Annotated in this window: 87 protein-coding genes; 68 read left to right on the top strand and 19 right to left on the bottom strand. The window is 70.7% G+C overall.

What is annotated here, in order from left to right:
• The first annotated feature begins 99 nt into the window (after positions 1–99).
• The 5 genes from DEJ21_RS15510 to DEJ21_RS15490 all read left to right on the top strand — a co-directional run bounded on the left by DEJ21_RS15510 (position 100) and on the right by DEJ21_RS15490 (position 4,336).
• Entirely contained in the window at positions 100–909 is an 810-nt protein-coding gene (locus DEJ21_RS15510) for an NUDIX domain-containing protein (protein ID WP_111225180.1), read from the top strand.
• 102 nt (positions 910–1,011) lie between these two features.
• Positions 1,012–1,758 carry a phosphotransferase enzyme family protein gene (locus DEJ21_RS15505; RefSeq protein ID WP_027465222.1) on the top strand — a complete coding sequence of 249 codons (747 nt, stop codon included), beginning with the start codon at positions 1,012–1,014 and terminating at the stop codon, positions 1,756–1,758.
• Positions 1,755–2,831 carry a winged helix DNA-binding domain-containing protein gene (locus DEJ21_RS15500; RefSeq protein ID WP_111225179.1) on the top strand — a complete coding sequence of 359 codons (1,077 nt, stop codon included), beginning with the start codon at positions 1,755–1,757 and terminating at the stop codon, positions 2,829–2,831. The genes DEJ21_RS15505 and DEJ21_RS15500 overlap by 4 nt, the downstream gene beginning before the upstream one ends.
• 113 nt (positions 2,832–2,944) lie before the next feature.
• Entirely contained in the window at positions 2,945–3,874 is a 930-nt protein-coding gene (locus DEJ21_RS15495; protein WP_111040227.1) for a DnaJ domain-containing protein, read from the top strand.
• Between the two features lie 84 nt (positions 3,875–3,958).
• The gene (locus tag DEJ21_RS15490) at positions 3,959–4,336 is read left to right on the top strand and encodes a hypothetical protein (protein WP_181435928.1); all 378 of its coding nucleotides are present in this window, start codon (positions 3,959–3,961) and stop codon (positions 4,334–4,336) included.
• Here DEJ21_RS15490 and DEJ21_RS15485 read toward each other — a convergent pair.
• Positions 4,330–4,692 carry an RNA-binding S4 domain-containing protein gene (locus tag DEJ21_RS15485; protein WP_071405402.1) on the bottom strand — a complete coding sequence of 121 codons (363 nt, stop codon included), beginning with the start codon at positions 4,690–4,692 and terminating at the stop codon, positions 4,330–4,332. The two genes, DEJ21_RS15490 and DEJ21_RS15485, sit on opposite strands and share 7 nt — an antisense overlap.
• Before the next feature lie 33 nt (positions 4,693–4,725).
• Here DEJ21_RS15485 and DEJ21_RS15480 point away from each other — a divergent pair, with 33 nt between their 5' ends.
• Together DEJ21_RS15480 and DEJ21_RS15475 are read left to right on the top strand one after the other, a co-directional pair.
• Positions 4,726–4,983, top strand: coding sequence for a hypothetical protein (locus DEJ21_RS15480; protein WP_258370829.1), 258 nt, complete (start codon positions 4,726–4,728; stop codon positions 4,981–4,983).
• A gap of 172 nt (positions 4,984–5,155) precedes the next feature.
• On the top strand, positions 5,156–6,313 hold the full coding sequence (locus DEJ21_RS15475; protein WP_111225178.1) for a hypothetical protein: 1,158 nt from the start codon (positions 5,156–5,158) through the stop codon (positions 6,311–6,313).
• 19 nt (positions 6,314–6,332) lie between these two features.
• On the opposite strand, the gene DEJ21_RS15470 is transcribed toward DEJ21_RS15475, so the two are convergent.
• A complete protein-coding gene (locus tag DEJ21_RS15470) occupies positions 6,333–7,829 on the bottom strand; it encodes a trypsin-like peptidase domain-containing protein (protein WP_258375098.1) in 1,497 nt (498 codons plus the stop codon).
• 159 nt (positions 7,830–7,988) lie between these two features.
• On the opposite strand from DEJ21_RS15470, the gene DEJ21_RS15465 reads away from it, so the two are divergent.
• The 5 genes from DEJ21_RS15465 (at position 7,989) to DEJ21_RS15445 (ending at position 12,160) form a co-directional block, all read left to right on the top strand.
• Positions 7,989–9,023, top strand: coding sequence for an iron ABC transporter permease (locus DEJ21_RS15465; RefSeq protein WP_111030321.1), 1,035 nt, complete (start codon positions 7,989–7,991; stop codon positions 9,021–9,023).
• Between the two features lie 5 nt (positions 9,024–9,028).
• Positions 9,029–10,051: an iron ABC transporter permease gene (locus DEJ21_RS15460; RefSeq protein WP_258375097.1), complete on the top strand. Its 1,023-nt coding sequence runs from the start codon at positions 9,029–9,031 to the stop codon at positions 10,049–10,051.
• A 180-nt stretch (positions 10,052–10,231) separates the two neighbouring features.
• Positions 10,232–10,711, top strand: coding sequence for an FHA domain-containing protein (locus tag DEJ21_RS15455; protein ID WP_051596676.1), 480 nt, complete (start codon positions 10,232–10,234; stop codon positions 10,709–10,711).
• Positions 10,711–11,415 (top strand): MerR family transcriptional regulator, encoded by a 705-nt coding sequence (locus tag DEJ21_RS15450; protein WP_111225177.1) that lies wholly within the window; start codon positions 10,711–10,713, stop codon positions 11,413–11,415. The genes DEJ21_RS15455 and DEJ21_RS15450 overlap by 1 nt, the downstream gene beginning before the upstream one ends.
• A gap of 184 nt (positions 11,416–11,599) precedes the next feature.
• Positions 11,600–12,160 carry a MerR family transcriptional regulator gene (locus tag DEJ21_RS15445; protein ID WP_027465231.1) on the top strand — a complete coding sequence of 187 codons (561 nt, stop codon included), beginning with the start codon at positions 11,600–11,602 and terminating at the stop codon, positions 12,158–12,160.
• Positions 12,161–12,687: 527 nt separating this feature from the next.
• Here DEJ21_RS15445 and DEJ21_RS15440 read toward each other — a convergent pair.
• Positions 12,688–13,500 carry a ParA family protein gene (locus DEJ21_RS15440; RefSeq protein WP_027465232.1) on the bottom strand — a complete coding sequence of 271 codons (813 nt, stop codon included), beginning with the start codon at positions 13,498–13,500 and terminating at the stop codon, positions 12,688–12,690.
• Positions 13,501–13,560: 60 nt separating this feature from the next.
• On the opposite strand from DEJ21_RS15440, the gene DEJ21_RS15435 reads away from it, so the two are divergent.
• The 3 genes from DEJ21_RS15435 (at position 13,561) to DEJ21_RS18645 (ending at position 17,750) form a co-directional block, all read left to right on the top strand.
• The gene (locus DEJ21_RS15435) at positions 13,561–16,971 is read left to right on the top strand and encodes a pyruvate carboxylase (protein ID WP_111225176.1); all 3,411 of its coding nucleotides are present in this window, start codon (positions 13,561–13,563) and stop codon (positions 16,969–16,971) included.
• A 1-nt stretch (position 16,972) separates the two neighbouring features.
• The gene (locus DEJ21_RS15430) at positions 16,973–17,476 is read left to right on the top strand and encodes a peptide deformylase (protein ID WP_111225175.1); all 504 of its coding nucleotides are present in this window, start codon (positions 16,973–16,975) and stop codon (positions 17,474–17,476) included.
• A gap of 142 nt (positions 17,477–17,618) precedes the next feature.
• Positions 17,619–17,750 carry a hypothetical protein gene (locus DEJ21_RS18645; protein WP_258366694.1) on the top strand — a complete coding sequence of 44 codons (132 nt, stop codon included), beginning with the start codon at positions 17,619–17,621 and terminating at the stop codon, positions 17,748–17,750.
• Between the two features lie 844 nt (positions 17,751–18,594).
• Here the strand turns inward: DEJ21_RS18645 and DEJ21_RS15425 are convergent.
• Positions 18,595–20,532 (bottom strand): long-chain fatty acid--CoA ligase, encoded by a 1,938-nt coding sequence (locus tag DEJ21_RS15425; RefSeq protein ID WP_111225174.1) that lies wholly within the window; start codon positions 20,530–20,532, stop codon positions 18,595–18,597.
• Positions 20,533–20,653: 121 nt separating this feature from the next.
• Between DEJ21_RS15425 and DEJ21_RS15420 the strand changes: the two genes are divergently transcribed.
• From DEJ21_RS15420 to DEJ21_RS15410, 3 genes are all read left to right on the top strand, one after another.
• Positions 20,654–21,607 carry an ROK family glucokinase gene (locus DEJ21_RS15420; protein ID WP_017886608.1) on the top strand — a complete coding sequence of 318 codons (954 nt, stop codon included), beginning with the start codon at positions 20,654–20,656 and terminating at the stop codon, positions 21,605–21,607.
• Positions 21,608–21,693: 86 nt separating this feature from the next.
• Positions 21,694–22,419, top strand: a complete 726-nt coding sequence (locus DEJ21_RS15415; RefSeq protein WP_071405408.1) for a 1-acyl-sn-glycerol-3-phosphate acyltransferase — start codon at positions 21,694–21,696, stop codon at positions 22,417–22,419.
• Between the two features lie 104 nt (positions 22,420–22,523).
• The gene (locus DEJ21_RS15410; RefSeq protein WP_110864693.1) at positions 22,524–23,909 is read left to right on the top strand and encodes a class II 3-deoxy-7-phosphoheptulonate synthase; all 1,386 of its coding nucleotides are present in this window, start codon (positions 22,524–22,526) and stop codon (positions 23,907–23,909) included.
• A gap of 155 nt (positions 23,910–24,064) precedes the next feature.
• Here the strand turns inward: DEJ21_RS15410 and pknB are convergent, their stop codons facing one another.
• On the bottom strand, positions 24,065–26,140 hold the full coding sequence (gene pknB / locus DEJ21_RS15405) for a Stk1 family PASTA domain-containing Ser/Thr kinase (RefSeq protein ID WP_111225184.1): 2,076 nt from the start codon (positions 26,138–26,140) through the stop codon (positions 24,065–24,067).
• A gap of 82 nt (positions 26,141–26,222) precedes the next feature.
• Positions 26,223–27,494, bottom strand: a complete 1,272-nt coding sequence (locus DEJ21_RS15400) for a LysM peptidoglycan-binding domain-containing protein (RefSeq protein ID WP_258372482.1) — start codon at positions 27,492–27,494, stop codon at positions 26,223–26,225.
• 172 nt (positions 27,495–27,666) lie between these two features.
• On the opposite strand from DEJ21_RS15400, the gene DEJ21_RS15395 reads away from it, so the two are divergent.
• Positions 27,667–28,023: an Rv2175c family DNA-binding protein gene (locus tag DEJ21_RS15395; RefSeq protein WP_171907813.1), complete on the top strand. Its 357-nt coding sequence runs from the start codon at positions 27,667–27,669 to the stop codon at positions 28,021–28,023.
• Between the two features lie 70 nt (positions 28,024–28,093).
• On the opposite strand, the gene DEJ21_RS15390 is transcribed toward DEJ21_RS15395, so the two are convergent.
• A complete protein-coding gene (locus DEJ21_RS15390) occupies positions 28,094–29,212 on the bottom strand; it encodes a polyprenyl synthetase family protein (RefSeq protein ID WP_071405410.1) in 1,119 nt (372 codons plus the stop codon).
• A 96-nt stretch (positions 29,213–29,308) separates the two neighbouring features.
• Between DEJ21_RS15390 and DEJ21_RS15385 the strand changes: the two genes are divergently transcribed.
• The 23 genes from DEJ21_RS15385 (at position 29,309) to DEJ21_RS15275 (ending at position 56,459) form a co-directional block, all read left to right on the top strand.
• Positions 29,309–29,704: a DUF3040 domain-containing protein gene (locus DEJ21_RS15385; RefSeq protein ID WP_110864614.1), complete on the top strand. Its 396-nt coding sequence runs from the start codon at positions 29,309–29,311 to the stop codon at positions 29,702–29,704.
• A 694-nt stretch (positions 29,705–30,398) separates the two neighbouring features.
• Positions 30,399–30,830, top strand: a complete 432-nt coding sequence (gene mraZ / locus DEJ21_RS15380) for a division/cell wall cluster transcriptional repressor MraZ (RefSeq protein ID WP_017886616.1) — start codon at positions 30,399–30,401, stop codon at positions 30,828–30,830.
• A 106-nt stretch (positions 30,831–30,936) separates the two neighbouring features.
• Complete coding sequence (gene rsmH / locus DEJ21_RS15375; RefSeq protein ID WP_071405412.1) at positions 30,937–31,902, top strand: 16S rRNA (cytosine(1402)-N(4))-methyltransferase RsmH; 966 nt, start codon at positions 30,937–30,939, stop codon at positions 31,900–31,902.
• A 1-nt stretch (position 31,903) separates the two neighbouring features.
• Entirely contained in the window at positions 31,904–32,608 is a 705-nt protein-coding gene (locus tag DEJ21_RS15370; RefSeq protein WP_111225173.1) for a hypothetical protein, read from the top strand.
• A gap of 49 nt (positions 32,609–32,657) precedes the next feature.
• On the top strand, positions 32,658–34,427 hold the full coding sequence (locus DEJ21_RS15365; protein ID WP_111225172.1) for a penicillin-binding protein 2: 1,770 nt from the start codon (positions 32,658–32,660) through the stop codon (positions 34,425–34,427).
• A gap of 14 nt (positions 34,428–34,441) precedes the next feature.
• Complete coding sequence (locus DEJ21_RS15360) at positions 34,442–36,088, top strand: Mur ligase family protein (RefSeq protein WP_111225171.1); 1,647 nt, start codon at positions 34,442–34,444, stop codon at positions 36,086–36,088.
• Positions 36,085–37,560, top strand: coding sequence for a UDP-N-acetylmuramoyl-tripeptide--D-alanyl-D-alanine ligase (gene murF, locus DEJ21_RS15355; protein ID WP_111225170.1), 1,476 nt, complete (start codon positions 36,085–36,087; stop codon positions 37,558–37,560). The genes DEJ21_RS15360 and murF overlap by 4 nt, the downstream gene beginning before the upstream one ends.
• Positions 37,557–38,660, top strand: coding sequence for a phospho-N-acetylmuramoyl-pentapeptide-transferase (mraY, locus tag DEJ21_RS15350; RefSeq protein WP_111225169.1), 1,104 nt, complete (start codon positions 37,557–37,559; stop codon positions 38,658–38,660). Before murF ends, mraY begins: the two co-directional genes overlap by 4 nt.
• A gap of 4 nt (positions 38,661–38,664) precedes the next feature.
• Positions 38,665–40,200 carry a UDP-N-acetylmuramoyl-L-alanine--D-glutamate ligase gene (murD, locus tag DEJ21_RS15345; RefSeq protein WP_111225168.1) on the top strand — a complete coding sequence of 512 codons (1,536 nt, stop codon included), beginning with the start codon at positions 38,665–38,667 and terminating at the stop codon, positions 40,198–40,200.
• A complete protein-coding gene (gene ftsW, locus DEJ21_RS15340; protein WP_111023105.1) occupies positions 40,163–41,428 on the top strand; it encodes a putative lipid II flippase FtsW in 1,266 nt (421 codons plus the stop codon). The genes murD and ftsW overlap by 38 nt, the downstream gene beginning before the upstream one ends.
• Positions 41,425–42,522, top strand: a complete 1,098-nt coding sequence (murG, locus tag DEJ21_RS15335) for an undecaprenyldiphospho-muramoylpentapeptide beta-N-acetylglucosaminyltransferase (protein ID WP_111225167.1) — start codon at positions 41,425–41,427, stop codon at positions 42,520–42,522. Before ftsW ends, murG begins: the two co-directional genes overlap by 4 nt.
• Entirely contained in the window at positions 42,519–43,940 is a 1,422-nt protein-coding gene (murC, locus tag DEJ21_RS15330; protein ID WP_111225166.1) for a UDP-N-acetylmuramate--L-alanine ligase, read from the top strand. The genes murG and murC overlap by 4 nt, the downstream gene beginning before the upstream one ends.
• On the top strand, positions 43,937–45,301 hold the full coding sequence (locus DEJ21_RS15325; RefSeq protein ID WP_111225165.1) for an FtsQ-type POTRA domain-containing protein: 1,365 nt from the start codon (positions 43,937–43,939) through the stop codon (positions 45,299–45,301). Before murC ends, DEJ21_RS15325 begins: the two co-directional genes overlap by 4 nt.
• A 146-nt stretch (positions 45,302–45,447) precedes the next feature.
• Positions 45,448–46,608 carry a cell division protein FtsZ gene (ftsZ, locus tag DEJ21_RS15320; protein ID WP_027465251.1) on the top strand — a complete coding sequence of 387 codons (1,161 nt, stop codon included), beginning with the start codon at positions 45,448–45,450 and terminating at the stop codon, positions 46,606–46,608.
• A 7-nt stretch (positions 46,609–46,615) separates the two neighbouring features.
• Positions 46,616–47,338, top strand: coding sequence for a YggS family pyridoxal phosphate-dependent enzyme (locus DEJ21_RS15315; protein ID WP_111225164.1), 723 nt, complete (start codon positions 46,616–46,618; stop codon positions 47,336–47,338).
• Between the two features lie 41 nt (positions 47,339–47,379).
• Positions 47,380–47,964 carry a cell division protein SepF gene (locus DEJ21_RS15310; protein ID WP_071405422.1) on the top strand — a complete coding sequence of 195 codons (585 nt, stop codon included), beginning with the start codon at positions 47,380–47,382 and terminating at the stop codon, positions 47,962–47,964.
• Between the two features lie 68 nt (positions 47,965–48,032).
• Complete coding sequence (locus DEJ21_RS15305; protein ID WP_084741074.1) at positions 48,033–48,329, top strand: YggT family protein; 297 nt, start codon at positions 48,033–48,035, stop codon at positions 48,327–48,329.
• A 185-nt stretch (positions 48,330–48,514) separates the two neighbouring features.
• Complete coding sequence (locus DEJ21_RS15300; RefSeq protein WP_071405424.1) at positions 48,515–49,195, top strand: DivIVA domain-containing protein; 681 nt, start codon at positions 48,515–48,517, stop codon at positions 49,193–49,195.
• Between the two features lie 2 nt (positions 49,196–49,197).
• The gene (gene lspA / locus DEJ21_RS15295) at positions 49,198–49,884 is read left to right on the top strand and encodes a signal peptidase II (protein ID WP_258375096.1); all 687 of its coding nucleotides are present in this window, start codon (positions 49,198–49,200) and stop codon (positions 49,882–49,884) included.
• Positions 49,884–50,810, top strand: coding sequence for an RluA family pseudouridine synthase (locus DEJ21_RS15290; RefSeq protein ID WP_111225182.1), 927 nt, complete (start codon positions 49,884–49,886; stop codon positions 50,808–50,810). The genes lspA and DEJ21_RS15290 overlap by 1 nt, the downstream gene beginning before the upstream one ends.
• 1,007 nt (positions 50,811–51,817) lie before the next feature.
• Positions 51,818–55,297: a DNA polymerase III subunit alpha gene (dnaE, locus tag DEJ21_RS15285; protein WP_375342407.1), complete on the top strand. Its 3,480-nt coding sequence runs from the start codon at positions 51,818–51,820 to the stop codon at positions 55,295–55,297.
• Positions 55,298–55,308: 11 nt separating this feature from the next.
• Complete coding sequence (locus DEJ21_RS15280) at positions 55,309–55,659, top strand: DUF2200 domain-containing protein (protein ID WP_111225162.1); 351 nt, start codon at positions 55,309–55,311, stop codon at positions 55,657–55,659.
• A 143-nt stretch (positions 55,660–55,802) separates the two neighbouring features.
• Positions 55,803–56,459, top strand: a complete 657-nt coding sequence (locus DEJ21_RS15275; RefSeq protein WP_146247812.1) for a hypothetical protein — start codon at positions 55,803–55,805, stop codon at positions 56,457–56,459.
• A gap of 59 nt (positions 56,460–56,518) precedes the next feature.
• On the opposite strand, the gene DEJ21_RS15270 is transcribed toward DEJ21_RS15275, so the two are convergent.
• On the bottom strand, positions 56,519–57,973 hold the full coding sequence (locus DEJ21_RS15270) for a glycosyltransferase family 2 protein (RefSeq protein WP_111225160.1): 1,455 nt from the start codon (positions 57,971–57,973) through the stop codon (positions 56,519–56,521).
• Positions 57,970–59,340, bottom strand: a complete 1,371-nt coding sequence (locus tag DEJ21_RS15265; RefSeq protein WP_111225159.1) for a glycosyltransferase family 4 protein — start codon at positions 59,338–59,340, stop codon at positions 57,970–57,972. Before DEJ21_RS15265 ends, DEJ21_RS15270 begins: the two co-directional genes overlap by 4 nt.
• A 168-nt stretch (positions 59,341–59,508) precedes the next feature.
• Between DEJ21_RS15265 and DEJ21_RS15260 the strand changes: the two genes are divergently transcribed.
• From DEJ21_RS15260 to DEJ21_RS15250, 3 genes are read left to right on the top strand one after another with little or no spacing between them, the layout of a single operon-like run.
• Positions 59,509–60,330: an ABC transporter permease gene (locus tag DEJ21_RS15260; protein WP_111030339.1), complete on the top strand. Its 822-nt coding sequence runs from the start codon at positions 59,509–59,511 to the stop codon at positions 60,328–60,330.
• A complete protein-coding gene (locus DEJ21_RS15255) occupies positions 60,327–61,055 on the top strand; it encodes an ABC transporter ATP-binding protein (protein ID WP_258367169.1) in 729 nt (242 codons plus the stop codon). The genes DEJ21_RS15260 and DEJ21_RS15255 overlap by 4 nt, the downstream gene beginning before the upstream one ends.
• 32 nt (positions 61,056–61,087) lie before the next feature.
• A complete protein-coding gene (locus DEJ21_RS15250) occupies positions 61,088–61,786 on the top strand; it encodes an acyltransferase (RefSeq protein WP_258370587.1) in 699 nt (232 codons plus the stop codon).
• Here DEJ21_RS15250 and DEJ21_RS15245 read toward each other — a convergent pair.
• Complete coding sequence (locus DEJ21_RS15245; RefSeq protein ID WP_111225158.1) at positions 61,720–64,455, bottom strand: CDP-glycerol glycerophosphotransferase family protein; 2,736 nt, start codon at positions 64,453–64,455, stop codon at positions 61,720–61,722. The genes DEJ21_RS15250 and DEJ21_RS15245 overlap by 67 nt on opposite strands.
• A gap of 117 nt (positions 64,456–64,572) precedes the next feature.
• Here DEJ21_RS15245 and DEJ21_RS15240 point away from each other — a divergent pair, with 117 nt between their 5' ends.
• Positions 64,573–66,135: a glycosyltransferase family 2 protein gene (locus DEJ21_RS15240; RefSeq protein WP_181435927.1), complete on the top strand. Its 1,563-nt coding sequence runs from the start codon at positions 64,573–64,575 to the stop codon at positions 66,133–66,135.
• A complete protein-coding gene (locus DEJ21_RS15235) occupies positions 66,132–67,871 on the top strand; it encodes a glycosyltransferase family 2 protein (RefSeq protein ID WP_111225156.1) in 1,740 nt (579 codons plus the stop codon). The genes DEJ21_RS15240 and DEJ21_RS15235 overlap by 4 nt, the downstream gene beginning before the upstream one ends.
• Here DEJ21_RS15235 and DEJ21_RS15230 read toward each other — a convergent pair.
• Both DEJ21_RS15230 and DEJ21_RS15225 read right to left on the bottom strand, forming a co-directional pair.
• Positions 67,861–68,709, bottom strand: a complete 849-nt coding sequence (locus DEJ21_RS15230) for a DUF6270 domain-containing protein (RefSeq protein ID WP_181435926.1) — start codon at positions 68,707–68,709, stop codon at positions 67,861–67,863. The genes DEJ21_RS15235 and DEJ21_RS15230 overlap by 11 nt on opposite strands.
• A gap of 44 nt (positions 68,710–68,753) precedes the next feature.
• Entirely contained in the window at positions 68,754–69,869 is a 1,116-nt protein-coding gene (locus tag DEJ21_RS15225) for a glycosyltransferase (protein WP_111225154.1), read from the bottom strand.
• A 50-nt stretch (positions 69,870–69,919) separates the two neighbouring features.
• Between DEJ21_RS15225 and DEJ21_RS15220 the strand changes: the two genes are divergently transcribed.
• Positions 69,920–70,498 (top strand): SGNH/GDSL hydrolase family protein, encoded by a 579-nt coding sequence (locus DEJ21_RS15220; RefSeq protein ID WP_111225153.1) that lies wholly within the window; start codon positions 69,920–69,922, stop codon positions 70,496–70,498.
• Between the two features lie 17 nt (positions 70,499–70,515).
• On the opposite strand, the gene DEJ21_RS18370 is transcribed toward DEJ21_RS15220, so the two are convergent.
• The 4 genes from DEJ21_RS18370 to DEJ21_RS15205 form a co-directional block, all read right to left on the bottom strand.
• Positions 70,516–70,671 (bottom strand): hypothetical protein, encoded by a 156-nt coding sequence (locus DEJ21_RS18370; RefSeq protein WP_175529707.1) that lies wholly within the window; start codon positions 70,669–70,671, stop codon positions 70,516–70,518.
• Positions 70,672–70,818: 147 nt separating this feature from the next.
• Positions 70,819–73,407, bottom strand: coding sequence for a glycosyltransferase (locus DEJ21_RS15215; protein ID WP_111225152.1), 2,589 nt, complete (start codon positions 73,405–73,407; stop codon positions 70,819–70,821).
• Positions 73,407–74,861, bottom strand: coding sequence for a glycosyltransferase family 2 protein (locus DEJ21_RS15210; protein ID WP_111225151.1), 1,455 nt, complete (start codon positions 74,859–74,861; stop codon positions 73,407–73,409). The genes DEJ21_RS15215 and DEJ21_RS15210 overlap by 1 nt, the downstream gene beginning before the upstream one ends.
• Positions 74,858–76,216, bottom strand: coding sequence for a hypothetical protein (locus DEJ21_RS15205; RefSeq protein WP_111225150.1), 1,359 nt, complete (start codon positions 76,214–76,216; stop codon positions 74,858–74,860). The genes DEJ21_RS15210 and DEJ21_RS15205 overlap by 4 nt, the downstream gene beginning before the upstream one ends.
• A gap of 53 nt (positions 76,217–76,269) precedes the next feature.
• Between DEJ21_RS15205 and hisD the strand changes: the two genes are divergently transcribed.
• Genes hisD through DEJ21_RS15190 form a run of 3 tightly spaced genes read left to right on the top strand, consistent with a single transcriptional unit; the run spans position 76,270 to position 79,164 of the window.
• Complete coding sequence (gene hisD, locus DEJ21_RS15200; protein ID WP_111093056.1) at positions 76,270–77,577, top strand: histidinol dehydrogenase; 1,308 nt, start codon at positions 76,270–76,272, stop codon at positions 77,575–77,577.
• Positions 77,578–77,590: 13 nt separating this feature from the next.
• The gene (nrdR, locus tag DEJ21_RS15195) at positions 77,591–78,091 is read left to right on the top strand and encodes a transcriptional regulator NrdR (RefSeq protein WP_111023127.1); all 501 of its coding nucleotides are present in this window, start codon (positions 77,591–77,593) and stop codon (positions 78,089–78,091) included.
• Positions 78,088–79,164, top strand: coding sequence for a quinone-dependent dihydroorotate dehydrogenase (locus tag DEJ21_RS15190; RefSeq protein ID WP_111225149.1), 1,077 nt, complete (start codon positions 78,088–78,090; stop codon positions 79,162–79,164). Before nrdR ends, DEJ21_RS15190 begins: the two co-directional genes overlap by 4 nt.
• Before the next feature lie 226 nt (positions 79,165–79,390).
• Here the strand turns inward: DEJ21_RS15190 and DEJ21_RS15185 are convergent, their stop codons facing one another.
• Positions 79,391–79,966 (bottom strand): DUF3043 domain-containing protein, encoded by a 576-nt coding sequence (locus DEJ21_RS15185; RefSeq protein WP_111023129.1) that lies wholly within the window; start codon positions 79,964–79,966, stop codon positions 79,391–79,393.
• A 52-nt stretch (positions 79,967–80,018) separates the two neighbouring features.
• Here DEJ21_RS15185 and DEJ21_RS15180 point away from each other — a divergent pair, with 52 nt between their 5' ends.
• From DEJ21_RS15180 to DEJ21_RS15155, 6 genes are all read left to right on the top strand, one after another.
• Complete coding sequence (locus tag DEJ21_RS15180) at positions 80,019–81,470, top strand: dipeptidase (protein WP_111225148.1); 1,452 nt, start codon at positions 80,019–80,021, stop codon at positions 81,468–81,470.
• Positions 81,471–81,528: 58 nt separating this feature from the next.
• Complete coding sequence (locus tag DEJ21_RS15175) at positions 81,529–81,897, top strand: iron-sulfur cluster assembly accessory protein (RefSeq protein ID WP_035808216.1); 369 nt, start codon at positions 81,529–81,531, stop codon at positions 81,895–81,897.
• Positions 81,898–82,189: 292 nt separating this feature from the next.
• Complete coding sequence (gene coxB / locus DEJ21_RS15170) at positions 82,190–83,092, top strand: cytochrome c oxidase subunit II (RefSeq protein WP_027465265.1); 903 nt, start codon at positions 82,190–82,192, stop codon at positions 83,090–83,092.
• Between the two features lie 11 nt (positions 83,093–83,103).
• Positions 83,104–84,840 (top strand): cytochrome c oxidase subunit I, encoded by a 1,737-nt coding sequence (gene ctaD / locus DEJ21_RS15165; protein ID WP_027465266.1) that lies wholly within the window; start codon positions 83,104–83,106, stop codon positions 84,838–84,840.
• A gap of 4 nt (positions 84,841–84,844) precedes the next feature.
• Entirely contained in the window at positions 84,845–85,261 is a 417-nt protein-coding gene (locus tag DEJ21_RS15160; protein WP_071245740.1) for a cytochrome c oxidase subunit 4, read from the top strand.
• Positions 85,262–85,419: 158 nt separating this feature from the next.
• On the top strand, positions 85,420–86,793 hold the full coding sequence (locus DEJ21_RS15155) for a glucose-6-phosphate dehydrogenase (RefSeq protein WP_111093058.1): 1,374 nt from the start codon (positions 85,420–85,422) through the stop codon (positions 86,791–86,793).
• A gap of 114 nt (positions 86,794–86,907) precedes the next feature.
• Here the strand turns inward: DEJ21_RS15155 and DEJ21_RS15150 are convergent, their stop codons facing one another.
• A complete protein-coding gene (locus tag DEJ21_RS15150; protein ID WP_258375095.1) occupies positions 86,908–88,869 on the bottom strand; it encodes a glycoside hydrolase family 15 protein in 1,962 nt (653 codons plus the stop codon).
• Between the two features lie 78 nt (positions 88,870–88,947).
• Positions 88,948–90,012 carry an App1 family protein gene (locus DEJ21_RS15145; RefSeq protein WP_111225147.1) on the bottom strand — a complete coding sequence of 355 codons (1,065 nt, stop codon included), beginning with the start codon at positions 90,010–90,012 and terminating at the stop codon, positions 88,948–88,950.
• Positions 90,013–90,282: 270 nt separating this feature from the next.
• On the opposite strand from DEJ21_RS15145, the gene DEJ21_RS15140 reads away from it, so the two are divergent.
• The 11 genes from DEJ21_RS15140 to DEJ21_RS15090 all read left to right on the top strand — a co-directional run.
• Positions 90,283–90,813 carry a TetR/AcrR family transcriptional regulator gene (locus DEJ21_RS15140; protein WP_175475042.1) on the top strand — a complete coding sequence of 177 codons (531 nt, stop codon included), beginning with the start codon at positions 90,283–90,285 and terminating at the stop codon, positions 90,811–90,813.
• A gap of 229 nt (positions 90,814–91,042) precedes the next feature.
• Positions 91,043–91,969, top strand: a complete 927-nt coding sequence (locus tag DEJ21_RS15135) for an ABC transporter ATP-binding protein (RefSeq protein WP_111225146.1) — start codon at positions 91,043–91,045, stop codon at positions 91,967–91,969.
• Positions 91,966–92,682, top strand: coding sequence for an ABC transporter permease (locus DEJ21_RS15130; RefSeq protein ID WP_027465272.1), 717 nt, complete (start codon positions 91,966–91,968; stop codon positions 92,680–92,682). The genes DEJ21_RS15135 and DEJ21_RS15130 overlap by 4 nt, the downstream gene beginning before the upstream one ends.
• Positions 92,679–93,407: an ABC transporter permease gene (locus DEJ21_RS15125; protein ID WP_071405717.1), complete on the top strand. Its 729-nt coding sequence runs from the start codon at positions 92,679–92,681 to the stop codon at positions 93,405–93,407. Before DEJ21_RS15130 ends, DEJ21_RS15125 begins: the two co-directional genes overlap by 4 nt.
• Positions 93,404–94,327 carry an ABC transporter substrate-binding protein gene (locus DEJ21_RS15120; RefSeq protein ID WP_111225145.1) on the top strand — a complete coding sequence of 308 codons (924 nt, stop codon included), beginning with the start codon at positions 93,404–93,406 and terminating at the stop codon, positions 94,325–94,327. The genes DEJ21_RS15125 and DEJ21_RS15120 overlap by 4 nt, the downstream gene beginning before the upstream one ends.
• 273 nt (positions 94,328–94,600) lie before the next feature.
• Complete coding sequence (locus tag DEJ21_RS15115; protein ID WP_111225144.1) at positions 94,601–96,013, top strand: cytochrome ubiquinol oxidase subunit I; 1,413 nt, start codon at positions 94,601–94,603, stop codon at positions 96,011–96,013.
• A 16-nt stretch (positions 96,014–96,029) separates the two neighbouring features.
• Positions 96,030–97,034 (top strand): cytochrome d ubiquinol oxidase subunit II, encoded by a 1,005-nt coding sequence (cydB, locus tag DEJ21_RS15110; RefSeq protein ID WP_111225143.1) that lies wholly within the window; start codon positions 96,030–96,032, stop codon positions 97,032–97,034.
• Between the two features lie 10 nt (positions 97,035–97,044).
• Positions 97,045–98,745, top strand: a complete 1,701-nt coding sequence (cydD, locus tag DEJ21_RS15105; RefSeq protein ID WP_111225142.1) for a thiol reductant ABC exporter subunit CydD — start codon at positions 97,045–97,047, stop codon at positions 98,743–98,745.
• Complete coding sequence (gene cydC / locus DEJ21_RS15100; protein WP_111225141.1) at positions 98,742–100,430, top strand: thiol reductant ABC exporter subunit CydC; 1,689 nt, start codon at positions 98,742–98,744, stop codon at positions 100,428–100,430. The genes cydD and cydC overlap by 4 nt, the downstream gene beginning before the upstream one ends.
• A 50-nt stretch (positions 100,431–100,480) precedes the next feature.
• Positions 100,481–103,042, top strand: coding sequence for a leucine--tRNA ligase (leuS, locus tag DEJ21_RS15095; protein WP_111088948.1), 2,562 nt, complete (start codon positions 100,481–100,483; stop codon positions 103,040–103,042).
• Positions 103,043–103,149: 107 nt separating this feature from the next.
• On the top strand, positions 103,150–103,709 hold a 560-nt coding region (locus DEJ21_RS15090), incomplete at its 3' end, for an SLBB domain-containing protein (RefSeq protein ID WP_146247811.1).

Raw genomic sequence — 103,709 nt, 5'->3', positions numbered from 1 at the left:
TAAGAGACAGGCCGGTGCCTCGTCGACGAGCAGGCCGGCGACGCCTGGGCGGTCGGCCCCGACGGTACCAAGGCGTGGGGACGCTTCGGCGCCGCCGGCCTGCTCGTCGACGACGGCACCGGCCGCGTGCTCCTGCAGCACCGCGTCGAGTGGAGCCACCACGGCGGCACCTGGGGCATCCCCGGCGGCGCGCGGCACCAGGGCGAAGCAGCCGTGACGGCCGCCCTCCGCGAATCCGCCGAAGAGGCCGGTGTCCCCGACGACGCGATCGCCCTGCGCCACACGGCACTGCTCGACCTGGGCTTCTGGACCTACACGACCGTCGTGGGGCGCGCCTCCCGACCCTTCGAACCCGTCATCGCCGACCGCGAGAGCCTCGCGCTGTCGTGGATCCCGATCGACCAGGTCGACGACCTGCCCCTGCACCCCGGCTTCGGCAGGTCGTGGCCGGCGCTCCGCGCCACGATCGCGACCACCCCGCACGTCGTCGTCGACGCAGCGAACGTCGTCGGCAGCGTTCCAGACGGCTGGTGGAAGGACCGAGCAGGCGCCGCATCGCGCCTGCTGGCACAGGTGTCGGCGCTCGCCGAGGGCGGGGTCGCCGCATCGTTGCTCGACCTGCCGTTCGCACGGTGGTGGCCGCGGTGGACCGTGGTGCTCGAGGGGGAGGCCCGGGCCGCTGCGGACGTGGGCGGTGCTGGCGCAGACCGCGGCGCCGCTACCGGCGCCGTCGACGTCGTCCGTGCTCCGGCTTCCGGCGACGACGCCATCGTCGAGTCCGCGCAGGCCGCGGTGCAGGCCGGCGACGGGCCGGTCGTCGTCGTGACGGCCGACCGCGAGCTCCGCGACCGCGTCGAGGCCCTCGGCGCGATCGTCCACGGGCCGTCCTGGTTGCGCGACCAGCTGTAGCCGCCTGGACCGCCGTGTTCCGGATGGTGACCGAGCGGCCGTCGGTCGCTGCCGGTACGCTGGCCCTCCGTCAACGGAGACGCAACACGCAGGAGGTTCCCCTTGGAGCGCATCACCAGGGCCGACGACCGAGTCCACCGCCCCGCCGGGCCGTGGACCCCCACGGTGCACCGGCTGCTCGCCCACCTGCACGAGCAGGGGTTCGTCGCAGCCCCGGAACCGATCGCCCTCGGCGACACCCTCGAGACGGTCTCGTTCGTCCCCGGTGTCGCGGGCGAGTACCCCTGGACCGAGGACATCGCCAGCGAGGCCGCCCTCGTCACCAGCGCCCGCCTGCTCCGCCAGTTCCACGACGCCGCCGCCAGCTTCCCGCGCAGCGCCACCGACGACCTCTGGTCCCAGGCCGACCGTGCCCCCGTCGAGACGATCGTGCACGGCGACTTCGCCCCGTACAACTGCGTGTACGACGGCATCGCCGCCGTCGGCCTGATCGACTTCGACACCGCTCACCCCGGGCCCCGCGTCTGGGACGTCGCGAGTGCCGTCTACCGGTTCGCACCGTTCACCACCGGTGCCGTCGAAGGATCGACCGCCCCCGACCTCGACGAGCGGCTCGCGCGGGCCGCCGAGTTCTGCCGCGCCTACGCCCTCGACGACCGCTCCCGCAGCGTCCTGGCCGAGACGATGATCGCGTCCCTCGTCGCCCTGGTCACGACGATCGAGCACGAGGCCGCCGCCGGCAACCCGAAGTTCGTCAGCGACCTGCAGCACGGCCACGCCGACCTGTACCGCGCCGACGTCGCTTACCTGGAGCAGCACGCCGACGCCGTCACCGCCGCCGTCGCGTGACCACCAGCCCCGCGCGGCTCCGCACGGCGCGGTTCGCGGCGCAGGGCATCGCGGCACCCGGACTGCGACCCACCGAGGTCGTCGCGCGGATGCTGGCGGTGCAGGGGCAGGACCTCGGCCAGGTGCTCTGGGCCATCGGGGTCCGCGCTCCCGGATCGTCGCGGGACGACGTCCGCGAGGCCTTCGACCGCGGGGAACTCGTCCGCTCGTGGCCGATGCGCGGCACCCTGCACGCCCTGCGCCCCGACGACCTGCGCCTGCTGCTCTCGCTCACCGCCGAACGGACGCTCCGCACGATCGCCCGACGCGCCGCCGAGCTCGGCATCGACGACGCCCTGCTCGGCCGGGCCCGGGACGCGACGATCGCGGCCCTGGTCGGTGGTCGTGCGCTGGTCCGGGACGACCTGTTCGCGGCGTACCGCGCTGCGGGCATCGACCCGGCCGGAGGCCGCGGCTACCACTCGGTCCTGCAGCTCGCGCAGGAGGGCCTCGTCGCCTGGGGCCCCACCGCCCGCGTCGGGCAGGGGCTCGTGCTGCTCGACGAGTGGGCACCCGCCACCGCTGACCCGCCGGACCGCGACGAAGCCCTCCGCCGGGTCCTGCTCGGGTACCTGCGTGGCCGTGGCCCCGCGACCGAGGCCGACGCCGCGAGCTGGACGAAGCTGCCGCTCGGTGACCTCCGCCGAGCGCGGGCCGCGGCGGGGGACGCGGTGGAGGACCTCGGCGACGGGCTCCTCGACCTCGCCGACCGGCCGGCAGCCGCGCGCGTCCCCACCGGGCACCTGCTCCCCGGCTTCGACGAGTACCTGCTCGGGTACGCCGACCGGTCCGCGCAGCTCGACCCCGCCCACGCCGACCGGGTCGTCCCCGGGGCCAACGGCATGTTCCTGCCGATGGCCGTCGTCCGCGGTCGCGTCGTCGGCACCTGGAAGCGCACCGAGCGCCGGGCCGGGCACCTCGTCACCGTCACGCCCTTCGGTGCCCTCGACGCGTCGTCCGTCCGAGCACTCGAGGCGGCGACCGCGCGGTACGCGGCGTTCCTCGGAGCGCCGGTCGTGACCACGGTGGTCTGACGCGACCACCTGCGGACCGTGTGCCGAGGCTGCCTGGCCGCACCGCTCCTCCAGACCGCACCCAGCAACCATGCGGCGGACTCCGACACTGCCTCCGGTAATGTCGCAGGGCCATGACGGACAGCCCGGCCGACGCCACCCCCTACGAAGTCCTCGGCGTCCCCGCGACGGCTGACGACGAAGCGCTCCGCCGCGCCTACCGGCGGGCCGCCCGCGAGACGCACCCCGACCTCGGCGGCGACGCCCAGCGCTTCCGCCAGGTCCAGCTCGCATGGGAGCGCATCGGCACGCCGGCGGCCCGGCGCGCGTACGACATCGGGTCCCGCGCGTACGGCGCGTCCGGGGCGACCGCCGGCAGGGGTGACACCGGTCGCGACGCCTACGCACCCCCGGCAGCGCGTCGCGACACCCGCCCCCGGGCCCGGTCCCACGGACACCCCGGCGGTCGGTCGCGCGAGGTCTTCCTGCAGGCCGAACGCGAGTGGGTCGGCCTCGGCGACCCCATCGAGGACCCGTACGACCCCACGCTCATCCGCTCCGCGCCTCGGCACATCCGGCGCCTGCTCGCCGAGGCCCTGGCCGAAGAAGCGACCGCGCTGATCGTCTCCGACATGGGGATCGGCGTCACGGTGTGGCACGACCTCGACGCCGGGGCCGAGGGCAAGCTCGACCACGCCGTCCTGACCCCGAGCGGGCTCTGGGCCGTCGAGTCCATCGACTGGGGCGCTCCGGTCCGCGTCGAGCACGGCGAGATCGTCGGCGAGACGCTCGCGCCGGGGGAGCGACCCGTCAAGGAACTCGTCCGCGCCGCCCGTGCCGTGCAGAAGCAGACCCGGGTGCGGTTCTCCGGGCGGCTGCTTGTCGTGCCGGACGCCGCCGTCACCGAGGACGTCCAGCTCGTCGGCTCCCCGAAGAAGCCCACCGCACTCGTCGTCCGCCGGAGTGCGCTCGCCCAGGTGCTGAACGGCGTCTGGTCGCCGGCGGGTTCCGTCGACGTGTTCGAGATCCGCGACCGCCTGCAGCAGACCGTCCGCTTCGTCTGACCCTGACCCTGACGCCTGGGGCTGTCGCCTGGCGCTGGACCCGGGCTCCGGCCGTGATCGTCCGACGCGTCGTACGATCACGGCATGCGCGAAGAGGTCGTCGTCGTGGTCGGCGGGTGGGAGCACGACTGCTGCGGGCCCGCCTACGAACGGCAGGCCACGGCGGCGTTCACCGCGTACGGCAGGGCGCCGCGGTTCGCCGAGTCCCGGCACCACGACGACCCGTTCGGCATCACGGAGTTCCGTGGTCGGGTGGCCGATCTGTTCGTCGTCGCGGAGGACGGCACCCGCATCCCCGTCCACCGCATCCCGTCCGGTCGCGCGCTGGGCGGGTCCGATCCGGACGACGACGGGCACCTCGAGGTGCCCTGGACCGGAGAACGGATCGAGGTCGAGTCCGACACGTTCGAGATCGTGGTCGATGTCCACGTGCCCGGGTCGGGGCCCGGGAAGCGTCAGTAGCCGCGGAGCTTCTCGAGGTCGCGGCGCTCCCGCTTGCTCGGCCGTCCGGCACCGCGATCGCGCATCGGGACGAAGCCGGCCTCTTCCTTCGACAGCCGCGGCGGGGTCTTGTCCTCGAAGTGCTTCGCCGCCTCGGGGGCGCTCGTCCGCTTCAGGATGATGCCGGTGACCATGACGATGCGGTCGAAGCCGTTCTGGCGCACCCGCACCTCGTCGCCGGGGCCGATCGGCTGCGCCGGCTTCGCGCGCTCCCCGTTCACCCGGACGTGACCGGCCTTGCACGCGGCAGTCGCGGCCGACCGGGTCTTGGTGATCCGGACGGCCCAGATCCAGCTGTCGACCCGGGCCTTCTCCATGCCGACACTCTAGGCGGCCCGTACCCTGGGGCGGTGCATGCGGACGAACAGGCGGCGATCGCCCGGGCCCGTGCGCTCGGGGTGCTGCACGACGCCGCGATCGGGGACCGCCTCGTGGTCCGGGCGCACCACGGTGACGGCGCGCAGGACGCCCTCGGCGACCTGGTCGCGCGGACGCCCGACGCCGTGACGATCGCCACCCGCCGCGGCCCGGTCGAGGTCCGGCTCGCCGACGTCGTCGCCGCGAAGCCCGTCCCGCCGCCCCCGCCCGCGCGGCCTGCTCGACGCTGACGCGCTCGGCTCGTCTGGTGCGAGGTTCCGTCCTCCGTGCGACCGCTCATGGGTCGCACGGAGGACGGAACCTCGCACCACTCGCCCAGCACCTCGCACAGCACTTCGCACGGTGCGAGCCACCCCGGCGAGCCGAGGCCCCCGCGCCCCGCTCCCGACATACGCTCATCCCATGGCAGTCCCCGTCCCGCTCGGCACCGAGGACCGCACCGCCCGCCTCACCCTCCGCCGCCCGGACTCCTGGCGCCGCGAGGAATCAGCCCAGGCGGACCTGCGCGTCACCGGCGACGACGTCGTCCTCACCGTCCGATCCCGACCCAGTGACCGCGCGATCGGCGACGAGAACACCGGCCTGCTCGAACGGCTGCCCGGCTCCGTCGAGGGCCTGCTGCTCGTCGGCTGCGACCCGTGGACCACCGCCGGCGCCCCGGCCCGGCTGGTCGAGTACGTCCGGCCCGACGAGCACGGCGACGTCGCCGGCACCCACCTGCTCTTCGTCACCGGTCGGCACCGCGTCGACCTGACGATCGAACGCCCGCTCGCCCGGCTGCTCGAGACCGACGACCTCGTGCTCGCCGTCCTCGAGACCGTCCGCGCCACCGAGACGGTCCCGGTGCGTCCGGAGCGCGAGCTCGAACCCCTGCCGGCTCCTGCCCCGGCACCGTCGCTCGACGGCCCACGGCTCAGCACGGACGCGATCGGCACCCTTCGGAGCCTCGCCGGACGCCGGTGGAACCCCACGCTCCTCCGCACCGCGGCGGGCCGCGAACTCATCGAGGCGGGCCTCGTCGGCCGGCTCGGCACCCTGCCGGAGTCGACCCAGACCCTCCTCGAACCCTGGCAGGGCGATGCCCAGCCGGTCACGCTGGAACAGCACCTGCCCGACGGGGGCGAGTCGCGCCTCCAGGCCTGGTCGCAGACCGTCGTCGACGGGACCGACGCGGCGGGTGCCGTGGTCGCGTCCGTCACGCCGGACCGGGCCGTCGCGCTGCTGGCCGGGAGGCTCGGCATCGGTCCGACGTGGACCTTCCCGTTCCGCACGGGGTCGCTCCCCGGGCACCTGCTCGGCCGCAGGCTGGCCGGCGGTCCGGACGCACCGGACCTGCCGGAGGCCCTCGCCGAGGCGGACCCGCGCCTCGCGCGGTTCTGGGCCGCGCCGTGGACCATCTCGTACCTGCGTCGACCCGGCAAGCCGAAGCCGATTACGATCGTGCGGGCCGAGGGGCACGGGTTCGCCCGCGTGGGGACGACGAAGGCCGGGGAGACCGCCTTCCGGACGGACTCCCCGGCGAACGTGTACCGGTCGGTGGTGCGGGCGCTGCTCGGCTGAGCGCGCCCGGGTTCTCCCGCTACGCGGCGGGGCCGGCGGTCAGGGTGACGGTGACGGTCTTGGCGGCGCCGGTGCTGTCGGTGTAGCGGACGCTCACCTTGTCTCCCACCGAGTGCGACTGGACGACCTCGGTCAGCTGGTCCGAGCTCGTGACCGCCGTGCCGTCGATGCTCGTGATCGTGTCCCCGGCGGCCAGGCCGGCGCTCGCGGCGCCGGAGCCCTCGACGGTGCCGGCGACGGGGACGCCGCCCGTGGTGCCGGAGGTGTTGCTGACCTGGACCCCGAGGAACGCGGGCAGCCCGATGGTGATCGTGCTCGACGACTCCCCGGCGAGGATCTTCTCGGCGATCGTCTTCGCGGTGGTGATCGGGATGGCGTAGCCGGTGACGTCGGCCGTGCCGGAGGACGCTGCCGTGGCCATGCCGACGACCTCGCCCTCGCTGTCCAGCACCGGTCCGCCGGAGTCACCGGAGACGATGTCCGCCGAGATCTCGATCAGGCCGGTCAGGGACTCGGTGCCGGTGCCGGACTCGCTCTGCACCTGGATGTCCTGGTCCGTCGCGGTGACCGTGCCCTCCGCGGCGACGAGGTTGCCGGTGCCCTCGGCGTTGCCGACGTCCTTCACGGTGTCACCGGTGCTCGGCTCGCCGTCGTCGTCGAGCGTGACGGTGGACAGCCCCGAGGCGTCCTCGAGCTTCAGGACGGCGACGTCGTTGGTGGCGTCGGCCCCGACCACGTCGGCCTTGTACTCCTTGCCGGTGGTCTCGTCGGTGACGGTGATGCTCGTCGCGCCCTGGATCACGTGGTTGTTCGTCAGGATCGTGCCGTCGGAGGTCAGGACCATGCCGGTGCCGGCCGCCTGTGACGACTCGTCGTAGTTCAGGACGGTGTTGATCGTCACGACGCCCTTCTTGTCGGCGGCCGTCGCCGCGGTGGCGGGGGACTGGGTCGTGCCGGTGCCGGTGCTGCCGTCGCCGCTGGTGCCGCTGCCGCTGCCGTCGCCGGGCACCGTGAAGCCGTTCGTCCCGTCGCTGCTGCCGGTGCCGCCGGTCCCGTCGGTGCCGGATCCGGTGCCGGGCAGCGTGGTGGTGCCCTGCGACTGGCTCGACGTCGTGGTCGTCCCCTGCGAGGACAGGCCGAGGGCGGTGCCACCGGCCGCACCGACGATGGCGAGAGCGGCGATGCCGGAGCCGATCATCAGTCCCAGGCGACGCGGGCGCTTCGTCGTACCGGGGTGGTTCGCGGTCGCCGCCGAGTACGCCCACGCGTGGTTCGCGCCGGCGAGGGCGGGGCTGCCGATCAGGTACGGGCCGCGGCCGTCCGGCGTGTAGGCGTAGGGGCCGGAGCCGTCCGGACCGTAGAGGTAGGGACCGGAGCCGTCGAACGCGTACGCCGGGCGCAGGGAGGCCGGGTCGGCGTGCGGCGCCTCCCAGTGCATCCCGGGAGCCTGCTGCTGCGCGGCGGGGGTGCCGTCCTCGTCGTGGTCGGCGGCTGCGGGGTTCGGGGTCTCGTTCATCGGTGCTCTCCGGTCGTCCCTCGACGGCCCGGTCGGGCGTCGATGGAGACCAGTACAGGGCGCTTCCCCATGACGAGCCTATGAACGAACCCTGCGCACGCTCCGGGGTTGCTCGGGGGACGCCGAGTGGGGCTCCGGCGTTAGGGTGGCCTTACTTCCATGCCTCCGTCGACGTCCACGCCCCCGGCTCCCAGCTCCGTCCCCCGACTCGTCGGTGCGACCGTGCTGGCGGTCGTCGTCCTCGCCGTGGCGTGTGCGCTGTCGATCGCGTACGGCTCGCGGCCGATCCCGCTCGGGACCGTCCTCGACACGGTGATGCACCCCGGTCGGAGCGACGAGGTCGGGCTCATCGTGCTCGGCAACCGCGTGCCCCGCACCGTCGTCGGACTGCTCGCCGGAACCGCGCTCGGGGTGGCCGGGGCAGTCATGCAGGGCGTGACGAGGAACCCGCTCGCCGACCCGAGCGTCCTCGGCATCAACTCCGGTGCGACCCTGGCCGTGGTGGCCGGGATCGCGGTCTTCGGCGTGAGCGGCACGGCTGCCTACCTGCCGTTCGCGTTCGTCGGGGCCGCACTCGCCGCCGTGCTCGTGTACGGGATCGCGACCGTCGCCCGTCGTGGCCTCTCACCCGTCGGGCTCGCCCTCGCCGGAGCCGTGGTCGCCGCGGCGCTGTCGTCGGTCACCACCGCGGTGCTCGTGACCGACCAGAGCCTGCTCGACCAGCTGCGGTTCTGGCAGGTCGGCGCCCTCGCCGGCAAGGACCTCGGCACGGCGGGGATCATCACCGCGCCGGTGCTCGTCGGTCTGGTGATCGCGTTCGGCCTCGGTCGGTCGCTGAACACCCTCGCGCTCGGGGACGAACTCGCGGCGTCGCTCGGGCAGCGGGTCGTGCTCGTCCGCGCCGTGGGCGGTCTGGTCGCGGTGCTGCTGGCCGGGTCCGCGGTGGCCGCCGCCGGGCCGATCGCCTTCGTCGGGCTCGCCGTGCCGCACGCCGTCCGTCGGCTGAGCGGCCCGGACCACCGCTGGACCATCCTGCTGTCGGCGATCGTCGCCCCCGCACTGCTGCTCGTCGCCGACGTGATCGGTCGCGTCGTGGCGTACCCGGGGGAGCTGCAGGTCGGCATCGTCACGGCGTTGATCGGGGCGCCGGTGTTCATCGCGCTCGTGCGGTCGAGGGCGGTGCGGGGACTGTGAGGCAGGTGTTCGGCTCCGGCCGCCCGCGGTCCGGCGGTCTGCGCCGCTCGGCCGGGCTTCGTCGTGAGGTCGCGGTGCTCGTCGCCGTGGTGGCGGTCATCATGGTGCTCGTCCTGGTCGGGCTCGGCGCCGGTTCGATCCCGCTCACCCCGGGCCAGGTGCTCGCCTCCCTGTTCGGCCAGGGGGACCGGATCTCGGACTTCGTCATCGGGCAGCTCCGCGGGCCGCGGGTGCTCGGCGCCGTCCTCGTCGGCGCCAGTCTCGGCGTCGCGGGCGCGATCGTGCAGAGCGTCGTGCGGAACCCGATCGCGAGCCCCGACGTCATCGGGATCACCTCGGGGGCCAGTGCCGCCGGGCTCACCGCCATCGTGCTGTTCGGTGCCAGCGGTGGAACGCTCTTCTCGGTCGTGCTGGTCGGCGCCGTGGTGGTCTCGATCGTCATCGCCGGGCTCGCCTGGCGACGGGGGATCACCGGCAACCGGGTGATCCTCGTCGGGATCGGCGTCGCGGCGATCTGCCTGAGCATCACGGGCTGGATGCTCACGAGCGGCACCGTCACCCAGGCAGGCACCGCGCTGCTCTGGCTTTCCGGCAGCCTGAACGCCGTCGACCGCGACCTGGTCGGGGTGCTCGGCGTCGCGTTCGTCGTGCTCGGCGTGCTCGCGCTGCTGCAGTCCGCCCGTCTGCAGGTGCTGAGCCTCGGGGACGAGGTCGCCGCCGCACTCGGACTCCGGCCGGACCGGGCGAAGGTGCTCCTGCTCCTCACCGCCGTGTGCCTGACCGCCGCAGCCGTCGCCACCGCGGGGCCCGTCTCGTTCGTGGCGCTGATGGCCGCGCCGATCGCCCGACGCCTGGTCGGCGGTGGACGGGTGGCACTCGCGCCGGCCGCTGCCGTCGGAGCCGCGATCACGCTCGGCAGCGACCTGCTGGCACAGTTCGCCTTCCCCGGCACCGCGCTGCCGGTGGGCGTCGTGACGGGCGTCGTGGGGGCGCCGTACCTGCTCTGGTTGCTCGCGCGGGGACGGTGACGACGGGTCGCACGGTCGCTGACGTCAGGTCCCACGGGTCGCTGACGTCGGGTCCCACGGGTCGCTGACGCGGCTCGTGCGTTCGCGGATCGCGGAAGTCCCTCCACAGTCCCAGATCAGGGCTGCCGCTCGGGGCTTCGTTTCCGATACGCTGGTGGGCCAAGAGGAGGAGGTCCACCGATGCCAGATCCAGTGGTCCCGCAGCCGGGCGGTCAGAAGACCCCGGAGCAGCGGCTGGTCGACACCACGCTGACCTTCAGCATGGACATGGGCGCGGCGCTCACCGCCGAGTCCGGTGTCTCGACCGAAGAACGTGAAGCCGTCAACGCCCTGCCCTCCGGCTCGGCGTTGCTCGTGGTCCGTCGCGGCCCCAACGTGGGTGCGCGGTTCCTCCTCGACTCCGACGTCACGACGGCCGGTCGACACCCCGACGCCGACATCTTCCTCGACGACGTCACCGTGTCGCGCAAGCACGCGCAGTTCCTGCGCCACGGCACGAGCTTCAGCGTCAAGGACAACGGCTCCCTGAACGGCACGTACTTCGACGGTGTCCGCATCGACGAAGCGCTGCTCACCGACGGGGCCGAGGTCCAGGTCGGCAAGTTCCGCCTGACGTTCTACGCATCTCGGGTCGACCTGGCGCGCCTGGCGAACGCGTAGTGGCCGCACGGTCCGCTGCGGCCCGGGCGGGGTCCGCGGCACCGGACCTGCTCACCATCGGGCAGGTCCTCGCTCGCCTCAAGCCCGAGTTCCCGGACCTGTCGAGCTCCAAGCTGCGGTTCCTCGAAGAGCGCGAGCTCGTCACCCCGATACGCACGGCCAGTGGGTACCGCAAGTTCTCCGCTGCCGACCTCGAGCGGCTCCGGGTGATCCTCGGACTGCAGCGTGACCACTACCTGCCGCTCAAGGTCATCAAGGAGTACCTCGCCGACCTCGATGCCGGACGCGAACCCGTTCTGCCCGGCGGAGGAGACGCCCCGAAGCCGTCGATCCTCGGCCGCGAACGCCGGTACACCCGCGACGAGACGGTCCGGGCAGCCGGCGCCTCACCGATGCTCCTCGCCGACGCGGTCTCTGCTTCGCTGCTGCCGGCCACCGACACCTACGGCGACGACGGCGTCTCCGTACTGAAGGCCCTGGTCGAACTGCAGCGAACGGGCATCGAGCCACGACACCTCCGCACGCTGCGCAGTACCGCCGAGCGCGAGGTCGGTCTCATCGAGTCCGCCCTCATGCCGGTCTCCCGCCGGGGTGACGCGACCTCTCGCGCGAAGGCCACGGAGCTCGCGCGTGAGATCGCCGGGCACCTCGAGATCATCCGGACGAACCTCATCCGCCAGGCCATCGGTCGTCTCGACGCATGACGCCGTCCGGTGCTCCGACAGGGCTTGTGTGTCAGTGGCCGAGGCGTATCCTCGACACGCCGGACGCGCCGGGTCGGATGTCCCGCGCGGGAGCGGTCGGAGTCGCTACCGTGGACCTCGGAACAACTCTCAACCCGTCGTTGAAGCTTCGGGTGGGAGCTCGATCGTCGTGGAAGGCAAGCTCATGAGTGGGAACGACACCCCTGGCACCGAGTCTGATGTGACCCGGTACGACCTCGGGCTGCTCTTCACCGATGGTCTGCCCGAGCACGACGAGCAGAACGGCTACCGCGGCACCGTCGCCGCACGGGCAGCCGGCATCTCCTACCGACAGCTCGACTACTGGGCCCGCACCGAGCTCGTGCAGCCGACGATCCGCGGGGCCGCCGGCTCCGGATCGCAGCGCCTGTACGGGTTCCGCGACATCCTCGTGCTCAAGCTCGTGAAGCGCCTGCTCGATACCGGCATCTCGCTGCAGCAGATCCGCACCGCGGTCAACCAGCTCCGTGAGTCCGGAGTGTCCGACCTGGCGCAGACCACGCTGATGTCCGACGGCGCCTCGGTGTACCTGTGCACCTCCGACGACGAGGTCATCGACCTCGTGTCCCGCGGCCAGGGTGTCTTCGGCATCGCGGTCGGCAAGGTCCTGCGCGAGGTCGAGAGCTCCCTGGTCGAGCTCGACGCCACCGCGGCGGCCGACCCCTCCGACGAGCTCGCCGCTCGTCGCGCTTCCCGCGCTTCCTGACCGTTCGGGTTCCGGCCGAGTGGTCGCGAACCGTCGTGTGCGCGTCGCCGAGGGGTCACGAACTGTCGCCTGCGACGCTGCCTGCCGACAGTTGGCGACCGCTCGGCGGACGTGGGCGGTGTGTCGTGTCCGCTGGGCGAGCCGGGGTCGGGCGTGTCTGCCGGAGCCGGGGCGGGCCTCCCGGCAGTCGGCGCGTGGTCACGAAACGTCGTGTGCGCGTCGCCGAGGTGTCACGAACTGTCGCCTGCGGGGCTGCCGGCCGACAGTTGGTGACCGCTCGGCGGACGTGAGCGGTGTGTCGTGACCGCTGGCCGAGCCGGGGTCGGGCGTGTCCGCCGGGGCCGGTATGGGCCTCCCGGCAGTCTGCGCGTGGTCACGAACCGCCGTGTGCGCGTCGCCGAGGTGTCACGAACTGTCGGCTGCGACGCTGCCGGCCGACTGTTCGTGACACCTCGCCGGACGCGAGCGGCATGTCACGCGACCGCGACCGCGATCACGACCGCGCCGCGGCCGACGTGAGCACCGACCTACGCAGCGCCACCCTCGGCGTACGGACCGATCTTCCCGGTGCGCATGATGCGCTCGAGCAGCTGATCGAAGTTCTTCGCCATCTCCTGCGCGGACTCGCCGGGCCAGACGTGCAGCGGCTTCGCGGCACCCTGCGCCTGCTGCAGCGACGTGCGCTCCGGCAGCTGTGGCGAGAGCACGAGCGGGCCGAACATGTCCCGGAGCTCCTTGATGCGGAACTGGTGCTCGAGCGACTGCACCCGGGCACGGTTCACGATGATGCCGAGGGGCTGCAGGCGCGGGGAGAGTCCGCGGCGGATCTCCTCGATGGCGCGCAGCGCACGGTCGGCGGCGGCGACGGAGAACAGGCCGGGCTCGGTGACGACGGTGACGCGGTCGGACGCGGCCCACGCGGTGCGGGTCAGGGCGTTCAGCGACGGCGCACAGTCGATGAGGACGAGTTCGTAGTCCTGCTCGACGTTGGCCAGGGCCTCTTCGAGCTTCCAGATGTCGCGGATCGACGGGTGCGGCCCGTCGAAGTTGATGGCGGAGGGCGACCCGACCATGACGTCGATCTTGCCCTGCGACCCCTTCGTCCAGCCCGAGGGGGCGATCGCCTGACGGACGATCTTCTCCTTCGGGTTCTCGAGGACGTCGGCGACGTTGAGGTGGCCGGCGAGGTTGATGTCGAGGCCCGTGGAGACGTCGGACTGCGGGTCCAGATCCACCACCAGCGTGCGCAGTCCCTTGGCGAACGCGGCCGAGGTCAGGCCGAGCGTCACCGTCGTCTTGCCGACACCACCCTTGAGGGAGCTCACGCTGAGTACATGCACGTTGAGCAACGTTACCGCCACTAGGGTTGTCTCACCTCAACCCGGGCTGAAAGGGACGTCGTGTTCACGAAGATCCTCGTTGCGAACCGTGGCGAGATCGCCATCCGCGCGTTCCGTGCCGCCTACGAGTTGGGGGCCCGTACGGTGGCCGTCTACCCGTACGAAGACCGGAACTCCCTGCACCGGCTCAAGGCCGACGAGGCCTACCTGATCGGGGAGCGGGGCCACCCGGTCCGTGCGTACCTGAACGTCTCCGAGATCATCCGCGTCGCCCGCGAGTCGGGGGCCGACGCGATCTACCCGGGGTACGGGTTCCTGTCCGAGAACCCCGAGCTCGCCGCGGCAGCAGCCGCGAACGGCATCACCTTCATCGGTCCGGGCGAGCACGTGCTCGAGATGGCCGGCAACAAGGTCACCGCGAAGGAGCACGCGATCGCAGCCGGCGTCCCGGTCCTCGCGAGCACCCCGGCGAGCCGCGACATCGACGAACTGATCGCCGGCGCCGACGCGATCGGGTTCCCGGTCTTCGCCAAGGCCGTCGCCGGTGGTGGTGGCCGAGGCATGCGTCGGGTGGAGACGAAGCCCGAGCTGCGCGATGCCCTCGAAGCAGCCATGCGCGAGGCCGACAGTGCGTTCGGCGACCCGACGATGTTCCTCGAGCAGGCCGTCATCCGTCCGCGCCACATCGAGGTGCAGATCCTCGCCGACGCGACCGGCACCGACGCGGGCACGATCCACCTGTTCGAGCGGGACTGCTCGGTCCAGCGGCGCAACCAGAAGGTCGTCGAGATCGCTCCGGCGCCGAACCTCGACCCCGCGGTCGCGCAGGCACTGCACCGTGATGCCGTGGCCTTCGCCCGGTCGATCGGGTACGTGAACGCCGGCACCGTGGAGTTCCTGCTCGACACCGAGGGCGAACGCGAGGGGCAGCACGTCTTCATCGAGATGAACCCGCGCATCCAGGTCGAGCACACGGTCACCGAAGAGGTCACCGACGTCGACCTGGTGCAGTCGCAGATGCGCATCGCGGCGGGGGAGACCCTCGCCGACCTCGGCCTGTCGCAGGACACCGTCGCCGTGCACGGCGCCGCGCTGCAGACCCGCATCACGACCGAGGACCCGACGCAGGGCTTCCGTCCGGACACCGGCCGGATCAGCACCTACCGCAGCCCCGGCGGCGCCGGCGTCCGGCTCGACGGCGGCACGGTCGCCACCGGCGCGCAGATCAGCCCGCACTTCGACTCGATGCTCGCGAAGATGACGTGCCGCGGCCGGGACTTCCCGGCGGCGGTGTCCCGGGCCAAGCGCGCCCTCGCCGAGTTCCGCATCCGCGGCGTCAGCACGAACATCCCGTTCCTGCAGGCCGTGCTCGAGGACCCGGACTTCGCCCGCGGTGACGTCTCGACGAAGTTCATCGAGGAACGCCCGCAGCTCTTCGGCGGCCACGTCTCGAAGGACCGCGGCACGAAGGTGCTCACCTGGCTCGCCGACGTCACGGTGAACAAGCCGAACGGGGAGCGGTCGCCGCTGGTCACCGACCCGGCCGACAAGCTCCCGGCCACCGACCTGACGGCGCCGGTGCCCGAGGGACAGCGCGACCGCCTGCTGGCGATGGGTCCGGCCGAGTGGTCGAAGGCCCTGCGCGCCCAGACGGCCCTCGCGGTGACCGAGACGACGATGCGGGACGCCCACCAGTCGCTCCTCGCGACCCGGGTCCGCACGAAGGACCTCGTCGCCGTCGCACCGCACGTCGCGCGGCTCACCCCGCAGCTGCTCAGCGTCGAAGCCTGGGGAGGTGCCACGTACGACGTGGCACTCCGGTTCCTCGGGGAAGACCCCTGGGAGCGCCTGTCCTCGCTGCGCGAAGCGATGCCGAACATCCCGATCCAGATGCTGCTGCGCGGCCGCAACACGGTCGGGTACACCCCCTACCCGACCGAGGTCACCGACGCCTTCGTCGACGAGGCGGCCCGGTCCGGCGTCGACGTCTTCCGCGTGTTCGACGCGCTGAACGACGTCAGCCAGCTGCGTCCAGCTCTGGAGGCCGTGCTCGCGACCGGCACGGCCGTCGCCGAGGCGGCGCTCTGCTACACCGCCGACCTCCTCGACCCCGCCGAGGACCTCTACACGCTCGACTACTACCTCCGCCTGGCGGAGCAGATGGTCGAGGCCGGCGCGCACGTCATCGGCATCAAGGACATGGCGGGGCTCCTCCGTGCCGGTGCGGCTGAGAAGCTCGTCACCGCGCTGCGCGAGCGCTTCGACCAACCGGTGCACGTGCACACCCACGACACCGCGGGCGGCCAGCTCGCGACCCTGCTCGCCGCCTCGCGTGCCGGGGCCGACGCCGTCGACGTGGCCGCAGCACCCATGGCCGGCACGACCAGCCAGCCGAGCATGTCCGCCCTGGTCGCCGCCCTGGCCCACACCGAGCGGGACACCGGTCTGTCGCTCGACGCCGTCGGTGACCTCGAGCCGTACTGGGAGTCGGTCCGTCGCGTGTACGCCCCGTTCGAGTCCGGGCTCGCCGGTCCGACCGGGCGTGTCTACAAGCACGAGATCCCCGGCGGTCAGCTGTCGAACCTCCGGCAGCAGGCGATCGCCCTCGGCCTCGGTGACCGGTTCGAGCAGGTCGAGGACTGGTACGCCGAGGCGAACCGGATCCTCGGGCGCCCGACCAAGGTCACGCCGTCGTCGAAGGTCGTCGGTGACCTCGCACTGCAGCTCGCCGCGGTCGGTGCCGACCCGGTCGACTTCGAGCAGAACCCCGACAAGTACGACATCCCGGACTCCGTGGTCGGGTTCATGGCCGGCGAACTGGGCGACCTGCCCGGCGGCTGGCCCGAGCCGTTCCGCTCGAAGGTCCTGGCCGGGCGCGACGTCCGACTCGAGATCACCCCGGTGCCCGCCGACGAGCGCGCGCACCTCGAGACCCCCGGGCCGGAGCGCCAGCAGGCCCTCAACCGCCTGCTCTTCCCGCAGCCGACGCAGCAGTTCCAACGCGTGCGGGAGCAGTACGGCGACCTGTCCGTCGTCCCGACCGTCGACTACCTGTACGGGCTGCGCCCCGGGCAGGAGCACAGCGTCCCGCTCGGCAAGGGCGTCGACCTGTTCGTCGGGCTCGAGGCGATCGGCGAGGTGGACGCGAAGGGCATCCGTACGGTCATGGCGACGATGAACGGGCAGCTCCGCCCGGTCGCCGTCCGCGACCGTTCGGTCGAGGTCGAGACGAAGGCGGCCGAGAAGGCCGACGCGTCCGACCCCAAGCACGTGGCCGCGCCGTTCTCCGGCGTGGTGACGCTCAAGGTCGCCGTCGGTGACGTCGTCGAGGCCGGTACGCCGGTGGCGAGCATCGAGGCGATGAAGATGGAAGCGGCCATCACGGCGCCCGTGTCGGGCACCGTCGGCCGACTCGCGATCCCGGTGACCCAGCAGGTGGACGCCGGCGACCTCCTGGTGGTGCTGCAGTAAATTGACCGTTCGTCCCATCCGCCTGTTCGGCGACCCCGTCCTCCGTTCGCCGGCCGACCCGATCCGCCCCGAACTGCTCGGGAGCCCCGGGGTCCGTGACCTCGTGCAGGACCTCATCGACACCGTCAAGGAACCCGGACGTGCCGGGGTGGCCGCGCCCCAGATCGGCGTCGGACTCCGTGCGTTCTCGTACAACGTGGACGGTGAGGTCGGCTACGTCCTCAACCCCGAGATCGTCGAGGTCTCCGGGGAGCCCGAGCTCATGGAAGAGGGCTGCCTCTCCGTCCCGGGGCTCGGCTACCCGACGCGTCGCTCCCCGTACGCGAAGGTGCGGGGTGTCGACGTCGACGGCGACGAGGTCGTCCTCGAGGGCACCGGCCTGATGGCCGAGGCGCTCCAGCACGAGTGCGACCACCTCGACGGCACCGTCTACGTGATGACGCTCGACCCCGAGGTCCGCCGTCAGGCACTGCGCGACATCCGTGCGCAGGACTGGTTCCACTGAGCGCTTGCACAGTCCCGCGTTCGCCGGCTGTGAACTGTGGTGTGACACCCCCACGGGGGATTGTCGCTTTGTCCTGACGAGGGGGTACCGTGCTGCTGTCGGCCTCCCACCGACGACCATCCCATCCCCCCAGGACTCCCGCATGACCAGTCAGAACGACGAGCTCAGCTCGCACCGCACCCGCACCAACCGTCGACCGGCCGAGACCACCGTCACGACCGGTTCGACCGCCGTCCTCGACGCCCCCGCGACGGAGCAGTCGCAGGAGGCCTGAGCCCCGCAGGCGCCCCCGGCGCCCGCTGAACGGCCTGGAGGCCCGGATCACGTCCGTCGGACGTGATCCGGGCCTCCAGGCCGTTGCGTGCACACCCGCGCGTACCTGGCGGAATCGGGCGTACCTGGTCGGAAGAATCGACCCGGTACGCCCGAATCGACCAGGTACGCCCGGGGCTGGTCGCTCAGTGGGGCGGCCGCGCGCGGACCTGGCGGAATCGGGCGTGCCTGGTCGGAAGAATCGACCAGGTACGCCCGGAACGGCCTGGTACGCCCGAATCGACCGGTACGCCCGAATCGACCCGGTACGACCGGAGCTGGTCGCTCAGCGGGGCGTCTGCGCTCCTACCTTGCGGAATCGGGCGTACCTAGTGAGAAGAAACGACCCGGTACGCCCGAAACGATCAGGTACGCCCGAAGCTGCCAGCCCGCACGCGCAGCGATCGCCTGGAGGCCCGGCGCCAGTCCGGGGGACCGGCGCCGGGCCTCCAGGCGGTTGCGTCCACGACCGCGCGCACCTTGTGCAATCGGGCGTAACTGGTCGAAAGATGTGACCCGGTACGCCCGAAACGACCCGGTACGCCCGGGGCTGCTCGCTCAGCGGGGAGGCCCGGCGCGTACCTGGCGGAATCGGGCGTACCTGGTCGAAAGAACCGTCCCGGTACGCCCGAAACGACCAGGTACGCCCGAAGCTGCCAGCCCCCACGCGGGGCGACCGCCTGGAGGCCCGGCGTCAGCCCGGCGGACCGACGCGGGGCCTCCAGGCGGTTGCGTCCACTACCGCGTGCACCTTGTGCAATCGGGCGTACCGTGCCGAAAGGAACGACCGGTACGCCCGGCGGGCGCTACGAGCGGTTGCGGCGCCGACCCTCGATCACCGGGGTCGCCGTCGTCTGCACCTTCGACCCGGAGTAGATGTGGTCGATGTCGGCGGCGAAGTCCTTGAGGATCACCGACCGCTTGATCGTGAGCTTCGGCGTGAGGTGCCCGGAGGCCTCGGTCAGGTCCGTGTCGAGGATCGTGAACGACCGGACCGACTCGGCGCGGGAGACCCGGCCGTTGGCGGCGTCGATGGCCTCCTGGACGGCGGAGAGCACACGCTCGTCGTAGGCGGCCTCGTGCCCGCTCAGCGCCGGGGTGATCCCGCGGGACTCGCACCAGCCGGGGAGCATCTCGCGGTCGAGCGTCACGAGGGCTGCGACGAACGGCTTGCCCTCGCCGACGACCACGACCTGGCCGATGAGCGGGTGCTCGCGGATGCCGTCCTCGAGCGGTGCCGGTGCGACGTTCTTGCCGCTCGCGGTGACGATGAGCTCCTTGGCGCGGCCGGTGACCGTGAGGACCCCGTCGGCGTCGATCCGGCCGAGGTCGCCGGTGCGGAACCAGCCGTCGGCGAAGGCGTGCTCGGTCGCCTCGTCGTTCCGCCAGTACCGGTCGAAGACGTCGACGCCGCGGATCAGGATCTCGCCGTCGTCGGCGATCCGGACCTCGATGCCGGGCAGCGCCCGCCCGACCGTCCCGATGCGGAGTTCCCGGGCACGGTTGACGGTGGCGGGGGCGGTGGTCTCGGTCAGGCCGTAGCCCTCGAGGATGAGCACCCCGATCGAGCGGAAGAAGTGCGAGAGCCGTGGGGAGAGGGGTGCCGAACCGCTCACGGCGTACTCGACCCGGCCGCCGAGGGCGTCGCGGAGCTTGGCGTACACGAGCCGGTCGAACAGCTTGAACTTCAGCCCGAGCAGGAACGGCACCCTGCCGGCTGCGATGGCCTCGGAGTGGGCGACCGCGGTGTCGGCTGCCGCCCGGAAGATCCTGCCCTTGCCACCGAGGTCGGCCTTCTGCTCGGCGGAGTTGTAGATCTTCTCGAACACCCGGGGGACTGCGAGCAGGAACGTCGGCTTGAAGGTCGACACCGCCCGCATCAGGTCCTTCGTGTCCGGCTCGTGGCCGACGAGGACACCGGCGGACACCGACATCGCGGCGATGAACCGGGCGAAGACGTGGGCGAGCGGGATGAACAGCAGGGTCGAGGCGCCGTCGGCGACGACCTCGGGCATCGCTTCGCTCGCGCCCTCCACCGTGGCGGTGAAGTTGTCGTGCCGCAGGACGCAGCCCTTCGGTCGACCGGTGCTGCCCGAGGTGTAGATGATCGTGGCGTCGTCGTGGCCGTGCACGTTCGCGGTCCGGGCGTCGAGCTCGTCGTCGGTGACGTCCTCGCCGAGCCGCGTCAGGTCGTCGAGGCCGCCGCCGTCGATCGTCCAGTGCTGGCCCAGGGACGGCAGGTCGGGTGCGATGGAGGCGACGCGGCGCGCGTGCTCCTCCTGCTCGACGACGATCGCGACGGACTCGGAGTCGGACAGGATCCAGCGCACCTGGTCGGGGGAGCTCGTCTCGTACACGGGCACGGACACCAGGCCGGCTGTCCACACGGCGAAGTCGACCAGGGTCCACTCCAGACGGGTGCGGGACAGGATCGCGACGTGGGCGCCCGGTTCGAGCCCGGCGGCGACGAAGCCCTTCGCGATGCCGCGCACCCGGGCGAGCGTCTCCGCCGCGGTGAAGGTGGTCCAGGTGTCGCCGTGGCGCTGGGCGAGGATCGGACGGTCGGGCGTCAGGCGGACGCGGTCGCCGAGGAGCCGCGCTGCCGAGCCGTGGTCCGGGGCGACGGGACCTGCGCTGGGCGGTGTGACGTGCCTCCCGGCCGACGGCGTGGTCCCGGTGGCGGCGCTGCCAGCGGTGGACGTGTCGGTGGAGGCGCTGCTGCGTGCAGGACGCTGATCGTTCACGGTGACTCCCTTGTCTGCCGGTTCGACTCGAGTGCGCCTCAACACCGAGGCGACACGGCCAGCATAGGACGCGTCACCGGGCGTTCCGTGACTTCGCGGCGAACCGGTAGGCTCGTTGCTCGTGCACGCCATCGGAATCGACATCGGGGGCACCAAGATCGCGGGTGCGGTCGTGACGGAACTGGGCGAGATCGTCGCCGAGGACCGCGTGGCCACCAACGCTGCGGACCCGAACGCCATGCTCGACGACGTCGTCTCGATGGTCGAGCGACTCAGCTCGCTCCACCAGGTCGGCGCCGTGGGGGTCGCTGCCCCCGGGTTCATCGACGCCTCGCAGTCGATCGTCTACTACACGCCGAACATCCGGTGGCGGAACGAACCGCTCCGGCAGAAGCTGCAGCAGCGCCTCGGCGACCTGCACATCACGGTGGACAACGACGCGAACGCCGCCGGCTGGGCCGAGTTCCGGTTCGGTGCCGGTCGACTCGTGTCCGACATGACCATGCTGACCATCGGCACGGGCGTCGGTGGGGCCATCGTGACCGAGGACCGTCTGTTCCGCGGGGGCTTCGGCACCGGCGGTGAGATCGGCCACCTGCGCATCGTCCCGAACGGGCTGCCCTGCGGCTGCGGCGCCCGCGGCTGCATCGAGCAGTACGGCTCGGGTCGCGCCCTGCAGCGCATGGCGAACGACGTCGCCGACGCCGGCGGCATCGGTTCGGCACTGGCCGACGCCCGCGCCGACAACGGCGGCCAGCTCGACGGCAAGATCGTCGGCGACCTGATCCTGGCCGACGACCCGGGTGCCCTCGCGGCGCTCCGTCGGCTCGGTCGGCACCTCGGCGAGGCGTGCGCGTCGCTGTCCGCGGTGCTCGACCCGCAGCTCTTCGTGTTCGGCGGCGGCGTCGCCAGCGCGGGGGACCGGCTGCTCGACCCGATCAAGCAGGCGTACCTCAACAACCTGCCGGCCCGCGGGTACCACCCCGAGCCGGACTTCGTGATCGCCGAACTCGTCAACGACGCCGGCGTCGTCGGTGCCGCCGACCTCGCCCGCATCCACGCCCGCACGGCGTAGGGTCGGCGCGCGCACACGCACACACGAACGACCGCCCACCCCCTGGCCGTGCACCACCCGGACCTTCTCACCACCTGGAGTCGTCGATGACCTACTGGCTGCTGAAGAACTTCGTGCTCGGCCCGCTCATCCTCACCCTGTTCCGGCCGTGGGTCGTCGGGCGTGAGCACGTCCCGACCTCGGGCCCGGTCATCTTCGCGTCGAACCACATCTCGTTCATCGACTCGGTGATCCTGCCGGCGGTGCTCGACCGTCGACTCTCGTTCCTGGCGAAGAGCGACTACTTCACCGGCCGCGGGTTGAAGGGCTGGGCGACGAAGACGTTCTTCAACGCCATCGGCCAGCTGCCGATCGACCGCTCCGGCGGCAAGGCGTCCGAGGCATCGCTGCGCACCGGCCTGCAGGTCCTGGCGCGCGGTGAGCAGCTCGGCATCTACCCCGAGGGCACCCGCAGCCCCGACGGCAAGCTCTACCGTGGCCGCACCGGCATCGCCCGGATGATCCTCGAGGGGCGCGTGCTCGTCGTCCCCGTGGCCATGGTCGGCACGCGCGAGGTGCAGCAGATCGGGCAGCGCTTCCCGAAGATCAAGCGCGTCGGGGTCGTGTTCGGCAAGCCGCTCGACTTCTCGCGGTTCCAGGGGTTCGAGACGGACCGCTTCATCCTGCGCAGCGTCACGGACGAGGTCATGCACGAGCTCGCCGGCCTGAGCCGTCAGGAGTACGTGGACGTCTACGCCACCAGCGTGAAGGAGCGGGCGAGCTCCGCGCGCGAGGCTGTCATGCGGGAACGGAAGTCGACGCCTGCACGTTAGGCTCTGATGGTCCCGGCACCCCGCCAGGACGCCCATCGACGACGCGCGGCCCGGTGCCGGTCAGCGTCGTCGGGCCGCCCGCACAGAACACCGAGGTAACGCCCTTGCCCGAGTCGACCGACTTCGTCGCCCTGCAGGATCCGGACGTCATCGAGGGGCTCGACTATTGGCGGACGCTCCCGATCAAGCAGCAGCCGACCTGGCCGGACGCAGCCGCGGCCGAGGCCGCTTCGGCCGAGATCGCCACGCTCCCGCCGCTCGTGTTCGCGGGCGAGGTCGACAAGCTGCGTGAGCGGCTCGCCGCCGCCGCCCAGGGCAAGGCCTTCCTGCTGCAGGGCGGTGACTGCGCCGAGACCTTCGCCGGTGCCACCGCCGACTCCATCCGCGACCGGGTCAAGACGATCCTGCAGATGGCCGTCGTGCTGACCTACGGTGCCTCGATGCCCGTCATCAAGATGGGGCGCATGGCCGGGCAGTTCGCCAAGCCCCGCTCGAGCGACTTCGAGACCCGCGGCGACGTCACGCTGCCCGCCTACCGCGGCGACATCGTGAACGGCTACGACTTCACGCCGGAGAGCCGGACGGCCGACCCGCGCCGCCTGGTGCAGGGGTACCACACCGCTGCTTCGACGCTGAACCTCGTCCGGGCCTTCACGCAGGGGGGCTTCGCCGACCTGCGCCAGGTGCACTCGTGGAACAAGGGCTTCGCCTCGAACCCCGCGAACGCCCGCTACGAGCACCTCGCCAAGGAGATCGACCGCGCGATCCGCTTCATGGACGCCTGCGGTGCCGACTTCGAGGCGCTCAAGCACGTCGAGTTCTACGCCTCGCACGAGGGGCTGCTGATGGACTACGAGCGCCCGATGACCCGCATCGACTCGCGCTCCGGCCTGGCGTACGACACGTCCGGTCACTTCATCTGGATCGGTGAGCGCACGCGCGACATCGACGGCGCCCACGTGGACTTCCTGTCGCGGGTGCGCAACCCGATCGGTGTGAAGCTCGGCCCGACGACGAGCGTCGACGACATGAAGGCGCTCGTCGACAAGCTCGACCCGAACCGCGAGCCGGGTCGCCTGACCTTCATCACGCGGATGGGTGCGGGCAAGATCCGCGACGAGCTGCCCAAGCTGCTCGAGGCGATCAAGGGCATGGACGCCAACCCGCTGTGGGTCACCGACCCGATGCACGGCAACGGCCTGACCACGCCGACGGGCTACAAGACCCGCCGGTTCGACGACGTCGTGGACGAGGTCCTCGGCTTCTTCGAGGCCCACCGCCAGGTCGGGACGTACCCGGGGGGCATGCACGTCGAGCTCACCGGTGACGACGTCACCGAGTGCCTCGGCGGCTCGGAGCACATCGACGAGGCAACCCTCGCGACCCGCTACGAGTCGCTGTGCGACCCACGCCTGAACCACATGCAGTCCCTCGAGCTCGCCTTCCTGGTGGCCGAGGAACTCGGCGCGCACCAGCCCGACCGCTCGTAACGCAGGAACCGTTTCGTCAAAGCGACAGAACCCCGCGGCATGTCCGCGGGGTTCTGTCGCTTTCGCGTGTCGGACGGGAGGCCCGTGACGGCGCCGCCACGGGCCTTCCGTCCGTCCTGGGGTCGCGTCCAGGGCCGAGGGTGCGGTGTCCGCACCTACTGGTCGTAGGACAGGGTGATCGTGTCGCCGCGGTAGACCGTGGCGCCGGCCCCCGGGTCGGTGCCGGTGACGGGTAGCTTCGACTTCCAGTCGTAGAAGCCGCAGAGGATGTTCGTGCAGTCGGGTACGGACACCTTGAGTCCGAGGTCCTCGAGGGTCTTCGTCGCCTCGTTGATCGTGGGCCGCTCCGCACCGAGGTCCGGCACGGTGATCGGCGTCGGACCCTTCGACACGACGACGTCCACCGCCGACCCGCGCACGGCGGGGGAGTCCTGCACGGCGGCGGAGACGATCTGGCCCGAGGGCACGGTGTCGCTGTACTCCTCGGTGCGGGCGCCGAGGATCAGGCCGACCTCGTCGAGTGCGGCGGAGGCCTCGTCGACCGTCTTGCCGACGACGTCGGGGACCGGCCCGAGCGAGACGGTCAGGGTGACCGGCCCGGTCTCGCCGTAGGCCTGCACGGTCGTGAGGTCGAGGGCCTTGCCGCCGGACGCCCGACCGGTCGCCGCGACCACGGTGTCCTTCGGGGCGTCGGCGGAGAACTCGTACCGGTCGTCCTGCAGCTCGAAGTCGTCGTCGAGCGCGGCCGTCACGGTGGAGAGCGGCTGGCCGACGATCGCCGGCAGCGGGATCATCCGGGGGCCGTTCGACACGACGATCTGCACCGCTGTGCCCCTCTGAACCTCGCGCTCCGCGGCCGGCTTCGTCGTGGAGACCTGCCCCTTCGCGACGACGGCGTCGAACCGTGTCCCGGTCTTCGACGCCGCCTGCAGGCCCTGTGCTTCGAGCAGCTGCCGGGCCTGCGAGACCGACTTGCCCGTGACTTCCGGGATCCGCACGTTGCCACCCGGCCCCGGGCCGAAGTACCAGCCGAAGCCGGCTCCGATCAACGCGAGCACGACGACCACGGACAGCAGGATCCAGCCGCGCTTCCGACGCTTCGCCGACTGGTCGGCGAGGCGCTGTCCGGCGGGGGAGAGCACGCCCGGCTGTGCCCCGGTGCGACGGGGGCCCGGGGCGTTGCCGCGCGCACGGGCGGGCGCTCGACCGCGGTCGCCGGTGTCCCGGTCGCCGGACCGGTCGATGATGGCGGTCTCGTCCGCTCCTGCGGCTCCTGCAGCCCCCACCGAGGCGGCGGCCGCTGCGGCGCCGAGCGTGCCGGCGCCACCGGAGGGCAGGATCGCTGTCCCGTTCTCGGGGCGCAGCACGGCCGTGCGGTACTGCCCGGTCGCGCGCTGCTGGTTGCCCGACATGTGGTCGAGCATCTCGCGGGCGTCGCGGGGGCGGTCCTCGGGGTCACGTGCGGTCGACCAGGCGACCAGCTCGTCGAGTTCCGGCGGCACCCCGGACACGGCGGCACTCGGTGCCGGCACGGAGTCGTTGGCGTGCTGGTAGGCGATCTGCATCGGCTGTTCGCCCTTGTAGGGCTGCTCGCCGGTGAGCATCTCGTAGAGCATGATGCCGAGCGCGTAGATGTCGCTGCGCGAGTCGGCGGCGCCGCGGGTCACGAGCTCGGGGGACAGGTAGGCGATCGTGCCGAGGAGTGCTGCGCCGGTCGCCGTGTTCGCGGTCGTGGCGCGGGCCAGGCCGAAGTCGCCGAGCTTGATGCGGCCGTCGTCGGCGAGCAGGACGTTCTCGGGCTTCAGGTCGCGGTGCACGATCCCGGCGCGGTGGGCCGAGGCGAGGCCGGCCAGCACGGCGCGCAGGATGTCCGTCGCCTGCTCGGGCGTCAGGGCGTGGTGCTCCTGCAGCAGGTCCCGCAGCGTGATACCCGGGATGTACTCCATGACGATGTAGGCGATCTCGCCCTCGGCGCCCTGGTCGTAGACGCCCACCAGGTTCGGGTGCGACAGCCGTGCGGCCGAACGGGCCTCCTGGATGAAGCGCTCACGGAACGCCTGGTCGTCGGCCAGGTGCCCGTGCATGATCTTGATCGCGACGCGTCGCTCGAGGCGCACGTCGGTCGCGAGGTAGACGGTCGCCATGCCCCCGCGCGCGATGCGGGAGCGGACGCGGTACCGCTGATCGATCATGCGACCGATCATCGGGTCCGTGGCGGCGTTGGTGGTCATCGGCGGCATTCTACGAATCGAGACCGCACTCGGACGCACCGGCGCACCGGCCGTGACCCAATCTCGATCTTCCGGATGAGGCTCAGAGGGTCGCCAGCCAGCCCTCGGCAGCGCTCGCCCAGGTGGCGTAGGCCTTCGGGTAGGCGGAGAGCTGCACGGCCTGGGCCGCGTCGGTGATGCTCATCGAGGACCAGCCGGGCACGTCGAGCAGCCCGCGGGTCTTGCCGGCGTTCGGGTTGTTCCGCCCGCCGAAGAACAGCGCGGTGGCGTGCGCCGGGTCCTGCAGCTTCGCCGCGCTGCCCCAGCCCTGGCTCGGACGCTGCTGGAACAGGCCGACCGAGTCGCGGTCGCCGTGCGGCAGGTTCCGGAGGCTCGACTCCTGCATCGCGGCGGCGAGGGCCACGACGATGCCGCGGTCCGGGACGCCGAGCGATCGACCCACGGCGACGATGGTCGCGGCGTTCTGGCGCTGCTCGGCGCTCAGGCCGACGGCACCGCTGACCGCAGCACTCGCGGCGACCGCGGGCGCGGCGGTGGCGTTCGACGACGGGATGACGAGCGTCTTGCCGGCGTAGATCGTGCTCGTGTACGACAGGCCGTTCGCCGACAGGAGCGACTTGACCGAGACGTGGTGCGCGGCGGCGATCGAGGCCACGGTGTCGCCGGCGCTGATCTTCACGCTCGACTTGGTCGACGGGGCCGAGGCGGTGGAGACCGACGGCGTCGACGACGAGCCGTGCGGCACCCGCAGCGTCTGCCCGGGGTAGATGACGCTGCGCTGCGACAGCTGGTTCGCGCTGAGGAGCGCCGTGGTCGACACGCCGACGCGGGACGCGATGCCGGAGACCGTGTCGCCGTGCTTCACGTGGTAGCTCGAGGTGTCCGAGCCGGAGCCGCCGGTCGACCCGGAGGTCCGCACCGCCGCGGTGGTGACGGCGGGCGTCGATGCCAGGTGGAGGGTCTGCCCGGGGTGGATGATCGTGTTCCAGCCGAGGCCGTTGCGCACGAGGATCTCCTGCGCCGACAGGCCGAAGCGGGCGGCGATGCCCGAGACCGTGTCGCCGTGGTGGACGGTGTATGTGGTGGGGGCCTTCGTGGTCGCGGCGACGGTCCGTACGACGGTCTGCGACGGCCGGGCGACGGCGGTGCCGAACACCGGGCGGTCGGTCACGGCGCGGTCCTGGTCGACGTGGCGCTTGTGGTTCGCGTCGGCGTCGTCGTGCCGGGGCTCGGCGTGCGCGACCGGGCCGGTGAGGCCTGCGGTCACGGCGATGGTGCCCGCGAGGACGATGGGCATGGTGGCGAACCGGGCGGATCGTGCGCGCCGGGCGACTTCGTCTGCAGCGTGGTCCACGGGTTTCTCCTGATCTCGACTGAGCCGTGCGCACGCATGCGCGCACTCACAGGTGCCACAACGCTGGCATGGCCTGATTCCCAAGTCAACCAGAGAGTCAGATGGGGTGGATGTGACGAATGTGACGAACGAGGCGGATTCACTCCGGCGGTCACTCTGGCACCATGGGCGTGTGAGTGCCGCACCCGTCGACGACCTGTCCCTCTCCGAACGCTGGCTGACCGTCCCCGAGCTGGTGGACATGTTCAGCACCAGTCCCGGACGGATCCACCGACTCTTCGAGCAGAAGACCCTGCTCGCAGCCCGCGTCGGCGGTGTGCTGCGCGTGCCCGTCGAGTTCCTCGAGGACGGCGAGCCCATGCCCGAACTCCGCGGGACGCTGATCGTGCTCGGCGACAACGGCTTCACCGACGACGAGGCCGTGCGCTGGATGCTCACCGTCGACGACGCGATGGGCACCACGCCGATCGCGGCGCTGCGCGCCGGTCGCAAGGCCGAGGTGCGTCGCATCGCCCAGTCGCTGCTCTAGACGCGTTCCGGACAGACGGGAGGCCCGTGGCGGTGTCGCCACGGGCCTCCCGTCTGTACCGGGGTCGCGTCTAGGACGACCGGCGGCTGACCGTGTCGGCCAGCGACGCGAGCTGCTCGCGTGCCGACGGCGTCAGCGGCGAGGCGTCCAGCGCCGCCTTGGCGCGCTGGACGTGCCGCTCGATCGACCGCTCCACGGCGGCGACGGCACCGGACTCGGTGAGGGTCGCGCGGAGCATCTGCACCTGCTCCTCGTCGAGGTCGGGGTCGCCGAGGAGCTCGTCCAGGAGCTGCCGCGGGCCGCTCGCCAGCGTCTTGCGCGCCGAGGCGATGAGGACGGTGCGCTTGCCCTCGCGCAGGTCGTCGCCGGCCGGCTTGCCGGTGACCTCGGGGTCACCGAAGACGCCGAGCATGTCGTCGCGGAGCTGGTACGCCACGCCGAGGGGGAGACCGAAGGCACGGAGGCCCTCGAGCTGGGAGTCGCTCGCGCCGGCGACCAGGGCACCGATGACCAGCGGGGCCTCGATCGAGTACTTCGCCGACTTGAAGACGATGACGCGCTGGGCGCGGAGCAGGTGCTCGGACTCGTCGATGACGGGCCAGGCGGTCTCCTCGTGCACGTCGAGGTACTGCCCCGCCGTGACGTCGAGGCGCATCGCGTGGAACTCCTGGCGGACGATGCGGGCCCGCACCGGGTCGAGGAGCGCGAGGCCCTCGTCGAAGACCGAGTCGCTCAGCGAGAGCAGCAGGTCGCCGAGGAGCAGCGCGGAGTTCGTGCCGTACTGCCCGCGGTCGCCGACGAAGCCGGACTCCTCGTGCAGGGACTCGAAGCGGCGGTGCGCGGCGGGACGCCCACGACGGGTGTCCGAGCGGTCCATGATGTCGTCGTGCACCAGGGCCGCGGCGTGGAAGACCTCGAGTGCTGCGGCGACCGTGACGACGGCCTCGGCGGTGGTCTGTCGGGACCCCTCGGCCAGCGGGTCGAACGAGCCCGAACGGCCCGCCACCGACTGCCATCCCCAGTAGCAGAACAGCGCCCGGAAGCGCTTGCCGCCGGACAACAGGTCTCGGGCGTACCGGTCGAACGGCGCGAGGTCGGGGCTGATCGCGAGGAGCCGTTCACGCTGCTCGTCGAGTGCCCGGTCGATACGCGCCGATACGAGGTCCACTAATCGCGTACTCTCAGCCACGATCCCTACCCTAGTGGAGTGGTCGAGGCATAGAATCGGTCCACTCAACCCGCGTTTTTCAACCCCGCGTCGATCCCAGGAACAGAGGGAACCAAGATGCCGCTCTCGGAACAGGAGCAGCGCCTTCTCGAAGAGATGGAGCGCAGCCTCTACCAGAACGATTCCGATTTCGTGGCGCGTGTCACACGTCGACAGGGTCGTCCGACGTACACAGCCATCACGCTCGGGGTCCTCGGCGCACTCGCCGGGGTCGCCATCGTCATCGTCGGCCTGGTGATCAAGGCGCCGCTGCTCGGCATCCTCGGCTTCGTCGTGATGCTCGCCGGTGTCCTGTTCGCACTGCGCCCGGGCATGCGTGCCCCGAAGGCGAAGCCCGCTCGGCCGGGCAAGCCCGCGTCCGGTGGGTCGGCGCGTCCGTCCGCCGGTGGCGGCGGGTCCTTCATGGACCGGATGAACGAGCGCTGGGACAAGCGCAACGACCAGAGTCAGTAGCTGACGGGGGTCAGCAGGACTCCCTCCACACTCCTCCACGGGGTCGGCCTTCGGGTCGGCCCCGTTTCGTGTTTCCGGGGGCTGTGGGTCGGGCGGGCCGGGGTCGTGCCGGCGCGAGTGGTCACGACATGCCGCGTGCTGGCCGCCGAGGTCGCACGAACTGTCGGCTGGGGCCCGCGCGAGCGACGGTTCGTGACCACTCGGCGTCGCGGTGGCGGGACGTCGTGACCGTGCGCTGACCGGCGGCCGGGCGTGGTGGAGCCGACCGTGCGCCCGCGTGCGCTCCGCGGCGATGGTGGGACGGGCCTCCAGGCCGGGGTGGCCGGGCGGAGCGCCGCCGGTGTGTGTGCGAGTGGTCACGACATGCCGCGCGGCGGATGCCGAGGGCGCAGGAACTGTCGGCTGGGGCCCGCGCGAGCGACAGTTCGTGCCCGCTCGGCGTCGAGTGCCCGCGGCGCGCCCCGAGGCGCTCCACCGGCTGCGAAAGTCCTCCACTTTCCTCCACGCCTGCTCCGGCGCTCGCGAACCGCATAGATCCGGGCATCCGCGGTCATCCCGGCTGGGTGCATTCCGGCTCCGATGCCCCCAGTAGGGGTGTCGCGGGCGGAAAAGGGAGCGGATTCCTGGTCGAGGGGAGGGGAGTGGAGTAAAGTGGGGCTCGCAACGGTCCGGTGGAGCGGAGGGGAGGCCCGACGTGCTGCTCGGTACTCATGCCCCGAAGCTCGACGAGAAGGGTCGCGTGATCCTCCCCGCCAAGTTCCGGGACGAACTGTCCGGCGGGCTCGTGATGACCCGCGGCCAGGAACGCTGCGTCGTGGTCTTCAGCGCCCGGACGTTCGAGGAACTCCACGAGCGCATCCGGACCGCCCCGATGACGTCGAAGCGCACCAGGGACTACATGCGTCTGTTCCTCTCGGGGGCCAGCGCCGAACAGCCCGACAAGCAGAACCGCGTGACGATCCCGCAGAACCTCCGCGAGTACGCGGGGCTCGAGCGGGACCTCACGGTCATCGGCAGCGGTGACCGTGCCGAGATCTGGTCCACCCCCGCGTGGGAGGCCTACTACGCCGAAGCCGAAGAGGCATTCGCCGACAACGACGAGGAGGTGATCCCGGGGATCTTCTGATCCGCGGATCGGGACTCCCAGCCGTGAAGCCCTGACGCCACTTCCCCGGTGTCAGGTCGCATGGATGGGGATCCGGACCCACGGCCCAGGAGACGAGGGGCTGCACATGGCCGACAACGACAACGAGACGCCACGCTTCCCGCACACGCCGGTGATGCTCCAGCGCATCGTCGACCTCTTCACGCCGACGCTCGAGGGACCGGGCAAGGTCGTCGTCGACGCCACGCTCGGCATGGGCGGCCACTCCGAGGGCCTGCTCGAGCGGTTCCCGGAGCTGACGCTCATCGGACTCGACCGCGACACCGACGCACTCGGCATCGCGGGGGAGCGCCTGGCCCGCTTCGGCGACCGCGTCCGCCTCGTGCACACGGTGTACGACGGCATCGTCGACGCGATCGAGGGCGAGGGCTTCACGAAGGTCGACGGTGTGCTGTTCGACCTCGGCGTGAGCTCGCTGCAGCTCGACCGGGCCGAGCGCGGGTTCGCGTACAGCCAGGACGCACCGCTCGACATGCGCATGGACCGGACCGAGGGGCAGACCGCCGCCGACGTCCTGGCCACCTACGACGAGGGCGAACTCCGCCGCATCTTCCAGCGCTACGGCGAGGAGAAGCTCGCCGGCCGCTACGCCCGAGCGATCGTCGAACGGCGGGCGACGAAGCCGTTCGAGATGTCCGGCGACCTGGTCCAGGTGCTGCACGACGCGACCCCGGTCGCCATCCAGCGCCAGGGGCACCCGGCCAAGCGGGTCTTCCAGGCGCTCCGCATCGAGGTCAACGCCGAACTCAGCGTGCTCGAGCGGGCGATCCCGGCGGCGCTCGACGCCATCGCGGTCGGCGGCCGGATCGTCGTCGAGTCGTACCAGTCCCTCGAGGACCGCATCGTCAAGCGGGCCCTGGTGGAGCGCACGAAGTCGAGCGCCCCCGCCGGCCTGCCGGTGGAGCTGCCCGAGCACGCCCCGACCTTCTCCCTGATCGTCAAGGGCGCCGAGCTGGCCGACGAAGCCGAACGCGCCGCCAACCCCCGAGCAACCCCCGTGCGCCTGCGCGCGGCCGAGCGGATCCGGAACTGACATGAGCACGAACCTCGCACTCGTCGACCCTGCGGTCGTCCCGTCGCGGGCCCCGCGCCCCGACCGTCAGCACCGCCCCGAGCTGGTCGAGGTCACCCCGACCGCGGCCCAGCGCCGGGCACGCCCCCGCATCGGGTACGCCGTGGTGGCCGTCGCCGCGCTCGGGATCCTGCTGCTGGCCCAGCTCGGCATCAGCATGGTGCTCAGCCAGGGCGCCTACACGCTCAACTCGCTGTCGGCCGAGCAGACGAACCTGTCCCGCACGCAGCAGTCGCTGTCCGAGCAGCTCCGGGTCCTCGACTCGCCGCAGAACCTGGCCCGCAACGCGCAGTCGCTCGGCATGATCGCCAACTCGACGCCCGTGTACCTCGACCCGAAGACCGGTCGGGTGTACGGCACGCCGACGCCGGCGAAGCCCGACGAGGCCACGGCGTCCACCGAGAACCAGGTGCCGAACTCGCTGCTGAACGACGTCCCGCTGGCCACGAAGCCGGGGGACACCTCCACCAGCAAGGAGACGGGCACGACGAGCACGACGGACACGTCGGGCACGTCGAGCACGAAGGACTCGTCGGGCGCCACGGGAACCACCGACAGCACCGCCACGTCTGAGAAGACGAGCGGCGCCAGCGCGTCGGACCAGGGGACGGCGAAGTCGTCCGTAGAGTCCGACGCGAACCCGCTCCAGGCGCCCTCCACCCGGTGACCGGCGGGTCCGCCGCACCCTCAGCACCGCCCGGGAAGGACCGCACCGCGTGACGAAGACGATCCGCAACCGACGCCTGCGCTACAGCATCGTGATGCTCGCCGTGATCGCCCTCGTCGGGGTGTTCGTGGTGCGGCTCGTCGACATCCAGGTCGTCCAGGCGTCCGAGCTGAACAAGGCGTCGGCCCAGAAGCGCAGCATCCCCGTGACGATCTACGGCACCCGGGGGTCGATCGTGGACCGCAACGGCACCGAACTCGCCGACAGCGTCACCCGGTACAACATCACGACCTCGCCGCGTCTGGTCAAGCAGTTCAAGGGCAAGCTCGGTGGCACCCGCATCAAGGACGTCAGCGTCGGCGCCGCCCTCAGCGCGTTGGCGAAGGCCTCCGGCGGCGACGTCGCGACCATGCGGAAGAACATCGCCGCGAACCCGAAGTCGGACTTCGCCTACCTGGTCAAGGGCCTCGACGTGCAGCACTACGAGGCCGTGCGGGCACTCGGCATCCCCTGGCTGTACCCGGAGCCACAGGCGGCGCGGGTGTACCCGACGGGTGCGACCACGGGCAACCTCACCGGCTTCATGGGCACCGACGGTGCCCAGGCCGGCCTGGAGTACTCCTACAACCAGTGCCTGGCGGGCACCAACGGGTCCGAGACGTACGAGCGCGGCGAGGACGGTGTGCAGCTCCCGGGCAGCACCGTGACCACGAAGAAGGCCAAGGACGGCGGCACGCTCGAGACCACGATCGACAGCGACCTGCAGTACATGGCGCAGCAGACCATCGCGTCCGCCGCCAAGACCCTGCAGGCGGAGTCCGCGACGGCGACGGTCACGAGCGTCAAGACGGGTGAGCTGCTCGCGGTCGCCGACTACCCGACGGTGGACCCGAACGACGTCGACGCCACGACCGACAAGGGTGCCTTCGGTTCCCGTGCCCTGACGGCGTCGTACGAGCCGGGCTCCACGATCAAGGCCGCCATCGCCGCCGCGCTGCTCGACCAGGGCAAGTCGAACCCCACCGACCAGGCCGTCGTGCCGTACTCGCGCACGTTCCCCTGGGGTGGCACGATCCACGACTCGGAGTTCCACCCCACCGAGAACCTCACGCTGACCGGCATCCTGCAGAACTCGTCGAACGTCGGCATCACCGAGCTCGGCGCACGGCTGACCGCCCAGCAGCGCTTCGACTACATGAAGAAGTTCGGGCTGTTCGAGCCGGAGACGGCCATCGACTACCCGGGCCAGCCCTCGATGGACTACGGCACGAGCCCGAACTGGGACCAGCAGACGAACATCAACTCGATGTTCGGTCAGGGCATCTCGACGACGGCCGTGCAGGTCGCGAGCGTGTTCCAGACGATCGCGAACGACGGTGTCCGGATCCCGCTGCACTTCGTCAAGGGCTGCACCACGGCCGACGGCAAGACGATCGACGCGCCCGACGTGCAGAAGCAGCGGGTCGTCTCCGCAGCCGCCGCCACGCAGGTCACCGGCATGCTGCAGAGCGTCGTCACGGGTGGCACGCTGGTGGGCATGAAGCCGATCTCCGGCTACAACATCGCCGCGAAGACGGGGACCGCCGAGGTGGCCGAGGGGTCGCAGGGCTACGGCGGTCAGCGCATCACGTCGGTGGCCGGAATGGCACCCGCCGAAGACCCCCAGTATGTTGTCACGGTGACGTTCACGAAGCCGCAGACCAACAAGTGGTCCAGCGGAGCGGCTCCGGCGTTCCGCACACTCATGTCCCAGGTGCTCGAGAAGTACCGAGTAGCCCCCTCCGCGTCCGAGGCGAAGCTCTACCCGTCCACGTGGTGAGGAAGAAGGAACACTTGTCCGCACGGATCCCCCCGGTCCTCCGACCCGAACACCCGACCCCGAGGGCCGTCTCCGAACTCGCCAACGCGTTCGGTCTGCGAGTCGTCGGCTCGGTCGACAGCATCGAGACCACCGGTGTCACCCTGAGCGCCACCGAGGTGCAGCCGGGTGACCTGTTCGTCGGCGTGCACGGTGCGAACCGGCACGGCGCACAGTTCGCGACGGAGGCCGCCGAGCGCGGCGCCGTCGCCGTCCTGACCGACCAGGACGGCGTCGCACTGGTCGAGCCGTCCGGGCTGCCGGTGCTCGTCGTCGACGACCCCCGCGCCGCCCTCGGCGACGTCGCGGCGTGGGTCTACCGCACGCACCCCGACGAGGCCACCGACCTGCCGCAGCTGTTCGCCGTCACCGGTACGAACGGCAAGACGAGCACGTCCTACATCCTCGAGGGAATCCTCAAGCAGCTCGGCCTGGTCACCGGCCTGAGCTCGACCGCCGAGCGCCACATCGGTTCACTCAGCGTGACGAGCCGCCTGACCACGCCCGAGGCCAGCGAGATGCACGCGCTCCTCGCCCGCATGCGCGAGAGCGAGGTCCGTGCGGTCGCCGTCGAGGTCAGTGCCCAGGCCCTCAGCCGGCACCGCGTCGACGGCATCGTCTTCGACGTCGCGGCCTTCACGAACCTGTCGCACGACCACCTCGACGACTACGCCGACATGGAGGAGTACTACCAGGCGAAGCTCCCGCTGTTCCAGCCCGAGCACGCCCGTCGCGGCGTCGTCTCGCTGGACACCGACTGGGGCCACCGCGTGGTGCAGGACTCCCGCATCCCGGTCACCACGATCACCGTGCACCCCGACGTCGAGGCCGAGTGGCACGTCGACATCGTCGAGGCACACGCCGCCTACACCGAGTTCCGTCTGACCGGCCCCGAGGGCCGCGAACTGACCACCCGTGTGCCGCTGATCGGATGGCACATGGCGGCGAACGCGGCACTCGCGATCGTCATGCTCGTCGAGGGCGGGTTCGAGCTGGGTGCCATCGCGCACGCGCTGGAGAGCAACCACCGCCGCTACCCCGACGAGGACGACGCGAGCGAACGTGACGGCGAGACCGACCGCGTCTCCGCCATCGAGTGCTACCTGCCCGGCCGCACCGAGCGTGTCTCCGGCGAGCACGGCCCGAGCGTCTACGTCGACTTCGGCCACAGCGCCGACGCCTTCGAGAACACCCTCGCCGCGGTCCGGCAGTTCACCTCCGGCAAGGTCCTCATGCTGTTCGGCGCCGACGGCGACCGCGACACCACGAAGCGCGGCGACATGGCCCGCGTGGCCGCGGCCGGCAGCGACATCCTCGTCGTCACCGACCACCACCCCCGCTTCGAGGACGCCGCGTCGATCCGGAAGACCCTGGTCGACGCCGCACGTGCGGCGTACCCCGACCACGAGATCCACGAGGTCAGCCCGCCCGAGGCCGCGATCCGCACGGCCGTTGGCCTGGTCGGCGAGGGGGACTCGATCCTCTGGGCCGGCCCGGGTCACCAGGACTACCGCGACATCCAGGGCGTCCGCACGCCGTACTCCGCCCGCGACGAGGCCCGTGCGGCCCTGCGCGAGGCCGGCTGGGAGCCGAACTCCGGTCCGGCGGAGGACGTCCGATGATCGCCATGACCCTCGCCGAGATCGCCACCGCGGTCGGCGGCGAGCTGATCGGCGGCGCGCAGGCGACCGACGTCGCCGAGCCCGGCGACCTGGTCGTCGAGGGCTCGGTCGAGACCGACTCCCGCCTGGTCCGCCCCGGCAGCGTCTTCTTCGCCCTGCCCGGTGAGGTCACCGACGGTCGACGCTTCGTGCCCGCAGCGGTCGACGCCGGTGCAGCCCTGGTGATCACGCCCGAGCGTGTGGACACCACCGCGCCGCAGATCGTCGTCACCGACGGGTACGAGGCCCTCGCCGCGCTCGCACACGAGGTCGTCACGCGCGTCCGGATGAGCACCGCGGACCGCGTCGACGCCGACGGTCGCCCGGCGCCCCTGCGGGTCGTCGGCATCACCGGCTCGAACGGCAAGACGAGCACGAAGAACATGCTCCGCACGATCCTCGAGCAGCACGGCGCGACCGTCGCGCCCGAGGGCTCGTTCAACAACCACGTCGGCGCACCGATCTCGATGCTCCGCGTCACCTACGACACCCGGTACCTGGTGGTCGAGATGGGTGCGAGCGGCGTCGGCCACATCGCCAAGCTCGTCTCGATCGCCGAGCCCGACCTCGGCGTCGTCCTCAAGGTGGGCCTCGCGCACGCCGGCGAGTTCGGCGGCATCGAGGCGACGCAGCGCGCGAAGTCCGAGATGGTCACCGACCTGCCCGCGACCGCCACGGCCCTGCTCAACGTCGACGACGACCGCGTCGCGTCGATGCGCGACCTGACGGCCGCGCGCGTGGTGGGCTTCGGCACGTCTGCCGAGGCCGACTACCGCATCACCGGCATCGAGACGGACCGCAGCGGCACCCGCTTCACCCTCACCGCGCCTCCAGGACAGCCTGGAGGCCCGGATCACGTCGACGTGCGCCTCGCGATCCTGGGTGAGCACCACGCCATGAACGCGTCCGCCGCGCTCACCGTGGCCCACCTGTGGGGCGTCCCGCTCGCCGACGGCGCCGCGGCGCTCGCGTCGATGACGCGCGCCGAGCGCTGGCGCATGGAGCTGCTCCAGGGCGGCCCCGAGGGCGTCACCGTCATCAACGACGCGTACAACGCGTCGCCCGACTCCACCGCGGCTGCGCTGCGGACCCTGGCGCAGATCGTGCGCCCGGGGGAGCGGACCGTCGCCGTGCTCGGTGAGATGGCCGAGCTCGGTGAGTACTCCGTCGAGGAGCACGACCGCATCGGTCGGCTCGTCGTCCGCCTCGGCATCGGACAGCTCGTGGTCGTCGGCAGCGGCGCGATGCCCATCCACCAGGCCGCCACCCTCGAGGGATCGTGGGACGGCGAGTCCGTGTACATCGAGGACGTCGACGACGCCGTCCGTGCCATGCAGGAGATGCTCCGCCCCGGCGACGTCGTCCTCGTCAAGTCCTCGAAGTCTGCCGAACTGCGATTCCTCGGCGACCGCCTCGGAGGTGTCACCGAATGATCGCGCTCCTCATCGCCGGCGCCACGTCGCTGGTGTTCACGTTGCTGCTCACCCCGTCCTTCATCAAGCTCTTCCACCGTCTCGGGTGGGGTCAGTTCATCCGTGACGACGGTCCGCAGTCCCACCACACCAAGCGCGGGACCGCCACCATGGGCGGCATCGTCCTGATCATCGGTGCGGTGATCGGGTACTTCGTCGGCCACCTGGTCGGGCGTGACTCGATCACGCTGTCCGGCCTGCTCGTGCTGTTCCTGATGGTCGGGCTCGGGTTCGTCGGCTTCATCGACGACTTCCTCAAGGTGCGCCGTCAGCGGAGCCTCGGGCTCGGCGGCTGGGCCAAGATCCTCGGCCAGGTCATCGTCGGCGTCATCTTCGCCACGATCGCCCTGGTCGTGCCGACGTCGAACGGCAAGCCGCCGGCGTCCACGATGATCTCGGCGATCCGCGACGTGCCGTGGCTCGACTTCATGGCGCTCGGCACCGTCATCGGCACCGTGCTGTTCCTGGCCTGGATCGTCCTGCTGACGGTGTCCACGTCGAACGGCGTGAACGTGGCCGACGGGCTCGACGGCCTGGCCACCGGGTCGAGCATCCTGGCGATCGGCTCGTACGTCATCATCGGCTTCTGGCAGTCGAACCAGATCTGCGGCGGGGCACGGCTCGACTCGAACACCGCCCACGCCTGCTACACCGTCTCGAACCCGCTCGACCTCGCCGTGGTCGCGGCCGCGGTCTGCGGTGGGCTCATCGGGTTCCTCTGGTACAACACCTCGCCGGCGCAGATCTTCCTCGGTGACACCGGGTCGCTCGGCCTCGGCGGTGCCCTGGCCGGCCTCGCGATCCTCAGCCGCACCGAGCTGCTGCTCATCCTCATCGGTGGCCTGTTCTTCATCGTCACCGGCTCCGTCATCCTGCAGCGGGCCTACTTCAAGATCACCCACGGCAAGCGCATCTTCCTGATGAGTCCGCTGCACCACCACTTCGAACTGAAGGGGTGGGCCGAGGTGACCGTCGTCGTCCGCTTCTGGATCATCGCCGGGCTCTTCGTCGCGGCGGGGGTCGGACTCTTCTACCTCGAATGGATCGCACGCGTTGGTTGACCCGGTGTCCTCGCCGTCCCGCCTCCAGTCCCTCGACAGCTGGTACTCCGAGGGGTGGAAGGGGCTCAACGTCGCCGTCCTCGGCCTCGGTGCCACCGGGTTCTCGGTCGCCGACACGCTCGTGGAGCTCGGCGGCGAGGTGACGGTCTACTCGTCCGACGCCCCCGCCGACAGCGTCGAGCTGCTCGACGTGATCGGTGCCCGGTTCCTGCAGACGCCGCTCGACACCGTGCCGGACGCCCTCGTGCAGCAGGCACCCGACGTCGTCATCGTGTCGCCGGGGCTGCCCCCGCACAACGCCACCGTGCAGTGGTCGGTGACGAACAGCACCGTCTGGGGCGACATCGAGCTCGCCTGGCGCGTGCGCGACAAGGTCGTCCGCGGCCCGGTCGCGGCCCCCTGGATCACGATCACGGGCACGAACGGCAAGACGACGACGACACAGCTCACCACCGCGATGTACGAGGCCGGCGGCCTGCGTGCCGTCGCGTGCGGGAACATCGGCGTGCCGGTGCTCGACGTCGTCCGCGACCCGGTCGGCTACGACGTGCTCGTCGTCGAGCTCTCGAGCCACCAGCTGCACTACGCGGCGACGTCCGGTGACGGCGCCGTGGTGCCGCTCGCGAGCGCCTGCCTGAACATCGCCGACGACCACCTGGAGTGGCACGGCTCCGCCGAGGCGTACCGCGCGGCGAAGGCCAAGGTCTACGAGCGCACCGTGATGGCGTGCGTCTACAACACCTCGGACGAGGCCACCCGGCAGATGGTGCAGGAGGCCGACGTGGTCGAGGGCTGCCGTGCGGTCGGCTTCACCCCCGGCGTCCCCGCTCCCGGTGACGTCGGCATCGTCGAGGACGTCCTGTGCGACCGGGCCTTCAACGAGGACCGCCGCAACAGCGCGCTCGAGCTGTCGACCATCGCCGACCTCGAGGCCGCCGGGCTGGCCAGCCCGCACATGACCATGAACGTCCTTGCCGCCGCTGCCCTGGCCCGTGCCGGCACCGTCCAGCCGAGCGCCATCCAGTCGGCCGTCCGGGCGTTCCGCGCCGACCACCACCGCACCGAGCTCGTCGCCCGGGCGGACGGCATCACCTGGGTCGACGACTCCAAGGCCACGAACCCGCACGCCGCCACCGCGTCGCTCGCGTCGTTCGACACCGTCGTGTGGATCGTCGGCGGTCTGTTCAAGGGCGTCGACGTCGACGGGCTGGTCGAGCGCTTCGGCCCCGGCGTCCGCGCCGTCGTGGTCATCGGCACCGACCGGACCCCGGTCCTCGAGGCATTCGCGCGACACGCGTCCACGGTCCCGGTGCTCCAGGTGGAGACGACGGACACTGATCAGGTCATGCGCGAGGCGGTCCGGCATGCCGCATCGGTCGCGAGGCCGGGCGACACCGTCCTCCTCGCCCCGGCGGCGGCGTCGTTCGACCAGTTCGGCTCCTACGCCGACCGGGGGCAGCGTTTCGCGGCCGCGGTCAACGAGCACCTGGGAGGAGAAGTCGATGGCGACGACACCGACGGATCTTCCGAACAGCCGTAACGGCCGGACCGCGACGACCCCACGACGGACGAACGGCGCGATCGTCGCCGTCAAGAACGTCTTCGTCGCGGAGTCCAGCACCTTCTACACGATCCTCGGCGTCACGCTGTTCCTCGTCGTCTTCGGCGTCGTGATGGTGCTGTCCTCGTCGAGCGTCGAGGAGTACGCGGCGACCCACGACTTCTTCGGGGCGGCGTCCCGCCAGGGCCTGTACGCCGTGCTCGGCGTGCCGCTCATGCTCATCGCCAGCCGGGTCCCGACCCGGATCTGGCGGAAGTGGGCGATGCGGCTGCTCGGTGCGGCGCTCGTCCTGCAGCTGCTCGTGTTCACCCCGCTCGGCATCGACATCCAGGGCAACCGGAACTGGATCGAGCTCGGCTCGTTCACCGCGCAGCCGTCCGAGGTCGTGAAGCTCGGGCTGGTGCTCGGCATCGGCGCCATCATCTACGTCAAGCGCGACAAGCTCGACGACTGGAAAGAGGTGTTCATCCCGATCGGGATCGCCTCGATGCTCTCGCTCGGGCTCGTCGTCCTCGGTGGTGACCAGGGCACCGCGATGGTCATGCTCATCCTGGTGTTCGGCGCGCTGTACATCGGCGGCGTCCGCGCCCGGCACCTGCTCGTCGGCCTCGTGGCGTTCGCCGTGATGCTGCCCTTCGTGACGATGGCCTCGGCCTCGCGCTCGACCCGCATCAGCGCCTGGCTGTCGGGATGCACCGACACCAGCCAGTACCAGGACATCTGCTGGCAGCCCGTGCACGGCATGTGGGCGCTCGCGTCCGGCGGCGTGTTCGGCGTCGGCCTCGGCAACTCGAAGGCGAAGTGGTCGTGGCTGCCCGAGGCGGACAACGACTACATCTTCGCGATCATCGGCGAGGAGCTCGGCCTGATCGGCGCCGTCGTGGTGCTCAGCCTGTTCGTGGTGCTCGCCGTCGGCATGATCAAGATCATCCGGCAGTCCCGCGACCCCTTCGTGAAGACGGTCACCGGTGGCATCCTCGCGTGGATCATCGGCCAGGCGCTCATCAACATCGCCGTCGTGCTCGGCCTGCTGCCCGTCCTCGGTGTGCCCCTGCCACTCATCTCAGCCGGTGGATCGGCCCTCATCATGACCCTGGTCGCGATCGGCGTCGTGCTCTCCTTCGCCCGTGACCTGCCCGGCAAGAACGACCCCGGCCTGACGAACGCCCCACTCGGCCGGACCTCCACGAACGGATCACTGCGGTGAGCAAGTACCTCTTCGCCGGCGGCGGCACCGCCGGCCACGTCAACCCCCTGCTCGCGGTCGCCGACCGGCTGACCGAGCGGGAGCCCGGCGCTGAGGTGCTCGTGCTGGGCACCGCCGAGGGCCTGGAGTCCCGTCTCGTGCCGATGCGCGGCTACGAGCTGCTGACGATCCCGCGCCTGCCGTTCCCGCGGAAGCTGAACGGTGCCGCCCTGCGCTTCCCGCAGCGGTTCGCAGCGGCGGTCAAGCGGACCGAGCAGATCATCCGCGACCACGAGATCGAGGTGGTCCTCGGTGTCGGTGGCTACGCGGCCGCTCCGGCGTACATCGCCGCCCGCCGCACCGGCACCCCGATCGTCGTGCACGAGCAGAACGCCAAGCCCGGGCTGGCGAACCGCCTTGCCGCATTCCTCACCGAGCACGTCGGCCTGACCTTCTCGAACACGCGCCTGCGCCACGGCCGCGTCGTCGGCATGCCGCTCCGTCGCGAGATCGAGTCGCTCGACCGCCGCGCCGTCCGGTCCGAGGGGCTCGCCGAGTTCGGGCTCGACCCGGACCGACCGGTGCTGCTCGTGACCGGTGGCTCCTCGGGCGCACGGAGCATCAACCGGACGATCAACAAGTCCGCCGCCGCCATCGTCGGAGCCGGCTGGCAGGTCCTGCACGTCGTGGGTGCCGCGTCGGACATCGGCCCGAGCGACCTCGACGGCTACCACGTGCTGCCCTACTGCGACCGGATGGAGCTGGCGTACGCGGCGAGCGACTTCGTCGTGTCGCGCTCCGGTGCCGGCATGGTGTGCGAGCTGACCGCCGTCGGGCTGCCGAGCGTGCTCGTGCCGTACCCGGTGGGCAACGGTGAGCAGCGCCACAACGCGAAGGACGTCGTCGACGCCGGGGGAGCCGTCCTGGTGGCCGACGGGGAATTCGACCAGGACTGGGTGACGTTCCAGCTGCTGAGCATCCTGCAGGACCGCTCCCGCATCGCGGACATGACCGTGCGGGCGGGCAGCGTCGGCCACCGCGACGGCGCCGACCGGATGACCGACCTGGTCCTCGACGCCGCGAAGCAGGCCCCCAGCACCACGGAGGAACGATGACCATCAAGCCGGACCTGACCCAGCCGATCCCGGACGACCTGGGCACGGTGCACTTCGTCGGCATCGGCGGAGCGGGCATGAGCGGGATCGCGCGGATGTTCCTCGCCGCCGGGCACCGCGTGACGGGCAGCGACTCCCGCGAGACGGAGACGACCGGCACGATGCGCGATCTCGGCGCGACCGTGCACATCGGTCACGACGCGGCGAACGTCGGCGAGGCCGACACCATCGTCGTCACGAGCGCCCTCTGGCCCGACAACCCGGAGCTCCTCGAGGCGCAGCGCCGCGGTCTGCCGGTGCTGCACCGCTCGCAGGCCCTCGCCGCCCTGATCGCCGAGCACCGCCTGGTCGCGGTCGCCGGTGCGCACGGCAAGACCACCTCGACCGGCATGATCGTCACCGCGATGGTCGATCTCGGCCTCGACCCGAGCTTCGTCAACGGCGGCGTCATCCAGTCCCTCGGCACCAGCTCGGCCCCGGGGTCCAGCGACCTGTTCGTGGTCGAGGCCGACGAGTCCGACGGCTCGTTCCTGCTCTACGACGTCGCCGTGGCCCTGATCACCAACGTCGACGCCGACCACCTGGACCACTACGGCAGCGAGGAGGCCTTCACCGAGGCCTTCGTCGAGTTCGCCGCGAAGGCGAGCGAGCGCGTCGTCATCTCGAGCGACGACGCCGGTGCGAAGACGGTCACCGCCGGCATCCGCCAGCGCCCGGACGCCCCGGAGATCGTCACCTTCGGCGAGGCCGTCGACGCGGACGTCCGCATCGAGGGCATCACCGAGTCGGCTGGTGTCGAGGTCGACTTCCGCGCCGGTGGCGAGGCGTACCACCTGACCCTCCGCGTGCCCGGCCGGCACAACGCGATCAACGCCGTCGGCGCCTTCGCGGTCCTGACCGGCCTCGGCGTCGCCCCGGCCGACGCGGTCCGCGGGCTCGAGGCGTTCGGTGGCACCCAGCGCCGCTTCGAGCTCCACGGTGTCGAGCGCGGCGTCTCGGTCTACGACGACTACGCGCACCACCCGACCGAGGTCGCCGCGGCGCTCAAGGCCGCCCGCAACGTCGTCGGCGACGGTCGCATCATCGCGATCCACCAGCCGCACCTGTACTCGCGCACCCGCCTGATGGCCGGCGACTTCGCCAAGGTGTACGAGGAGCTCGCCGACCACACGGTCGTGCTCGACGTCTACGGTGCCCGCGAGGACCCGGAGCCCGGCGTGACCGGTGCCCTGGTGCAGGAGCGCTTCGCCGACCAGTCGCGCGTCGAGTTCCTGCCCGACTGGGACGAGGCGGCGGCCCGCGCGGCCGCGGTCGCCCGTGACGGTGACATCATCATGACGCTCAGCTGCGGCGACGTGTACCGGATCATCCCGCAGGTGCTCGGCGCCCTGGGCACCGACGGAGCGTCGTCCCGGTGAAGCGCCCCGAGGGGTTCGACGAGGGGGACGCCCGCAGGGACGCCCCGGCCGAGGCCGCGGAAGCGCCCCGGCAGCGTCGTGGTCCCTCGAAGCCGCGGCTGCCGTTCCGCGGACGCGTCGTCGACGACCGGGAGGCCCGTCCCGCGTCCGACGAGTCGGCTGCGGCCGTCGAGACCCCGGCCCCCACCACCCCGGGCAGCACTCCGGCACCCGGTTCCTCCGGCACGCGCCCCCCAGCGGTCGGTGCGCCCCCGAGCGTCGGGGCGCGACGACCGTCCGCGGGCGCGGATCCGACCACGGATGCCGCCGACTCGACGCGCGACCGCGTCGGCGCGTTCGCCGGTGCCGCCGGACGCCGGTTCGGCGCCGGGCTCTCCACCGTGGCCGACCGCCTGCGCGAGTACACGCCGAACGAGGACCACCGGGACCCGGAGGCCGACCGTCGCGACGCGGAACGCCGAGCGGCCTCGAGCGGTGGAGCCGACCACGACGCGACCGTGACCGACGTGCTCGACGCGGGCAATGCCTCCCGGACCGACCAGCACACCGAGGCGCCCATCGGGGCGCGGGTGCGCGCTGCCGAGACCGCCCGCGAGGCGCGCATCGCGAAGCGGCGCCGCCGGCTGCTCGAGCGTGCCGAGGTCCGCCGGTTCACCCGGCGCAGCCGGCACCGTCGCGCCGCGTGGATCACGGCGGCGAGCGTCGTCCTGGTGCTCGGGGTCTCGATCCTCGTCGCGGTGTTCTCCCCGCTGATGGCGCTCCGCACGATCGAGGTCAAGGGCACGAACCGCGTCGACGAGTCCGCGCTCCGCCAGGCCCTGTCCGACCAGATCGGCACGCCGCTGGCCCGGCTCGACTTCGACGCGATCAAGCGGGACGTCGCCGGGTTCCCGCTCATCGAGAGCTACGTGACCGAAGAGGCCCCGCCCCACACGCTCGTCGTCACGGTGACCGAGCGCACGCCGGTGGTCGCGGTGCGCTCCGGCAGCACCTTCGACCTCGTCGACCCCGCGGGCATCGTCGTGCAGTCGTCGCCGAAGCGCCCGGCGACGATGCCGCTCGCCGACATCGCCCGCGCGCGCCTGGGGTCCTCGAGCTTCCGCACGATGACCGAGGTCGTGCTGGCGCTGCCCTCGACGGTCCGGGCCCAGGTGACGCGCGTCGCCGGGTCGACGGCCGACGACGTCACCCTGACCCTCAAGGACGGCTCGACCGTCGTGTGGGGGAGCCCGGACGACTCGGTCGCGAAGGCCGAACTGCTCGCCGCGCTGGTCAAGGACCACGCGGCACGGAACCCCGGCGTCGTCGTCGAGTACGACGTCTCGGCACCGGACAACGGCGTGATCCGCGCCAAGGACTGAATTGCCGGACCTGATCGGCGACACGCGGCGTGGCGGGGCGACACTGCGCCGAACGCACCCGTAGCGTCGGAGCCAGCACCACAACTACCAGCATTGCCCCTGAACTTCAAGTAGAGGTTGAGGGTTCTACCGGAGGCCTGACTGACGTGACCACGAACCACAACTACCTCGCCGTCATCAAGGTCGTCGGTGTCGGCGGCGGCGGCGTCAACGCCGTCAACCGCATGATCGAGCTCGGTCTCCGTGGGGTCGAGTTCATCGCGATCAACACCGACGCCCAGGCGCTGCTGCTCAGCGACGCCGACGTCAAGCTCGACGTCGGCCGCGAGATCACCCGCGGCCTCGGTGCCGGCGCGGACCCCGAGGTCGGCCGTCGTGCCGCCGAGGACCACGCCGAGGAGATCGAAGAGGCCCTGGCCGGCGCCGACATGGTCTTCGTCACCGCGGGCGAGGGCGGCGGCACCGGCACCGGTGGTGCACCGGTCGTCGCGCGCATCGCGAAGTCCATCGGCGCACTGACCATCGGTGTCGTCACGAAGCCCTTCAGCTTCGAGGGCAAGCGCCGCCAGTCGCAGGCCGAGAACGGCGTCGCGGGCCTCAAGGACGAGGTGGACACGCTCATCGTCGTCCCGAACGACCGCCTGCTCGAGATCAGCGACCGCGGCATCTCCATGGTCGAGGCGTTCGCCACGGCCGACCAGGTGCTCCTCGCCGGTGTGCAGGGCATCACCGACCTCATCACGACCCCGGGCCTGATCAACCTCGACTTCGCCGACGTCAAGAGCGTCATGCAGGGTGCGGGTTCCGCGCTCATGGGCATCGGCTCGTCGCGCGGCGCCGACCGTGCGATCAAGGCGGCCGAGCTCGCCGTCGCGTCGCCGCTGCTCGAGGCCTCCATCGACGGTGCGCACGGCGTGCTGCTGTCGATCCAGGGTGGCTCGAACCTCGGCATCTTCGAGATCAACGACGCCGCGCGTCTGGTGCAGGAAGCCGTGCACCCCGAGGCGAACATCATCTTCGGTGCGGTCATCGACGACACCCTGGGCGACGAGGTCCGCGTGACCGTCATCGCCGCGGGCTTCGACGGCGGCGAGCCGGCGCAGCAGCAGAAGGAACGTCGTTCGAGCTACGTCGACCCGGAGTCGAGCGCAGCGGCGCCCGTCGCCGCCTCGACCGGCGCGATCGAGGACTCCACCACGTCGAGCCCGTCCTGGGCCTCGCAGGAACACCAGCCGCCGGTGCAGCGCGCCGCCGACCCGGCGTTCGACGACGACGACGAGCTCGACGTCCCCGACTTCCTCAAGTAACCCACCCTTGGTAGCCGACACGCGCCTCCAGGCCTCGTCCCACGACGACGGACTGGAGGCGCGCGTTGCGTCCGTCAGGAGCGGCATCGCCGACGCGGCGCGAGCCGCAGGGCGCTCGCCCGACGAACTCACGCTCGTCGTCGTCACGAAGTACCACCCGGCGTCACTCGTGCGCGAGCTCGCCGCACTCGGCGTGACGGACGTGGGGGAGAACCGCCACCAGGAGGCGCAGGCGAAGGCCGCCGAACTGACGGACCTCGGCCTGACCTGGCACTTCGTCGGGCAGCTGCAGTCGAAGAAGGCCCGGCAGGCCCGTCGGTACGCCCGCGTCGTGCAGTCGCTCGACCGTGGTTCCGTCGTCGACGCGTTCGCCCCGACCGAGGCCGAGCCGGAGCCGCCGGTCATCGACGGCTTCGTCCAGGTGAACCTCACCGACGACCCCGGGCGTGGCGGGGTGCAGCCGGACGACGTCGAGGCGATGGTGGCCCGTGTCCTGGCCACCGGGACCATCCGACTGCGGGGTGTGATGGCGGTCGCGCCCCTGGACGAGGAGCCCCGAGCCGCCTTCGCCCGACTCCGCTCGATCTCCGAACGGGTCGTGTCGCTCGAGCCCGGCGCCACCGACATCTCGGCCGGCATGAGCGGGGACTACGCCGAGGCGATCCTCGAGGGCGCGACACACCTGCGGATCGGCACCGCAATCACGGGAAACCGGCCGCCCGCACCCTAGCCTCGTTGCAGGGCACCACGAGCACGAACCCCGGAGGAACCATGGCCAACCCGCTGAAGAAGACGATGGTCTACCTCGGCCTCGCCGATGAGGAACTCGACTACGAGGACGAGCAGCAGGCCGAGCCCGCGCGCCAGCAGGCAGCCCCTGCTCGCCAGGCCGCAGCGGCTGCTCCGGCGCCCGCTGAACCACAGGAAGCCCCCGCCGCGGCAGCAGCCCCGGCGGCCGCTCCCGCAGCGGCGCCGGCTCCCACCAAGACGCACACCCACCAGCGCGGCGCCCAGGTCACTCCGCTCCGCCGCTCGCACACGACCGCACAGAAGGCGACCCCGGTCCAGGAAATGAACGAGATCCTCACCGTCCACCCGCGCGAGTACAAGGACGCCCAGTCCATCGCCGAGAGCTTCCGCGACGGCATCCCCGTCATCATCAACCTCTCGCAGATGACCGAGGGTGACGCCCGACGCATGATCGACTTCGCCTCGGGGCTGTCGCTCGGCCTGTTCGGCAAGATCGAGCGCGTCACGAACAAGGTCTTCCTCCTGTCGCCGGCCCACGTCGCAGTGAGCGGTGAGCCCGCTGAGGTAGAGTCCGACATCGAGGCGAACTTCTTCGCCCAGTCCTGAGCCGTACCCGGCACACCCGCCCCTGAGCGTCGTCTGACGACGCTCGCCCGAGACGAGCGAGCCCCATCGTGTCCGTGATCCTAGGGATCATCTCCCTCGCGTTGCTCCTGTACTTCTTCGTGATGTGGGGGCGCTTCGCGCTCGACCTCGTGCAGAGCTTCAACCGTTCCTGGCGACCGCGCGGGGGCATGCTCGTGGTGTCCGAGTTCGTCTACACGGTCACGGATCCGCCCATCCGAGCGGTGCGACGGGTCCTCCCGCCGCTCCGCCTCGGGCCGGTGGCGCTCGACTTCGGCTGGACGATCGTGATGCTCGTCGTCATCATCGCCCGGTTCGTGGTCGCCGCTCTGGCACGCGGTATCTGAGCGGACTCCCGTCCGCGACACGCGCCACGCCCGGCGCAGGTCACGGTTCCGCCCCATCGTCGGTGTACGGTGGTCGGGATCGATGCCCGCTCCGGTGGCGCATCCGCACCGCACGGTACGACTGGTAGATTCGGTCGCACCGCACGCGGTTCCACACGTTCAGCAGTTCTATTGAGGTGACGGCAATGGCTTTGACGCCGGAAGACGTAGTCAACAAGCGGTTCCAGCCGACGAAGTTCCGCGAGGGCTACGACCAGGACGAGGTCGACGACTTCCTCGACGAGGTCGTGGTCGAGCTCCGTCGCCTGACCGCGGAGAACGACGAGCTCCGTCAGCGCCTGCAGGCGGCCGAGTCGGCCCCGCAGCCGGCGCAGGCCGAGCAGCCCGCTCCCGCAGCCGAGCCGGAGCCCACGCCGGCTCCGGTCGAGGCAGCACCGGAGCCCGCTCCGGTCGCCGCGGCGGCTCCGGCCACGACGGTCCCCGCCGACGAGGACACCGAGGGCACCACGAACCTCCTGACCCTGGCGCGTCGTCTCCACGAGGAGCACGTCCGCGAGGGCATCGAGAAGCGCGACGCGCTCATCGCCGAGGGCACGGCCCAGGCGGCTCGCCTGGTCTCCGAGGCCGAGGCGAAGCAGCGCCAGATCATCGCCGACACCGAGAACACGAACCGTCAGCGTGTCGCGGTGCTCGAGCAGGAGCAGCGCCAGCTCGAGGGCAAGATCGACGAGCTCCGGACCTTCGAGCGCGACTACCGTGCGCAGCTCAAGAGCTACATCCAGGGTCAGCTCTCCGAGCTCGACACCTCGGGCGAGCAGTCCGGTCTCACTCCGGCGCCGGCTTCGGCGCAGGGCTTCGGCAACTGACGTTGTCGCGACCAGCATCACGAGCGAAGGTCAGTGTCCGCGCGATCGCGGCACTGGCCTTCGCCGCTGTCGTGGTGGTGGCGTTCGACCAGGTCGCCAAGACGCTGGTCGTCGCGAACCTGCCCTACGGCACCCCCGTCCCGGTCCTCGGCGGGGCGTTGCAGTTCCTGTACGTCCGGAACCCGGGGGCCGCGTTCTCGTTCGCGGTGAACATGACCTGGGTGTTCTCGGTCATCTCGGCCGCGGTCGTCGTAGCGATCATCGTGTACTCGCGTCGCATCCGGTCGATGTGGTGGGCCATCGTGCTCGGCATGCTGCTCGGCGGCGCGCTGGGCAACCTGCTCGACCGGCTCTTCCGTGAGCCCGGCTTCGGTCGTGGCCACGTCGTCGACTTCATCTCGACGCCGTGGATGATGCCGGCGATCTACAACGTCGCCGACTCCTTCATCTGCATCAGCATGGTGGTCTTCGTGCTGCTGGTGATCCTCGGCGTGAACCTCGACGGCACCCGCACGCTCTCGGCCAAGCGCCAGGCGCAGCTCGACGCGGCGCAGCCGGTGTACGCGGCGGAGCCGCTCGACGGTGGGGCCGCGTTCTCGTCGACCGATGCCGCTCTCGACGAGCCGACTCGCGCCTCCAGGCCGGACGACCGCGACCGTCGCGACACGCTGGGCCACGACGCCACGTGATCGAATCGCGTTCTCTTCCCGTGCCCGACGGGCTCGCCGGTGAGCGCGTCGACGCCGCCATCGCCAAGCTCCTCGGCTTCAGCCGGTCGTTCGCGGCCGACGTCGTCGCAGCCGGTGGCGTCCGCGTCGACGGTGTCCCCGTCGACAAGTCGGATCGGCTGCACGCCGACTCGTGGCTCGAGGTCGAGTGGACCCCGAAGGAGCCGCCGCGCATCGTGCCGGCGGCCGTGCCGGGCATGACGATCGTGCACGACGACGAGGACATCGTCGTGGTGGACAAGCCCGTCGGTGTCGCCGCGCACCCCTCGCCGGGGTGGGACGGTCCGACCGTGCCCGGGGGCCTCGCCGCCGCCGGGTTCACCATCGCGACCTCCGGCGCCGCCGAACGCGCCGGGATCGTGCACCGCCTCGACGTCGGGACGTCGGGCCTGATGGTCGTCGCGAAGACCGAGTTGGCGTACACGCACCTGAAGCGGGCGTTCAAGGAGCGCACGGTCGAGAAGGTCTACCACGCACTCGCGCAGGGCCACCCCGACCCGACCTCGGGCACGATCGACGCCCCCATCGGGCGGCACCCGTCGAGTGACTGGAAGTTCGCGGTCACGTCGGAGGGCAAGCCGAGCGTCACCCACTACGAGACGCTCGAGGCCTTCCGTGCCGCCACCCTGCTCGAGGTGCACCTGGAGACCGGGCGCACCCACCAGATCCGGGTGCACATGGCTGCCACACGCCACCCGCTCGTCGGGGACACGATGTACGGCGCCGACCCGGTGCTGGCGACCGAGCTCGGGCTGACGCGCCAGTGGCTCGACGCCGTCCGGCTGGGCTTCGACCATCCCCGCACGGGCGAGTGGGTGTCGTTCGAGGCGCAGTACCCGGAGGACCTGCAGGCAGCGCTGGAGCAGATCCGGAGCGCGTCGCTCTGACGCGCCCGGGCGCTTGCGCTGAGTGGTCACGAACTGTCGGCTGAGGCGCTGTCCGGCGACGCTTTCTGCGCCGGCGGCGGCCGGCGTGCGGCGTGTCCTGCCCTCTCGGCGCGGCGCCCCGCGCGTGTCGCGACCCGGTGCCGGTCTGGAGGCGCGGTGCGGCGCCGCCCCGCGCCTCCCGTCCGCCGCGCCTGGGCGCTTGTGCCGAGGGGTCAGGAACTGTCGGCTGGGGCACCATCAGGCGACGCTTTCTGCGCCCGCGGCGGAGCGCGCGCGGCGTGTCCTGACCCCTCGGCGGGGCGCCCCGCGCGCGTCGTGACGCGGTGCCGGTCTGGAGGCAGGGTGCGGGCCCGCCCCGCGCCTCCCGTCCGCCGTGCCCGGGCGCTTGCGCCGAAGGGTCACGAACTGTCGGCTGCGGCGCCGCCAAGCGACGCTTTCTGCGCCCGTGGCGGAGCGCGCTCGGCGTGTCCTGCTCTCTCGGCGGGGCGCACCGCGTGCCCAGTCCGCGGTGCCCGGGCGCTTGCGCCGAGGGGTCACGAACTGTCGGCTGCGGCGCCGCCAAGCGACGCTTTCTGTGCCCGTGGCGGCATGCGCACGGCGTGTCCTGCTCCCTCGGCGGGGGCCCCGCGCGTGTCGCGACCCGATGCCGGTCTGGAGGCGCGCTGCGGCCCCGCCTCGAGCCTCCTGCCCGGCACGCCCGGGCGCTTGCGCCGAAGGGTCACGAACTGTCGGCTGCGGCGCCGCTAGGCGACGCCTTCCGCCCGCGCGGGGGAGCGCGTGCGGCGTGTCCTGCCCCCTCGGCGGGGCGCCCCGCGCGTGTCGCGACCCGGTGCCGGTCTGGAGGCGCGGTGCGGGCCCGCCCCGCGCCTCCCGTCCGTCGCGACGCGCGCGGGAATGTGGGCGGCCGCGGTTAGGCTGTTCCCACCCCGCAGCACACCGTACGAACCGGAGGTTCCGTGTCGGATTCCGACTCCTTCGTCCACCTGCACGTGCACAGCGAGTACTCGATGCTCGACGGTGCCGCCAGGCTCTCCGACCTCGTGGCGGAGACCGCCGCGCAGGGGATGCCCGCCGTGGCGGTGACCGACCACGGCAACATGTTCGGCGCCTTCGAGTTCTGGAAGGCCGCCAAGGCCGGTGGCGTCAAACCGATCATCGGGACCGAGGCGTACATCACGCCCCGCACGCACCGCTCGGACAAGACCCGTGTGCGCTGGGGTGACGGCGGGGGCGACGATGTGTCGGGCGCCGGCTCGTACACGCACATGACGATGTTCGCCGAGAACACGACGGGCATGCACAACCTGTTCCGGCTGTCGTCCAAGGCGTCGCTCGAGGGCTACTACTTCAAGCCCCGCATGGACATCGAGCTCCTGCAGGAGTACCACGAGGGCATCATCGCCACGACGGGCTGCCCCTCGGGGGAGATCCAGACACGTCTGCGTCTCGGCCAGTACGACGAAGCGGTGCAGGCCGCCGCCGACTACCGCGACATCTTCGGCAAGGAGAACTACTTCGCCGAGGTCATGGACCACGGCCTCGAGATCGAACGCCGGATCATGAGCGACCTGATCCGTCTGGCGAAGGACCTCGACATCCCGCTGGTCGGCACCAACGACCTGCACTACACGCACGCCCACGACGCCAAGTCGCACGCGGCACTGCTCTGCGTGCAGTCCGGTTCGACGCTGAACGACCCGAACCGCTTCAAGTTCGACGCGGACGAGTTCTACCTGAAGACCCCGGCGCAGATGCGGCACGTCTTCCGCGACAACCTCGAGGCCTGCGACAACACGCTGCTCATCGCCGAGCGCTGCAACGTGGAGTTCGACACCTCGGCCAACTACATGCCGAAGTTCCCGGTGCCCGAGGGCGAGACCGAGCACTCCTGGTTCGAGAAAGAGGTCGCGAAGGGGCTGGACTACCGGTACCCGGACGGCATCTCGAAAGAGGTGCAGGACCGCGCCGACTACGAGGTCGGCATCATCAACCAGATGGGGTTCCCGGGCTACTTCCTGGTGGTCGCGGACTTCATCAACTGGTCCAAGAACAACGGCATCCGCGTCGGTCCGGGTCGTGGCTCCGGCGCCGGCTCGATGGTGGCGTACGCGATGCGCATCACCGACCTCGACCCGATCCGGCACGGCCTGATCTTCGAGCGGTTCCTCAACCCGGACCGCGTCTCGATGCCCGACTTCGACGTTGACTTCGACGACCGGCGCCGCGGTGAGGCGATCAAGTACGTCACCGAGAAGTACGGGTCGGAGCGCGTCGCGCAGATCGTCACGTACGGCACGATCAAGGCGAAGCAGGCGCTCAAGGACTCCTCGCGCGTCCTCGGGTTCCCGTTCGGCATGGGCGAGAAGCTCACGAAGGCGATGCCGCCGCCCGTGATGGGCAAGGACATCCCGCTCACCGGGATCTTCGACAAGGACCACCCGCGCTACAAGGAAGCCGTCGACGTCCGCACCGTGGTCGAGACCGACCCCGAGGCGAAGACCGTCTTCGACACCGCGCTCGGGCTCGAGGGGCTGAAGCGCCAGTGGGGCGTGCACGCTGCCGGCGTCATCATGTCGAGCGACCCGCTCATCGACATCATCCCGATCATGAAGCGGGAGCAGGACGGCCAGATCGTCACGCAGTTCGACTACCCGGCAGCGGAGTCGCTCGGCCTGATCAAGATGGACTTCCTGGGGCTCCGCAACCTCACGATCATCAGTGACGCCCTCGACAACATCAAGACGAACCGGGGGACCGAGCTCGACCTCGAGAACATGGGGCTCGAGGACCCCGAGGCGTACGCGCTCCTGCAGCGCGGTGACACCCTCGGTGTGTTCCAGCTCGACGGTGGGCCGATGCGTGGCCTGCTGCGGCTGATGAAGCCCGACAACTTCGAGGACATCTCCGCGCTCATCGCCCTGTACCGCCCGGGGCCCATGGGTGCGAACTCGCACACGAACTACGCGCTCCGCAAGAACGGCGAGCAGCCGATCACGCCGATCCACCCGGAGCTCGAGGAGCCCCTCAAGGACATCATCGGCACGACCTACGGCCTGATCATCTACCAGGAGCAGGTCATGGCCATTGCGCAGAAGGTCGCCGGGTTCTCCCTCGGCCAGGCGGACATCCTCCGCCGCGCGATGGGCAAGAAGAAGAAGTCCGAGCTCGACAAGCAGTACGCGGGCTTCCAGCAGGGCATGAAGGACAACGGGTACTCCGACGCGGCGATCAAGACGCTGTGGGACATCCTGCTGCCCTTCTCCGACTACGCGTTCAACAAGGCGCACTCGGCGGCCTACGGTGTGGTGTCCTTCTGGACCGCGTACCTCAAGGCGCACTACCCGGCCGAGTACATGGCGGCGCTGCTGACGAGCGTCGGCGACGCCCGCGACAAGCTCGCGCTCTACCTGAACGAGTGCCGCCGGATGGGCATCAAGGTGATGCCGCCGGACGTCAACGAGTCGATCGGCTTCTTCGCCGCAGTCGGCGACGACATCCGCTTCGGCATGGGTGCCATCCGCAACGTCGGGTTCAACGTCGTCGACGACATCGTCAAGGCGCGGACCGAGAAGGGCGCCTTCGAGTCGTTCCACGACTTCCTGCGCAAGATCCCGATCTCGTCGGCGAACAAGCGCACGGTCGAGTCGCTCATCAAAGCCGGTGCCTTCGACGAGTTCGGCGACACCCGCCGAGCCCTGGTGGAGATCCACGAGGGCGCGGTCGAGGGCGCGGTGAAGGTCAAGCGCGACGAGGCCCACGGCAACGTCGGGTTCGACTTCGACTCGCTCTTCGCCGAGGCAGCCGAGGACACCCCGAGCGCCGCGGTGTCCCAGGTGCCGGACCGTCCGGAGTGGTCCAAGCGCGACAAGCTGGCCTTCGAGCGGGACATGCTCGGGCTCTACGTGTCCGACCACCCGCTCGCCGGGCTCGAGATCGAACTCGCGAAGCACCAGTCGATCACCATCGCCGACCTGCTCACCGCCGACGACTCGATCGAGGGCGAGACGGTCACCGTCGCCGGCCTGCTGACGAGCGTGCAGCACCGGGTGGCGAAGACGAGCGGCAACCCGTACGGCATCGTCGACATCGAGGACTTCGGCGGCCAGATCGGCGTGATGTTCCTCGGCAAGACGTACCAGGAGTTCGGCCCGTCCCTGGTGCCCGACTCGATCGTCGTCCTGCGCGGCCGCGTCAACGTCCGCGACGACGGCAAGGCCCTGCACGCGGTGAGCATGTTCCAGCCGAACGTCGGCGACGCGATGGGCTCCGGCCCGCTCACCCTGTCGCTGCCGGAACGCCAGGCGACGACGACCACGGTGACGGAGCTCGCCGCCGTGCTCGGCCGCCACCAGGGGGACACCGAGGTCCGGCTGAAGCTGCTCAAGGACGACGTCGCGCGCACGTTCGAGCTGCCGTTCCCGGTGAACCTGACCCCCGACCTGTTCGGCGAGCTGAAGAGCCTGCTCGGACCCCGCTGCCTGGTGTAGGTGCGTCGACCATGGCCGGTCACCGGATCTTCGGGACGCCCGTCGCGGACGTCTACGGGCACTACCTGGCGAAGGTGGAGCGGAAGGGCCACACGAAGGCGGAGCTCGACACCGTCATCGAGTGGTTGACCGGCTTCGACGACCGGGCGCTCGCGCAGCACCTGGCCGACCGCACCACGTTCCAGGACTTCTTCGCCAGCGCGCACCTGAACCCGAACGCCCCGCTGATCACCGGGGTGATCTGCGGGGTGCGGATCGAGGAGCTCGACGACCCGCTCATGCGGCAGATCCGGTACCTCGACAAGCTCGTCGACGAGGTCGCCAAGGGTCGACCGATGACGAAGATCCTGCGGACCGCGTGACCGACGGCCAGCCGGCACCACCGGATCCCGGAGTGCTCGCCGCGTTCGGTGGGGGAACAGCCACACCGGTGCCACTCGTGGGCGGCCGCGGCCGCTCCTGGCGGGCGGGCGACGTCGTCCTCCGGCCCCACGACGGTGCGCTCGTGACCGACTGGCGCGCTGCGGTGCTCGCGGACCTGGGCCACACGTCGGCGTTCCGGACTCCGAGACCGGTGCCCACTCGCGCCGGTGCCTGGCGGTGCGGGGAGTGGGAGGCGTGGGAGTTCGTCGCCGGGGCAGCTGACGAGACCCGTGTCGACGACGTCATCCGAGCGGGTCGGGCCTTCCACCGCGCAGTCGCCGGCGTCGGGTGCCCCGCGTTCCTCCGGACGGCCGACCCCGAGACCGACGACCCGTGGCGTCGCGCCGACCGCATGGCCTGGGGCGAGGCACCACTGCCGACCGACCCGACCCTCGATCGCCTGGCCGCGGCGTTCCGTCCCGTCCACGCGCCGGCGCAGTTGGTCCACGGGGACCTGCTCGGCAACGTCCTGTTCGCGGAGGGACTCGCGCCCGGGATCATCGACTGGCCTCCCTACTGGCGTCCGGCCGGCACGGGAGCCGCGATCGCCGCAGTCGACGCGGTCTGCTGGCACGGCGTGTCCGTCGACCGCCTCGACGATCTCGGCGAGGGCGAACACCAGTGGCGGCAGCTGCTCCTGCGCGCCCTCGTGTTCCGGATCGCCACGCTGCACCTGCTCGGTGCGTTCGACGTGGCCAGCATCGCGCGACACCGCGCGGTCGTCAACGCACTCGCGTGACGGACGGGAGGCCCGTGGCGGCGCCGCCACGGGCCTCCCGTCCGCTCGTCGGTCGTCGCTCAGGCGCCGCGGCCGGCGATCGCGCGGAGGCGGGCGACGATGCGCGGGTTGCGCGCACCGAACGTGAGCGCGGCGAGGCGTCGGACCGACACCGTCGCGCGGTGCACCAGGAGGCCGGTCGCTTCGGCGATGTCCGAAACCGCGTGCCAGCGAGCACGCAGGGACGCCGGGTCGATCTCGTTCGCGGCGGCTGTGCGGACGAGCCGGACGAGGTCGTCCCCGTCACGCCAGCTCGTGCTCTGGTTCTCGAAGCGGCGCAGGATGCGGTCGATCGCCGACGCACGGTGGTTCGCGACCGCGTGTGACCACCGGACGTCCTGCGACACGGGGTCGACGAGGATCCAGCGGGGAGCGTTGGCGTTGAGCGCGGAGAGCTGCGCGAACGTGGTCAGGGCACCGAGCGCGACCGCGACGTCGAAGATCTGCCGTGGCCGACCCCCGACTGCGATCGCAGCGCCCGGGAACGCCTCACGGGCGTCCCGGATCTGCGACTTCGCGACGATGATCGTGACGACGACGTCATCCGGCGCTGCAGCGAGGGTGCTGCGGGTCCGGGCGATGACCTCGTCCGCCAGGTCGGCCGGGAGGTGCAGCGCCACGCGGACGACGTCGTCGTCGGGCAGGAACGCATCGGCGAACACGTCGACGGCGTCACGGTACCGGGCGAGGAAGAGCGCGATCGCGCCGCCGTAGAACGGGTAGCGCTCGAGCAGGATCCGCTCGTGCTCGAGTCGGAGCGAGGGACCGCGATCCCCGCTGAAGCTCGTCGAGCCCGTGTGCAGGACCAACGCGCGGTTCGCCAACACCGAGGTGAAGCCGTGCTCGTTGATCCGCAGGCAGAAGTCGTTCTCCTCGCCGTAGCCGGGGGAGAAGACGTCGTCGAACAAGCCGAAACGGTCGACCATCTCGCGCCGGATGAGGAAGCAGAAGCCCATCGCCACCGGGGAGACCGTGTGCCGCGGGAGCAGGTACTTCGTCCGGCCGTGCAGCTCGCGGGTGCGGCGCGGTGCGAGGCTCGACCGCGGGTTCCGCCGCGCGTAGGGGAAGGACGCGATCGTGGCGTTGTCGCTCCTCGCGCACACGACGCCGATCGAGTCGTCCGAGGCCAGGACCGCGGTCATCTCGTCCAGGAACCCCGGCATCGGGACGGTGTCGCTGTTGAGGAGCAGCACGTCGTTGCCCGTGCGGTCGAGGTCGAGGACCGCCCGGTTGCAGTTGCCGACGAAGCCGAGGTTGCGGCTGTTGCGGGTGTACTCGAACCCCTCGTGGTCACCGACGAGCTCGAGCACACGGGCCTCGATCGCGTCGACGCGGGGGCCCACGTCGTTCGCCAGGAGCACGCGGTCGACGGAGAAGTCCACCGTCTCGAGCAGTGCCTCGATGCAGCGCTCGAGACCGGGGAGGTCGTCGTAGATCGGGACGACGATCGTGACCGGACGACGGTCGCGCGTCATCGCCGAGCCAGCTTCCGGACGACGACGCCGGGCTGGGCGAGGAGTCGGCCGACGGCCCCCGAGCGGGATCGCACGCGGCTCGCGAGGAGTCCGACGGCGGCTCTGGCGCTCGTCGCACCGAGCGAGGCGTACGCGCCGGGCAGCTCGAACCAGTAGCGCGCCGCCTGGGGGAGCCGGTAGCCCTCGGTGCCGACCAACGCGACCAACCGTGCGATGGCCGCCGCGTTGTCGTGGCCCGCACCCGTGACGGTGGCGAGGCGTTCCGGTGCAGCCGCACCGTGCCTCCTGGCCGTGTCCGGGTCGGCCGCGTACGCCGCGAGGGCGTCAGCGAGGGCGTTCGTGTCGTCGGCATCGACCAACGCGCCGGTCACACCGGGCTCCACGAGTTCCGCGCTGCCGCCCTGGCGCGTGGCGACGACGGCCCTGCCGAGCGCCATGTACTCGGCGGTGGTGCGACCGAAGGCCTCGATGGTGGACGGTGTGACGCAGACGTCGGCCGCGTGGATGAAGGGCGCGGGAGTGTGCTGCTCGCCAGCGAAGACGACGTGCTCGGCGACACCGAGCGCGCGGGCGCGGTCGGTGAGCCGCTGGTCCTCACCCGGGTGCTTCCAGCTCCCGACGAAGCAGACGCTCGCGGTCACGCCTCGTCGGCGCAGCGCGCCGAGCGCATCGACGACGCGGTGTTGCCCCTTGGACTCCTCGACGCGGCCGAGGACCGTGATCCGGAGGCCGGGTTCTGCCTGCGGGAAGGGGGCGACGGCAGGCGTGTCGTCCTTCGTCGCCAGGAGTCGGCTCGTGTCGACCGTCGGGTAGGCGACGGAGAGCTTGTCGGCGGGGATGTACTTGGCGAGGTGGTCGCGCATCGCCTCGGAGTTGGTGACGACGACCCCGGACAGCAGGCCGATGTCGCCGAGGACGCCCGCACGGCCCGTCTGGAACTGCAGACCGTGGTCGAGGTCGCCGTACTCACGGACGAACCACGCCTGCGGGATCCCGAGGACCGCGGCGGCGAACGACGCCCACGGGGCGACGAGTGTGTTGGTGACGACGAGGTCCGGGCGCTCGCGCTCGTACTTCCGGATGATCGCGTTCACGGCGGCGTAGTCGACGGTCGCGAAGGCGGCGCGTTCGGCAGCCGGTGCGGGCTGTGGACTCGGCAGGGCCCAGCCGCGGAACCGCAGCGCGTCGTACGACCAGCCACGCTCGTCGAGGGCATCGATGAACTTGCCGCGCGGGGCCTTGGTGATGAAGGTCGGCGTCATGGCCGGGTCCTGCGCCTGCCAGTCCTCCACGAAGCGGATGAGTGACCGTTCCGCCCCGCCGAGGTTCACCGGCGCGGTGGAGTGGTTGGCGAAGCTGACGATCACCCACCAACCCTACTCAGGTTTCACCAGGTGTTCGTCTCCGCGGCACCCGCAGCAGACAAGCATCACCGAGTCGAACGTGGCAAGTGCAACCTTTGTGCGAGAATGTCTCGTCCCCGAATCCCTGTGAGGAGCGCTGCGTTGCGCCCCGGAGGAGCCTGCACCCGAAGCATGACGTACCTGAACGAGCTCATGTCGTCGCGGGAACTCCTGGCGAACCTCACCGCCCGCGAGGTCAAGGGCAAGTACCGCCGCACGGTCTTCGGGCAACTGTGGTCCCTGATCAACCCGCTCGCGACGATGCTGATCTACACGATCGTGTACTCGTTCATCTTCCGGGCACGACTCGAGGTCGGTGACCCCAGCGGGCTGAACATCTACCCGCTCTGGCTCATGTGTGGGCTGCTGCCCTGGATCTTCGCGCGCAACGTCATCAACTCCGGCATGACGTCGATCGTCGCCAACGGCTCACTGATCAAGAAGGTGTACTTCCCGCGGATGACCCTGCCGCTCGCGGCCGTCGGGTCCTTCGGGTTCACGTGGCTGGTGGAGATGGGGGTGCTGCTCATCGCGCTCGCGATCGCCGGGTCGAACTTCTGGCTCTACCTGCCGCTGATCGCCCTGACGATGGTGTTCCTCGCCATGTTCTCCGCCGGCCTCGGGCTGATCCTTTCGATCATCAACGTGCACTTCCGCGACATGCAACACCTGGTCGGCATCGCACTGCAGATGTGGATGTACCTGTCGCCGATCATCTACCCGCTCTCGCTCGTCGAGGACGCCGCCAACAAGGCCGGACACCCGTGGATCATCCACGTCTACAAGCTCAACCCGATCGAGCGGTTCTCCGAGGTCTTCCGGAACCTCATGTACGACAACCGCCTCCCGAACTGGACCGACCTGGTCGCGTGTGCCATCGCGGGGTGCGCCTCGCTCGCGATCGGCTACGTCGTGTTCTCCCGCAACGAGAAGAAGCTGGCTGAACTCCTGTGAACGACTCCGCCGTCTCCGTCGAACACGTCTCCAAGCGCTTCCGCATGTACCACGAGCGCAACGACTCGCTGAAGAGCATGGTCATGCGCGGGAAGAAGTCGGTGCACGAGGACTTCTGGGCGCTGAAGGACGTGTCGTTCGAGGTCCCGCACGGATCGACGTTCGGCCTCATCGGCAAGAACGGGTCGGGCAAGTCGACGCTGTTGAAGTGCCTCGCCAAGATCCTCTGGCCGGAAGAGGGCTCGATCACCGCGCGTGGCAAGCAGGCGTCATTGCTCGAGGTCGGCTCTGGGTTCCACCCCGAGCTCTCCGGTCGCGAGAACGTGTTCCTGAACGGCTCGATCCTCGGGATGAGCCGCAAGGAAGTGGCGCGGAAGTTCGACGACATCGTGTCGTTCTCCGGTGTGGGCAACTTCATCGACCAGCCGGTGAAGAACTACTCGTCCGGCATGTACGTGCGGCTCGGGTTCTCCGTCGCCGTCGCGGTCACGCCGGACATCCTGGTCGTGGACGAGGTGCTGGCCGTCGGCGACGCGACGTTCCGAAAGCGCTGCCAGACGAAGTTCAAGGAGATGAAGGACGAAGGCCGCACGGTCATCCTCGTCTCGCACTCCATGGGGACCGTCAAGGACATGTGCGACCAGGTCGCCTGGCTCAACGAGGGCGAGCTGAAGATGATCGGCCCGACCAAGAAGGTCGTGTCGGCGTACGAGGCGACCGTCTGAGCGTGCTCCTGCGCTGCACCTAGGCTGGAACCGTGCAAACGGATGTTGAGGAGCTGTCGGCCTACTCGGACGACCGCGGGAACCGTATCGAGTACGCCGGCCCGAAACGGGGGAACGTCAAGATCACGTTCCGCGGGTCGAACAACGTCGTGCGGGTCCACCAACGTGCGCGTCTCGGGCGGATCGTGGTGAGCATGGACTGTGACAACGGTCTCCTCGACATCGCGGAGAACCACGGTGCGCCGGCGTTCGTCGCGAACATCAGGATCGGGCAGGACTCATCCGTGCTCGTCGGCGCCAACGCATCCACCACCGCCAACTGCGTGATCTCGGCGACGGAGGGGACGACCGTGCGGATCGGCGACGACGTCATGATCGCTTCGCACGTCCAGATCCGGGCGGACGACGCGCACCCGATTTTCGACGTCCGCACCGGAGCGCGGGTCAACGTGTCGAGGTCGATCGACATCGGTGACCACGTCTGGCTCGCACTCGGCGTCACCGTCCTCGGCGGTACCACCGTCGGACGCGGCTCCGTGATCGGGACCGGGTCGATCGTGACGGGCCGGGTCCCCAACAACTGCATCGCCGTCGGGACGCCGGTACGGGTCGTGCGGCGCGACGTCGCCTGGGAGCGGCCGCACCTCTCGCTGAAGGAGCCCTTCTACAAGCCGGACGCGTCGACGGTCGAGCGTTCGCCGTTCTGGGAGCTCACGGAAGCCGACGACTGATCCTCGGCGGGCAGCGCGGCCTCGGGCTGGGGCTCGGCTGGTCGTGGTCCGCCCGTCAACCACTCCATCATCTGGATGACGCGTTCCGAATTGCGCCCGTCCCGCGTGACGAAGGTCCGTCGCGCCCGTTCCCGGAACGTGTCCGACGGGCGGAACCCGGCCTCTGCGATCCGTTCGACAGCGCCTTCCACTTCCCGGACGGACCCGGTGACCTCGCCGAACCCGGCTTCGTCGTAGTCGAAGTACCCGCGACGACCACTGTGCGAGCCGCCGAAGAACTCGCGGAGGTCGAAGTGGAAGTACACCACCGGGACGTCGATGAAGGCGGCGTCGAAGGCCAGCGACGAGAAGTCGGTCACGAACGCAGCGCTCCGGGCGAGGACGTCCTGCACGCCGTCGACGGCGAAGTCGAGGATCTCCACGTCGTCGGGCAGGTGGAAGTCGGTCAGGTACGGACGGAGGAGCGGGTGCGGCATGAGCGCGAGGCGCTTCCCGGTCCGCTTCGCGAGTGCGCGGAGCTCCGGCGACGACATGAGCGCCGTGTACTCCTTGGCGAAACGGCTCTCCATGAACCGGTCGTCACGCTCCCACGCTCCGGATCCGGCGACCTGCGCCCCGACGAGGTAGTGACGCCAGGTTGGCATCACGAGGATGAGGTCGCGCTCGGTTTCCTGCTTCGCCCGGCTCTTCTCGAGGAGCGCGTCGAAGCGGGGCAGCCCGGTCAGGACGACCTCGTGCTGGGAGAAGATCCACTGCCCGTGGCCCGCGATCGCGTCCCGCTCCTGCGGGGTCGAGACCACGAACAGGTCGGGTCGCTTCGAGTTGAGCCACCGCGACAGGTCGTAGTTGATCACGCCGTGCTGCAGGAAGGTGAAGTGGAACCGCGGCTGCCCGAACTTCGACGCGGGCAGGGGCTTGGTGACGAAGTCCGCGATGTGCGACGACGCGACGTGTTCGGCGTGGAGCATCAGTTGCACCCACTCGAGCGACCGGAACGCGATCATCCGGAACCCTTCGCGCTGCAGGCGGTCCCAGTCCTTGGAATCGCGGTTGAGCACGAAGTAGGCGTTGATGTCCGGACGGTGCCGTCGAACGTACCGGTAGGCGTGTTCCGCGTTGTCGTTCGCGTCCGTGTCCCGATCGATGAACACCCACGCGCCCTGGAACCGTTCGCGTGCGCGGCGCGTGCGGGCCAGCGTCGGTGCCAGGGCGTTCCGGAGTGCGGTCTTCTGCAGGGAGTTCCGGGTTGTGATGGCTCGCTCGCGCACCGCTCGCCAGACGTGCTGCTTGTTGGTCAGCTCCACCTCGTTGGGATCCACCACGCGTCGGCGCTGGGCCAGGATCTGCGGTTCGAGCTGGCGGCGGGTCAGGGTTGCGTAGTGGTTCGGCACTTCACCCCGGGCGAAGACGACCTGCTGTCCGTCCACGTGCATCTCGGTGACGTGGCCGCGGGGGATCCAGATCACGCGCCGGCGAACCAGCGGCCGACCGTAGAAGACGAAGTCCTGGACGGTCTCGAACTCGGGGACGACCTCGTGTCCGTCGACAGCGATCTGTTCCGCCGGGATCTCGCCGGTGAACCAGTACTGGAGCTGCACGAGTTGGTGGGCCTCATCGACCTGAGCGAGGTTGACGGTGTTCGGGCGGTCCGGTTCGTCCCGGTACCCGACGAGCATCGCCCGCCGCACCGCGAACTCCACGGGCAGCAGGTCGAAGGAGCGCACCGCTTCCGGACCGACCCGCTGCAGGACCGCAGCCGCCAGCTCGTGGAACTCGTCGAACGCATCGGCGGGGGCGAGGGCCGAGGGCGACCGGATCGCACGCTCGCGCCGGAAGTACCCGACGAGGTCGTAGAGGACGGTGTTCGCCACCCAACGATCGATGCGTCCGGTCGCCGACGCCTCGTCGAGGAGTCCGAGGTGACCGTGACGGAGCACGTCGGTGTACTTCCGTCGGTCCTCGTGGCTGGTCTGCATGGTGGAGCTGCCGTCGCCGCGCTGACGGTAGCGGTACTTGGCCGAGGCCATCAGACCGATCCGGTGCAGTCCGTTGCGGAGCAGGTAGCGCGCGACGAAGTGGGCGTCCTCGAACGTGGGTCGGACACGACCGTCGAACCGGAGACCCGCCGCCTCGACGAGGTCACGACGCATGAACGCCGCGTTCACGCCGGTCTGCACGATGGGGTCCAACCGCATGTCGACGATGCGCGATCCCTTCTCGAAGCGCTTGCGGGACGGGTGCCCGTCCGTCACGCCGCCGTCGTCGTCCAGGAGGAGCTGATGGGCCGCCAGGAGCGCGACGTCGTCCGACGCGTGCAACTCGATGAACTTCGCGACCTCTTCGAAGTACCGTTCCTCCAGCTCGTCGTCGGCGTCGACGAAGGTGACCCACTGCCCGGTGGCCCGGGCCAATCCGGTGTTCCGTGCGTCGGCGATCCAGGCGTTGTCCTGGTGGATCACGGTCACGTCGGCTCCGGCAGACCTTGCCCAGTCGTCGAGGAGCGACCCCGTCGAGTCGGTCGATCCGTCGTCGACGAACACGAACTGCACACGGTCGTGGTCGAACGTCTGCCCTTCGAACGACCGCAGGAGCGTCGGGAGGTACCGTTCCACGTCGAGTGCCGCCACGACGACGGAGATGAGTGGTGTGGTCCGGATCGCTGAGTCCATCGGTTGATCGGCTCCCTGTCGTCGTGATGCACGTGCTGCGATAGTTTAGGGCTGAAGTCGAGGTTGGCTCGTCGCGCACTGCGCAACCCGAACGTGATGAACTCCAGGAGAAGTGCTGTGGGCGGACCCCTTCCCCTGCTGTCGGTCGTCGTGCCGGTCGGCAGCGTCGGCCCGTGGTTCGACGTCGCGCTGGAGGCGCTCCGGTCGCAGAGCCACCGTCGGCTCGAGATCATCCTCGTGCTTGACGGGCTCAGCTCCGGGGTGACGGAGTCCGTCCGGTCGCTCGCCACCGAAGACCCGCGCATCGTCGTGCTCGAGATCGGGGAACGTGGCGGAGCCGGCAACGCCAGGAACACCGGGCTGCGCGTCGCGACCGGCGACTTCGTCGTGTTCGCGGACGCCGACGACCTCGTGCCGCCCGATGCCTACGAACGGCTCCTCGCCGTGTTCGCCGAGTCCGGTCCGGTGCTCGTCAGCGGCAGGGCTGAGCAGTTCACCGGGGACGGGCGCGAGTCGACCTACTGGACGACGGACGACGCACTCTGGACGACCGGGGGGACCGGCCTCCGACTCTCGGACACGCCGCAGCTGGCCTTCGACCACACACCCTGGAACAAGGTCTTCAACCGCACGTGGTTGCTCGAGTCCGGCGTCGAGTTCCCGACCGGCACCACCTGCGAGGACGTTTCCTGGTGGGCGCGGCTCGCGGTGGGAGCGAGGGTCGACGTGCTGCCCGAGGTGGTGTACCGCCACCGGCGACACGACGAGTCGGTGACGTCGGGCATCGGCCGGGGCGACGACCTGGACGACTGGGTCGAACAGACCCGTGCAGCAGTCGAGACGTACGCGGCACACGGGGCGGACGGGGCGACGGCGGCTTTCGGACGGCGGCTGATCCGCCGAGAGGCGTGGACGCGGGTCCGCGGGATCGGCGTGCTCGACCCAGCCGGCGCCCGCCTGCTCGCCGATTTCGTGCGGTGGATCGGCACCTGGGTCGACGAGACCGAGTTCGACGACCTCAGCGCCTACCCCGGCGTCGCCTACGCCCTGCTCCGGGCGAAGGAGCCGGGACTCGCGGCCGAGCTCGTCGAGACGTTCGACCGCCCGGCAGAGGACGTCGTCCTGCGGTGGGGCAGTCTCGCCGCCGAGTGCGAGCGGGCCCTCGGTCCCGACACGGAGCGCGGCGCTGACCTGTGGCGCGAACGCCTGTTCCGGCCGGTCGTCGATGCCGCACAGCGTGGCGATCCGCTCCCTGTCCGTCCAGAGCTCGTCGCGGCGTTCTGGGACGAGTTCGTCGGCCGTGGGCTGGACGAGCACGAACAGGTCGTGCTGTCCGCGTTGCGGGACGGAGCAGTGGACGACGTCGTGTTCCTCCGACGCAACCGGCGTGTCCGTGCGACCGCCGACCGACACCGTGGTTCCCTCCGGATCAGCATGACGGGTCTCGAGCACCCGGCACCGGGGAGTGTCGTGCTCGAGCGCGACGGAACCCGGACGGCAGTGCACCGGGGCGTGCTGTCATCGGACACGGTCGTGTCGTCGGCGAGGCCTCGGCCGGGTGACCGGTGGAGCGTCGAGTTCACGCTGCGCGACGGGCGGATCCACCGTGTCGAGGTGGCCGTCGCACCGTCGGCACTGCGCCGCGTCGCCGCCGTGCTCAGGACGAGGAGTCGGCCGTGAGTGCACAGCTCTCCGTCGTCATGCCGGTGCACGACGTCGCGCCGTGGATCGAGGAGCAGCTCGACTGTGTCCTGCGGCAGGATGTCGACCTCGAGGTGATCGTCATCGACGACCGGTCCACCGACGAGACGGTCGCGATCGTGGAGCGGATCGCGTCCGGCGACCCCCGTGTGCGACTGCACCGATCGCGAGCAGCGGGGGGAGGCGCCGCCCGCAACCAGGGGATCGACCTGGCGCAGGGCGAGTACGTGGTGTTCGCCGACGGTGACGACTTGGTACCTGACGGGGCGTACCGGGCGCTCATCGATGCAGCCGAGCGCAGCGACGCCGTGATCGCGCTCGGACGGCACCTCAAGTTCAGCTCCGGGTCGACCTGGGAGCCCATGTCGAGTTGGTACGACGTCCTGACCGAGTCGCTGACGGACCTCCAGGCCATGCCGAGGCTCTTGGCGAACCGCGCATGCTGGAACCGGGTCTTCCGCGCCGACTTCCTGCGCGCGTCGGGCGTCCGGTTCCCGACCGCCCCGCGCTCCAACGACATCGTGCCGATGGTCCGCGCGTTCCTCGCCGCGGACCGTGTCGCGGTGGTGCCGGAGGTCGTCTACCTCTACCGGGAGCGCCCGGGAGCCTCGTCCATGACCGCGAGGGCGTCGGGCATCGATGGCGTGCTGAGCTACTTCGATCAGGAGATCGAGGTGGGATCACTGCTCGCCGATGCCGCACCGGAGGTCCGCCGCGCGCACGCCGAGGTCGTCCTCGACGCCGACGGGTACGTCCACCTCGAACGGTTCCTTCGCGGCCAGCCGGATGCGCACGACCTGCACCGGGTCATCGGGGCGGTGCGCGATCTGCTCGCGGTCGTGCCGACCGCCGATCGTCAGGCGCTCCGTGCCGAGCGACGAGCGCTCTGGTTCGCGGTGGCCAACGGTGCGGGGGAGATCGCTGTGCGCCTCGCGTCTGCGCTGCACGACGCGCGCGACGACCGCGACGTGCCGCCGGTGCTGCTCCGCGCCTGGGTGGACGTGATCCACTCGGTCGGTGTGCTCGGAGAGGCAGCGGTCTTCGCACTCGATCGCGGATCCCTCGTGAACGACGGGCCGTTGGTCCTGCTGGCGAACCGCGCGGAGCACACCGACGTGTCGGTGCTCGGATCCGCCGTCACGGACCTGGGTCCGCTGACGGCAGGGGTCGAGGGGAACCCCGAACTCCTGCGCGCGATGGCGGGTGCCGTCCACGGGCAGGACCCGCTCGCAGTGCAGCTGGTCTCGATGGTGCGGCACCTCGCACCGCTCGTCGTCGACGAGGCGCACCCGGACGCCGGCGGCCTGACCTTGAGCGGACCAGTGGCCGGGACGGTGCCTGACGGGGTCTCCCTTGACATGGTCCTGACCGCAACCCCGACCGAAAACGCCACTCTGACCGGAGCCGGGGCAGCGGGTACCCAGGCCGTCCTCCGGGTCGATCACCGCTCATCCCGCTGGTCGCTGCGCCTGGAGAACGGCGACATCGCCACCGGCAGACACCGTGCCGTGGTCCGGATCTCGTTCCGTGGTTTCCGGCTCGACTTCCCGGTCGTGACCGCGAGGATGCCGCTCCCGCCCGTTCCGAGCGGCGTGCAACTGCAGCCCCTGGCCGACCGTGCGGACGGCTGGCGGTTCCTCGTCGACCGTCGGGTGCCGAGCGGGCACTTCGCCCGACGGCTCCTGCGCGCAGCGCGCGCCAGGCTCAGGAACTGAGGCCGGCGAGTTCGTCGGCCGGGTGCCCGGCGGTCAGGGCATCGCCGATGACCATGCGGTCGAGGTCGGCCATGAAGTCCTGGAAGAACGGTCGGCCGAAGTGCCAGGGCGAGATGCCGTACGGGTGCGCGCCGTCGGAGTGGTACGAACGGTCGCGGTTGTCGATGGTACGGAGGTCGTGACGGGCAGCGATCGAACGGTAGAGCGAGTCGTACCGGTCGTTCTCCCGCAGCAGCCGCTTGTACAGGTCATCCCGTTTCTGGTCTCCGCGGTACTTCACGAACTCCAGGTCGCCGGTGCTCGTCCGGTAGTACGAGCTGTACCGGAAGCAGTTCAACACCAGGGTCGTCTCCGGGAGCGCCTGTCGCTGCCATGCCACGAGCTCGTCGACGGCCTGCTCGAGGAGCGGCACGTACTCGGCGCTCGCGTTCGCCATGTGCAGGGTCGTGAACCCCTCACCCGCCGCGAAGAAGTCCGTCTTCCGGAAGCTGTTCGGATTGTTCGTGATGGTCGCGTCGCCGATCCGCGCGAGCCCGTACCGGACGTCGGAGTAGAGGTCGAACAGCAGGTAGTCGGGCGCGAACGACTCGAGTTCTGCGCGGTCCGACTTGGCGATGTCGCGCGCCATCGTGCGCGCCCCGTGCTCGTTGACCTTGTCACCCGGCTGGATCCGTTGCGCGATGTCCGGAGCGACGGGCGCCGACAGGAAGCTCACGAGACCGGTCTGCCACGCGAGCGGACCGAGGTCGTAGACGTCCTTGTAGTGCGGGTTGTTCCGCGTGATGAACGCTTCTCGCGTGACGCACGAGCCGATGATGGCCACCTTGATCCGTGACACCGAGTTCTCCGTTCGATCGAGCATGAGCCAGCAACAAGGGTTGATTATGCCTCAGGGCGCGTGGCGGTCCGCGTCGGCATGCCAGCCGTCGTGCGCCGCAGGAGCGCCTCGTACCGGCGGGAGACCGCGAACGGCGCGAGCCGGGCCGTGAACCCGAGTGCGGCACCGCGTTCCGGCAACGGCTCCGACAGCACCCGGGCGAGCGCGCCGGCATCACCGGGTTCGAACCACCGGACCCAGGCTTCACCGCCGAAGTCGCTCCGGAGGTGCGCTTCGTCGGGCAGTACGACCGGCACGCCGAAGGTCGCGGCGAGGTGGAGGCTGCCGGAGTTCAGGACGCGCCGGTACGGCAGCACCGCGACGTCCGCGGCGTCGAACCAGCGCTTGACCTCGGCGTCGGCCACGTAGTCGTGGTGACGGACGGTGCGGAGCCCTTCGGGCAGGAGCCGATCGATGGTCGCTTCGTCCTCGGCCGACGTCCTCCCGGCGAGCAGGAGGACGAACCGGCCGGCGGCGGACGCCTGCTGCAGGGCCTCGATCAGGACGTCGACTCCCTTGTACGGACGGATCTGTCCGAAGAAGAGCACGGCGACGTCGTCGTCATCGAGTCCGAAACGTGCTCGTGCCTCCGCCCGGGACCCGTTACCGTCGTAGATGCCGCGGTAGCTCGGGTGGGGGAGGTGTTCGACCGTTCGCCCGGAGAGGTCGTAGAACGGCGCCACCACGTCGCTCGTGCGGGAGTTCATGACGTGCACCGTGTCCGCGGTCGCGGCCAAGTAGCGGTTCAGCGCGATCTCGTGCTCCTCGTGCCGGACGTCGTGTGCGAGCGCGTTGTGGATCGTCCAGACGACCCGGGCGCCGTGTGCCCGCGCTCCGTCGACCGCGGCTCGGAACCGAGCGAGTCGGGCAACGGCCTCGGCGGCGTCGTCCGCACGCTGCACGATCGGAGCTGTCCAGTGCACGTGCACGACGTCTCCGGTGCCGAGGGAGCTCAGGTCGTGCTCGAAACGCTCGAGCCTCGCGGACTCGAGGACGTCCCACCCCGAGGCGCGTGGAGCCAGGAGCATGAGGTTCAGGTACGGGTTGTCGCGGTAGACGGGGAAGACCGCGAGCCGCGGTGGACGGCCGTCGCGAGGACGCGAGCGCGCTGTTGGAGCCACATGGCGATCCTACGAGGGGTCGCCGGTGCTCCGGTCGATAGCATCGAGGGATGTTCAGAGCTCGATCCAAGATCACCACCGATACACCGCTGACCTTCGCCGTGTCGGGTGACTCGGTCACGGCCCGCCCCGAGTCCTGGCGTGACCAGCTCGGCGATCGCCGTCTTCGGCTGGTCGGAGGCTTCGCCGAGGACGGTGCGACGTCCGAGCGTGCGTTCGGTCAGGTCCGTCGTTCACTGGCCGACGTGCTCGTGGTCATGATCGGCATGAACGACGTCCGGGAGGGCGTGCCCTTCGAGGAGATGACCGCGAACATCGAGAAGATCGTGCGGTTCGCGGAGTGTCAGACACCCCTGATCTGCTTGGTCCCGCCGAACAACCGCACCAACGGCACGGTGAACCAGCGCGCGAACGGGGTCGTGGCGAACCGGCACCTGTTCGACCTCGGATCGCGACGAGGGTGGGTGGTCGCGGATCCGTTCGCCTTCGCCCGAGCCTCCAACAACTCGTGGGGTGGCGGCATGTCCGAGGACGGCGAACACCCCCTCCCGCACGTCTCCGCAGAGGCGGCGGTCCGCATGCGCCTGTTCATCCGGCAGGCAGCGGCGACGATGGGTCTCAACCAGTGAGATGAGGTCGGGGGCGCTCAGTCCAGCGTCGCGACGATGTACTCGGCCTCGTGCAGGACCGAGCAGAACGCCAGCCCCTCGTGGTCGAGCGCATCGCGCTTCCGGATGACCGCGCCGCACACAGCGCACTTGGTCGTGAAGGTCGACCGCATTGCATCCGAGAGGAGCGACATGCGAGCAGCCTGCTCCGGCAAGGTGAACAGCAGGCCTCGTTTGTCTCGGAACCTGGTGAACGTGCCCGAAGAATCCGCCTCAGAGTCGAAACGCGCTCAGCTCCGCGGGCTCGTGGTGTCCGCTCGCCACCTGCGCCGAGGGAGCGCTCACAGCGACCGGACGACCTGCCCCGCCTCCGCCACAGCCCCGACCACGACGGCGAAGTCCCCGTCCGCGACGGACTGCCCCTCCGCCAGCCACACGACGTTCCGCGCCCCCGGCTGCGGCACGAACGACGAACCACCCGGCCCCGAAGACGGTGCCCCCACGACCAGCACGGTCACCTCGTCCAACCCGCTGGATCCCCGGTACCAGGACGTCGGCATGTCGACCTGCACCACGTGTCCCGCGGCTTCGAGTGCGATGACCAGCGCGGACACGTCCGCGACGCGCGTGCCGTCGTGCTTGACGGCGACACGGAAGCCTGCAGCCCCCTCCTCCCGGACGATGACCGGTCGCGAGGACCGCACCATCACGCCGTGGCCCTTGGGGAGCCCGGGGGCCACTCCGAGGTAGCGCAGTCCGGCTGCGTCGTACCGGGCGTCGGCGTCGGCGTCGGGGTACCGCCCGCGCCACCGCTCGTCGAAGACGCGGCGGTTGTCGACGCGGGCGTCGTCCCGGCCCGGCGTGCGGCTCTCGTGGTGGACGACGACCGACGACGGGACGACGACGAAGGCGGAGCCCGCCGGTGACGTCGACAGTGCGCGGAGGCACAGGTCCACGTCCTCCAGCCCGTTGGCGTACACGGGGTCGAACCCGTGCCAGCGGATCAGGTCGACGGCACGGAACGCCGCGGCGGCTGCGGTGATCGCCGAGAACCGCACTGCGCCGGCGGAGCCCGACCCGAACACGCGGTCGGCGTCGTGCCGCGGGTGCTCGCCGAGGAAGTGCCAGGGCAGCACCTTGTCCCCGCCGAACACCGTGCCGGCGGCCTGCACGACGCCGTCCGGGTACACGAGCAGGGGCTGCGCGCCGAGGACCGACGGGTCGTCCAGCGCGCTGACGAGCGGCCGCAGCCAGCCGGTGGTGACCTCGGTGTCGTTGTTGAGCATGACGACGGTGCCGCCCGAGGACCGGGCGAGTCCGAGGTCGCTGCCCAGGGCGAAGTTCCGGTTCCGGTCCTCGCGCTGCAGGACCACCCGGGGTTCGTCACGGAACCATGCACCGAGGATCGCGGAGACCGATCGCGGAGAGCCGTTGTCGACCAGGACGACCTCGACGCGGTCGCCGTCGTGGTCGGCCGCGCCGAGGACGGCATCGACGGCGCGCCGGGTCATCGTCCAGTCGCGGAACACCGGGACGACGATCGAGACGAGTCCGGTGTCGCGCGTCGGTGCTGCGGACGACAGGGCGTCCCAGTCGATGCGGTGGCGGGCGAGCGCGACCTCCTGCCACGACGCGGGCTGGGCGGAGGAGACCCGTCGCTGGTCCCGCACGTTGTCGTAGTCGACGCCGATGACGGGCACGTACGCGGGCACCCCGAACCGCTGCCCGATGCGGAGCAGCCACTCCCAGTCGATCCAGCGTCGGAGCGTCTCGTCGAACGGGCCGACCCCTGCGGCGACGTCACGGCGGACCACGAGCGCGTTGAGGTCGATGAAGTTGCCGGCGAGCAGGTCGTCGAGCGTGCCGTCCTCGCCGCGGTACGTCTCGACGGGCGCGGTCCGGTCGTCCGCGTTGTTCGCGCCGACCATCCGCAGACCCGTGTGCACGGCGGGCCCGTCGGTCTCGAGCAGAGCCGCGAGGGCCGCGGTCAGGTGTTCCGGACGCCAGGTGTTGTCGGCGTCGAGGAACGCGACGAAGTCGCCACGCACGGCCGCGAGTCCGGTGTTCCGTGCGGCGCCGGCACCGCCGTTCTCCCGCTCGAGGAGCCGGATGCGCCCGTCTTCGGCAGCGAGCCCGCGCACGACGTCGACGGTGTTGTCGCCGGACCCGTCGTCGACCACGAGGAGTTCCCAGTTCGTGTGCTGCTGCGCTCGCACCGAAGCGATCGCCGCACCGACCACGTCGGCGCGCCGGTACACCGGCATCACGATCGACACGAGCGGTTGCTCCGCGTCGCGCCGCGCGACACCGCGCGGGTACCGGCTGAGGGCCTCGGCGACCTCGGGCCCGTCCCACGTGGACCGGTAGCGTCGCCGGGTGCGGTGCTGCGCACCGGCGAAGGCGCGCGCATCGGCGACGGCTGCGTCGCGTGCGGCGCCCCAGGTGGGAGCGTCGCCACGGCGGCCTGGAGGCACGGGGAGCGTGGTCGCGTCGGTCGCCTTCCGCAGGAAGTGCCGGAGCGCATCGAGCGTGGTCGCCGGGCGGTCGGCTCCCGGCACCGAGGCGGCGTACACGCCTGCGTCGAAGAGCGGCCCGGTCTGGAAGAGCTCGGGGCCCTCCTGGTGCAGGGCGTCGTACCAGGACATCGCGGGGACGGGCTGGTGCTCGCGCATCCACTCGTGCTCGATGAGCGGGTGCAGCGAGAGCCCACGCTGCCCGTCGTTGTGCACGTAGAACGCGACGGCGTCGGCGTCGGTGTCGAACGTCCGTCCGGTCTGTGCCTCGAAGTACGCGCGGTCCAGTACCTCGAACTCGGCGACCCGCCGGGCCCAGCGGTCGAGCCGGTCGGTCACGGTCAGTGGTCGGTCCGGGCCCCGGAAGGGTCGGGCGAGGCGCCGTGCGACGCGGCCGATGCCCTTCGCCTCGGCCATCAGCGGCGCCCCGGCAGTCGTGCGGCGACCTTCGCGATCGCCTGGCCGGTGCGGAAGGACCTGCTCGCGCGCAGGTCGGTGAGCTCCCGGCGCAGGCGCACGACCTCGTCCGCTGCGCTGGCCGCGGCGACGTCGGCGGCCGTGAGGTCGAGGGGGAGCAGCGCCGCCCACCGACGTTCGAGCGCGTCGGCCGTGCCCGCGAGCGGGGCCGTCAGCGCATCCTCGATGCGTGCACGGGCGTCGGTGACCGCGCCCGGTGCGACGACCACGGCGAAGTGGTCCACGACGGCCGCGAGGGCGTCGGCGCCCGTCCGGTGCGCTCGCGACGACCACGGCACCGCGTTCTGCGCGGCCCGCACGACCACCAGGTGGAGCGCCCGCCGGTTGGCCGCGACGACGTCCGCGGGCGCCGGGTCCACGAGCACGGCGACCGTGACGAGGTCGTCCGGGCTGGGGTCTCCGGTGGTGACGGTCCACGCGGCCGGTGCCGACGTACCGGCGGGGAGCCGGGCCTCCAGGTCGAAGCCGTCCCCGAAGGCCGCGTCGACCTGGCGGACGAGCGTGTCGGCGTCCTCGACGTGCCGCAGGTCCACGGCGAGCCGCGGGCGCTGCCCCGCGGGGACGAGGACGTCGGCGAACCGCTCGGTCGCCGTCATGCCGTGCCGCTGGTACGCGGCCACTGCGTCCGGCAGGAACGGGTAGCGACCCTCGAGCACGCGCTGGTGCGCGGCGCGCAACGCGCTGCGGTTGCCGGAGAAGCTCTTGCCGCCGGCGTGCAGGACCAGCGCGCGGTTGGCGATCTTGGCGAGCCAGCCGTGGGCGGCGATCCGGAGGCAGTAGTCGTTCTCCTCGCCGTAGCCGGGCGCGAAGGCCTCGTCGAACAGACCGTGCTCGGCGATCAGCTCGCGGCGGGTGAGGAAGCAGAAGCCCATCGCGACGGGCAGGACCTGGGACACCGGGAGCAGCGGTGCGAGCTCGCCCCAGACCCGTCGCGTGCGGTCCTCGGTGCGGGCCGTACCCCGGTTGGTCAGGCGGTAGGGGATGCTCGCGATCGTCGCGTTGTCACTGCGCGCGGTCACGACGCCGGTGCGGTCCTCGTCGAGGACCGCGAGCATCGCGTCGAGGAACCCCGCCGTCGGCACGGCGTCGCTGTTGAGGAGCAGGACGGCCTCTGTGCCGGCGTCGTCGGCGCCGCGGTCGAGTTCGTCCACGGCTCGGTTGCACGTGCCGACGAACCCGAGGTTGTGGTCGTTCCGCTCGTACCGGAACCCGGGGCGGTCGCCGATCCGGTCGAGCAGCGCCCGCTCGATGGTGTCCGCCTCGGGCCCGCAGTCGTTGACGAACAGCGCGCGGTGCCGTTGGGTGTCCAGGTGCTCGAGGAGCCCGTCGACGCACCGCAGCAGGGAGTCGAGGTCACCGTACACGGGCACGACGACGAGGGTGGAGCGGGTCATCGGTCGGACTCCTCTGCTTCGAGTGCACGTGCGAGGGCGTCCACGGCGGTCTCCAGCGGGCCACCGAGCACCCCCGCGGCCAGGGGCACGTGCCCGGTCGGGCCGTCCGCAGCTGCCTGCCGGACGGCGTCGGCGACGGCCAGGCCGAGGGAACGGGCATCGGCGGGGACCGCCTCGAGGTTCGGGTGCAGGTGCGCCCGGGTGCCGCGGAACTCGTTCGTCACGACACGTGCGCCGGACACCGCGCCGTCGAACGGAGGGTGGCTCGGGTGCGGGCTGTGCTGGAGTGACAGCACCACGGTCGTCGATGCGATGAACCGGAAGTAGTCGTCCCAGGGCATGGTGCCGTGCGAGACGAGCTTCGCGTCGCCTCGGCCCCCGTCGAGCTCGACGTCGCCGTGCTGTTCACCGGCCGAGTGGAACTCGACCCGGATGCCGTCGGCGGCCAGCTCCTGCACCGCGACCCGCAGCGCGGCGACGCCGAGGCGGAACAGGTTCCGGTGCTTGCTCGGACGGCCGTAGAAGAGGACCCGGACCACGTCCTCGTGCCCCCGGGCAGCGGCCACGCGTTCGAGCAGCTCGAGGTCGAGGTGCGGTGCGAAGGTGTGCTCGGAGGGGACGTCGAGGCCCTCGACGTCGGCCAGGTACCGGCGCAGCGGCTCGGAGTTCACGAGCATCCGGAAGCCGGCGCGGTAGGTCGAGGCGGCGACCGCGTACTCGGTCGACCACGGGCTGAAGCCGGGTTCGTAGTCCTGCACCAGGTACACGACGCGGTGTCGGGGGACCACCCCGGCGGTGACGGCGACGTCGATCGGGTGCGCGGTCTTCCAGTGCGTGGCGACCCAGACGTCGTCGCGGCCGAACTCGGTGTCCAAGATGTCCTCGCGCCGGACCACGCGGACCCCGGGACGTCCGTCGACGCGCGACTCCGGGAACCGGTCGGCGACGAGCGCCTCGGCTGCGGCGGCACTGTTGCCGGGTGTCGTCCACCGGACCATGACGACCCGGACCCGCCGGCCGAGGCGGTCGCCGAGCGCCAGGGCGACGGCCAGGGCGGTCTGCACCCCGGCGAAGGCGGCACCCTCGCGGAGTTCGTCGACCACGAGCACCACCTCGGGATCGCGGTCCACGGTGCGGATGCCGGCGAGCGACAGGCTCGTCTCCACCAGGCCGTCGAACGGGCGCGCGGCCAGCGGCGCACGATCGCGTTCCCGCCGAGCCACACCGACGTCGACCCGGGACACCGTCCGGCCGAGTCGCTCACGGACGTCGTTGCGGTAGTGGCCGTCGCGTGCGTACCGCTCGTTCACCCGGACGAGGTCGCTCACGAGGCGCCGTGCCTTCTCGAAGTTCATCAGCCCTCACGTTACTGGGCGTCGGCGATCGGCTCGGTAGGATCGGACCCCTCATGATGCAGCGAATCGACCTCCGCGGTGGCCTCCCCGCCCGTGCCGAACTCCTCCGACTCATGCCCCGCGCCGCGGGCGACGTGTCGCACGCGGTCGACGCCGCGCGCGAGTTGATCGAGGACGTCCGACACCGCGGGGCCGCGGCCCTGCACGACCAGGCCGAGCGCTTCGACGGCGGGGCTCCCGCGGACGTCCGGGTGCCCGCTGCCGAGATCACCGCAGCCGTGGCCGGGCTCACGCCCGAGGTCCGGGCAGCCCTCGACGAGGCCATCCGCCGCGTCCGCGCCGCGAGTGCCGCGCAGATCCCCGCCCCGTCCGTGACGACCCTGGCCGACGGCGCCGAGGTCCACCAGCGCTGGCAGCCGATGCGCCGCGTGGGGCTCTACGTGCCCGGGGGCAAGGCCGTCTACCCGTCCAGCGTCGTGATGAACGTCGTCGCGGCCCAGGTCGCGGGCGTGCCCTCGATCGCCCTCGTGTCGCCGCCGCAGCGCGACCACGGCGGCGCGGTCCACCCGACGATCCTCGCCGCGGCGGGGCTGCTCGGCATCGACGAGGTCTACGCCATGGGCGGCGCCGGAGCCGTCGGCGCGCTGGCGTACGGCGTCGCCGAGATCGACCTCGAGCCGGTCGACCTGGTCACCGGTCCGGGCAACAACTACGTCGCCGCCGCCAAGCGCCTGGTGCGCGGGGTGGTGGGCATCGACTCCGAGGCCGGGGCGACCGAGATCCTCGTGATCGCCGACGACACCGCCGACGCCGGGTTCGTGGCCGCCGACCTCATCAGCCAGGCCGAGCACGACGAGCAGGCCGGCAGCGTGCTGGTGACGACGTCCGCGGCGTTCGCCGACGCGGTGGAAGCCGCCATCCCGGAACGCACGGCGGTGCTCGGGACGGCTGCGCGCCTCCAGACCGCCCTGGACGGACCGCAGTCCGCGATCGTCCTGGTGGACTCGCTGACCGACGCCGCGACGGTGAGCAACGCGTACGGGCCCGAGCACCTCGAGATCCAGACGGTCGACGACGACGCCGTGCTCGCCGACATCGACGCCGCCGGTGCGGTGTTCGTCGGGCCGAGCACGCCGGTGAGCCTGGGGGACTACCTGGCCGGGTCCAACCACGTGCTGCCGACCGGCGGCCAGGCCCGGTTCGGGTCCGGACTGTCCGCGTCGACGTTCCTGCGACCCCAGCAGATCGTCCGGTACACGCCCGAGGCCCTGGCCGAGGTCGCGCCGCACATCGTCGCCCTGTCCACCGAGGAGCAGCTCCCCGCGCACGGGGCCGCCGTGACGGAGCGCACGAACCGATAGCCTGGGGAACGACATGTTCTGCCCCTTCTGCCGCCACCCGGACTCCCGCGTCGTCGACTCACGGACGAGCGACGACGGAACCTCCATCCGCCGCCGTCGACAGTGCCCCAACTGCGGTCGACGGTTCTCGACGACCGAGACCGCCTCGCTCAACGTGGTGAAGCGCAACGGCGTCACCGAGCCGTTCAGCCGCGACAAGATCGTCTCCGGCGTGCGCAAGGCCTGCCAGGGCCGCCCGGTCACCGACGGCGACCTGGCCGTGCTCGCGCAGCGCGTCGAGGAGACCGTGCGGTCCTCCGGATCCAGCCAGATCGACGCGAACGACATCGGTCTCGCGATCCTCGCGCCGCTGCGGGAGCTCGACGAGGTCGCCTACCTGCGGTTCGCGAGCGTCTACCAGGCGTTCGACTCGCTCGAGGACTTCGAGGACGCCATCGGCCAGCTCCGCCGCGACCACCACGCGGCATCCGACACGGCCGCCGGGTCGTCCACACCGTCCGGCACGCGCGCGTGAGCGGCATCGCCGAACGCATCGTGCGCGGCGGCTACCGCGTCGTGTTCCGCTCCGTGTTCGCGAACATGGACCCGGAACGTGCCCACCACCTGGCCTTCGCCGTCATCGCGGGGCTGCCCCGCGTGCCGTTCCTGAGCGGCGTCGTCGAGCGGTACTGCCGTCCCGCGGCGGCCGACGGCATCACCACGATGGGCATCCACTTCCCGTCGCGCTTCGGCCTGGCGGCCGGGTTCGACAAGGACGCCCGCGGCATCGCCGGTCTCGGCCTGCTCGGCTTCGGCCACGTCGAGGTCGGCACCATCACCGCCAAGCCGCAGCCCGGCAACGAGCGCCCGCGCCTGTTCCGGCTGATCGGCGACCGTGCCCTGATCAACCGCATGGGCTTCAACAACCACGGCGCCGCAGCCGCCGCCCGGCGCCTCGAGCGCGCCCGCCGCAACCCCGGTCGCCCCGTCATCGGCGTGAACATCGGCAAGAGCCGGGTGGTCTCCGTCGAGGACGCCATCGACGACTACCTCGAGTCCACCCGTCGGCTCGCGACGTTCGCGGACTACCTGGCGGTCAACGTCAGCTCGCCGAACACGCCCGGTCTGCGCGGGCTGCAGGAACTCGACCAGCTCCGACCGCTGCTGTCCGCGGTGCGTGACGCCGCCGGCCGGACGCCGGTGCTCGTCAAGATCGCGCCGGACCTGACCGACGAGCAGATCGACGCGATCGCGGGCCTCGCGGTCGAGCTCGGGCTGTCCGGGGTGATCGCGAACAACACGACGACCTCCCGCGACGGGCTGACCGCCGATCCGTCCGACGTCGAGGCGATGGGTGCCGGGGGACTCTCCGGTGCGCCGGTCGCCGCCCGCTCGCTCGAGGTGCTGCGTCGCGTCCGCGCCGCGGTGCCCGCCGACTTCTGCGTCATCGCCGTCGGTGGCGTGACCACCGAGCAGGACGTGCAGGACCGCATCGACGCCGGGGCCACGCTCGTGCAGGGCTACACGGCGTTCCTCTACGAGGGGCCGACCTGGGCCGCGTGCATCAACCGGCTGCGCCGTCGGCGGCTGCGTCGCGCCGCGCGGTAGACGCGACCACCTGACGGACTGGAGGCCCGTGGCGACACCGCCACGGGCCTCCAGTCCTTCCTGGGGGCGCGCCCACGGCCGCTTCGTGAGCAGCAATGGTCGGGTGCGCCGCGCCCACCCGACCATTCCTGCTCACGAAGCACGAGCGGGGGAGTGGGGAGTGGGGGAGCGGGAACGACGAAGCGCCGCCCGGCAGGCCGGGCGGCGCTTCGTCGTGTGCGTGTGCCTAGAGCGTGGGGTACTGCCCACGCCGGACCTGGGGCTTCGGCAGCCGCAGGAAGCGCAGCTGCCACGCCCGCGTGAGGATGTAGAGGAACGTGCCGCGCTGGAACTCGCCGAACTTGTTGGTGAGCTTGCGGCGGAGCGACAGCCACAGCACCACGCAGTCGATGATGAACAGCGCCACGAACGCCCACACGAGCAGGAGCGAGTAGGAGGCGATGACGGTCTGCGCGGCCGCGAACCCGACGATCAGGAACAGCACGAGCACGGGCATCATGACCTCGCCGACGTTCCAGCGGGCGTCGATCCAGTCGCGGACGAAGCGTCGCTGCTCACCACGGTCCTTCGCCGGCAGGTAGCGCTCCTCGCCGTTGGCCATGCCGACCCGGGCACGCTCGCGCTCCGAGTTGAGGCGGGCACGGGCGGCCTTCTTGTCGACCGGCGTGTTGCCGACGAGGGGGCGGCGGTTCGCTGCCTCTCGCTCGCGGCGGGACGGCGTGGGGCGGCCCTTGCCCTGCTCGAGGAGCTCGGCCTCGGTCGGGTTGACGGTCGTGTTGGTCTTGGGGGCTGCCTTCGCCACGGTGCGTTCCTAACGGCGGTGTGCGTGCGGGATCTCCTCTAGATTACCGGGCATGACCGACAGCGAACAGCACAGCCCCGCGACCGACCCCGCGCTCCTCGACGCCCTGCGCGAACACGTGCAGGGCGCACTGCCCACGACGATCGCCGACCTGTCCGCGCTGGTGCGCCTGCCGTCGGTGTCCTGGTCGGCCTTCGACGCGTCGAACGTGCGCGCGAGTGCCGAGGCCGTCGCGGACCTCGCCCGGTCGACCGGGGTCTTCGGCGCGGACGACGTCCGGATCGTGCGGTCCGCGGTGTCCGGGTCGACGGCCGACGTCGCGGCGGCCGACGCGGAGACCGAGCTCGGCCAGCCCGCGGTGCTCGCGGTGCGCCCGGCGCGGAACGGCAAGCCGACGGTGATGCTCTACGCCCACCACGACGTGCAGCCGCAGGGCGACGAGGCCCTGTGGGAGACGCCGCCGTTCGAGCCGACCCTCCGCGGTGACCGCCTGTACGGCCGCGGTGCCTCGGACGACAAGGCGGGCGTGATGACGCACATCGCGTCGCTCCGCGCGGTGCACGCCCAGTTCGGTGACGACCTCGACCTCGGGATCGTGCTCTTCGTCGAGGGCGAGGAGGAGTTCGGCTCCCGCTCGTTCCGCACGTTCCTGCGCGAGCAGAAGGAGCACCTCGCGGCCGACGTCATCGTCGTGGCGGACAGCGACAACTGGTCCACCGAGGTCCCGTCGATCACGGTCTCGCTGCGCGGCAACGTCACCTTCAAGCTCACCCTGACCACGCTCGAGCACGCCTGTCACAGCGGCATGTTCGGGGGAGCGGCCCCGGACGCGATGATCCCCATGGTGCGGCTGCTCGCCTCGCTGCACGACGCCGACGGCTCGGTCGCCGTCGAGGGGCTGTCCTCGTACGAGGCCGACGTGCCGGAGCGCACCGAGGACGAACTCGCCGTCGACGCCGCGCTCGTGCCCGGTGTCCGCCCGATCGGCACCGGCGCCGTGCTGTCCCGCATGTGGTTCCAGCCGTCGATCACGGTGACCGGCATGGACGTGCCGAGTGTCGCGAACGCCTCGAACACCCTGCTGCCCACGGTCTCGGCACGGGTCTCGGTCCGCGTCGCCCCCGGTCAGGACGCCCGGCAGGCGTCCGCGGCCGTCGAGCGGCACCTGCGCGAGCACGTCCCGTTCGGCGCACGGATGGAGATCACCGAGCCGGACAGCGGCGACGGGTTCCTCGTCGACACCGCCGGCTGGGCCGTCCAGGAGGCCCGAACGGCCATGCGGGAGGGCTGGGGCGCCGAGGCGGTCGAGCAGGGCATCGGCGGGTCGATCCCGTTCGTTTCCGACCTCGCCGCGGAGTTCCCGGACGCGCAGATCCTGGTCACCGGCGTCGAGGACCCGGACACGCGCGCCCACAGCCCGAACGAGTCGCAGCACCTCGGTGTCCTGCACCGTGCCATCGCGTCGGAGACGATCCTGCTCGCCAGGCTCGCGACGCGCAGCTGAGGGTGCTTACAATCGACGCCAGGCGCGGTGACCAGCACCGCCCGGAGGGAGACGCGCGATGAGCGACACCATCACCGAAGCACCGGCGACCGAAACGCAGTCGCACGGCGTCCTCCTGAGCGACGCCGCTGCCGGCAAGGTGGCGAGCCTGCTCGAGCAGGAGGGCCGCGACGACCTGCGCCTGCGCCTCGCCGTCCAGCCCGGTGGCTGCTCGGGCCTGATCTACCAGCTCTACTTCGACGAGCGCCTGCTCGACGGTGACGTCACCGCCGAGTTCGACGGGGTCGAGGTCGTCGTCGACAAGATGAGCGTCCCGTACCTCGACGGAGCGACGATCGACTTCGAGGACACGATCCAGAAGCAGGGCTTCACGATCGACAACCCGAACGCGCAGGGCAGCTGCGCCTGCGGTGACAGCTTCCACTGATCGCCAGCGATCCGACACGCGAGCGGGGAGCGACCGGAAGGGTCGCTCCCCGCTCGCGTTCGTGTGACCGGACGTGGCCCGCCGGGGCGCGGTGTGACCGGGCGAAATCGTGCCCGCAGACGTGCGGATCGAGGCCAGAACCGTGTCGTGTGTGCGCGAGCGGTACCGAGCTGCGAGTAAGCTAGGAGTGTTCCAATCAAGCTGGGAGCCAGCCATGCGCCGCCTTCGTGCGGCTCGCCGTCGGACTCGACGGGCTGACCTCCGAAGCTCACGTCTTTTGCGAGAGGTAACAGTGCGTTCGAATCGCCGTATACGTTGGGCGGCCGTCCCGGTGGCCGTCGGTCTGGTCATCGCACTGGCTGGCTGCACGCAGCAGCAGATGAACGGATGGCTCCCCGGCACGGAGGAGACGAAGAACGTCACCAACCACACGAGCCGCATCGTCGGCCTGTGGACCACCAGCTGGGTCGTTCTCCTCGCCGTCGGTCTCATCGTCTGGGGCCTGATCATCTGGGCCGCGATCGTCTACCGCCGCCGGAAGGGCCAGACCGGCCTGCCCGTGCAGATGCGGTACAACATGCCGCTCGAGATCTTCTACACGATCGTGCCGCTGATCCTCGTGCTGGGCTTCTTCGCCTTCACCGCGAAGGACCAGGCCGCGATCGAGAAGCCCTTCGCCGACCCGGACGCCACCGTGCACGTGTACGGCAAGCGCTGGGCGTGGGACTTCAACTACATCAACAAGGACAACCCCGAAGAGAGCGTCTACTACCAGGGCATCCAGGCCCAGGAAGAAGAGAACGCCAACGGGGCGATCGACGAGTCGCAGCTGCCGACCCTCTACCTGCCGAAGGGCAAGAAGGTCGCGATCGAGCTCTCCTCGCGCGACGTCGACCACTCCTTCTGGGTCATCGACTTCCTGTACAAGAAGGACATGCTCCCGGGCAAGACCAACTGGGAGTACTTCATCCCGGAGAAGCTCGGCACGTACCAGGGCAAGTGCGCGGAGCTCTGCGGTGAGTACCACTCGCTGATGCTCTTCCAGGTGAAGGTCGTCACGCCGGCGCAGTACCAGGACTACCTCGACACCCTGAAGGACCAGGGCAAGGTCGGTCTGCTCGGTGACGAGTACAACACCAACACCAACGAACCGAACAACAAGGCGCCGGTCGAGGCGTCCAGCGAGAACAAGTAGGGGCTCGTCAGATGACAACGTCACTCGTCGGCCAACCGACCCAGACCTCGTCGCCGGACTTCCAGGCGTCGAAGGTGGGTCGGAAGGGCAACATCGTCGTTCGGTGGATCACCTCCACCGACCACAAGACCATCGGGTACATGTACCTGATCGCGTCGTTCATCTTCTTCCTGCTCGCAGGTGTGATGGCCCTCGTGATCCGCGCCCAGCTCTTCGAACCCGGCCTGCACGTGGTTGCGACGAAGGAGCAGTACAACCAGCTGTTCACGATGCACGGCACGATCATGCTGCTGATGTTCGCGACGCCGCTGTTCTCGGGCTTCGCGAACGCGATCATGCCGCTCCAGATCGGTGCGCCGGACGTCGCCTTCCCGCGACTCAACGGCTTCGCCTTCTGGCTCTACCTGTTCGGCTCGCTCATCGCGGTCGGCGGCTTCCTCACCCCGCAGGGCGCTGCCTCGTTCGGGTGGTTCGCCTACGCGCCACTGAGTGACACGACGTTCACACCAGGGCTCGGCGGCACACTCTGGGTCTTCGGGCTCGGCATGACCGGCTTCTCGACGATCCTCGGCGCGGTGAACTTCATCACCACGATCATCACGATGCGTGCCCCGGGTCTGACCATGTTCCGCATGTCGATCTTCACGTGGAACACCCTCGTGACGGCGCTCCTCGTCCTGATGGCCTTCCCGGTCCTCGCGACGGCGCTCTTCGGCCTCGGGCTCGACCGCGTGTTCGACGCGCAGATCTTCAACCCGGCCAACGGCGGGGCTCTGCTCTGGCAGCACCTGTTCTGGTTCTTCGGGCACCCCGAGGTCTACATCATCGCGCTGCCGTTCTTCGGCATCGTCTCCGAGGTCTTCCCGGTGTTCAGCCGCAAGCCGATCTTCGGGTACAAGACCCTGGTCTACGCGACCATCTCCATCGCGGCCCTCTCGGTCACGGTGTGGGCGCACCACATGTACGTCACCGGCGGAGTCCTGCTCCCGTGGTTCTCGCTCATGACGATGCTCATCGCGGTCCCGACCGGCGTGAAGATCTTCAACTGGGTCGGCACGATGTGGCGCGGTTCGGTCACGTTCGAGACCCCGCTGCTCTGGGCCCTCGGCTTCCTGATCACCTTCACCTTCGGTGGTCTGACCGGTGTCATCCTGGCGTCGCCGCCGCTCGACTTCCACGTGTCCGACTCGTACTTCGTCGTCGCGCACTTCCACTACGTGGTCTTCGGAACCGTCGTCTTCGCGATGTTCTCCGGCTTCTACTTCTGGTGGCCGAAGTGGACCGGCAAGATGCTCAACGAGCGTCTCGGCAAGATCCACTTCTGGCTCCTGTTCATCGGGTTCCACACCACGTTCCTCATCCAGCACTGGCTGGGCGTCATCGGCATGCCGCGTCGCTACGCGACCTACCTGCCGAACGACGGTTTCACCTGGATGAACCAGCTGTCGACGATCGGCTCGATGATCCTCGCGATCTCGTTCCTGCCGTTCATCTTCAACGTCTACGTGACCGCCCGGAACGCACCGAAGGTCGCCGTGAACGACCCGTGGGGCTACGGCCGCTCGCTCGAGTGGGCGACCTCCTGCCCGCCGCCGCGCCACAACTTCACGTCGATCCCGCGTATCCGTTCGGAGTCCCCGGCCTTCGACCTGAACCACCCCGAGGCCGGTGTGCCGATCGGTGTGGGTCCCGCGAAGGACGCCCCCGATGCCCCGACCTACGACGCCGCGAAGGGCGAGGTGAAGTAACGCCATGCGCGCGAACACCAACCTGTTCTGGATCCTCTTCGGGTTCTTCATCCTGGCGGACGCCGCCTACACGATCTGGGCGCTGATCTACTACGGCGAACCCGAGTGGGTGGGCACCGTCGCGATCGGCCTGACCGGCCTGATGTCGGCGTTCATCGCCTTCTACCTCGGCAAGGTCATGTCGTCCCAGGGCGGGGTCCTGCCCGAGGACCGTCCCGACGCCAACATCGAGGACGGCGACGCCGAGCTCGGGCACTTCAGCCCGTGGTCCTGGTGGCCCATCCTGCTGGCCGCCGCGGTCGCCGTGTGCTTCCTCGGCGTGGCCGCCGGCCTGTGGATCGTCCCGATCGGGCTCGTCCTCGTGGCGATCACCCTGGTCGGCTGGGTCTACGAGTACTACCGCGGTAACTTCGGGCACTGACCCGGCGCTGCAGCGCACCTGACACTTCGGGCGGCACCAGAACGGTGCCGCCCGAAGTGCGTCCAGGAGACGAACTCCGGTCCCGATCCGGAACAAACGGGCCCGCCCGCGACTTGACTGGAGCGGACCTCCCACCACAGCGAAAGGAGTCACCTCAGGTGACCGACAAGCGCACCCTCATCATCTTCGGCGCGACGGGCGACCTCGCCTCCCGCCTGCTCCTGCCGGGCCTCGGCACGTTCCTGCAGAGCGGCCGTGCCGTCCCCGTGCAGCTGATCGGCACGGGCCGCAGCGAGCGCAGCCCCGAGAAGTGGAAGGACATCGTCACGCAGTCCTTCGCGTCGCAGGACGTCAAGGGGCCGGAGGTCGACGCGACCATCGAGTCGACGCAGTTCATCCAGGGCGACCCCACCGACCCGAAGCACCTCGAGGCGCTCCTGGCCGCGGCCGACTCCGAGCCGATCCTGTACTTCGCGCTCCCGCCGCAGATCGCCTCCGACATCTGCGAGGCGCTCGAGCACGTCGAGCTCCCCGAGGGCACGACCCTGGCCTTCGAGAAGCCCTTCGGCACCGACGTCGCCAGCGCCCAGGCCCTCAACGAGACGGTGCTCAAGCTCGTCCCCGAGGACCGCGTGCACCGCACCGACCACTTCCTCGGCCGCACTACGGTGCTGAACATCATCGGTCTGCGCTTCGCGAACCGCCTGTTCGAGCCCATCTGGAACGCCGAGAACATCGAGAAGGTCGACATCTTCTACGACGAGACCCTCGGTCTCGAGAACCGCGCCCAGTACTACGACGAGGCCGGCGCGATGGTCGACATGATCCAGTCGCACCTGCTGCAGATCCTCGGCATCGTGACGATGGACGCCCCGGCGGACATCGACGCGGTCGAGTTCCGCTCGTCCCTGGCCCGGGTGCTCCGTTCGACCCAGCTCAAGGGCGGCGACCCGAAGATCGCGTCGCGTCGCGCCGTCTACACGGCCGGCACGATCGACGGCAAGGAACTGCCGTCGTACCAGGACGAGGACGGCGTCGACAAGTCGCGGAGCACCGAGACGCTCGCCGAGATCTCGGTCGAGGTCGACACGGCTCGCTGGAAGGGCGTTCCGTTCACGCTGCGCTCCGGCAAGGCACTCGGCAACAGCCGGAAAGAGGTGCTGATCACCTTCAAGCCGGTCACCCGCCTGCCCTCCGGCCTGAGCGGTCGCCCGAAGGCGGACACGCTCCGCATCGTCCTGAACCCGGACGAGATCGAGCTGTCGGTGTCGGCCAACGGCGGTGGCAACCCGTTCGAGATGGGACAGGTCACCCTGTCGTCGTCGTTCAGCGACGGCGAGCTCACCCCGTACGGCGAGGTCCTGAACGGGATCTTCCACGACGACCCGCTGCTCTCCATCCGCGGCGACGTGGCCGAGCGCTGCTGGGAGATCGTGGAGCCGGTCGTCGCCGCGTGGAAGGCCGACGAGGTCCCGCTGGAGGAGTACCGCGCCGGTTCGCGCGGCCCGGCGGACTGGGAGTCGTCGTCCTGACGGACGCGCTACCGACGTCCTGAACGGACGCCCTGACGGACGGGAGGCCCGGTGCCAGCTGGCACCGGGCCTCCCGTCCGTCGTGGGGTCGCCATCAGGGCATGGCGAGACGCATCAGGCGGGGGAGCCGGCGCGCTCACCCTCGCCGGTCCACGACCGAGTGCCGCCGTCGTGGACGGGCAACCGCGTGCGGTGCCCGACGGTCGCGCCACGGGCGCGGTCGATGGCGTCGGCTGCCGACACGAGCGTCAGGTGGGACAGCACCTGCGGGGTGTTGCCGATGTGGTGTCCGGTGGCGACGTCGATCTCCTCGGAGAGCATGCCGACGTCGTTCGTGTACCCGACGAGCACGTCCATCAGGCGCTCGGCGTCCTCGACCCGTCCCGAGGCGGCGTACTGCTCGACCAGCCAGAACGAGCACGCCAGGAACGGGTGCTCGGCGCCGGACAGCCCGTCGAAGCCGGCCGTCGTGCGGTAGCGGAGCACGAGGCCGTCGTCCCCGACGCGCAGGTCCTCTTCGATGGCGCGGACGGTGCCCGTCATCCGGGGGTCGTCGGCGCGGCAGAACCCGACCTGCGGCAGGACGAGCAGGCTCGCGTCGACCTCGTCGGTGTCGTAGTGCTGGCGGAAGGAACCGCGCGCGGCGTTCCAGCCGTGCTCCTCGATCTCGGCGCGGACGGTGTCGCGCAGGGTGCGCCAGCGGTCGACGGGGCCCTCGAGGCCGAACTCCTCGACCGCGGCGACCCCGCGGTCGAAGGCGGCCCAGATCATCACCCGCGAGTGCGTGAAGCTCCGCCGGGGGCCGCGCATCTCCCAGATGCCGTTGTCCGGCTCCTGCCAGTGCTCCTCGACGTAGCCGAGCAGCGCCCGCTGCAGCGCCCACGAGTCGGCGTTCTCCTCGACACCGAGCTCGCGGGCGTCGTGCAGTGCCGCGAGCACCTCGCCGAAGACGTCGCCCTGGTACTGCGTCGAGGCGCCGTTGCCGACGCGCACGGGCGTCGAGCCGAGGTACCCGGGCAGCTCGGGCAGCTCCCGTTCGGGCAGCTCGCGTTCGCCGGCGATGCCGTACATGATCTGCACGTCGGCGGGGTCACCAGCGATCGCGCGCAGCAGCCAGCCGCGCCAGTGCGTGGCCTCGTCGCGGTAGCCGTGCGCGATGAGCGACGCGAGCGCGAGGGAGGCGTCGCGGAGCCACACGTAGCGGTAGTCCCAGTTGCGTTCGCCGCCCGGGTCCTCCGGCAGGCTCGTGGTCGCGGCGGCGACGACGCCACCGGTCTCGCCGTGGGTCATCGCGCGGAGGAACACCAGCGACCGTCGTGCAGCGTCGGCGTACCGGCCGGTGGTCTGTGCGGGGGCGGTCCACGCCGTCCACCACGAGATGGTGTGGGCGAGGGCCGCGTCGACGTCGAGCGGTTCCGGCGGTTCGCGGTGCGAGGGGTACCAGGTGAGCACCGTGTCGAGCACGTCGCCGTCGTGGATCGTCGTGACGGCGGTGTGCCGGTGGTCGTCGGCGCGGAACTGCGGCCCCCGGACGATCACCGAGCCAGGGCCCGCCGTCGCGAGCAGCGCCGGTTCGTCGTCGTCCCCGATCTGCCGGATCCACGGCAGGGCCCGTGAGTAGTCGAACCGGATCCGGAGCGTCTGCCGGAGCTCGACAGTGCCGCGGAGCCCGCGCACCCGGCGGACGATCGAGGGGCGGTGCGCGCCGACGGGCATGAACTCGGTGACCTCGACCACGCCGTCACGGGTGGTCCAGACGGTCGAGAGCACCAGGGTGTCGCCGTGGTACCGCCACTCGGCCGTGGCCTCGTCGTCGACGGGTCGCAGGGTCCAGTGGCCGTGGTCCTCCGTGCCGAGCAGTGAGGCGAAGGTGGACGAGCTGTCGAAGCGCGGCAGGCACGCCCAGTCGATGGTCCCGTCGCGGCCGACCAGGGCTGCGGTGCCGGTGTCGCCGATCAGGGCGTGGTCCTCGATGCGGTTCGGCGGTGTGTGCGGTGCGGCTGGGCGTGGTGCTGCTGGGCGTGGTGCGGCTGGGTGTGGTGCGGCTTCGGGCGGTGCGGCCGGCTCGGTGCTCATGGACCGATCGAACACCCGGTGCCCGAGCGCCGCGGTCGGCGACGGGGGCTCCGGGCCGAGAACGTGATGAAGGGTCGCTCAGGCCGGGTCGGAGGCGTCGGACTCGATGATGCCGACCCGCGCGAGCTCGCTCCACAGGCCGGCGCCGTCCGGTGCGTACACCCAGGGTGCCGACGAGTCACGGGAGCGTTCCTGCGCCCGCGAGCGTCCACCGGCCAGGACCGCTTCGCTCGTGGACAGCTGCCGGATGGCGACGCCCGCGACGTTGTCCGGGTGCTCCCGCGAGAAGTCGCCGTAGAGGCTCTCGTCGTGCTGTCCGTCGTCGCCGACCAGGAGCCAGCGGATGTCCGGGAAGTCCTTCGCGAGCCGGCGCAGGTTCTCCTGCTTGTGCAGCTGCCCGCTGCGGAAGAACCGGTCGTGCGTGGGACCCCAGTCGGTGAGCAGGAGCGTGCCGGACGGGTACATGTTGCGCGACAGGAAGCGCTGCAGCGTCGGCGCGACGTTCCACGCTCCGGTCGACAGGTAGACCGTCGGGGAACCGGGGTGCTGCGCGAGGATCCGTTCGTACAGCACGGACATGCCCGGAACCGGGCGGCGGGCGTGCTCGGTCAGCACGAACGAGTTCCAGGCGGCGAGCATGGGGCGGGGGAGCGAGGTCACCATCACGGTGTCGTCGATGTCGGACAGCAGCCCGAAACGGGTGTCCGGGTGCACGACGAACACGTCGGCCTCGACGTCGCGCCCGCCACCTGCCGACAGCCGCACCGTGCGCCAGCCGGGCTCGAGGTCGATCGGGACGATGGTGTCGACGACACCGCCACGGTCGGTCTTCACCACGTGGGAGACGCCGCCGGCGGTGACGGTGACCTCGGCGTGGTCGACGGCGACGCTCGTGAAGCTCTTCCAGCCGCGGACTCCGGCGTAGGAGACGTCCGAGGCGAGACCCCGGCGCGTGAGAAGCACACGGCAGAGGATGCGCACCCAACCGGGCGCGCCGTAGCCGGTGTACGGGACCACCGTCGGGACGAGTCCGCGACGGCGTGCACGGTGCTCGCGGAACTCCTGGACGGCGTCCTCGATGCGGGCCGCACGGTGCAGGAGCGGCTCGGCCAACGACGGCTCGTGGGGCGTCGGGTCGGGCATGGCGTCATCCTCCCACGGGCGGCTGACGAAACCCGCGCGCTGCACAGAACTGGTGCGTCGCAACTGGTGAGTCGCAGCCACGTTCCAGGTGCGTTCTGCGAAAGTTGTCCCCGTCACACCAACCAACCGCGCTGGAGCGCAAGAGGAGAACACGTGCTCGTCACCGAGGTAACGAACGCTCTGCCGGGGGGATCATCACTGCTCAGGAACGAGCCGGTCCAAGCCCGCAGTTCGGCGCGCCTCGCCGGCCTCCTCGACGCCGCAGCCGCGGTGATCGACGAGATCGGGTTCGAACGGCTCACGACCGCCATGGTCGCCGAGCGCGCGGGGGCGTCGATCGGCACCGTCTACCGGTACTTCCCGGACCGCATCGCCGTGGTCGAGGCACTCGCGATCCGCTGCACCCAGCGGCTCGCCTCCCGCTTCGTCGAGGCGCTCGACGCCAGTGGCGCGGAGACCTGGCAGGACGCCAACGACGCGCTCATCGACATGACCGCCGAGATGTACCGCACCGAGCCCGGCTTCCGGGCCATCCGCTTCGGCGACCCGGCGGACACCGGTACCGGTGACGCCGAGGACCGCATGGGCGCGCTCGGCGCGACCGTCGGCCAGATCATGCGCGACCGCTTCGGGCTGCCGGACGACGAGCACATCACCCGCGCGTGGGTCGTCCTCGCCGAGTCCGGTCACGCGGTGCTGGCGCGGGCGCACCGCGACCGCGAGCACCCCGACACGGAGCTGATCGAGGAGTACCGCCGGATGAACCGTGCGCACCTGGAATCGGTGATCGCCGCTTCCTGACCGTCCCGTCGAACCGGCGCGACACGCCGGAGACCGAACCGATCCGCCCGCGCCTCCGAACACCGAGGCGCGGGCGTCGTCGTCCCCCGTCGGATCGCGCAGTACCGGTGGTGTCCGCGGAACGAACCGTGGTCCGGAACCCGTCACGCGGCGTCGCGACCGAACCGATGTCGGCACCCCCGGGTACTCTCATCCGGAGTCGGGCTACCTCCGAACAGAAGGGCACCCCATGATCGAGTTCCGCTCGGTGCGCAAGACCTACCCGGACGGCACGACTGCGGTCGAGCACTTCGATCTGGTCATCCCGTCCCGGACCACCACCGTCTTCGTCGGATCCAGCGGCTGTGGCAAGACCACGCTGCTCCGCATGATCAACCGCATGGTCGACCCCACCTCCGGGACCGTCGAGATCGACGGCTCGGACGTCGCCGGGATCAACCCCGTCGAGCTCCGTCGCCACATCGGGTACGTCATGCAGAACTCCGGACTGCTGCCGCACCGCAAGGTCGTCGACAACATCGCGACCGTCCCGCTGCTGACCGGCGTCCCCAAGGCCGACGCTCGCAAGCGCGCCCTCGAGCTCATGGACACCGTCGGACTCGACCGTGCCTTCGCCGACCGGTACCCGTCACAGCTGTCCGGCGGCCAGCAGCAGCGCGTCGGTGTGGCCCGCGGCCTGGCCGTCGACCCGAACATCCTGCTCATGGACGAGCCGTTCGGTGCGGTGGACCCGCTGGTGCGCAACGACCTGCAGGACGAGCTCATCCGCCTGCAGCGCGAACTCGGCAAGACCGTCGTGTTCGTGACGCACGACATCGACGAGGCGTTCAAGCTCGGCGACCAGGTCGTCATCCTCAAGAAGGGCGGCGAGATCGCCCAGCAGGGGACGCCGGCCGAGATCCTCGCCGCACCCGCCGACGACTTCGTCGCCACGTTCATCGGCGCCGGCCGCGGGCGCCGCGCGCTCCGCGTCGAGCAGACCCCGACCGGTCCGATCGTCGTCGACGGTGAAGGCCGCGCAGCCGGCGTGCTGACGGGCCCCGTCGGGGTCGTCGACGCCGCCGAGGCCGTTCCGCAGTCCGACTCCCGAGCAGCAGAGGCCGGAGCGTCCCACGACGCACCGGGTGCTCCGGCGCAGGGTGGGGGCACCCGGTGAAGTGGGTGCTGGCGAACCTCGACACGATTTGGGACAACACCTTGTCCCACCTCGCGATCGCGATCCCGCCGATCATCGTCGCGTTCCTGCTGTCGATCCCGATCGGGTGGCTGGTGGTCCGGCTGCAGCGCCCCGGTGGGTCGCGCTTCGCATCGGGTGTGGGCAGCAGCATCGTGACCCTCGCCGGTCTGCTCTACGCCATCCCGTCGCTCGCCCTGTTCGTCGCCCTGCCGAGCATCATCGGCACCGGCCTGCAGAGCCCGATCAACGTCGTCATCGGTCTGACGCTGTACGGCCTCGCGCTGATGGTCCGTTCCACGGTCGACGGGCTGACCTCGGTCGACTCCGAGACCAAGTCCGCCTCGACCGCCATGGGCTACTCGCCGGCGCAGCGGTTCTTCCGGGTGGAGCTCCCGCTCGCCGGTCCGGTCCTGCTGGCCGGGCTCCGGGTGGTCTCGGTCTCCACGATCTCGCTGACCACGGTCGGCGCGGTCCTCGGCATCCCGAGTCTCGGCCTGCTGTTCACCGACGGCCTGGGGCGCGGGATCTACGAGGAGATCCTCTCCGGCATCGTGATGGTGCTCGTGCTCGCCTTCGCCCTCGACGGCCTCCTCGTGCTGCTCGGGCGCCTGGTCATGCCGTGGACCCGGACGAACTCGGTGTCACGCCGACAGGCTCGCCGAGTCCTGCAAGCAGCGGAGGTCTCCTCGTGATCATCGGTCAGGCCTTCGCGTGGGTGTTCGACCCCACGAACTACGGCGGGTACAACGGCATCCCCACGCGCCTCTGGGAGCACGTCTGGATCACCCTGCTCGCGGTGCTCATCGCGGCGGTCATCGCCGTGCCGGTCGGGTACGCGATCGGCCACACCCGCCGCGCTCGTGGCTTCTCGATCGCGGTGTCCGGCGGGGTGCGGGCACTCCCGACGCTCGGCGTGCTCTCGCTGTTCGGGCTGCTGCTCGGCATCGGGCTGCAGGCTCCCTTGCTCGCCCTCGTCATCCTGGCGATCCCGTCGGTGCTCGCCGGTGCGTACTCCGGCATCGAGTCCGTCGACCCGGGGGTCGTCGACGCCGCGAAGGCCCAGGGCATGACCGGCTGGCAGATCCTGTGGAAAGTCGAGATCCCGCTCGGGCTCCCGCTCCTGATCGGTGGCATCCGCGCCGCGGTGCTGCAGGTCGTCGCGACGGCCACGCTCGCCGCGTACGTCGGGGCCGGTGGCCTCGGCGGGTACTTCTTCCTCGGCCTGAAGACCCAGGACTACGCCGAGATGCTCGGCGCCTCCATCCTCGTGATCGCCCTCGCGATCGCGTTCGAGATCGTGTTCGCCGTGCTGCAGCGGGCGGCGGTGCCGAAGGGCACCGCGGACCCGTCGGCCCGACAGCGTCAGGGGTCGCGTGAGCGAGCCCGCAATCCACTCCCGGAAGGAAATCCCTCGTGATCACAGCACCCAAGATCCGCGCCGGTGTCGCCGCCGCGATGGCGGTGGGCGTCGTCGCCGCCCTCGCCGGCTGCGCGTCGAGCGACCCGCTCGACAGCGGTTCCAGCGACTCGTCCGACTCGAAGACCATCGTCGTCGGCTCGCAGCAGTACTACTCGAACGAGATCATCGCCGAGCTGTACGCCCAGGTCCTCGAGAAGGACGGCTTCGACGTGAAGCGCAACTTCAACATCGGGCAGCGTGAGGTCTACATCCCGCAGCTCGAGAAGGGCGCCATCGACGTCATGCCCGAGTACAGCGGCAACCTGCTGCAGTACTTCGACAAGGACTCGGACGCCAAGACCGCCGACCAGATCGACGACGGGCTCGACAAGGCCCTGCCGAAGGGCCTCCGGGTCCTCGACGAGGCCGACGCGACCGACCAGGACAGCTACACCGTCACGAAGAAGTTCTCCGAGGACAACGACGTCACGAGCCTGGCCGACCTGAAGAACGTCGACGAGAAGCTCACCGTGGGGGCCAACTCCGAGAACCAGACGCGGCCGTACGGCCCGAAGGGGCTCAAGTCGGTCTACGGCGTCGACGTCGACTTCAAGGCGATCGAGGACGGCGGCGGCGCCCTGACCGTCAAGGCACTCAAGGACGACACCGTCCAGCTGGCCGACATCTACACCGCCGACCCGAGCATCAAGGCGAACGGCTTCGTCACGCTGAAGGACCCGGAGAACCTGATCCTGCCGCAGAACGTCGTGCCGGTCGTCTCGAAGAAGGTCAACGAGAAGGCTGCGGACGCGATCGACTCGGTCAACGAGAAGCTCACGACCGAGGCCCTGATCGAGCTCAACACCAAGAGCACGGCCGACAAGGAGAAGGCGTCCACCATCGCCGAGGACTGGCTCAAGGCCGAGGGTCTGCTGTAACCACAGCCCTGCGAACAAAGCGACAGGCGTCGGGTATCCACCCGGCGCCTGTCGTCGTTCGTGGAGCAGGCCGCGCGAACATCCGTGCCGCACCGTTGTGCCGTGCAAGGGCTGTGCACGTTTGTGCACGGAGTCGTTCTACAACTTGTCGAAGTGTGATGCAGCGCGATAGCGTTGGGGTGTCCCAAGGGCTGTGACACCTGATGTATCCGTTCCACAGGAAGCAACTGACGTGCACGAACAGCGCGCGGCCACCCGTCTCGGAATCGCCGCATGAACGACCTCCTCGATCCGCTCCTCCTGTCGCGGTGGCAGTTCGGTCTGACGACCGTCTACCACTTCCTCTTCGTCCCGCTGACGATCGGCATGGCAGCCGTTGTGGCCGTGTTCCAGACCGCCTGGTACCGGACCGGCCGCGCGCACTACCTGCAGCTGACGCGGTTCTTCGGGCGGATCTTCCTGATCAACTTCGCGATGGGTGTCGTGACGGGCATCGTGCAGGAGTTCCAGTTCGGCATGAACTGGTCGAACTACTCGCGCTTCGTCGGTGACGTCTTCGGCGCACCGCTCGCGCTCGAGGGCATCCTGGCGTTCTTCTTCGAAGCGGCCTTCATCGGCATCTGGATCTTCGGCTGGGACCGCCTGCCCAAGGGCCTGCACCTGGCGAGCATCTGGTGCGTGAGCGCGGGCACGATCATGTCGGCGTACTTCATCATCGCCGCGAACGCGTTCATGCAGCACCCGGTCGGCTTCGCGATGAACGAGGCCAAGGGCCGTGCGGAGCTCACCGACATCTGGGCGGTGCTCGGCAACAAGGTCGCCCTGGCCGCGTTCCCGCACACGCTCTTCGCCTGCTTCATGGTCGCCGCGGCGGTCATCATCTCGGTCGCGGCCTACCACCTGGCCCGCAACCAGAACCTCGAGACGATGCTGCCGGCGCTGAAGTTCGGCATGTGGACCATGCTCGCGGCCGGCGCGCTGACGGTCCTGACCGGTGACCAGCTCGGCCTGACGATGGTCGACACGCAGCCGATGAAGATGGCGGCGGCCGAGGCGCTGTACAACACCGCGACCGGCAAGGACGCCTCGTTCTCGATCTTCACGCTCGGCACGCCCGACGGCGTGCACGAGCTGTTCTCGATCCGGGTGCCGTACCTGCTGTCGTTCCTGTCGACGCACACGTTCAACGGCACGGTCGAGGGCATCAACGACCTGCAGGCGCAGTACACGCAGGTGTACGGCCCCGGCGACTACAAGCCGATCATCTGGGTCACCTACTGGTCGTTCCGCTGGATGATCGCCCTCGGCGTCGGCGCGGTCATGGTCTCGCTGGTCGGGCTGTGGCTGACCCGCAAGGGCCGGTTCCCGACGCAGCGCTGGGTGTGGCGCATCGCCACCTGGACGGTGCCGCTGCCGATGGCCGCGATGATCGTCGGCTGGGTCTTCACCGAGATGGGCCGCCAGCCGTGGCTCGTGTTCGGGCTGCTCCAGACGAAGGACGGTGTGTCGCCGAACGTGACCGGACTCGAGGTCCTCATCTCGCTGCTGGTCTTCACCCTGATCTACGGCTCGCTGGCCGTCGTCGAGTTCAAGCTCATCAAGAAGGTCGCGCAAGAGGGGCCCGCCGACCCGGACGAGGTCGACGAGGAGACCGGCGAGGTCAAGCACGAAGTGACGGTCTACTAGAAATGGACGCTGCCTGATGGATCTCCCCGTTCTCTGGTTCGCGATCGTCGGCGTCTTCTTCGTCGGCTACTTCGTCCTCGACGGATTCGACTTCGGTGTCGGTATGTCCCTGCCGTTCCTCGGCAAGGACGACACCGACCGCCGGGTCCTGATCAACACCATCGGCCCGGTCTGGGACCTCAACGAGACCTGGGTCATCGTCGCCGGGGCGTGCCTGTTCGCGGCGTTCCCGGAGTGGTACGCCACGATGTTCTCCGGCTTCTACCTGGCGCTGCTGCTCATCCTCGCTGCACTCATCCTGCGAGGGGTGTCGTTCGAGTACCGGCACCAGAACAAGCACCTCGAGTGGAAGCGCCGCTTCGACCTGATGATCATCGTCGGCAGTGCCGTGCCGTCGTTCCTGTGGGGCGTCGCGTTCGGCAACGTCGTCCGTGGCATCCCGATGGACGCCGGGCACAACTACACCGGCACGATCTTCGACCTGCTCAACCCGTTCGCGCTGCTGACCGGTGCCGCGACGCTGCTGGTGTTCTTCACCCACGGGGTCGTCTTCGTCGCGCTGAAGACCGAGGGCGACATCCGCGTCCGCGCCAAGCGCCTGGCGACCCGGGCCGGCATCGTCACGATCGTCGTCGGCGCCGCGTTCCTGGTGTCGATGGCCTTCGTCCGGGCCACCCCGGCCTCGCTGGTGCTCTCCGTGGTCGCCGCCCTCGCCCTGGTGCTCGCGGTGCTCTGCAACGCCTGGGGCAAGGAGGGGCGTGCCTTCACCCTGATGGCGGTCACCATCGCCGCGATCGTGCTCGCCATGTTCACGGCGATCTTCCCCGACGTCATGCCCGCCTCGAACGACGTCGCCAACAGCCTGAACGTGTACAACGCCTCGTCCGGGTCGTACACGCTGACCGTGATGAGCTGGGTCGCGCTGATCTTCGTGCCCCTGGTCTTCGCGTACCAGGCCTGGACCTACTGGGTGTTCCGCAAGCGCGTCTCCCGCGCCCAGGTCTCCGCGGCAGCGCACTAGGCGGACGACGATGAAGCCCCTCGACCCCCGACTCCTGCGGTTGTCCCGGACGGCGCGCGGCTTCATCGTCGCCGCCGCCGGCATGGGTGTCCTCCGCACGCTCGCGACCATCGCGATCGCGTGGGGGATCGCCGCGGCCGTCACCCTCGGGGTCGACGCCGTCGGCGACGGCACGGTGCCGGCGGCGTTCGGGCAGGCGCTCGCGCTGCTCGGCGGGGCGTTCGTCCTGCGTGCGGTGGCCGCGTGGGCGACCGACGACCTGGCGGCACGCGCAGCGGCGAAGGTGAAGAGCGAGATGCGCACGACGGTGCTCGCCCGCGCCGCCGAGCGCGGTCCGTCGTGGCTCGCGGGCCGGTCGAGCGCCGGCTTCGCCACCACGCTCGGCCCCGGGCTCGACGCACTCGACGCCTACTTCGGCCGGTACCTTCCGCAGCTCGCGCTCACCGCGATCGCGACGCCGATGCTCCTGGTCGCGATCGGCCTGGGCGACCTGACCAGCGGGCTGATCATCCTGTTCGCCCTGCCCGTGATCCCGGTCTTCATGATCCTGATCGGCCTGGCCACGCAGTCGCTGCAGCGGAAGCAGTCGGACGCCCTCGCGAAGCTGGGTGGAGCCTTCACCGAGGCCGTCGAAGGGCTCGCCACGCTCAAGGTCTTCGGCCGTGCCCGCCGCCAGGTCGGTCGCATCGGGGTGGTCACCGACGAGTACCGCCGCGGCACGATCGGCGTGCTCCGGCTGTCGTTCGTGAGCGGCTTCGCGCTCGAGCTCGCCGCGAGCCTGTCCGTCGCACTGGTCGCCGTCTCGATCGGCATCCGCCTGGTGGACGGCTCGCTCGGCCTCGGCGCCGCGATGTTCGTGCTCGTGCTGGCACCGGAGGCCTTCGCCCCCATCCGCCAGGTCGGCGCCGACTTCCACGCCGCCCAGGACGGCGTCGAGGCCTCGGCCGCGGTGCTCGACGTGCTGGCCGACGACGAGACCGCATCGCCGTCCGCGACCGGCCGCAGCAGCCGGAGCCAAAGCGGCGGGAGCGGGACCGACGGCGCCGACACGGACGCCGTCACGCCCGCCACCGCCCTGGACGTCCGCGGACTCACCGTCCGCCGACCCGACGTCGTGATCGGACCGTTCGACCTGCACGCCGAGCCCGGCACCGTCGTCGTGCTGGCCGGCCCGAGCGGTTCCGGCAAGTCGAGCATCATCGCCGCACTCCGCGGTGTCCTGCCGCACGACGGTGCCGTCACCGTGCCCGGACCGGCCGGTGCCTCCGTCGCCGAGCGCACCACCTGGGCCGACCAGCGGCCGCGTCTCGTCCGCGGGACGATCGCCGAGAACGTCGCGCTCAGCGCGACCCCCGACGACGCCGACGTGCGCACCGCCCTGGGCGACGCGGGGCTGGGACTCGACCCGGGCCTCCCGGTCGGCGCCGGCGGCAGCGGACTGTCCGGCGGCCAGGCACAGCGTGTCGCCGTCGCCCGCGCGCTGTACCGCGCACGCCGCGCAGCCACGCCCCTCGTGCTGCTCGACGAGCCGACGTCCGCGCTGGACGCCGAGTCCGAGGAACGCGTCATCGCGGCAGCCCGAGGCCTGGCGGCCGACGGCGCCGTGGTCGTGGTCGCCAGCCACCGACCCGCGGTCGTCGCCGCGGCCGACGTCCGTGTGGACGTCCGCGCCGGCGGGTCCGTGACGGTCCGCAGGGGGGTGCGCGCATGAGCCGGGAGGCCCGTGGCGGCTCCGTCCTGCGGCTCGCGATGCCGCACGGGTCGGGTTGGGCGAAGGCGGTCGCCGCCGGGTCGCTCAGCGCGGTCTGCGCCGTCGCGCTCCTCGCCGCGAGCGGCTACCTGATCACCCGTGCCGCCGAGCACCCGCCGATCCTCTACCTGACGCTCGTGATGGTCGGCGTGCGCGCCTTCGCGCTGGGGCGTGCCGTGCTCCGGTACGTCGACCGGCTCGCCGGGCACGACGCGTCCTTCCGGCAACTGGCCGTGGTGCGGACGGAGATGTACCGGCGGCTCGCGTCGATCGCGCCCGCGGGGCTCGGGCGGACCGGACGCGGCGACCTCATGACGCGCCTGGTGACCGACACCGACCGGCTGCAGGACCTGCCGATCCGCGTGGTCGGGCCGCTCGTCTCCGCCGGGGTCGTCGCGGTGCTGTCGGTCGTCGCCGTGGCGCTCGTGTCGGTGCCGGCGGCGCTCGTGCTCGTCCTCGCGCTGGCGGTCGCGGCCCTGGTCGGCACGATCGTCACCCGGGCCATCGCCGAGCGCTCGGACCGCGAGACCGCCGCCGACCGGGGTCGCGTCGCGGACCTCGTGCTCGACACCGTCCGGACGCTCGACGTCTTCGCCGCGTACGGCACCCTCGACGAGCGGCTCGCGCACATCGCTCGGCTCGACGCGGGTGTCACCCGGGCCGTCCGGCGCCGTGGCACGGTCGAGTCGCTCGTCGGTGCCCTGGTCGGCCTGGTCGGTGGCGGTGCGGTGATCGGCATCCTCGCCGTCGGTGCCCCCGCCGCGGTGTCCGGTGCGCTCGACGGTCCGCTCTGGGCCCTGGCGGTCTTCGTGCCGCTGGCGCTCTTCGAGGTCGTCGGGACCGTCCCGCTCGCCGTCCTGACGCTCCGCCGGGTGCGTGCTGCGGCCGAACGGGTCGAGCAGGTCGTGCCCGCCGAGGTGCCCGTCGGCATCGTCCCCGAGCCCGACGAGGACGCCGACCCGGCGTCGCTCGTGGTCGAGGGGCCGGTCACGCTCGCCGTGCAGGACCTGACCGTCCGCTGGCCGGGTGCGGTCGAGCCGGCGGTCGACGGGGTCTCGTTCACGCTCGCCCCCGGCGAGGTCGTCGTGCTCCAGGGGCCGAGCGGTGCCGGCAAGTCGACCCTGGTCGACGCGCTCGTCCGGTTCGTGGAGCACGAGGGCTCCTACACGCTCGACGGCGTCGAGGCGAAGGCGATGCACCCCGACGCGGTGCGGGCCCGGGTCGGCCTGATCGAACAGGACCCGTTCGTGTTCGACCAGTCGGTGCGGCAGAACCTGCTCTTCGCCCGTGAGACCGCGACCGACGACGAACTGCTCGCCGTGCTCGACCGGGTCGGCCTGGGGGAGTGGGTCGTCCGGCGAGGCGGGCTGGACGCCTCGGTCGGGGAACGCGGCGTGCTCGTGTCCGGCGGCCAGGCGCACCGGCTCGCGCTCGCCCGCGCACTGCTGCACGCGTTCCCGGTGCTGGTGCTCGACGAACCGACCGCAGACGTCGACCCGGACCTCGGTGACACCGTGCTGCGTGACCTCGTCACCACGGCCCGCGCAGCGGGCCGGACAGTCGTCATCGTCTCGCACGTCCCGGTGGCGCCGGACCTGGTCGACCGCACCCTGCGGATGCGGGACGGACGCCTGCTCGCCGGGTGAGCCGACAGGCGGACGCGGGACGGGCCTCCCGGCTTGTATCGTTGACGACCGTGACCACCGAGCAGCACGCCGAGGACCCGAACGCCTACGACTTCCGTCGTATCCAGGAGAAGTGGCAGCCCCGCTGGGAAGAGCTCGGGCTCTTCACCACCGACCTCGACGACACCCGTCCGCGCAAGTACATCCTCGAGATGTTCCCGTACCCGTCCGGCGACCTGCACATGGGGCACGCCGAGAACTGGGCGCTCGGGGACTTCGTCGCGCGCTACTGGCGTCAGCAGGGCTTCAACGTGCTGCACCCGATCGGTTGGGACTCCTTCGGGCTGCCCGCCGAGAACGCGGCGATCAAGCGCGGGGTGGACCCGAAGGACTGGACCTACGCGAACATCGAGCAGCAGAAGGCGTCCTTCAAGCGCTACGCGCCGTCGTTCGACTGGACCACCGAGATCCACACCTCGGACCCCGAGTACTACAAATGGAACCAGTGGCTGTTCCTGAAGATGTACGAGAAGGGCCTGGCGTACCGCAAGGACAGCTGGGTCAACTGGGACCCGGTGGACCAGACCGTGCTCGCGAACGAGCAGGTCCTGCCCGACGGCACCTCGGACCGCTCCGGCGCCGTCGTCGTGAAGAAGAAGCTCACGCAGTGGTACTTCAAGATCACCGAGTACGCCGACCGGCTGCTCGACGACCTGAACCAGCTCGAGGGGCGGTGGCCGGCGAAGGTCATCGCGCAGCAGCGCAACTGGATCGGCCGCTCGGTCGGTGCCGACGTCGACTTCGTGATCGAGGGCCGCGACGAGCCCGTCACGGTCTTCACCACCCGCCCGGACACGATCCACGGGGCGACGTTCCTGGTCGTCGCGCCGGACTCCGACCTGGCGGCTGAGCTCGTCGCCGACCCGTCGGTGCCGGCCTCGGTCCGTGACGACTTCGACGCCTACCTGACGGCGACGCAGAAGACGTCCGAGATCGACCGGCAGAACGCCGACCGCCCGAAGACCGGTGTGCCGCTCAGCCGTTCCGCGATCCACCCGCTCACGGGGGAGCGCCTGCCGATCTGGGCCGCCGACTACGTGCTCGCCGACTACGGGCACGGCGCCGTGATGGCCGTGCCCGCGCACGACCAGCGCGACCTCGACTTCGCGCGGGCGTTCGACCTGCCCGTCAAGGTGGTCGTCGACACGAACGCCGCCGTCACCGGCGCGATCCCGGTCATCCCCGAGGGCGCGACGCTCGACGACTTCGACGTGCCGACCCTCGACCCGGTCGCCACCGGCGAAGCGCTGACCGGTCAGGGCCGGATGATCAACTCCGGGCCGCTCGACGGCATGTCGAAGCAGCACGCCATCACCGCTGCCATCGCGCTGCTCGAAGAGCGCGGCACCGGCCGTGCCGCCAAGACCTACCGCCTGCGAGACTGGCTCATCTCGCGCCAGCGCTTCTGGGGCACCCCGATCCCGATCATCCACGGCGCCGACGGAACCGAGCACCCGGTGCCCGAGGACCAGCTGCCGATCGTGCTGCCCGACACCGAGGGGCTCGACCTCAAGCCGAAGGGCACGTCCCCGCTCGGTGGCGCGACGGACTGGGTGAACGTCCCGAACCCCGTCGACGGCACGCCCGCGCTCCGCGACACCGACACGATGGACACCTTCGTCGACTCGTCGTGGTACTTCCTGCGGTTCCTGTCGGCGAACGACGACACCCAGGCGTTCGACCCGGCAGCCGCACGCCGCTGGGCTCCGGTCGACCAGTACATCGGCGGCATCGAGCACGCGATCTTGCACCTGCTCTACGCCCGCTTCGTCACGAAGGTCCTGTTCGACCTCGGGTACCTCGACTTCACCGAGCCGTTCTCGGCACTGCTCAACCAGGGCATGGTGCTCTCCGGTGGCTCGAAGATGTCGAAGTCGAAGGGCGGCGTCTCGCTCGGTGACGAGCTCGATGCGAACGGCGTCGACGCCATCCGCCTGGTGATGGGCTTCGCCGGCCCGCCCGAGGACGACATCAACTGGGAGGACGTCTCCCCGTCCGCCTCCGCACGCTTCCTGGCGCGGGCGTACCGCCTGGCGCTCGACGTCACGTCCGCACGCGACGTCGTGTGGGCCGACGGCGACCGGGCTCTCCGCCAGGTCACGCACCGGTTCCTCGCCGACGCCCCCGGGATGATGGAATCGTTCAAGTTCAACGTCGTGATCGCGCGACTGATGGACCTGGTCAACGTCACCCGCAAGGCGATCGACAGCGGCCCCGGTGCCGGTGACCCCGCCGTGCGCGAGGCCGTCGAGACCATCGCGCTCGGGTTGAGCGTCTTCGCGCCGTACACCGGCGAGGAGATGTGGGAGCGGCTGGGCTACGAGGCCACCGTCGCCACGTACGGCTGGCGGAAGGCCGACCCGACGCTGCTCGTGCAGGAGACCCTGACCGCCGTCGTACAGGTCAACGGCAAGGTGCGTGACTCGTTCGAGGTGTCGAAGTCGATCGAGGCGGACGAGCTCGAGCAGCTCGCACGGTCGTCGGCGAACGTGCAGCGGTACATCGGTGACCGCGAGATCGTGAAGGTGATCGTCCGGGCGCCGAAGCTCGTGAACATCGCCATCAAGGGGTAGCGACCGTCGCTGGCGTCGTCCCTCACAGCAGGGGCGTTCGCGGCACCCGTCCACGGGTGTGACCTCCGGAGCCCGGCCGATCGGCCGGGCTCCGTAGCGTTCGGGGCATGTCGTCCCCGTCGTCGCCCGGACCCTGGTGGTCCCGTCTCGCGTTGTCACCGCGGGCCGCCGTGGTGCTGGCAGCGGTCGTGGTGGTGGTCGCCGTCGTCGTGGTGCTCGTCGGGGCGCTGGTGTCGGGTGGTGGCGAGGGTGCCGGAGGAACGGGCGGGGTCGTCGTGCGTGGGGCGCCGACGGCCGGTGCGGCGTCGGGCGGCCCGTCGCCGTCGGCTGGTGCGTCTGCCGGTGCTGCTCCGTCCGCTCCTGGTGCCGGGCGCGTCGTGGTGCACGTGCTCGGGGCGGTGCGGCGGGGCGGTGTCGTCGAGCTGCCGGCATCGAGTCGGGTCGGTGACGCGCTCGAACGTGCCGGTGGGGCCACCGACGACGCCGACCTCGACCGGCTGAACCTGGCCCGGGTGCTGACGGACGGCGAGCGGTTGTACGTGCCGCGGGTCGGGCAACAGGAGGTACCTGAGGCGCTCGGACCGGTGGCAGACGGTGCTGCCGCCGGTCCGGCTGCCGCTGCCGCTGCCGGGGCCGGGGCCGGGGGCGGCAGCGGCAGCCGGACCGG

Source organism: Curtobacterium sp. MCSS17_006 (genome assembly GCF_003234215.1).
Taxonomy (GTDB): Bacteria; Actinomycetota; Actinomycetes; order Actinomycetales; family Microbacteriaceae; genus Curtobacterium; species Curtobacterium flaccumfaciens.
This window is presented reverse-complemented; position numbering and strand designations above follow the sequence as displayed.

Coding starts and splice junctions, on each gene's coding strand:
- DEJ21_RS15495 (WP_111040227.1), top strand. CDS start 2,945: ATGACGGACAGCCCGGCCGACGCCACCCCCTACGAAGTCCTCGGCGTC.
- DEJ21_RS15490 (WP_181435928.1), top strand. CDS start 3,959: ATGCGCGAAGAGGTCGTCGTCGTGGTCGGCGGGTGGGAGCACGACTGC.
- DEJ21_RS15485 (WP_071405402.1), bottom strand. CDS start 4,692: ATGGAGAAGGCCCGGGTCGACAGCTGGATCTGGGCCGTCCGGATCACC.
- DEJ21_RS15475 (WP_111225178.1), top strand. CDS start 5,156: ATGGCAGTCCCCGTCCCGCTCGGCACCGAGGACCGCACCGCCCGCCTC.
- DEJ21_RS15470 (WP_258375098.1), bottom strand. CDS start 7,829: ATGAACGAGACCCCGAACCCCGCAGCCGCCGACCACGACGAGGACGGC.
- DEJ21_RS15465 (WP_111030321.1), top strand. CDS start 7,989: ATGCCTCCGTCGACGTCCACGCCCCCGGCTCCCAGCTCCGTCCCCCGA.
- DEJ21_RS15455 (WP_051596676.1), top strand. CDS start 10,232: ATGCCAGATCCAGTGGTCCCGCAGCCGGGCGGTCAGAAGACCCCGGAG.
- DEJ21_RS15445 (WP_027465231.1), top strand. CDS start 11,600: ATGAGTGGGAACGACACCCCTGGCACCGAGTCTGATGTGACCCGGTAC.
- DEJ21_RS18645 (WP_258366694.1), top strand. CDS start 17,619: ATGACCAGTCAGAACGACGAGCTCAGCTCGCACCGCACCCGCACCAAC.
- DEJ21_RS15415 (WP_071405408.1), top strand. CDS start 21,694: ATGACCTACTGGCTGCTGAAGAACTTCGTGCTCGGCCCGCTCATCCTC.
- pknB (WP_111225184.1), bottom strand. CDS start 26,140: ATGACCACCAACGCCGCCACGGACCCGATGATCGGTCGCATGATCGAT.
- DEJ21_RS15385 (WP_110864614.1), top strand. CDS start 29,309: ATGCCGCTCTCGGAACAGGAGCAGCGCCTTCTCGAAGAGATGGAGCGC.
- rsmH (WP_071405412.1), top strand. CDS start 30,937: ATGGCCGACAACGACAACGAGACGCCACGCTTCCCGCACACGCCGGTG.
- DEJ21_RS15370 (WP_111225173.1), top strand. CDS start 31,904: ATGAGCACGAACCTCGCACTCGTCGACCCTGCGGTCGTCCCGTCGCGG.
- murF (WP_111225170.1), top strand. CDS start 36,085: ATGATCGCCATGACCCTCGCCGAGATCGCCACCGCGGTCGGCGGCGAG.
- mraY (WP_111225169.1), top strand. CDS start 37,557: ATGATCGCGCTCCTCATCGCCGGCGCCACGTCGCTGGTGTTCACGTTG.
- ftsW (WP_111023105.1), top strand. CDS start 40,163: ATGGCGACGACACCGACGGATCTTCCGAACAGCCGTAACGGCCGGACC.
- murC (WP_111225166.1), top strand. CDS start 42,519: ATGACCATCAAGCCGGACCTGACCCAGCCGATCCCGGACGACCTGGGC.
- DEJ21_RS15310 (WP_071405422.1), top strand. CDS start 47,380: ATGGCCAACCCGCTGAAGAAGACGATGGTCTACCTCGGCCTCGCCGAT.
- DEJ21_RS15300 (WP_071405424.1), top strand. CDS start 48,515: ATGGCTTTGACGCCGGAAGACGTAGTCAACAAGCGGTTCCAGCCGACG.
- dnaE (WP_375342407.1), top strand. CDS start 51,818: ATGCTCGACGGTGCCGCCAGGCTCTCCGACCTCGTGGCGGAGACCGCC.
- DEJ21_RS15280 (WP_111225162.1), top strand. CDS start 55,309: ATGGCCGGTCACCGGATCTTCGGGACGCCCGTCGCGGACGTCTACGGG.
- DEJ21_RS15270 (WP_111225160.1), bottom strand. CDS start 57,973: ATGACGCGCGACCGTCGTCCGGTCACGATCGTCGTCCCGATCTACGAC.
- DEJ21_RS15260 (WP_111030339.1), top strand. CDS start 59,509: ATGACGTACCTGAACGAGCTCATGTCGTCGCGGGAACTCCTGGCGAAC.
- DEJ21_RS15245 (WP_111225158.1), bottom strand. CDS start 64,455: ATGGACTCAGCGATCCGGACCACACCACTCATCTCCGTCGTCGTGGCG.
- DEJ21_RS15220 (WP_111225153.1), top strand. CDS start 69,920: ATGTTCAGAGCTCGATCCAAGATCACCACCGATACACCGCTGACCTTC.
- DEJ21_RS18370 (WP_175529707.1), bottom strand. CDS start 70,671: ATGTCGCTCCTCTCGGATGCAATGCGGTCGACCTTCACGACCAAGTGC.
- DEJ21_RS15215 (WP_111225152.1), bottom strand. CDS start 73,407: ATGGCCGAGGCGAAGGGCATCGGCCGCGTCGCACGGCGCCTCGCCCGA.
- DEJ21_RS15210 (WP_111225151.1), bottom strand. CDS start 74,861: ATGACCCGCTCCACCCTCGTCGTCGTGCCCGTGTACGGTGACCTCGAC.
- DEJ21_RS15205 (WP_111225150.1), bottom strand. CDS start 76,216: ATGAACTTCGAGAAGGCACGGCGCCTCGTGAGCGACCTCGTCCGGGTG.
- hisD (WP_111093056.1), top strand. CDS start 76,270: ATGATGCAGCGAATCGACCTCCGCGGTGGCCTCCCCGCCCGTGCCGAA.
- nrdR (WP_111023127.1), top strand. CDS start 77,591: ATGTTCTGCCCCTTCTGCCGCCACCCGGACTCCCGCGTCGTCGACTCA.
- DEJ21_RS15180 (WP_111225148.1), top strand. CDS start 80,019: ATGACCGACAGCGAACAGCACAGCCCCGCGACCGACCCCGCGCTCCTC.
- DEJ21_RS15175 (WP_035808216.1), top strand. CDS start 81,529: ATGAGCGACACCATCACCGAAGCACCGGCGACCGAAACGCAGTCGCAC.
- ctaD (WP_027465266.1), top strand. CDS start 83,104: ATGACAACGTCACTCGTCGGCCAACCGACCCAGACCTCGTCGCCGGAC.
- DEJ21_RS15160 (WP_071245740.1), top strand. CDS start 84,845: ATGCGCGCGAACACCAACCTGTTCTGGATCCTCTTCGGGTTCTTCATC.
- DEJ21_RS15150 (WP_258375095.1), bottom strand. CDS start 88,869: ATGAGCACCGAGCCGGCCGCACCGCCCGAAGCCGCACCACACCCAGCC.
- DEJ21_RS15145 (WP_111225147.1), bottom strand. CDS start 90,012: ATGCCCGACCCGACGCCCCACGAGCCGTCGTTGGCCGAGCCGCTCCTG.
- DEJ21_RS15135 (WP_111225146.1), top strand. CDS start 91,043: ATGATCGAGTTCCGCTCGGTGCGCAAGACCTACCCGGACGGCACGACT.
- DEJ21_RS15115 (WP_111225144.1), top strand. CDS start 94,601: ATGAACGACCTCCTCGATCCGCTCCTCCTGTCGCGGTGGCAGTTCGGT.
- cydB (WP_111225143.1), top strand. CDS start 96,030: ATGGATCTCCCCGTTCTCTGGTTCGCGATCGTCGGCGTCTTCTTCGTC.
- cydD (WP_111225142.1), top strand. CDS start 97,045: ATGAAGCCCCTCGACCCCCGACTCCTGCGGTTGTCCCGGACGGCGCGC.
- cydC (WP_111225141.1), top strand. CDS start 98,742: ATGAGCCGGGAGGCCCGTGGCGGCTCCGTCCTGCGGCTCGCGATGCCG.